The organism is Actinoplanes oblitus (genome assembly GCF_030252345.1).
GTDB classification, from domain to species: Bacteria; Actinomycetota; Actinomycetes; order Mycobacteriales; family Micromonosporaceae; genus Actinoplanes; species Actinoplanes oblitus.
Genome location: NZ_CP126980.1, coordinates 457,501 through 572,843 on the forward strand (window position 1 = coordinate 457,501; position 115,343 = coordinate 572,843).

Annotated in this window: 89 protein-coding genes, 1 tRNA gene, 2 rRNA genes and 2 riboswitches (2 of these 94 only partly in view); of the genes, 48 read left to right on the forward strand and 44 right to left on the reverse strand. The window is 69.5% G+C overall.

Going from position 1 to position 115,343, the window contains the following annotated elements; all coding sequences use genetic code 11:
• The 7 genes from Actob_RS02085 to Actob_RS02115 form a co-directional block, all read left to right on the forward strand.
• Positions 1-626: ribosomal RNA gene (locus tag Actob_RS02085) — 23S ribosomal RNA — on the forward strand (it extends 2,450 nt beyond the left edge of the window).
• A gap of 101 nt (positions 627-727) precedes the next feature.
• A 5S ribosomal RNA gene (gene rrf, locus Actob_RS02090) occupies positions 728-844 on the forward strand.
• Positions 845-1,014: 170 nt separating this feature from the next.
• Positions 1,015-1,105, forward strand: a riboswitch (ZMP/ZTP riboswitch).
• A gap of 20 nt (positions 1,106-1,125) precedes the next feature.
• Positions 1,126-2,565, forward strand: coding sequence for a glycine hydroxymethyltransferase (locus Actob_RS02095; RefSeq protein ID WP_284918261.1), 1,440 nt, complete (start codon positions 1,126-1,128; stop codon positions 2,563-2,565).
• 380 nt (positions 2,566-2,945) lie between these two features.
• Positions 2,946-5,141, forward strand: coding sequence for a discoidin domain-containing protein (locus Actob_RS02100; protein WP_284918262.1), 2,196 nt, complete (start codon positions 2,946-2,948; stop codon positions 5,139-5,141).
• Positions 5,142-5,270: 129 nt separating this feature from the next.
• Positions 5,271-6,293: a sugar ABC transporter substrate-binding protein gene (locus tag Actob_RS02105; protein WP_284918264.1), complete on the forward strand. Its 1,023-nt coding sequence runs from the start codon at positions 5,271-5,273 to the stop codon at positions 6,291-6,293.
• Between the two features lie 5 nt (positions 6,294-6,298).
• Entirely contained in the window at positions 6,299-7,306 is a 1,008-nt protein-coding gene (locus Actob_RS02110) for an ABC transporter permease (RefSeq protein ID WP_284918266.1), read from the forward strand.
• Positions 7,303-8,085 carry an ATP-binding cassette domain-containing protein gene (locus tag Actob_RS02115; protein ID WP_284918268.1) on the forward strand — a complete coding sequence of 261 codons (783 nt, stop codon included), beginning with the start codon at positions 7,303-7,305 and terminating at the stop codon, positions 8,083-8,085. The genes Actob_RS02110 and Actob_RS02115 overlap by 4 nt, the downstream gene beginning before the upstream one ends.
• On the opposite strand, the gene Actob_RS02120 is transcribed toward Actob_RS02115, so the two are convergent.
• Positions 8,077-8,748 (reverse strand): response regulator transcription factor, encoded by a 672-nt coding sequence (locus Actob_RS02120; protein ID WP_284918269.1) that lies wholly within the window; start codon positions 8,746-8,748, stop codon positions 8,077-8,079. The genes Actob_RS02115 and Actob_RS02120 overlap by 9 nt on opposite strands.
• Entirely contained in the window at positions 8,745-9,863 is a 1,119-nt protein-coding gene (locus tag Actob_RS02125) for a sensor histidine kinase (protein ID WP_284918270.1), read from the reverse strand. The genes Actob_RS02120 and Actob_RS02125 overlap by 4 nt, the downstream gene beginning before the upstream one ends.
• Positions 9,864-9,974: 111 nt before the next feature.
• Between Actob_RS02125 and Actob_RS02130 the strand changes: the two genes are divergently transcribed.
• Positions 9,975-10,667 (forward strand): ABC transporter ATP-binding protein, encoded by a 693-nt coding sequence (locus tag Actob_RS02130; RefSeq protein ID WP_284918271.1) that lies wholly within the window; start codon positions 9,975-9,977, stop codon positions 10,665-10,667.
• Complete coding sequence (locus Actob_RS02135; protein WP_284918273.1) at positions 10,664-11,383, forward strand: ABC transporter permease subunit; 720 nt, start codon at positions 10,664-10,666, stop codon at positions 11,381-11,383. Before Actob_RS02130 ends, Actob_RS02135 begins: the two co-directional genes overlap by 4 nt.
• On the opposite strand, the gene Actob_RS02140 is transcribed toward Actob_RS02135, so the two are convergent.
• Positions 11,376-12,521 (reverse strand): outer membrane protein assembly factor BamB family protein, encoded by a 1,146-nt coding sequence (locus Actob_RS02140; protein ID WP_284918274.1) that lies wholly within the window; start codon positions 12,519-12,521, stop codon positions 11,376-11,378. The genes Actob_RS02135 and Actob_RS02140 overlap by 8 nt on opposite strands.
• Positions 12,522-12,600: 79 nt before the next feature.
• Here Actob_RS02140 and Actob_RS02145 point away from each other — a divergent pair, with 79 nt between their 5' ends.
• From Actob_RS02145 to Actob_RS02165, 5 genes are all read left to right on the forward strand, one after another.
• Positions 12,601-14,559, forward strand: a complete 1,959-nt coding sequence (locus Actob_RS02145) for a putative bifunctional diguanylate cyclase/phosphodiesterase (protein ID WP_284918276.1) — start codon at positions 12,601-12,603, stop codon at positions 14,557-14,559.
• Positions 14,556-15,455, forward strand: a complete 900-nt coding sequence (locus Actob_RS02150; RefSeq protein WP_284918278.1) for an ABC transporter substrate-binding protein — start codon at positions 14,556-14,558, stop codon at positions 15,453-15,455. Before Actob_RS02145 ends, Actob_RS02150 begins: the two co-directional genes overlap by 4 nt.
• Before the next feature lie 40 nt (positions 15,456-15,495).
• Entirely contained in the window at positions 15,496-16,110 is a 615-nt protein-coding gene (locus tag Actob_RS02155) for a TetR/AcrR family transcriptional regulator (RefSeq protein ID WP_284918279.1), read from the forward strand.
• A 73-nt stretch (positions 16,111-16,183) separates the two neighbouring features.
• Positions 16,184-17,089: an ABC transporter ATP-binding protein gene (locus Actob_RS02160; RefSeq protein ID WP_284918280.1), complete on the forward strand. Its 906-nt coding sequence runs from the start codon at positions 16,184-16,186 to the stop codon at positions 17,087-17,089.
• Positions 17,086-18,657 (forward strand): ABC transporter permease, encoded by a 1,572-nt coding sequence (locus Actob_RS02165; protein WP_284918281.1) that lies wholly within the window; start codon positions 17,086-17,088, stop codon positions 18,655-18,657. Before Actob_RS02160 ends, Actob_RS02165 begins: the two co-directional genes overlap by 4 nt.
• A gap of 39 nt (positions 18,658-18,696) precedes the next feature.
• On the opposite strand, the gene Actob_RS02170 is transcribed toward Actob_RS02165, so the two are convergent.
• From Actob_RS02170 to Actob_RS02185, 4 genes are all read right to left on the reverse strand, one after another.
• On the reverse strand, positions 18,697-20,328 hold the full coding sequence (locus Actob_RS02170) for a Na+/H+ antiporter (protein WP_284918283.1): 1,632 nt from the start codon (positions 20,326-20,328) through the stop codon (positions 18,697-18,699).
• 72 nt (positions 20,329-20,400) lie between these two features.
• Positions 20,401-20,916: a DUF4142 domain-containing protein gene (locus Actob_RS02175; RefSeq protein WP_284918284.1), complete on the reverse strand. Its 516-nt coding sequence runs from the start codon at positions 20,914-20,916 to the stop codon at positions 20,401-20,403.
• A gap of 84 nt (positions 20,917-21,000) precedes the next feature.
• Positions 21,001-22,461 (reverse strand): adenosylhomocysteinase, encoded by a 1,461-nt coding sequence (ahcY, locus tag Actob_RS02180; protein ID WP_284918285.1) that lies wholly within the window; start codon positions 22,459-22,461, stop codon positions 21,001-21,003.
• A gap of 130 nt (positions 22,462-22,591) precedes the next feature.
• On the reverse strand, positions 22,592-23,443 hold the full coding sequence (locus Actob_RS02185; RefSeq protein ID WP_284918287.1) for a hypothetical protein: 852 nt from the start codon (positions 23,441-23,443) through the stop codon (positions 22,592-22,594).
• 83 nt (positions 23,444-23,526) lie between these two features.
• On the opposite strand from Actob_RS02185, the gene Actob_RS02190 reads away from it, so the two are divergent.
• Both Actob_RS02190 and Actob_RS02195 read left to right on the forward strand, forming a co-directional pair.
• Complete coding sequence (locus tag Actob_RS02190) at positions 23,527-24,447, forward strand: LacI family DNA-binding transcriptional regulator (protein ID WP_284918289.1); 921 nt, start codon at positions 23,527-23,529, stop codon at positions 24,445-24,447.
• A gap of 255 nt (positions 24,448-24,702) precedes the next feature.
• Entirely contained in the window at positions 24,703-26,286 is a 1,584-nt protein-coding gene (locus tag Actob_RS02195; protein WP_284918290.1) for a methyl-accepting chemotaxis protein, read from the forward strand.
• 8 nt (positions 26,287-26,294) lie between these two features.
• Here Actob_RS02195 and Actob_RS02200 read toward each other — a convergent pair whose 3' ends face one another.
• Entirely contained in the window at positions 26,295-27,329 is a 1,035-nt protein-coding gene (locus Actob_RS02200) for a WD40 repeat domain-containing protein (RefSeq protein WP_284918291.1), read from the reverse strand.
• Between the two features lie 77 nt (positions 27,330-27,406).
• Between Actob_RS02200 and Actob_RS02205 the strand changes: the two genes are divergently transcribed.
• Together Actob_RS02205 and Actob_RS02210 are read left to right on the forward strand one after the other, a co-directional pair.
• Positions 27,407-29,389, forward strand: coding sequence for a glycosyl hydrolase family 28-related protein (locus Actob_RS02205; protein ID WP_284918292.1), 1,983 nt, complete (start codon positions 27,407-27,409; stop codon positions 29,387-29,389).
• Between the two features lie 108 nt (positions 29,390-29,497).
• On the forward strand, positions 29,498-30,385 hold the full coding sequence (locus tag Actob_RS02210; protein WP_284918294.1) for an NAD-dependent epimerase/dehydratase family protein: 888 nt from the start codon (positions 29,498-29,500) through the stop codon (positions 30,383-30,385).
• Between the two features lie 175 nt (positions 30,386-30,560).
• Here Actob_RS02210 and Actob_RS02215 read toward each other — a convergent pair whose 3' ends face one another.
• On the reverse strand, positions 30,561-32,000 hold the full coding sequence (locus Actob_RS02215) for an MFS transporter (RefSeq protein ID WP_284918296.1): 1,440 nt from the start codon (positions 31,998-32,000) through the stop codon (positions 30,561-30,563).
• A 126-nt stretch (positions 32,001-32,126) separates the two neighbouring features.
• Here Actob_RS02215 and Actob_RS02220 point away from each other — a divergent pair, with 126 nt between their 5' ends.
• Positions 32,127-33,197: a Gfo/Idh/MocA family protein gene (locus Actob_RS02220; protein ID WP_284918297.1), complete on the forward strand. Its 1,071-nt coding sequence runs from the start codon at positions 32,127-32,129 to the stop codon at positions 33,195-33,197.
• A gap of 154 nt (positions 33,198-33,351) precedes the next feature.
• Here Actob_RS02220 and Actob_RS02225 read toward each other — a convergent pair whose 3' ends face one another.
• Positions 33,352-34,974: a rhamnogalacturonan lyase B N-terminal domain-containing protein gene (locus tag Actob_RS02225; RefSeq protein ID WP_284918298.1), complete on the reverse strand. Its 1,623-nt coding sequence runs from the start codon at positions 34,972-34,974 to the stop codon at positions 33,352-33,354.
• 55 nt (positions 34,975-35,029) lie between these two features.
• Entirely contained in the window at positions 35,030-36,190 is a 1,161-nt protein-coding gene (locus tag Actob_RS02230; protein ID WP_284918299.1) for a molybdopterin molybdotransferase MoeA, read from the reverse strand.
• 151 nt (positions 36,191-36,341) lie between these two features.
• On the opposite strand from Actob_RS02230, the gene Actob_RS02235 reads away from it, so the two are divergent.
• The 5 genes from Actob_RS02235 (at position 36,342) to Actob_RS02255 (ending at position 41,578) form a co-directional block, all read left to right on the forward strand.
• Positions 36,342-36,749, forward strand: a complete 408-nt coding sequence (locus Actob_RS02235; protein ID WP_284918300.1) for a TOBE domain-containing protein — start codon at positions 36,342-36,344, stop codon at positions 36,747-36,749.
• Positions 36,746-37,522 carry a molybdate ABC transporter substrate-binding protein gene (modA, locus tag Actob_RS02240; RefSeq protein WP_284918301.1) on the forward strand — a complete coding sequence of 259 codons (777 nt, stop codon included), beginning with the start codon at positions 36,746-36,748 and terminating at the stop codon, positions 37,520-37,522. The genes Actob_RS02235 and modA overlap by 4 nt, the downstream gene beginning before the upstream one ends.
• Positions 37,519-38,307, forward strand: coding sequence for an ABC transporter permease (locus Actob_RS02245; RefSeq protein WP_284918302.1), 789 nt, complete (start codon positions 37,519-37,521; stop codon positions 38,305-38,307). The genes modA and Actob_RS02245 overlap by 4 nt, the downstream gene beginning before the upstream one ends.
• On the forward strand, positions 38,304-39,341 hold the full coding sequence (locus Actob_RS02250) for an ABC transporter ATP-binding protein (protein ID WP_284918303.1): 1,038 nt from the start codon (positions 38,304-38,306) through the stop codon (positions 39,339-39,341). The genes Actob_RS02245 and Actob_RS02250 overlap by 4 nt, the downstream gene beginning before the upstream one ends.
• A gap of 68 nt (positions 39,342-39,409) precedes the next feature.
• The gene (locus Actob_RS02255; protein ID WP_284918304.1) at positions 39,410-41,578 is read left to right on the forward strand and encodes an NB-ARC domain-containing protein; all 2,169 of its coding nucleotides are present in this window, start codon (positions 39,410-39,412) and stop codon (positions 41,576-41,578) included.
• Here Actob_RS02255 and Actob_RS02260 read toward each other — a convergent pair.
• From Actob_RS02260 to Actob_RS02270, 3 genes are all read right to left on the reverse strand, one after another.
• The gene (locus tag Actob_RS02260; RefSeq protein WP_284918305.1) at positions 41,553-43,061 is read right to left on the reverse strand and encodes a hypothetical protein; all 1,509 of its coding nucleotides are present in this window, start codon (positions 43,059-43,061) and stop codon (positions 41,553-41,555) included. The two genes, Actob_RS02255 and Actob_RS02260, sit on opposite strands and share 26 nt — an antisense overlap.
• 197 nt (positions 43,062-43,258) lie before the next feature.
• Positions 43,259-43,912, reverse strand: coding sequence for a biliverdin-producing heme oxygenase (locus Actob_RS02265; RefSeq protein WP_284918306.1), 654 nt, complete (start codon positions 43,910-43,912; stop codon positions 43,259-43,261).
• 253 nt (positions 43,913-44,165) lie between these two features.
• Complete coding sequence (locus Actob_RS02270) at positions 44,166-45,038, reverse strand: N-acetylglucosamine kinase (RefSeq protein ID WP_284918307.1); 873 nt, start codon at positions 45,036-45,038, stop codon at positions 44,166-44,168.
• Positions 45,039-45,207: 169 nt separating this feature from the next.
• Between Actob_RS02270 and Actob_RS02275 the strand changes: the two genes are divergently transcribed.
• The 9 genes from Actob_RS02275 (at position 45,208) to Actob_RS02315 (ending at position 54,077) form a co-directional block, all read left to right on the forward strand.
• The gene (locus tag Actob_RS02275) at positions 45,208-45,960 is read left to right on the forward strand and encodes an SIS domain-containing protein (RefSeq protein WP_284918308.1); all 753 of its coding nucleotides are present in this window, start codon (positions 45,208-45,210) and stop codon (positions 45,958-45,960) included.
• 135 nt (positions 45,961-46,095) lie between these two features.
• On the forward strand, positions 46,096-47,280 hold the full coding sequence (locus Actob_RS02280; RefSeq protein ID WP_284918309.1) for a glycosyl hydrolase: 1,185 nt from the start codon (positions 46,096-46,098) through the stop codon (positions 47,278-47,280).
• A 164-nt stretch (positions 47,281-47,444) separates the two neighbouring features.
• Positions 47,445-47,891: a hypothetical protein gene (locus Actob_RS02285; protein WP_284918310.1), complete on the forward strand. Its 447-nt coding sequence runs from the start codon at positions 47,445-47,447 to the stop codon at positions 47,889-47,891.
• Between the two features lie 117 nt (positions 47,892-48,008).
• Positions 48,009-48,392 carry a YbaB/EbfC family nucleoid-associated protein gene (locus Actob_RS02290; RefSeq protein ID WP_284918311.1) on the forward strand — a complete coding sequence of 128 codons (384 nt, stop codon included), beginning with the start codon at positions 48,009-48,011 and terminating at the stop codon, positions 48,390-48,392.
• On the forward strand, positions 48,389-48,697 hold the full coding sequence (locus Actob_RS02295; protein WP_284918312.1) for a type VII secretion target: 309 nt from the start codon (positions 48,389-48,391) through the stop codon (positions 48,695-48,697). The genes Actob_RS02290 and Actob_RS02295 overlap by 4 nt, the downstream gene beginning before the upstream one ends.
• The gene (locus Actob_RS02300) at positions 48,690-49,715 is read left to right on the forward strand and encodes a hypothetical protein (protein ID WP_284918313.1); all 1,026 of its coding nucleotides are present in this window, start codon (positions 48,690-48,692) and stop codon (positions 49,713-49,715) included. Before Actob_RS02295 ends, Actob_RS02300 begins: the two co-directional genes overlap by 8 nt.
• Before the next feature lie 18 nt (positions 49,716-49,733).
• Complete coding sequence (locus tag Actob_RS02305; protein ID WP_284918314.1) at positions 49,734-50,330, forward strand: DUF6346 domain-containing protein; 597 nt, start codon at positions 49,734-49,736, stop codon at positions 50,328-50,330.
• A 52-nt stretch (positions 50,331-50,382) separates the two neighbouring features.
• Positions 50,383-50,589, forward strand: a riboswitch (cobalamin riboswitch).
• A gap of 126 nt (positions 50,590-50,715) precedes the next feature.
• On the forward strand, positions 50,716-53,082 hold the full coding sequence (locus tag Actob_RS02310; protein ID WP_284918315.1) for a ribonucleoside-diphosphate reductase subunit alpha: 2,367 nt from the start codon (positions 50,716-50,718) through the stop codon (positions 53,080-53,082).
• Complete coding sequence (locus Actob_RS02315; protein WP_284922211.1) at positions 53,082-54,077, forward strand: ribonucleotide-diphosphate reductase subunit beta; 996 nt, start codon at positions 53,082-53,084, stop codon at positions 54,075-54,077. Before Actob_RS02310 ends, Actob_RS02315 begins: the two co-directional genes overlap by 1 nt.
• A 148-nt stretch (positions 54,078-54,225) precedes the next feature.
• On the opposite strand, the gene Actob_RS02320 is transcribed toward Actob_RS02315, so the two are convergent.
• The 3 genes from Actob_RS02320 to deoC all read right to left on the reverse strand — a co-directional run bounded on the left by Actob_RS02320 (position 54,226) and on the right by deoC (position 57,303).
• Complete coding sequence (locus Actob_RS02320) at positions 54,226-55,002, reverse strand: peptidase (protein ID WP_284918316.1); 777 nt, start codon at positions 55,000-55,002, stop codon at positions 54,226-54,228.
• Positions 55,002-56,297, reverse strand: a complete 1,296-nt coding sequence (locus tag Actob_RS02325; RefSeq protein ID WP_407653683.1) for a VWA domain-containing protein — start codon at positions 56,295-56,297, stop codon at positions 55,002-55,004. Before Actob_RS02325 ends, Actob_RS02320 begins: the two co-directional genes overlap by 1 nt.
• A 310-nt stretch (positions 56,298-56,607) precedes the next feature.
• Positions 56,608-57,303 carry a deoxyribose-phosphate aldolase gene (gene deoC, locus Actob_RS02330; RefSeq protein WP_284918318.1) on the reverse strand — a complete coding sequence of 232 codons (696 nt, stop codon included), beginning with the start codon at positions 57,301-57,303 and terminating at the stop codon, positions 56,608-56,610.
• 70 nt (positions 57,304-57,373) lie between these two features.
• Between deoC and Actob_RS02335 the strand changes: the two genes are divergently transcribed.
• Complete coding sequence (locus Actob_RS02335; protein WP_284918319.1) at positions 57,374-58,093, forward strand: GntR family transcriptional regulator; 720 nt, start codon at positions 57,374-57,376, stop codon at positions 58,091-58,093.
• Positions 58,094-58,280: 187 nt separating this feature from the next.
• Here the strand turns inward: Actob_RS02335 and Actob_RS02340 are convergent, their stop codons facing one another.
• The gene (locus tag Actob_RS02340; protein WP_284918320.1) at positions 58,281-58,646 is read right to left on the reverse strand and encodes a DoxX family protein; all 366 of its coding nucleotides are present in this window, start codon (positions 58,644-58,646) and stop codon (positions 58,281-58,283) included.
• Between the two features lie 97 nt (positions 58,647-58,743).
• On the opposite strand from Actob_RS02340, the gene Actob_RS02345 reads away from it, so the two are divergent.
• The gene (locus Actob_RS02345; protein ID WP_284918321.1) at positions 58,744-59,115 is read left to right on the forward strand and encodes a winged helix-turn-helix transcriptional regulator; all 372 of its coding nucleotides are present in this window, start codon (positions 58,744-58,746) and stop codon (positions 59,113-59,115) included.
• 58 nt (positions 59,116-59,173) lie between these two features.
• Here Actob_RS02345 and Actob_RS02350 read toward each other — a convergent pair whose 3' ends face one another.
• The 7 genes from Actob_RS02350 to Actob_RS43945 form a co-directional block, all read right to left on the reverse strand.
• The gene (locus Actob_RS02350; protein ID WP_284918322.1) at positions 59,174-60,373 is read right to left on the reverse strand and encodes a hypothetical protein; all 1,200 of its coding nucleotides are present in this window, start codon (positions 60,371-60,373) and stop codon (positions 59,174-59,176) included.
• Between the two features lie 9 nt (positions 60,374-60,382).
• Positions 60,383-60,886, reverse strand: a complete 504-nt coding sequence (locus tag Actob_RS02355; RefSeq protein ID WP_284918323.1) for a SigE family RNA polymerase sigma factor — start codon at positions 60,884-60,886, stop codon at positions 60,383-60,385.
• Positions 60,887-61,304: 418 nt separating this feature from the next.
• Complete coding sequence (locus tag Actob_RS02360; protein ID WP_284918324.1) at positions 61,305-61,565, reverse strand: hypothetical protein; 261 nt, start codon at positions 61,563-61,565, stop codon at positions 61,305-61,307.
• Between the two features lie 90 nt (positions 61,566-61,655).
• Positions 61,656-62,861: an IS110 family RNA-guided transposase gene (locus Actob_RS02365; RefSeq protein ID WP_284918325.1), complete on the reverse strand. Its 1,206-nt coding sequence runs from the start codon at positions 62,859-62,861 to the stop codon at positions 61,656-61,658.
• Positions 62,862-63,016: 155 nt separating this feature from the next.
• The gene (locus Actob_RS02370) at positions 63,017-63,370 is read right to left on the reverse strand and encodes a hypothetical protein (RefSeq protein WP_284918326.1); all 354 of its coding nucleotides are present in this window, start codon (positions 63,368-63,370) and stop codon (positions 63,017-63,019) included.
• Between the two features lie 30 nt (positions 63,371-63,400).
• On the reverse strand, positions 63,401-63,820 hold the full coding sequence (locus Actob_RS02375; RefSeq protein WP_284918327.1) for a hypothetical protein: 420 nt from the start codon (positions 63,818-63,820) through the stop codon (positions 63,401-63,403).
• Positions 63,821-64,080: 260 nt separating this feature from the next.
• Positions 64,081-64,857 (reverse strand): DEAD/DEAH box helicase, encoded by a 777-nt coding sequence (locus tag Actob_RS43945; RefSeq protein ID WP_407653541.1) that lies wholly within the window; start codon positions 64,855-64,857, stop codon positions 64,081-64,083.
• 259 nt (positions 64,858-65,116) lie between these two features.
• On the opposite strand from Actob_RS43945, the gene Actob_RS43950 reads away from it, so the two are divergent.
• Positions 65,117-65,791, forward strand: a complete 675-nt coding sequence (locus Actob_RS43950) for a hypothetical protein (RefSeq protein ID WP_407653542.1) — start codon at positions 65,117-65,119, stop codon at positions 65,789-65,791.
• 1,262 nt (positions 65,792-67,053) lie between these two features.
• Here Actob_RS43950 and Actob_RS02390 read toward each other — a convergent pair.
• Positions 67,054-67,842 (reverse strand): hypothetical protein, encoded by a 789-nt coding sequence (locus Actob_RS02390; protein ID WP_284918328.1) that lies wholly within the window; start codon positions 67,840-67,842, stop codon positions 67,054-67,056.
• Entirely contained in the window at positions 67,842-68,447 is a 606-nt protein-coding gene (locus Actob_RS02395) for a SigE family RNA polymerase sigma factor (protein WP_284918329.1), read from the reverse strand. The genes Actob_RS02390 and Actob_RS02395 overlap by 1 nt, the downstream gene beginning before the upstream one ends.
• Before the next feature lie 1,092 nt (positions 68,448-69,539).
• Between Actob_RS02395 and Actob_RS02400 the strand changes: the two genes are divergently transcribed.
• Positions 69,540-71,318 (forward strand): RICIN domain-containing protein, encoded by a 1,779-nt coding sequence (locus Actob_RS02400; RefSeq protein ID WP_284918330.1) that lies wholly within the window; start codon positions 69,540-69,542, stop codon positions 71,316-71,318.
• A gap of 310 nt (positions 71,319-71,628) precedes the next feature.
• The gene (locus Actob_RS02405; protein ID WP_284922213.1) at positions 71,629-72,051 is read left to right on the forward strand and encodes a contact-dependent growth inhibition system immunity protein; all 423 of its coding nucleotides are present in this window, start codon (positions 71,629-71,631) and stop codon (positions 72,049-72,051) included.
• 802 nt (positions 72,052-72,853) lie between these two features.
• Here the strand turns inward: Actob_RS02405 and Actob_RS02410 are convergent.
• The 11 genes from Actob_RS02410 to Actob_RS02460 form a co-directional block, all read right to left on the reverse strand.
• The gene (locus Actob_RS02410) at positions 72,854-74,968 is read right to left on the reverse strand and encodes a DEAD/DEAH box helicase (RefSeq protein WP_284918331.1); all 2,115 of its coding nucleotides are present in this window, start codon (positions 74,966-74,968) and stop codon (positions 72,854-72,856) included.
• Complete coding sequence (gene brxD / locus Actob_RS02415; protein WP_284918332.1) at positions 74,965-76,242, reverse strand: BREX system ATP-binding protein BrxD; 1,278 nt, start codon at positions 76,240-76,242, stop codon at positions 74,965-74,967. The genes Actob_RS02410 and brxD overlap by 4 nt, the downstream gene beginning before the upstream one ends.
• The gene (gene pglZ, locus Actob_RS02420; protein ID WP_284918333.1) at positions 76,239-78,962 is read right to left on the reverse strand and encodes a BREX-2 system phosphatase PglZ; all 2,724 of its coding nucleotides are present in this window, start codon (positions 78,960-78,962) and stop codon (positions 76,239-76,241) included. The genes brxD and pglZ overlap by 4 nt, the downstream gene beginning before the upstream one ends.
• A complete protein-coding gene (locus Actob_RS02425; RefSeq protein WP_284918334.1) occupies positions 78,959-82,657 on the reverse strand; it encodes a DUF6079 family protein in 3,699 nt (1,232 codons plus the stop codon). The genes pglZ and Actob_RS02425 overlap by 4 nt, the downstream gene beginning before the upstream one ends.
• Complete coding sequence (locus Actob_RS02430; protein ID WP_284918335.1) at positions 82,654-83,019, reverse strand: hypothetical protein; 366 nt, start codon at positions 83,017-83,019, stop codon at positions 82,654-82,656. Before Actob_RS02430 ends, Actob_RS02425 begins: the two co-directional genes overlap by 4 nt.
• A 15-nt stretch (positions 83,020-83,034) precedes the next feature.
• Positions 83,035-86,598 (reverse strand): BREX-2 system adenine-specific DNA-methyltransferase PglX, encoded by a 3,564-nt coding sequence (gene pglX, locus Actob_RS02435; protein WP_284918336.1) that lies wholly within the window; start codon positions 86,596-86,598, stop codon positions 83,035-83,037.
• Complete coding sequence (gene pglW, locus Actob_RS02440; RefSeq protein ID WP_284918337.1) at positions 86,595-90,782, reverse strand: BREX system serine/threonine kinase PglW; 4,188 nt, start codon at positions 90,780-90,782, stop codon at positions 86,595-86,597. Before pglW ends, pglX begins: the two co-directional genes overlap by 4 nt.
• Positions 90,783-91,125: 343 nt before the next feature.
• A complete protein-coding gene (locus tag Actob_RS02445) occupies positions 91,126-94,218 on the reverse strand; it encodes an AAA domain-containing protein (protein ID WP_284918338.1) in 3,093 nt (1,030 codons plus the stop codon).
• A gap of 459 nt (positions 94,219-94,677) precedes the next feature.
• Positions 94,678-95,022 (reverse strand): helix-turn-helix domain-containing protein, encoded by a 345-nt coding sequence (locus Actob_RS43955; RefSeq protein WP_407653543.1) that lies wholly within the window; start codon positions 95,020-95,022, stop codon positions 94,678-94,680.
• Between the two features lie 123 nt (positions 95,023-95,145).
• Positions 95,146-95,484 carry a tyrosine-type recombinase/integrase gene (locus Actob_RS02455; protein WP_284918339.1) on the reverse strand — a complete coding sequence of 113 codons (339 nt, stop codon included), beginning with the start codon at positions 95,482-95,484 and terminating at the stop codon, positions 95,146-95,148.
• A complete protein-coding gene (locus Actob_RS02460; RefSeq protein ID WP_284918340.1) occupies positions 95,373-96,377 on the reverse strand; it encodes a site-specific integrase in 1,005 nt (334 codons plus the stop codon). Before Actob_RS02460 ends, Actob_RS02455 begins: the two co-directional genes overlap by 112 nt.
• Before the next feature lie 9 nt (positions 96,378-96,386).
• Here Actob_RS02460 and Actob_RS02465 point away from each other — a divergent pair, with 9 nt between their 5' ends.
• The 4 genes from Actob_RS02465 (at position 96,387) to Actob_RS02480 (ending at position 98,755) form a co-directional block, all read left to right on the forward strand.
• Entirely contained in the window at positions 96,387-96,860 is a 474-nt protein-coding gene (locus Actob_RS02465) for a WXG100 family type VII secretion target (RefSeq protein WP_284918341.1), read from the forward strand.
• Positions 96,853-98,025: a putative T7SS-secreted protein gene (locus tag Actob_RS02470; protein WP_284918342.1), complete on the forward strand. Its 1,173-nt coding sequence runs from the start codon at positions 96,853-96,855 to the stop codon at positions 98,023-98,025. The genes Actob_RS02465 and Actob_RS02470 overlap by 8 nt, the downstream gene beginning before the upstream one ends.
• 12 nt (positions 98,026-98,037) lie before the next feature.
• Entirely contained in the window at positions 98,038-98,478 is a 441-nt protein-coding gene (locus tag Actob_RS02475) for a contact-dependent growth inhibition system immunity protein (RefSeq protein WP_284918343.1), read from the forward strand.
• Positions 98,479-98,679: 201 nt separating this feature from the next.
• Positions 98,680-98,755 (forward strand) — tRNA-Arg (locus Actob_RS02480).
• A 3-nt stretch (positions 98,756-98,758) separates the two neighbouring features.
• Here the strand turns inward: Actob_RS02480 and Actob_RS02485 are convergent.
• Positions 98,759-99,763 (reverse strand): alpha/beta hydrolase, encoded by a 1,005-nt coding sequence (locus tag Actob_RS02485; protein WP_284918345.1) that lies wholly within the window; start codon positions 99,761-99,763, stop codon positions 98,759-98,761.
• A gap of 197 nt (positions 99,764-99,960) precedes the next feature.
• Here Actob_RS02485 and Actob_RS02490 point away from each other — a divergent pair, with 197 nt between their 5' ends.
• The 4 genes from Actob_RS02490 (at position 99,961) to Actob_RS02505 (ending at position 106,130) form a co-directional block, all read left to right on the forward strand.
• Positions 99,961-100,581 carry a TetR/AcrR family transcriptional regulator gene (locus tag Actob_RS02490; protein WP_284918347.1) on the forward strand — a complete coding sequence of 207 codons (621 nt, stop codon included), beginning with the start codon at positions 99,961-99,963 and terminating at the stop codon, positions 100,579-100,581.
• Between the two features lie 46 nt (positions 100,582-100,627).
• Complete coding sequence (locus tag Actob_RS02495) at positions 100,628-103,183, forward strand: MMPL family transporter (RefSeq protein ID WP_284918348.1); 2,556 nt, start codon at positions 100,628-100,630, stop codon at positions 103,181-103,183.
• Positions 103,180-105,351, forward strand: a complete 2,172-nt coding sequence (locus tag Actob_RS02500; RefSeq protein ID WP_284918349.1) for a YhgE/Pip domain-containing protein — start codon at positions 103,180-103,182, stop codon at positions 105,349-105,351. The genes Actob_RS02495 and Actob_RS02500 overlap by 4 nt, the downstream gene beginning before the upstream one ends.
• Before the next feature lie 95 nt (positions 105,352-105,446).
• Entirely contained in the window at positions 105,447-106,130 is a 684-nt protein-coding gene (locus Actob_RS02505; RefSeq protein WP_284918350.1) for a DUF4232 domain-containing protein, read from the forward strand.
• Between the two features lie 20 nt (positions 106,131-106,150).
• Here the strand turns inward: Actob_RS02505 and Actob_RS02510 are convergent, their stop codons facing one another.
• From Actob_RS02510 to Actob_RS02520, 3 genes are read right to left on the reverse strand one after another with little or no spacing between them, the layout of a single operon-like run.
• Entirely contained in the window at positions 106,151-106,615 is a 465-nt protein-coding gene (locus Actob_RS02510; protein WP_284918351.1) for a MarR family winged helix-turn-helix transcriptional regulator, read from the reverse strand.
• Between the two features lie 14 nt (positions 106,616-106,629).
• Positions 106,630-107,097: a cytidine/deoxycytidylate deaminase family protein gene (locus Actob_RS02515; RefSeq protein ID WP_284918353.1), complete on the reverse strand. Its 468-nt coding sequence runs from the start codon at positions 107,095-107,097 to the stop codon at positions 106,630-106,632.
• On the reverse strand, positions 107,094-107,750 hold the full coding sequence (locus Actob_RS02520; protein ID WP_284918354.1) for a GTP cyclohydrolase II: 657 nt from the start codon (positions 107,748-107,750) through the stop codon (positions 107,094-107,096). Before Actob_RS02520 ends, Actob_RS02515 begins: the two co-directional genes overlap by 4 nt.
• Before the next feature lie 263 nt (positions 107,751-108,013).
• Between Actob_RS02520 and Actob_RS02525 the strand changes: the two genes are divergently transcribed.
• A complete protein-coding gene (locus tag Actob_RS02525; protein WP_284918355.1) occupies positions 108,014-109,177 on the forward strand; it encodes a calcium-binding protein in 1,164 nt (387 codons plus the stop codon).
• Between the two features lie 8 nt (positions 109,178-109,185).
• Here Actob_RS02525 and Actob_RS02530 read toward each other — a convergent pair whose 3' ends face one another.
• Entirely contained in the window at positions 109,186-109,785 is a 600-nt protein-coding gene (locus tag Actob_RS02530) for a pyridoxamine 5'-phosphate oxidase family protein (protein WP_284918356.1), read from the reverse strand.
• A 578-nt stretch (positions 109,786-110,363) separates the two neighbouring features.
• On the opposite strand from Actob_RS02530, the gene Actob_RS02535 reads away from it, so the two are divergent.
• Positions 110,364-115,127 carry an ExeM/NucH family extracellular endonuclease gene (locus Actob_RS02535; protein WP_284918358.1) on the forward strand — a complete coding sequence of 1,588 codons (4,764 nt, stop codon included), beginning with the start codon at positions 110,364-110,366 and terminating at the stop codon, positions 115,125-115,127.
• Positions 115,128-115,193: 66 nt separating this feature from the next.
• On the opposite strand, the gene Actob_RS02540 is transcribed toward Actob_RS02535, so the two are convergent.
• A protein-coding gene (locus Actob_RS02540) for a LysR family transcriptional regulator (RefSeq protein WP_284918359.1) crosses the window boundary here: on the reverse strand, positions 115,194-115,343 show its 3' end. 726 nt of this gene lie beyond the right edge of the window; 150 of the gene's 876 nt are visible here — the last part of the coding sequence; the start codon falls outside the window, past its right edge — the gene reads right to left on this strand; it ends in the stop codon at positions 115,194-115,196.

Consider the following 115,343-nt stretch of genomic DNA (forward strand, 5'->3'; position numbering starts at 1 on the left):
CGGAGGCGCCCAAAGGTTCCCTCAGCCTGGTTGGCAATCAGGTGTTGAGTGTAAGTGCACAAGGGAGCTTGACTGTGAGACTGACGGGTCGAGCAGGGACGAAAGTCGGGACTAGTGATCCGGCACTTGCGTGTGGAAGCGGTGTCGCTCAACGGATAAAAGGTACCCCGGGGATAACAGGCTGATCTTCCCCAAGAGTCCATATCGACGGGATGGTTTGGCACCTCGATGTCGGCTCGTCGCATCCTGGGGCTGTAGCAGGTCCCAAGGGTTGGGCTGTTCGCCCATTAAAGCGGTACGCGAGCTGGGTTTAGAACGTCGTGAGACAGTTCGGTCCCTATCCGCCGTGCGCGTTGGATACTTGAGAAGGGCTGTCCCTAGTACGAGAGGACCGGGACGGACGAACCTCTGGTGTGCCAGTTGTTCCGCCAGGAGCATGGCTGGTTGGCTACGTTCGGAAGGGATAACCGCTGAAAGCATCTAAGCGGGAAGCTCGCTTCGAGATGAGGTATCCCACCACCTTGAGTGGGTAAGGCCCCCAAGAGACTATTGGGTTGATAGGCCGGAGATGTAAGCACGGTAACGTGTTGAGTTGACCGGTACTAATAGGCCGAGGGCTTAACCACCCTAAATTTTCTGCTTGCGTCCACTGTGTGATTCACAGCAAACGAACAACCACCCCGTGAACATGGTTTACGGGTTGCTGGTTGGTTCTGCTGATGGCTGTTTCGGTGGTCATAGCGGAGGGGAAACGCCCGGTTACATTCCGAACCCGGTAGCTAAGCCCTCCAGCGCCGATGGTACTGCACTCGGGAGGGTGTGGGAGAGTAGGACGCCGCCGGACTCAACTTAAGAAAAGGCCCACCCCATCATGGGGTGGGCCTTTTCTGTATTCAGGCGGTCCTTGGCGGTGGCGATTCATGCCGAGGACTGATGCTCGTCAAGGCCAATCGAGTGACGGTGGCCCCTGTGGCGGCCAACGGGTGTGACCGTGAGGCCCTGGTCGGTATGCTTGGCGCGGGCCGTGACTGGCGCGTTCGGATGGTTGACCATCGGGGAGCGGCCTCGTCGAGACGACGACATGCCGTGCGCCTGGGCCTCTTCACTACGTGATAGGGAGGTCCCATGTCTGAAGCAAGCGCTGTTGAGCTCAACGCCGAATCGGTCGCTTTCCGATCCGCCCTCGAGGTGGTGCGGTCCGTCGAGCCGCGCATCGCCGACGCGATCGCCAAGGAGCTGACGGATCAGCGGGAGTCGCTGAAGCTGATCGCCAGTGAGAACTACGCCTCGCCGGCTGTTCTGCTCGCCATGGGTAACTGGATGTCCGACAAGTACGCCGAGGGCACCATCGGCCGCCGCTTCTACGCCGGCTGCCAGAACGTGGACACCGTCGAGTCGATTGCCGTCGAGCACGCGAAGGCCCTGTTCGGGGCTCCGTACGCGTACGTCCAGCCGCACTCCGGCATCGACGCGAACCTGGTGGCGTACTGGGCGATCCTGGCCGACCGGGTCGAGGTGCCGTACCTGAAGAAGTTCGAGAAGCGGCAGATCAACGACCTGACCGACGCCGAGTGGGCGGAGCTGCGCCAGGCCTTCGGCAACCAGCGTCTGCTGGGCATGTCGCTGGACGCCGGTGGTCACCTCACCCATGGGTTCCGGCCGAACATCTCCGGCAAGATGTTCGACCAGCGCTCCTACGGCGTGGACCCGGCGACCGGCCAGATCGACTACGCCGCGCTGCTGGAGACCGCCAAGGAGTTCAAGCCGGCGGTGATCGTCGGTGGCTACTCGGCGTACCCGCGCAAGGTGAACTTCGCCAAGATGCGGGAGATCGCCGACGCGGTCGGCGCGACGTTCATGGTCGACATGGCGCACTTCGCCGGTCTGGTCGCCGGTGGTGTGTTCACCGGGGACTACAACCCGATCCCGCACGCGCACATCGTCACCACCACCACCCACAAGAGCCTGCGTGGCCCGCGCGGTGGTGCGGTGTTCTGCCAGCCGGAGCTGTCGTCGCAGGTCGACCGCGGCTGCCCGATGGTGCTCGGTGGCCCGCTGCCGCACGTGATGGCCGCCAAGGCGATCGCGTTCGCCGAGGCCCGCCGGCCGGAGTTCGCGTCCTACGCCCAGCAGATCGTCACCAACAGCCAGGCGCTCGCCGAGGGGCTGCGCAAGCGGGGCGTGCAGCTGGTCTCCGGTGGCACCGACAACCACCTGGTGCTGATCGACGTGCACCCGTTCGGGCTGACCGGCCGGCAGGCCGAGCAGGCCCTGCTGGACAGCGGCATCGTCACCAACCGCAACGCGATCCCGTCCGACCCGAACGGCGCCTGGTACACCTCCGGCATCCGGGTCGGTACCCCGGCGCTGACCAGCCGCGGCCTCGGCGTGGCCGAGATGGACCAGATCGCCGAGCTGATCCACACCGTGCTGGCCGGCACCACCCCGGACCCGTCCTCGAAAGCCAAGTTCACCCTGGACCCGGCGCTCTCCGAGGGCGTCTCGAAGCAGGCCTCCGACCTGCTCGCTCCGTTCCCGCTCTACCCGTCGGTCAGCCTCGGCTGACGCCGGCAACTCCGGAACCCGTCGTAGCCGTGACTCGGCTACGGCGGGTTCTTTTTCTGCGCCGGGCTGGGCGGATGCTCCGTATGCGTACCGAAAGCGTGTTTTAGCGAGACGAGCCGGAACCGGTTTCGGAAGAGCTGTTATCGCCTGCCGTGAATCTCGTCGTGGGTTGCGGGATCACCGCCTTGATCAGGTGAAACGCTGCGGGCGGTGAGGCGGAGAGATCGATTTCACGGTTCTTCGGTACCGGTTCCGGAACCTCGCAACATCCTGGACATCAATCGGTAACGACTCTTAGCGTCGTGGCCTGGGTGAGCGCTCTCCCATCGCCAAGTCCCCACGTGCTTGTGCCCCTCCCGTCCCTCCCCTAGGAGACCCCCATGAGACGCTCCCGCTGGCGGAGCGGCGCGATCGTTGGCGTGACAGCCGCGGTCGTCGCCGGTTATGCCGCCATCACCATGACCGGAGCCTCGGCCGCCGAGACGCTGCTGTCGCAGGGCAAGCCCGCGACCGCCTCGTCCACCGAGGCGGCCGGCGCCTACCTCGCCTCGGAAGCCGTCGACGGCAACACCGGCAGCCGCTGGTCGTCCGCCTTCTCCGACCCGCAGTGGCTCCAGGTGGACCTGGGCAGCTCGCAGTCGATCAGCCGAGTCGAGCTGAACTGGGAGACAGCGGCCGCCAAGGCGTTCCAGATCCAGGTCTCGGACAACGCGTCCAGCTGGACGTCGATCTACTCGACCACCACGTCGACCGGTGGCAACCAGAACCTCAGCGTCAGCGGCACCGGCCGCTACGTGCGGATGTACGGCACCCAGCGGACCACCGGCTACGGCTACTCGCTCTGGGAGTTCAAGGTGTACGGCGGCGGGACCACCACGCCGACCTCGCCGACCCCGTCGACGACGCCGTCCGGCCCGGCCCTGCCCGGCGGCGGCAGCCTCGGTGCCCAGGTCACCGTCTTCGACCCGAGCATGTCGAGCGCGACCATCCAGGCGCAGGCCGACGCGATCTTCAAGCAGCAGGAGACCAACCAGTTCGGCACCCAGCGCAACCTGCTGGCGTTCAAGCCGGGCACCTACAACGGCCTGAACATCCAGGTCGGGTTCAACACCTCGGTAATCGGTCTCGGTCAGAACCCGCAGGAGGTGCGGATCAACGGGGACATCACCGTCGACGCCGGCTGGATGGCCGGCAACGCCACCCAGAACTTCTGGCGGTCGGTGGAGAACATCTCGCTGTACCCGGTCTCCGGCGCCGACCGCTGGGCGGTCTCACAGGCGGCCCCGTTCCGCCGGATGGACGTGCACGGTGACCTGAACCTGGCGCCGAACGGTTACGGCTGGGCGTCCGGCGGCTACATCGCCGACACCCGGATCAGCGGGGTCGAGGGGCAGTACTCGCAGCAGCAGTGGTTCACCCGCAACAGCCAGATCGGCTCGAACTCCAACGCGGTGTGGAACCAGACCTTCGTCGGCGTGCAGGGCGCTCCGGCGAACAGCTTCCCGAATCCGCCGTACACCACCATCGGCAGCACCCCGGTGATCCGGGAGAAGCCGTACCTGTACCTCAACGGCAGCGACTACGCGGTCTTCGTGCCCAGCCTGTCGACCAACTCGTCCGGTGTCAGCTGGGCGAACGGCAACACCCCGGGCACCAGCATCCCGCTCTCGCAGTTCTACGTGGCCAAGCCGGGCGACAGCGCGGCGACGATCAACCAGGCGCTGGCACAGGGCCTCAACCTGATCTTCCAGCCGGGCGTCTACCACGTGAACCAGACGATCAACGTGACCCGGGCGAACACCGTGGTCATGGGTCTCGGCTACGCGACGATCATCCCGGACGGTGGCGTCACCCCGATGCAGGTGGCCGATGTGGACGGCGTGAAGGTGGCCGGCCTGCTCTTCGACGCGGGCACCACCAACTCGGCGAACCTGCTCGTGATCGGCCCGAACGGCTCGTCGGCGAACCACGCGGCGAACCCGACCACCGTGCAGGACGTGTTCTTCCGGATCGGCGGCTCGATCGCCGGCAAGGCCACCAACAGCCTGCTGGTGAACAGCAACAACACGATCATCGACCACATCTGGGCGTGGCGGGCCGACCACGGCAACGCCGGCACCTACGGCTGGACGATCAACACGGCCGACAGCGGGCTGATCGTGAACGGTCAGAACGTGACAGCGTACGGCCTGTTCGTCGAGCACTACCAGAAATACGAGGTGGTGTGGAACGGCAACGGCGGCAAGACCTTCTTCCTGCAGAACGAGCAGCCGTACGACCCGCCGTCGCAGTCGGCCTGGCGCAGCGGCGCCAACGGGTACGCGGCGTACAAGGTGGCCGACTCGGTGACCAGCCACGAGGCGTGGGGGCTGGGCAGCTACTGCTACTTCAACGTGGACCCGAGCATCCACTCCAACAGCGGCTTCGAGGTGCCGGTGAACTCCGGCGTCAAGCTGCACGACCTGCTGACCGTGTCGCTCGGCGGCAACGGCGTGATCGACCACGTCGTCAACAACACCGGCGCCGCGGCGCAGGGCACCGCGACCGTCCCGGTCTACCTGAACAGCTTCAACTGATCGAGCGGTGAACGATCGGGGGTCGCCGTCCGGCGACCCCCGATCACTTTGTGCAATGTCGTGTTGACACCGTGCAGTCGGGGGCGTCTACTCCAAGGCAACGTTGTCCCTCGATGTAGCGGAGGCGACATGCGCAGGCTGACGGCGGTCGTGGGCTGCGTGACGCTGGTGCTGGCCGGCGCCGCCTGCAACCGGGGCACCGGGGAGCCGGTGGTCGGGCTGATCACCAAGACCGACACCAACCCGTTCTTCGTGACCATGAAACACGGCGCCCAGCAGGCGGCCGACCAGCAGGGGCTGGACCTGCTCACCTTCGCCGGCAAGGTGGACGGCGACAACGAGGCCCAGGTGCAGGCGATCGAGAACCTCATCTCGTTCGGCGCGGAGGGCTTCCTGATCACGCCGAACGACTCGAAGGCGATAGTTCCCTCGCTGGACCGGGCGCACAAGGCGGGCATGCTGGTGATCGCGCTGGACACCCCGGTCGATCCGCCGGACGCCGCCGACGCCACCTTCGCCACCGACAACTACCAGGCCGGGAAGCTGATCGGCGAGTGGGCCAAGGCGAAGTTCGCCAAGGGCGGCAAGACCGCCAAGATCGCGATGCTCGACCTCAACCCGAACCAGGTCTCCGTGGACGTCAAGCGGGACCAGGGCTTCCTCGAGGGGTTCGGGATACCGAACGGCGACCCGAACCGGATCGGCGACGAGAACGATCCGCGGATCTCCGGGCACGACGTCACCGACGGCAACGAGGAGGGCGGGCGTACCGCGATGGAGAACCTGCTTCAGAAGGATCCGTCGATCAACCTGGTCTACACGATCAACGAGCCGGCGGCGGCCGGCGCCTATCAGGCGCTCAAGGCGGCCGGTAAGGACAAGGACGTCACCATCGTGTCGATCGACGGCGGTTGCCCGGGCGTCGACAACGTGACGAACGGCGTCATCGGGGCCACCTCGATGCAGTTCCCGATCAAGATGGCCCAGCTCGGCGTCGAGGCGATCGCGACGTACGCCAAGGACGGCACCAAGCCACAGAACACCGCCGGCAAGGACTTCGTCGACACCGGCGTCCAGTTGATCACCGACGACCCGCAGGCCGGCGTGGAGGCGAAGGACTCCGCGTGGGGCAAGCAGAACTGCTGGGGGTGAGCTCCATGACGGCCACCGACTTCGACGTACGCCGGCACGACTCGCTGGGCCTGCGCGTGCAGCACACCCTGCACGGCAATCCGGTGCTCGGGCCACTGGCGGTACTGATCCTGGCGATCATCGCCTTCTCGATCGTCAACACCCGGTTCTTCGCGGCGGCCAACCTGTCGCTGGTGCTCCTGCAGGTCACCGTGATCGCCACCATCGCGCTCGGCCAGACGTTGATCATCCTGACCGCCGGCATCGACCTGTCGGCCGGCGCCATCGCGGTCTTCTCCTCGGTGCTGATGGCCCAGTTCTGCGTCAAGGCCGGGATGCCCGGAGTGCTCGCGCTGCTGCTCGGTTTCGCCTGCGGTACCGCGATGGGCGCGATCAACGGGATGCTGGTCACCCGGATCAAGCTGCCACCGTTCATCGTCACGCTCGGCACGCTCACCATCTTCTTCTCGCTGAACTCGGTGGTCAGCAACAGCGAGACGGTGCGCGGCTCGGACATGCCGGGCCTGATGACCTGGACCGGTGACGCCATCGCGATCGGCGGCTTCCAGCTCAGCTACGGCTCGATCATCATGCTGTTGCTGTTCGGGTTCTTCTACTACACGCTGGCGCGGACGGCGTGGGGCAAACACGTCTACGCCACCGGGGACGACGTGGAGGCGGCCCGGCTGGCCGGTATCCGTACCGGAAGAGTGCTCTTCTCGGTCTACACGGTGGCCGGTCTGCTCTATGCGATCGGTGGCTGGATCCTGATCGGCCGGCTCGCCTCGGCCAGCCCGAACGTCGGCACCGAGTACAACCTGGACTCGATCACCGCTGTGGTGCTCGGCGGGACCAGCCTGTTCGGCGGGCGCGGCGGAGTGATCGGCACCCTGATCGGCGCGCTCATCGTGGGGGTCTTCCGCAACGGGTTGCAGCTGGCCGGCGTCGCCGTGGTCTGGCAGGGCTTCGCCGTCGGCCTGCTGGTGCTGATCGCGGTCTCGCTCGACCAGTGGATCAGGAAGGTGAAGGGATGACCGCGCCGGTTCTGCAAGCCAAGGGCCTTACCAAGAGGTACGGCCGGGTGGTCGCCATCGACGGCAGCGACCTGGAGCTGATGCCGGGCGAGATCCTGGCGGTGATCGGGGACAACGGCGCCGGCAAGTCCAGCCTGATCAAGGCGCTGTCCGGGGCGCTGATCCCGGACCGCGGGGAGATCCTGCTGGACGGCGCGCCGGTCAGCTTCCGCAACCCGATGGAGGCCCGCGAGGCGGGCATCGAGACGGTCTACCAGACCCTGGCCGTCGCGCCCGGCCTGGACATCGCCGACAACCTGTTCCTCGGCCGCGAGCAGCGCCGCCCCGGCCCGCTCGGCTCGGTCTTCCGGATGCTGGACCGCAAGCGGATGCGCGACGAGGCGGCCCGGCACATGAGCGAGCTGGGCGTGGCCACCCTGCAGAACATCGGGCAGGCCGTCGAGTCGCTCTCCGGCGGCCAGCGGCAGGCGGTCGCGGTGGCCCGGGCCGCGGCGTTCGGCAGCAAGGTGGTGATCCTCGACGAGCCGACAGCGGCACTCGGCGTCAAGGAGGGCAACCGGGTGCTCCAGCTGATCCGTGACGTCCGGGATCGCGGGCTGCCGGTGATCCTGATCAGCCACAACATGCCGCACGTCTTCGAGGTGGCGGACCGGATCCACATCCAGCGGCTGGGCCGCCGGATCGCGGTGATCACCCCGTCCTCGCACTCGATGTCGGACGCTGTGGCGATCATGACCGGCGCCGCCCCGCCACCCGGCGCGGAGAAGCTGTCAGTGTGACCCGCTCGGGCGGATCAGCCCGGCCTCGTAAGCGGCGATCACCAGCTGCGCCCGATCGTGCGCGCCGAGCTTGGTCATCGTGCGGTTGACATGCGTCTTCACCGTGTGCGGGCTGATCGTCAGGTGCTCCGCGATGCCGTCGTTGGACAGGCCCGAGCCGACCAGCAGCAGCACCTCGCGCTCCCGGTCGGTGAGCTCGGCCAGGCGTTCCGGGACGGGCGCGGCGCCGTGCTCCGGGCGGGCCAGGTACCGCGCGATCAGGCTGCGGGTGGCGGCCGGGGTGAGCAGGGCGTCGCCGCGGTGCACCACCTCGACGGCGTGCAGCAGCTCGGCCGGTTCGGCGCTCTTGCCGAGGAAGCCGCTCGCCCCGCAGCGGAGGGCGGCGAAGACGTACTCGTCGATCTCGAACGTGGTCAGGATCAGCACCCGGACGCCGGCCAGCGCCGGGTCGCCGGTGATCAGGCGGGTGGCGGCCAGGCCGTCCAGCTCGGGCATCCGGATGTCCATCAGCAGCACGTCGGCCCCGGGGGAGCGGGCCAGCTCGACCGCCTCGTGCCCGGTGCGCGCGGTGCCGGCCACCGTCATGCCGGGAGTGGCCTCGATGAGCGTGGCGAAGCTCGCCACCAGCAGCGGCTGATCATCGGCGAGACCGACTCTGATCATGCGGCGAGGCCGGTGGGCAGGGTGGCGGCGACCCGGAAGCCGCCGATCGCGCGCGGCCCGGCGTGGAACTCGCCACCGAGGGCGGCGACCCGCTCGCGCATCCCCAGCAGCCCGTGCGCGGGCCTGTCCACAGGGCTATCCACAGGGTTGTCCACAGCTGGGCGGTCGTTTTCCACAATCACGGTGAGGGTGCCGGACTCGTGCCGCAGGGTGAGCCGGACCGCTGTGGGGCCGGCGTGCCGGGCGACGTTGGTGAGCGACTCCTGGACGATCCGGTAGGCGACCACGTCGGCCGCCGGTGGGATCGGGGGCGCGTCGTCCTGGCGTACGAAAGCGATCCGCAGGCCGGACCGGCGATAGGCGGCGAGCAGGTCGTCGAGCGCGGCCAGGCCGACCGCCGGCTCGACCGGTGCGGCCGGCTCGCCGGGCCGGCGCAGCAGGCCCACCGCGTCACGCAGTTCGGCCAGCGCGTCCCGGCTGCCGCGGCGGATCTGCTCGAACGTCTCGCCGGCCGGTTCGCCGGCCGCCAGATGCGCGGCCACCCCGGCCTGCACGTTGATCAGCGCGAGGTGGTGGCCGACGCTGTCGTGCAGGTCGCGGGCGATCCGCAGGCGCTGGGCGGCCAGCCGTTCCTCGGCCCGCAGCAGCGCCTCGGCCAGGTAGAGGCGCCGGTTGCGGGCGGCCTCGCCGGCGGCCACCGCAACCCCGCCGAGCGCGGCCAGCGCCAGATTTTCCGGGCCCAGCCAGTGATCGGCGCGGACCGCCGTGTGGAAGGCCCCGATCGCGGCCACCACCAGGCAGGCGACCAGCCAGGGGTGCCGCTGGCCGCGGGCCTCGACCACCGTGTAGAGGGCGAGCAACGGCGCGGCCAGGACCAGTAGCCCGGCACCGACCGGCACCCAGGCCAGATAGCCCTCGGCGGCGACGGTGCAGGCCAGCAGCACCGGCACCGGCCACCGGCGCCGCCAGACCAGCGGCAGGCAGGCGGCGGCGACCAGGGCGAGCGCCACCCCGTTGCGCAGATGGCCGGGGAAGGCCGAGGTGATCAGCACGACCAGGGCGATCGTCGCCGCGATCGCGGCGTCCATCACCTGTGGACGGGCGTGGAACCGCATGCCCACACGGTACGGTCCGGCGGGCCGACTGTGGATACCGCGAGCGCGGTATCCGCAAGATGACCCCGCGAGGCGACTCGCCGGGACCGGGAAAGCGGAACAGTCGGCGGCATGACCGACATCGAGCTGCGAGGCCTGACCAAGAGATTCCGGACGGTCGCCGCCGTACGCGACCTGACCTGCACCATCAAGCCGGGAGTGACCGGCTTCCTGGGCCCCAACGGGGCCGGCAAGACCACCACCCTGCGGATGCTGCTCGGCCTGATCCGGCCGACCGCCGGCGGCGCCGTGATCGGCGGACGCGCCTACCGCGACCTGGCCCGGCCGCGCCGGGTGGTCGGCGCCCTCCTGGAAGCGTCCGGGTTCCACCCCGGCCGCACCGCACGGCAGCACCTGCTGGCCACCGCCGAGTCGGCCGGCCTGGCCCGGAGCCGGGTCGACCTGGTGCTCGACGAGGTGGACCTGACCGCCGACGCGAACCGGCGGGTCGGTGGCTACTCGCTCGGCATGCGACAGCGGCTCGGACTGGCCGGCGCGCTGCTCGGCGACCCGGAGGTGCTGATCCTGGACGAGCCGGCCAACGGCCTCGACCCGGCCGGGGTGGCCTGGCTGCGCGCCCTGCTGCGGAGCCTGGCCGGCCAGGGCCGCACCGTGCTGATCTCCAGTCACGTGCTGGCCGAGGTCCAGCAGACGGTGGACCGGGTGCTCATCGTCGACGACGGAACGCTGCGCTACGCCGGGCCGCTCACCGACCTGGACAACCTGGAGTCGGCGTTCCTGCGTCTGACCGGGAGCGCGTCGTGATCGCCGCGGAGTTCCGGAAACTGCGTACCGTGCGCAGCACCTGGCTGCTGCTGATCACCGCGCAACTGGTCGTGGTGGCCGGGGTGAGCGGGCTGATGGTGAGCCAGTCCGACGCGCTCGGCCCGGACGGGCAGCGCGACGCGATAGCCCACGCCGGCCTGGTGTCGATCTTCGCGCTGGTGCTCGGCATCCTCGCGGTGGCCGGCGAGTACCGGCACCGGACGATCACCGACACCTACCTGACCGAGCCCCGCCGGGAGCGGGTGGTGCTCGCCAAACTGGCCGTCAACGTCGTGGCCGGACTGGTCTTCGGCCTGGTCGCGGCAACAGTGGCGGTGGCCGCCACGGCGATCTGGGTGACCGCGAAGGGCGGCGCGATGGCCTGGAACGGTGACCTGTGGCAGGCGGTCGGCGGCGCGGTCGGCTGGAACGTCGCGTTCGCCGCGCTGGGCGTCGGGATCGGCGCGCTGGTCACCAATCCGCTCGCCGCGATCGCCGGCTCGCTGGCCTGGATCGCCCTGGTCGAGGGGATCGTCGGCCAGTTGATCGAGGACGCGACGCGCTGGCTGCCGTTCCGGCTCGGACCGGCCCTGGAGGGGCTGGCCGGGCGGGGCGAGTTCCCGCCGGCCTGGCAGGCCGCCCTGGCCCTGGGCGGTTATGTCGTGGCGTTCGTGGTGGCGGCGGTGGCCACCACGATCCGCCGGGACGTCAGTTGAAGGTGGCGACCCGATGGTGTGCGTCGCCGCCGATCATGGTGAAGTCACCGCCGGCGGCGATCACACCCAGCGACGGGCTGGCGGTCAGCGCCCGGACGCCCTGAACGCCGTTGGCCTGCGGCGCCCAGTCGGTCAGGTCGCCGTCCGAGTCGATGGCGGCGAGCTTGACCCGGGACCGGGAGTCGTCGTCGCAGTCACCGAACCTGTCGACTGTCGCGCTGGTGCAGGCCCTGTCGAAGTGCCCGCCGACGTACGCCGTGCCGTCCAGCGCCGCCACCGCCTGCACGTCGCCGTCGAAGTACCGGGACCAGCGCGGCCGGCCGGCCGGCGTCCACGACTCGGCGCGGCCGCCCAGCCCGCCCAGCCCGGCGTAGACGCCGTCGCCGTCGGCAGCCACCGCGTACACGACAGCGCTGGGCTGCGGCCGGAAACCCGGGACCAGCTCGCCGCTGCGGGCGTCGACAGCGCTCAGCCGCCGGGTCGACGAGACGTCGTTCGTACGGTGGAAGCTCCCGCCCAGATAGACCCGGCGGCCCGCCGTGGCCAGCGCGTAGACCGGGGCGTCGGCGGTCGGCGTCCAGTCCTCGTCGAGCTCACCGTCGGAGAGCCGGAACGCGGCCAGCCGCAGCCGTTCCTCGTCGTCCACGGCGGTGAAGTCGCCGGCCAGATAGAGGCGGCCGTGCGTGATGGCGAGCGCGCGCGGCGACCCGGCCACCTCGTGCGAGAACTCGCCCAGCTCACCGCTGTCGGCGTCGAACCGGGCCAGCGCGTCGCGCTCGGCGCCGGAGACGGTGCCGAAGTCGCCGGCCGCGTAGACCGAGTCACCGGTGACGGCCAGGGCGCGTACCGTCCGGTCCGCGGTGGGCGCCCAGTCGAGCAGCTCACCGGTGCGCGCGTCGAAGGCGGCCAGCCGGCCCCGCGGCACCCGCCGCCCGTGCGTGGTGACCGAGGTGAAGTTCCCGCCGGCGTACACCGTGCTGCCCCGGAACGCGACAGCGTAGACCGAACCGTTGAACGAGGGCAGGACCGGCGACTCGGCGCCGACCTCCGCGGCCCGGGCCGGTGACCAGCCGAGGAACGTTCCGGCGAGCACGACGCCGGCGGTGAGCGCGACCCGCAACCGCTGAGAGATACGCATGCCGGGTCAAACGGCGCGGCGCCCGCCGGGGATGCGGCGAAATTCTCAGCCGGTACCGTCCGGCGTCGATCAGTCACGCATGCGGTTGCGCCGAGTCCGACGGCGGGCAGGCGCGCGGACCAGTTCCCGCCTGTTCGCCACCTACGCTGCCGCCAGCCTGATCCCGGTGATGGTGCTGGGCGCGGTGATGTGGCAGGGATATCGCCGGGATGCCACCGAGCAGGGCCGCCGGCAGGGACTGGCGCAGGCCGCGGTGATCGCCGAGATGGCTGTCGCCCCGGCGATGGACGGCGCGGACCTCGACCACGGGCTGACCGCCGACCAGTTGGAGGGCATGCGGCGGGCCACCGAGCTGGCCGTCTTCCACGGGTCGATCCTGCGGCTGCGGGTGCGCGGGTTCACCGGGCAGGTGGTGTTCTCCGACGACGGCTCGACCGGTGGCGGGCTGCCGGTGGCGGACCCGGACTTCCAGGCCGCGGCGGCCGGCGGATCGCGGGTCAAGGTGATCGGCGGGCCCGGGCAGGAGGTGATCCGGGTGGTGCAGCCGCTGGTGGCGAGCGCGTCCGGGCAGGCCATCGGGGTGCTCGAGCTGTATCTGCCGTACCAGGGGATCGCCGCGCAGTCGCGCGCCCAGCTGGCCCGGTTCGCCCAGCGGGTGGCGGCCGGCCTGGCCGCGCTCTACCTGGTTCTGGCCCTGCTGGCCTGGTGGACCACCCGGTCACTGGGCAGGTACGCGGCCCGGCAGGAGTACCAGGCCACCCACGACATGCTGACCGGTCTGCCCAACCGGGCCGCCTTCCGGAGCCGGGCCGAGCAGGTGCTGGAGGTCGCCGAGCGGGACGGCGGGCACGGCGCCGTGGTGCTGCTCGACCTCAACCGGTTCAAGGAGGTCAACGACACGCTCGGCCACCACGCCGGCGACGAGCTGCTCAAGGTCGTCGCCGAGCGGCTGCGCGCCGGTCTCGGCGACGGCGACCTGCTGGCCCGGCTGGGCGGCGACGAGTTCGCCATGCTGCTGCCCGGCCGGGACGCCGCCCAGGCGGTGGCGCTGCTGGCGTGGGTCCGCGACCGGGTCGCCGAGGAGCTGGTGCTGTACGACGTGCCGCTGAGCATGGAGGCCAGCTTCGGTGTGGCGCTCTACCCGGAGCACGGGACCGGGCTGCAGGACCTCACGCAGCGCGCGGACGCCGCCATGTACCACGGCAAGCGCGGCACCGAGGACATCGTGGTCTTCGCCGGCGGGGCGGCCGGGCATCCGCACCAGTGGCTGAAGATCCAGGCCGAGCTGCGGCACGCGCTGGAGCGGGACGAGCTGGTGCTCTGGTACCAGCCCAAGGTCGAGCTGCCGGACGCCGAGATCACCGGGGTGGAGGCGCTGGTCCGCTGGCAGCACCCGGAACGCGGGCTGCTGCCGCCCGGCGAGTTCCTGCCGGCCGCCGAGCACTCCGGGCTGATCGCACCGCTCACCGAGTGGGTGCTGCGCCGGGCGCTGGCCGACCAGGCCGGCTGGACCGCCACCGGGCAGGACTGGACGCTCTCGGTGAACGTGTCGGCCCGCAACCTGGACGCGCCCGGCTTCGTCGGGTACGTCGCCGCCCTGCTCGCCGAGACCGGCGCCCGCGCCGACCGGCTGATCCTGGAGGTCACCGAGACCGCGCTGGCCGGGGACGCGGACACCGCGGTCCGGGCGGTGAACGAGCTGGGCGCGCTCGGCGTCGGCATCTCGGTGGACGACTTCGGCACCGGGTACACCAGCCTGTCGCACCTGCGCGGGCTGCCGATCACCGAGATCAAGATCGACCGGGCGTTCGTCGCCGACGTCGACCGGGACCCGCAGAGCCAGGCGATCGTCCGCTCGGTGATCGAGCTGGCGCACGGGCTGGGCAGCCGGGTCACCGCCGAGGGCGTGGAGACGCCGGAGATCCACCGCTGGCTCGTCGAAGCCGGCTGCGACGAGGGACAGGGCTGGTTGTACGGCCGTCCGGTGCCCTGGCCGCAGGTCGCCGTCGAACCGCTCACCGAGAGGACCGTTCGATGAACGTTTTCCGCCGTGCCCTGGCGCTGACCGGGGTCCTCGCCGTGCTCGCCGCCGGTGGCTGTGACGCCACGATGGGGAACAAGGGCACCGGGCTGGACCTCACCGCGGCCGTCACCACCGACGAGGCCCTGCATGCCGCGCTCCCGCCGGCTATCCGGGACCGTGGGTTCATCCGGCTGGTCACCGATGCCAGTTACGCGCCGATGGAGTACTTCGCCGCGGACGGGCGGACCATCATCGGTTTCGAGCCGGACCTGTCCGCCGCGCTCGGCGGCGTGCTCGGCATCCGGCTGGAGATGGTGGTCGGCGACTTCGCCACCGCGCTGGACGAGGTGAACCGCGGCACTTACGACGGGGTGTTCTCGTCGATGACCGACAGCGCCGAGCGGCAGAAGAAGGCCGACTTCGTCGACTACTTCAGCACCGGGACGTCGATCCTGGTGCAGCGCGGGAACCCGGCGCACATCCGGAACCTGACCGATCTGTGCGGGCAGCGGGTGGCGGTGGAGGCCGGCACCTTCCAGGAGGACATGATCGCCCGCCGGCAGCGGCGCTGCGGCCCCGACCCGATCCTGGTCACGTCGCTGAAGACCAACGCGGACGCCCTGCTGCACCTGCGCACCGGCCGGGCGGTGGCCGTGCTCAACGACTTCCCGCCGGCGTCGTACCTGGTCACCGACCCGCGGACGAACATGTACTACCAGCTCGCCTCGGACATGCAGTACGAGACGGGGCTGTTCGGCATCGCGGTGGCCAAGAGCAGCCCGGGGCTGCGGGACGCCCTCAAGGGTGCGCTGGACCGGCTGATCAGCACCGGCACATACGGCGAGCTGCTCCAGCGCTGGGGGCTCGCCTCGGGCGCGGTCACCGAGGCGACGGTGAACGCCGGACATTGATCACCCTGGTGGCTACACGGGTGTGTAGTAGCCTACACATGTGAGTAGCGACAGCGACCTGACCGCGCGGGCCCGGATCCGCGACGCCGCCATCGGGCTCTTCGCCGAGAAGGGCATCGCCGGCGCCACGATCCGGGACATCGCGCAGGCCGCCGGGGTCTCCTCCGGTCTGCTCCGGCACCACTTCGGCTCCAAGGAGGGCCTGCGCGACGCCTGCGACGAGTGGGCGCTGAGCCGCATCTCCGAGCTGCAGATCCGGTTCGCGGCGACCCAGGTGGTCGGCGCCCTCCCGCCGGACACCATGACCCTGCAGCGGTTCCTGGTGCGCTCGCTGATGGACGGCTCGCCCACCGGGACGAAGATGTTCGCCGAGGCGGTCGACCGCGGCGGCTACTGGCTGGAGAAAACCGGCATCGAGAGCGCGGATCCGCGCGCGTTCGTGGCCGTCCTCGGCGCCATGAAGATGGGCATGTTCCTCATGCACGAGCAGCTCAGCACCGTGCTCGGCGAGGATGTCAGCGTGCTGCCCGGCTGGCTGCGCATGGTCCGTGCCGCGGTGGAGGTCTTCGAGCGGCCGCTGCTCACCCCGGAACAGGCCGACCAGGCCAGGAAGGCGCTGGATCGGCTCGCACGCCACGAAGGGGAGCAGCCATGAACGAGCTTGCCACCGAGCCAGCCGGCTCGGTCCCGCAGCCGGACCGGTGCCGGCGCGCAGCGGAGGTGACGGCATGACCGAGGCCATCGACGCGGTCGGACTGACCAAGCGATTCGGGAAGGTCGCCGCCCTGGACGGGCTGGACCTCCAGGTCCGGACCGGGGAGGTGCACGGCTTCCTCGGGCCGAACGGCGCCGGCAAGACCACCACGATCCGCATCCTGCTCGGGCTCACGCGCCACAACGGCGGGACCGTGCGCCTGCTCGGCGGCGACCCGTGGTCCGACGCGACCCGGCTGCACCGGCGTCTGGCGTACGTGCCGGGCGACGTCACCTTCTGGCCCCACCTCACCGGCGGCGAGGTGATCGACCTGCTCGGCCGGTTACGCGGCGGGCTCGACCCGAAACGGCGCGACGACCTGATCGAGCGATTCGAGCTGGACCCGCGGAAGAAGGGGCGGACGTACTCGAAGGGCAACCGGCAGAAGGTGGCGCTCATCGCCGCCCTGGCCTCGGACGTGGAGTTGCTGCTCCTGGACGAGCCCACCGCCGGCCTGGACCCGTTGATGGAGGAGGTCTTCCGCGAGGTCATCACGCAGGAGAAACGGCGCGGTGACCGGACCGTGCTGCTCTCCAGTCACATCCTGGCCGAGGTCGAGGCGCTCTGCGACCGGCTCACCATCATCCGCGACGGCCGCTCGGTGGAGACCGGCACGCTGGACGACCTGCGGCACCTGACCCGGACCACGATCCGCGCCGAGCTGACCGGTCCGGTCAACGGACTGGCCGGTCTCGCCGGGGTGCACGACCTGACCAGCACCGACGGCCGGGTCGCCTTCGACGTGGACGCCGACGCCCTCGAGCCGGCGCTGCGGTCCCTGGTCGCGGCCGGGGTCCGCAGCCTGGTCAGCCAGCCGCCGTCGCTCGAGGAGCTGTTTCTGCGGCACTACACCCGCGGCGAGGCCGGGGGCGCGCGATGACCGGCACCGGCAGCCTGCTGCGGCTGATCCTGCGCCGTGACCGGGTGATCCTGCCGCTCTGGGTGCTCCTGCTCGGCATCCTGCCCCAGGTCTACCTGGCCGGTTTCCAGAAACTGTTCGCCACCGACGCGGAACGCCTTCAGTACGCGCACATCAGCGCCACCAACGCCGGGTTCACCGGCCTCTACGGGCCGGTGTCCGGTGACAGCCTCGGCGAGCTGGTGGTCTGGCGCGCCGGCTTCGTCCCGGTGATGATCGGGCTGGCCGCGCTGCTCACCGTGATCCGGCACACCCGGGCCGAGGAGGAGGCCGGCCGCAGCGACCTGATCCGGGCCACCGTCGTCGGCCGGTGGGCTCAGCTGGCCGCCGCCCTGATCGCCACCACGCTCGGCTGCCTGGTGATCGGCCTGATGGTGACCGCCTCGATGATCGGAGCGGGGGAGCCGGCCGAGGGCTCGGTGGCGTTCGGCGCGCTGTTCACCCTCAGCGGCTGGCTGTTCGCCGGCGTCGCCGCGGTCGCCGCCCAGCTCAGCGGCAGTGCCCGCGGCGCCCGGACGATAGCGGTGGTGGTCCTCGGCGTGTCCTACGTGCTGCGGATGGGCGGGGACATCTCGGCGGCCGGCGACGGACGGCTGGACTGGCTCGCCTGGCTGTCCCCGCTCGGCTGGGTGCAGAAGATCGTGCCGTACGGCGCCGACGACTGGACCCCGGCGATCATCGCGCTGCTGGTCTCGGTGGCGGCGGTGGCGGTGGCCGGGGTGCTGCTCAGCCGGCGGGACCTGAGCTCCGGCCTGCTCCCCGCGCGACTCGGCCCGGCACACGCCGGCGGCGGCCTGGCCTCGCCGCTCGGGCTGGCCTGGCGGCTGCACCGGGGGCTGCTGCTCGGCTGGACCGCCGGGTTCGCCGCGCTCGGCCTGGTCTTCGGCGGGGTCGGCAGCAGCGTGGTGGACCTCGCCGAGGGCAACAGCGGGGTGACCGACGTCTTCAGCAAGATCGGCGGCACCGGTCCGGTGACCGACGCGTACTTCGCGACGACAGCGGCGATCTGCGGGCTGATCGTGGCCATCTACGCGATCCAGGCCGGGTTGCGGATCCGCGACGAGGAACAGAACGGGCACGCCGAGCTGATCCTCGGCACCGCCGTGGGTCGCCTCTCGTGGGCCGCCAGCCACCTGGTCTTCGCCCTGCTCGGGCCGGCGGTGGCGCTGGCGGCCGAGGGTGCGCTGGCCGGAGCGACCTTCGGTGATCCCGGGCCGGTGCTGGCCGCGTCGCTGGCTCAGCTGCCGGCGGTCTGGGTGCTGGGCTCGGTGGCCGTGCTGCTGATCGGGGTGCTGCCCCGGTTCGCCGCCGCCGCCTGGGGCGCGGTGGCGGTGTCGCTGCTGATCCTGCTGGTCGGCGGGCTGCTGGAGGTCCCGCAGTGGGCGATGGACGTCTCGCCCTTCACGCACGTGCCGCAGCTGCCGGCGGCGAGCTTCTCCGCCGTACCGGAAATCGTCCTGATCCTCGTCGCTGTCGCCCTCGCCGCGGCCGGGCTGACCGCCTTGCGCCGCCGCGACATCCCCGCCTGACAAGCCGCCGGCCTGCGGCATCGCCGCAGGCCGGGGCGCTCAGTGCGATCTCCCGCGTTTCGGCAGGACCAGCTCCTCGTGGTCGAGTTCGCGATTGAGTACGCGCAGGTTCTGGTCGTCCAGGCGGCCGGCGTCCCGCCAGCGGAGCAGTTCCTCGCGCTCGGCGTCGATCACCGCCTGCCGCACCGTCAGCGCGGCCTCGTACTGCTCGGACAGCGGCACCTCCGGGGAGTCCACCTGTTCGAGCAGGTCGAGACGGTGGCGGTAGCGGTCGAGGCGGACCTGGAGCTGCTTGCGCATGGTCTCCATGGCCTCGTCCTCGTTGCTGTCGTGGTGCTCGCTCTGGATGTCGTCGAGCCGGTTCAGCGCGGCGCGGACCGCCGCCGAGCGGGCCTCGTTGCGCAGCCGGGCCTTGTCGGTCTCGTTGGCCCGCAGGCCCAGCCGGCGGACCAGCGGCGCGAACGTCAGGCCCTGCCCGACCAGGGTGACCAGCACCACCGAGAAGGCGCAGAAGGCCAGCAGGTCGCGGTTCGGGAAGGTGCCCGGGAGGCTGTAGATCGCGGCGAGCGTGATCACGCCGCGGGTGCCGGCCCAGCTCAGCACCGCCGATTCCTTGCCGCTGAGCGACTTCTCCTGGACCGTGCCGGAGTCGTCCTCACCACCCAGCCGGGTGTGCAGCGAGCGGGGCAGTAGCTGGGTGAGCACCAGCCAGAGCGGGCGCAGCAGCAGCACCACGCCGAGGGTGACCGACAGCGCGACGACTATCGTGCCGGTTCCGTATCTGCCCAGGCCCTGCAGCACGGTCCTCATCTGCTGGCCGATCAGCAGGAAGACCACGCCCTCCAGCAGGAAGTCGATCAGCCGCCAGACCGCGCTGGTCTGCAGGCGGCTGGCGCCGGTCGCGTAGCGCGGGGTGTCGTGGCCGATGATCAGGCCGGCCACCACCACCGCGAGCACCCCGGAGACGTGCAGGTGCTCGCCGAGCAGGTACGCCGTGAACGGTGTGACCAGCGAGATCGCGTTGGCGGTCAGCGGGTCGGCGCGCAGCACCCGGAGGAACCGGACGACCCACGCCACCGCCCAGCCGACCAGCACTCCGCCGGCCGCGGCCAGGACGAACTCGCCGACAGTGGCCTTGACCGAGAAGTCCTCGTGGCCGGTGGCCACCTCGCCGGCGACGAGCAGGATGGTCAGCGCTGTCGCGTCGTTGAGCAGGCCCTCGCCCTGGATCAGGGTGATCAGGTTGGTGGGCAGGCCGGCCTTGCGGCCGACGGCGAGCGCGGCGACCGGGTCGGGCGGGGCCACCGCCGCGCCCAGGGCCACGCCGGCGGCCAGGGTGACGCCGGAGACCCAGAGGGAGAGCCCGTAACCGACCAGCAGCGCGGTGGCGATCACCAGGGCCACCGACAGGCTGATCACGGTGCGCAGGTTGCGCCGGATGTCCAGCAGTGACGAGTCCAGCGCCGCGTTGTAGAGCAGCGGCGGAAGGATGAACGTGAGAATCAGCTCCGGTTCGAGTTCGACGTTCGGACCGGGGAGGTAGGCGTAGGCGATTCCGAAAACGGTCAGCAGGACAGCGGCGGGCAGGCCGGTCTTCCCGGTGATCCAGTGCACCAGCACGATGACCGCGACGGCGCCCAGACCGAAAAGAAGGGTCTCCTCGAGGCTCATCCACCTATTCTTCGCTACTCCCGATCACGCCGTCGTGGCAGGCTGATGACGTGATCGGGAGCAGCTCGCCGGTTATTCGAGGCCGGCCTGCCGCAGGGCGGTGGTGTGGCGCCGGACGATCGGCAGCGCGCCCCGGGCGATCTGTCGCACCTCGGCCTCGTCGCCGTCGGCCAGCTCGGCCCGGATCACCCGAGCGGCACGGGCGTGCAGGGCCGCCTGAGTGGTCAGGAAGAGCTTGTCGAACTCGGTCCGGGACGTGCTGCGGTACAGCATGACGCCCTGCTGGACGGTGCTGTTCGGCTCGCTGTCCAGCTGGACGCGCAGGGTCCGGGCGACATCGCGGACCGCCGCGTCCAGGTGCGTGCTGTCCGCGGCGAACCGGGCGCCCAGCGCGCGGATCCGCGGGTCGGCAGCCTTGTGTGCGGCGATCCGGCCGAGCACGATCTGGGCGAGGTTGCCCTGATGGGCGGTGCGCAGGAAGGCGGCGTCCGGGTCGAGCCGGCGGGCCGGCGGGGCCGTCGCGACGGCCGCAGGGGCGAAACCGGCAACGGCCGCGACCACGACGATGGCCGCTGCGATCTGTCGCAAGAACATAATGAAAATCCCCCTATGTCGGAAATCGCAGGCTAGCCGCGAAGAACCGACACAGGGGGACTATCTACTGCTTATAACTCAGTAGCGGTAGTGCTCCGGCTTGTACGGACCCTCGACGTCCACGCCCAGGTACTCCGCCTGCTTCTTGGTCAGCGTGGTGAGCCGGACGCCGAGCGCGTCCAGGTGCAGCCGCGCGACCTTCTCGTCCAGGTGCTTGGGGAGGACGTAGACCTGCTTCGCGTACTCGCCCGGCTTGGTCCAGAGCTCGATCTGGGCCATCACCTGGTTGGTGAACGAGTTGGACATGACGAAGCTGGGGTGGCCGGTGGCGTTGCCCAGGTTCATCAGCCGGCCCTCGGAGAGCACGATCACCGAGTGCCCGTCCGGGAAGCGCCACTCGTGCACCTGCGGCTTGATCTCGACCTTCTCGACGCCGGGAACCTTCGCCAGGCCGGCCATGTCGATCTCGTCGTCGAAGTGCCCGACGTTGCCGACGATCGCGTTGTGCTTCATCGCGGTCAGGTGCTCGACCCGGATGATGTCGGTGCCGCCGGTGGTGGTGATGAAGATGTCGGCCTCGCCGACCACGTCCTCCAGGCGGACCACCTGCATGCCGTCCATCGCCGCCTGCAGCGCGCAGATCGGGTCGACCTCGGTCACCACGACGCGGGCGCCCTGGCCGCGCAGGGTCTCCGCGGAGCCCTTGCCGACGTCGCCGTAGCCGCAGACCACTGCCAGCTTGCCGCCGAGCATCACGTCGGTGGCCCGGTTCAGGCCGTCGACCAGGGAGTGGCGGATGCCGTACTTGTTGTCGAACTTGCTCTTGGTGACCGCGTCGTTGACGTTGATCGCCGGGAAGAGCAGGGTGCCCTCCTTGGCCAGCTTGTAGAGCCGGGCCACGCCGGTGGTGGTCTCCTCGGTCACGCCGCGGATCTCGGCGGCGATCCGGGTGAACCGCTGCGGGTCCTCGGCGAGGCTGGCCCGCAGGGTGTCCAGGATGATCGAGTACTCGTGCGAGTCGGCCTCGGTGGCCTGCGGGACCGCGCCGGCCGCCTCGAACTCCACGCCCTTGTGCACCAGCAGGGTGGCGTCACCGCCGTCGTCCAGGATCATGTTCGGACCCTGGCCGTTGCCGAAGTCGAACAGCTGGGTGGTGGCCCACCAGTACTCCTCCAGGGTCTCGCCCTTCCAGGCGAAGACCGGGACGCCGGCCGGGGCGTCGACGGTGCCGGTCGGGCCGACCGCGACAGCGGCGGCCGCCTCGTCCTGAGTGGAGAAGATGTTGCAGGACACCCAGCGCACCTCGGCGCCGAGCGCGACAAGCGTCTCGATCAGGACCGCGGTCTGCACCGTCATGTGCAGCGAGCCGGCGATCCGGGCGCCCGCGAGGGGCTTCGACTCGCCGAACTCGGTGCGCAGCGACATCAGGCCCGGCATCTCGTGCTCGGCGAGGCGGAGCTGGTGCCGCCCGGCCTCGGCCAGGTTGATGTCGGCGATCGCGAAGTCGAGACCGTTGACGGACTTAAGTTTGTCGCTCATGAAAAGAGGGCTCCTCCCTCTCAGGAGGCGCCCTTACGTCAAAGACTCCGCACCCGAGCGTGGCGGACGCCATTGTCCGTTGCAGCGCCTCTCGGATCGGCGTGACTACTTTATCTTCTTCGGCGCTTGATCACATGCGCCTGAGGGTTCCGTCGGTGTCGGTAATGACATAGGTGCCGTCGCCCAGCGGTTCGAGGTCGTCCGGCTCCATCGTGACGATGCCCAGGTCACCGAGGATCTCGCCGGTACCGGTGCCGACCCGGAAATGCCGCCAGGATTCGCCGTCGGAGACCACCACGATCGCGGTCTCCGCGTCCAGGTAGCCACCGGCGAACTCGACGGCGGAGTAGCCGAACGCCTCCGGGCCGAGCCGGAACCGGACCACCCCGCTGGGGAAGTCGTGGAAGGCGACGTCGCCCTGCTCGTACTCGACCGTCATGATCTGGCTCTCGTCCGGCGCGACGCCGATCGGCACGCGGTCCGCCCAGCCGAGGTCGAGCGGCTCGCCGTCCGGTGCCGCGAGGTAGACCCGGGTGCCGTCCTGGCCCTCGCCGACGTCGAGCAGCATCCGCCCGTCCCGGAAGGGGTGCTGCCCGCCGCCGTGCCCGGCACTGTCCAGCGGGAACCGGCGGCGCGGCGCCCCGGTGGCCGCGTCCAGCACGATCCACTCGTCCTGCTCGCCCCGGTCGGCCTCGGCCTGCGGCGCGTAGACCCAGACCAGCGCGTCGTCGGCGGAGAACACCGCGTCGACCAGGAAGGAGCCGGCGTACTCCCCGCGCGGGCCCAGCTCGAAGCGCCATCGCTCGCGCCCGGCCGGGTCGATCCGGACCACCGCGTCGTCGGTCGCGTAGACCAGCGAGTCGCGGGCCGAGGACACCGACCAGGACCAGACGTCCGGGGGCAGCGGGAAGATCCGGAGCGGCTCGAGGGCCTCGTCGAACACCTGGACGTCGTCGCCGGACCGGCGGGAGATCACGCGCACGCGCGAAGACTACGTCACGCGATGGAGCGGAATGAGATCAAAGACCTTCCATGGGACCTCAGGAACCCATCATTCTGTACGGCGTGAAGCCCCCGCACCGGATCCAGGAGATCGCCGCGCGAGCCGGCCTGAGCCCGGCCACCGTGGACCGGGTGCTGCATCAGCGGGGCGGGGTCCGGGAGAGCACCGCCGGCCGGGTCCACCAGGCGATCGCCGAGCTGGACCGGGAGTCCGCGACGGCTCGCGTCCTGACGATCGACCTGGTGCTGCCCACCGACTTCGGCGCGGACGTGCCGGCGGCGCTCGACCCGGACCTGCCGATCCAGTCCCGGGTGCACCGCACCGACGACCCGGCCGGCGCGCTCGGCCAGGTCGCCCGGTCCCGCTCGGACGGGGTGATCGTGCTGGCCCCGCCGCTGCCCGAGGTGGCCGACGCGGTGGCCCGGCTGGACGTGCCGGTGGTGACGCTGAACGTGGACCTGCCGGCCGGCAAGCGGATCGCGCACGTCGGGGTGGACGACTTCGAGGCCGGGGCGACAGCGGCGTACCTGGTCGAGCAGTGGCTGCACGACCGCGCCGGCGACGTGCTGGTGGTCGCCGAGCGGGCGGCGCCGCAGCGGGTGGCCGGCTTCCGGTCGGTGCTCGGCCCGGCCCGGCGGCTGCACGTGGTGACCGGTCCGGATCAGGCGCGCGCCACGCTGGCCGGGACACATACCGTACGGGCGGTCTATGCGCCGGCGGCCGGCGACTGCGCCGGGGTGGTCGCGGCGTTCGCGGCCGAGCGGCGGAACTACGACGTGTTCGTGGCGCACGGCCTGACCCCGGACACCCTGCCGCTGTTGCGGACCCAGCAGATCTCCGCGGTGCTGCACCAGGACCTGGGGGCCGACCTGCGGCACGCCGGCCGGGCGATGCTGCGGGCACATGGGCTCCTGCCCGGGCCGATACGTTCCCATCCGGCCGCGGTGCGGATTCTCACCCCGTTCAACGTTCCGGTGTCCTGATCCGGGTCCGCCGTTCGTCAGGGTGGTCAGACCCGAGCAGGGGGACCGCTGAGGTGCCTGAGGTTCGCCGGCACCGGCACCGCGCCGGAGACCGGGCGGCCGGCGAGCTGTTCCGCCCGGCCGTGGCGGCTGCCGGTTCCCAGATGGAACGGCATGCGTTATCGAAGCAAATCGGTTAACTCTCGGTTGCAGCGGTCAGACCCGCCGGTTCGGTGCCGAATCAGCAGGTACCGAACGAGGAGAGGGATGACGAAGATGGCCGGAAACCGTGGGCTGGGGCAGTGGTGCCGGGACCGTAAGGTCTCCACCAAAGTGCTTGCGGTCGCCGGCGTGGCGATAGCCGGGACGGTGGTGACCGGCGTGCTCGCCGTGACCGGCATCGGCGACATGACCAGCACCCGCAACGCCGAGATCGGGCGGATGCTGCCGTACCTCACCAACCTGAACGACGCCGCGCTGGCGCTCAAGTCGGCCGCCAACGACGAGCGGGGCTACCTGCTCACCGAGGACCCGAAGTTCGCCAAGGAGGCGCTGGGCCGGCAGGAGAAGGTGACGGCCTCGCTGGCCGCGGCCCGTGGGCTGGCCGGCGCGGACGCCGCGAAGGTGGACGCGATCGAGGCGGCCACCGACAAGTGGTTCACCGCCGTGCAGTCCGAGTTCACCCTCTTCGAGACCAAGCCGAAGGCGGCCACCGAGCTGGCCCTGGGCGCCAACCGGGACCTGCGCAAGGCCTACGAGGGCCTGCTCTCCGACGAGGTCGGCACGGCCAACAAGGCGATGCTCGCCGGCCGTGGCTTCGACCACGCCGCCAACCGGACCCGCACCCTGGTGATCGCCGCGCTGCTCGCGGCGCTGCTGCTCGGCGTGAGCTGTGCCCTCTTCGTGGCCCGGCTGATCATCGTCCCGCTGCGCCGGGTGAGCGGGGTACTGGACAAGGTCGCCGAGGGTGACCTCACCGGCGACCCGGAGGTGCACCAGCGCGACGAGCTCGGGCACATGGCCGACTCGCTGCGGGCTGCCACCAGCTCGCTGCGGCAGACCGTCACCGACCTGACCGCGCACTCCGAGTCGCTGGCCGCCGAGGCCGGCGCGCTCGCCGCCACCAGCAAGCAGAGCACCAGCAGCGCCGAGCAGGGCGCGCGGCAGGCCGCGACGGTCGCCGACTCGGCGGCCACCATGTCGCTGAACATCCAGACCGTGGCGGCCGGCTCCGAGGAGATGGGCGCGTCGATCCGGGAGATCAGCGAGAGCGCCACCCAGGCCGTGCAGGTGGCCAACCGGGCGGTCGACGTCACCCGCAACACCAGCGCGGTGATGGCCAAGCTGGGCGAGTCGTCGGCGGAGATCGGCGACGTGATCAAGACGATCACCGCGATCGCCGAGCAGACCAACCTCCTCGCGTTGAACGCCACCATCGAGGCGGCCCGGGCCGGCGAGATGGGCAAGGGGTTCGCGGTGGTGGCCAGCGAGGTCAAGGAGCTGTCCCAGGAGACCGCGCGGGCCACCGAGGACATCGGGCAGCGGGTCGCCGCGATCCAGGCGGACACCGCCGGCGCGGTCGCCGCGATCGGGGAGATCAGCGAGATCATCGGGCGGATCAACGACTTCCAGACCACCATCGCCTCGGCGGTGGAGGAGCAGACAGTCACCACGCAGGAGATGAGCCGCAACGTCAGCGAGGCGGCCGACGCCGGCACCCGGGTGGCCGACACGATCACCGGGGTGGCGTCGTCGGTGCAGCTCACCACGGTCGGCGTGGCCGAGGCCGACCGGGCCGCCACGCACCTGGCCGGGATGTCCACCGACCTGCGCCACATCGTCGAGCGCTTCAAGCTGTAGACGGAGCGTCACTCGGTAGTCAGATAGACCCCGCCGGCCGCGATCACCATCAGATGGTGATCGCGGCCGGCCGCGTTCACCACCCTTTCCGGTACGCCCACCGCCCGCCACTCCCGCGCGTCAGCGGACTCCCAGAGTCCACCCCCGGCCACCACGAACCGCCCGTTCACCCTGGTCAGCGCCTGCACCCCGGTCGGCGCCCCGCCGAACGTGGCCAGCCGCGCCCACACCCCGGCACGCAGCCGCCACACCGCGAACGCGGTACCGAGCGGCCCGGCCGCCAGCACGTCGTCGCCGTCCCGGATCACCCGCTGCAACTCGGTGTACCCGCCCGCGTCCGGCGGATCCAGGCTGCTCCAGCTGGCGCCGTCCACACTGGTCCAGGCCGCCGCCCGGCCGTTGCGGCTGCCCGCCACCAGCCAGCGCCGGTCCGGCAGCTCGACGACGTCGCGGGCCGCGGTCCCCGGCCCGGCCAGGCCCGGTGCGTCCTCGAAGAGGGTGAACTCCCGCCCGTCCGGGGACAGCCAGGCGGCCGCGCCGGACGAGCGGTTGCCGGCGATGGCGACGCCGTGCTCGCCGGCCGCCAGGTGCGCGACGTCGACGGCGGTGTCCCCGCCGTACGTCGCGAACGGGGCCGGGTCCTCCGCCATCCGGCCGTCCGGGAGCCGGTGCCAGGAGCTGATCCGCAGGTTGCCGTGCGCGCCACCGGGCGCCCCGCCGAGCATCACCACCCGGTCGCCGGCGCAGGCCAGCTGGGAGATCACCTGGCGCGGGCCGTAGAAGCTGCCGGGCAGCGAGACGAACGTGACAGGCGTCCAGGTGACCGCGTCCGGGCTGCGCCAGGCCGCCGGGCGGGTCTCGCCACCGGCCGTGGGGAGTGCGCCGGCGGCGTACCAGAAAGTGCCGCAGGCGGCGACGGCCCGGACCGTGGCGCCCGCCGCGCCCGGCAGCTCGACCCTGGTCCAGGCCGGCTCGGCCGGCTCCGGCTTGCAAGCCGTGAGCAGCGCCGTGACCAGCAAGCCGCAAGAAATCCAGGCTCTCATGAAAGATCCAAGCAATTCGCCGAGAAAACGGGACTAACACTTGTGAAGCAGATCACCGGAATTCTATGGTCCTCGACATGTTCGCTCCGCCCCGCTGGGCCGCTCTCCTGACCACACCGCTGGTCACCCTCGGCGTGGCGATCGGTCCGTCTGATGCCGTCGCCGCCCCACCGTCCATCACCGCCGCGGCCACCCGGGCCGCTCTCGATCCGGCCCTGGTCGCCGGGCGCGGCGCCGCCGTCGCGTTCACCGAGCAGGAGGCCGAGCACGCCGTCACCACCGGCGCCGTGCTCCCGGCCGGCCGGACCGCGTACACGCTCGCCGCCGAAGCCTCCGGCCGCTCCGCTGTCACCCTCGACCCGGGCGAGTACGTCGAGTTCACCCTGCCCAAGGCCGCCAACGCGATCACCGTGCGCTACAGCATCCCGGACGCCCCGGACGGCGGCGGGATCACCGCGCCGCTGACGGTGGGCACCCCGGGCGGCACCCGCACCATGACGCTGACCTCGCGGTACTCCTGGCTCTACAACCAGTACCCGTTCACCGACGACCCGCGGGCCGGGCTGCTGCACCCGGACTGGTGGATCACCGAGTGCGGCTGCGTGCCGGCCGCCACCGAGCCGGCTCCGCAGATCGCCAAGCCGTTCCGGCCGATGCACTTCTACGACGAGCAGCGGCTCGCGCTGGGCCGCGCCTACCGGGCCGGCGACAAGATCCGGCTGACCGCGCGCGAGGTGCCCACCACCATCGACCTGCTCGACTCCGAGCTGGTCGGCGCCCCGAAGGTCGACCCGCGAGCGGTGAACGTGCTGCTCTTCGGCGCCGACCCGACCGGCCGGCGGGACGCGGCCGGTGCCATCGAGAAGGCGATCGCGTTCGCCAGGAGGGTGCACCGCGCGGTCTACCTGCCGCCCGGCACGTTCCAGGTGAACCGGCACCTGATCGTCGACGACGTGACCATCACCGGGGCCGGCAACTGGTACACCACGGTCAAGGGCCACGAGGTCGCTCTCGGCACCCCCGCGCCGGACGGCTCCGTGCACACCGGGGTCGGCTTCTACGGCAAGGACGCGGCGGACGGCGGCTCGCACGATGTGCACCTCGCCGACTTCGCGATCGAGGGCGACGTACGGGAGCGGATCGACACCGACCAGGTGAACGCGATCGGCGGCGCGATGAGCGACTCGACGATCACCGGGCTGCACATCCAGCACACCAAGGTCGGCCTCTGGTTCGACGGTCCGATGTCGAACACCACGATCAGCGGCAACATCATCGTCGACCAGATCGCCGACGGCCTGAACTTCCACACCGGGGTCAGCCACTCGGTGGTGCGGGGCAACTTCGTCCGCAACACCGGTGACGACGGGCTCGCCATGTGGTCGGAGAAGGTCGCGGACACCGGCAACACCTTCGACGGCAACACCGTCCAGACGCCGACCCTGGCGAACGGGATCGCGATCTACGGCGGCACCGACAACACGGTGTCCCGGAACCTGATCGCCGACCCGATCCGGGAGGGCAGCGGCATCCACGCCGGCTCGCGGTTCGGGGCGCGGGCGTTCACCGGGCACCTGTGGATCACCGACAACACCGTGGTGCGGGCCGGGACGTACGAGCTGAACTGGAACATCGGGCTCGGCGCGATCTGGTTCGAGGCCCTCGACTCCAGCATCGACGCGGACATCCGGGTGACCGGTGACCACTACCTGGACAACACCTACAACGCGATCATGCTGGTCGCCGAGTGGGGCGTGAAGGACCAGTACTCGATCAACGGCGTGCACTTCAAGGACGTCCGGGTGGACGGGACCGGCACCAGCGTGGTGAGCGCCCGGGCCGCCGGCGGCGCGACGTTCGAGAACGTCGACGCGCGCCACGTCGGCGCGGTCGGGGTGAACAACTGCGGTTCGTTCCACTTCACACCGAGCGGGTCTGAGTTCACCCTCAGTGACCTTGGTGGGAACGACGGGGGATGGCTGGGTCCGTACCTGCCCAACGTGATCACGTGTGACGACCGTCCCGCGGTGGTTCCGCCGCCGCCGCCTTCCGCCTGGTGACCTTCTTTTCATCAGCCCACGGCCGTACCCGAGACTTCGGGTGCGGCCGTTGTGCTTGGTAGCCTTGTCGTCGCATTTGCCGCCGCTGGAGAGAAGTTGGGAACTACGTTGAGTCAAACCCTGCTGGTCACCGGTGGCGCCGGATTCGTCGGTAGTGCCCTGGTCAAGTCGCTGTTGACCGAGTTCCCCGGTGCCGCTGTGGTGTCGCTGGACAACTACTTCACCGGCAGCCCGGAGAACCACGTCCACGACCCGCGGGTCACCTACCTGGAGGGTTCCACCGCGGACCTTGCCAAGATCTGGGCGGACCGCGGGCTCCCCGCCCCGGAGCTGGTCTTCCACCTGGGTGAGTACAGCCGGATCGTGCAGTCGTTCGAGGACCACGACCTGACCTGGGACTTCAACCTGCTGGGCACCAAAGAGGTGGTCAAGTTCGCGGCCGGCAAGGGCGCGAAGCTGATCTACGCCGGCTCCAGCTCCAAGTTCGGCAACGACGGCGACGACGAGAACCTCAACCCGTACGCCTGGACCAAGGCGAAGAACATCGAGTACATCAAGAACTACTCGAACTGGTACGGGCTGGACTACGCGATCACGTACTTCTACAACGTCTACGGACCGGGGCAGATCGCCAACGGCAAGTACGCCACCGTGATCGGCATCTTCGAACGGCAGTACCTGGCCGGCGAGCCGCTGACCGTGGTGTCGCCGGGCACCCAGACCCGCGACTTCACCCACATCGACGACATCGTGCGCGGCATCGTGCTGGTCGCCCGGGGCGGGGCCGGCGACGGCTACCTGCTCGGCACCGGCCGCGAGTGGCCGCTGGTCGAGGTGGCCAAGCTGTTCGGCACGGAGATCAAGATGATCCCGGCGCTGCCCGGCGAGCGCGTTCGCGGCCAGGCCGACCTCACCAAGGCGGGCAGCCTGGGCTGGCACCCGCAGACCCAGCTGGACGACTACATCGCCAAGTTCATTGCCACGCACCCCAAATAGATCGAACCCATGAAGATCAACTTCAAGATCTTCATTTACGCGGGTCCAGCCGGGGTGCGGATCGCATGCTCCCGCGCGGGCCGGGCGGGCTGATCTGGCCGCTGCGCGTCCAGAACGATCAGCCCGCCCTTCGTTGCCCGTGGGTGGTTCCGGAAATCAACACCCGGTGGGCGGGTCAGCCGGTGGCTCGTGGGCGGCTGGTGACCGCCGAGAGCGGGGTTGCCACGTCTTCCAGGGATTTGCCTTCGGCGTCGACGCCCAGGAAGATCTCGACGATGCCGCCGATGGCCATCACCGCGGCGCCGATCAGGTAGCCGATGAAGAGCTTGCCGGGGTCCTCGCCCTCGCCGATCAGCGCGCCGTAGAAGACCGGCCCGATCGCGCCGAAGCACTGCGCGATAGCGAAGAACACCGCGATGGCCTGCGCCCGGATCTCCAGCGGGAAGATCTCGCTCACCGTCAGGTACGCCGAGCTGGCACCCGCCGACGCGAAGAAGAAGATGATGCACCAGGCGATGGTCTGGGTGATCGCGTTCAGCATCCCGGCGTTGAACATGAACGCGCTGATCGCCAGCAGCAACCCGGAGAGCAGGTACGTCCCGGCGATCATCTTGCGCCGGCCGACCACGTCGAACAGGTGCCCGATGGTCAGCGGGCCGATCAGGTTCCCGGCCGCGAAGGCGATCAGGTAGAGCGGCGCGTTCTTCTCGTCCACCCCGTAGAAGTTGGTCAGCACCAGGGTGTAGGTGAAGAAGATCGCGTTGTACAGGAACGACTGCGTGATCATCAGCGTGGCGCCGAGGATCGACCGCTGTGGCAGCTGCTTGAACAGCACCCGGAGCAGCGACAGATAGCCGTGGTCCTGGGTCGGCCGGATGTCGATCGCCTTGCTCTCGTCGACCGGCGCGAGCTGCTGGCCGGACGACTCCACCGCCCGCTCGATCTGCTGGATGTTCTGCTCCGCCTCGGCCTCCCGGCCGTGCATGATCAGCCACCGCGGGCTCTCCGGCAGGTGCCGGCGCAGGCTCCAGATGCAGGCGCCGATGACCGGGCCGATCAGGAAGCCGAGCCGCCAGCCGAGGTTCAGGTTCATGTGGTTGAGCAGCACGAACGTCCCCAGCGTGCCGAGGATCGCGCCACCCCAGTAGGTGCCGTTGACGCCGATGTCGACCCGGCCGCGATACTTCGCCGGCATCATCTCGTCGATCGCCGAGTTGATCGCGGCGTACTCGCCGCCGATGCCGGCACCGGCGATGAACCTGGTCAGATACAGGAAGATGATCGCAACGATCCCGTTGCCCCAGGTGAGCGCCGTGAGCGCGTTACCGGCCAGGTAGACGCCGAGGGTCACGACGAACAGGTTCTTGCGACCGAGCTTGTCCGAGAGACGGCCGAAGAACAGCGCGCCGAACACCTCGCCGAGCAGGTAGACGGTGGCTATCGCACCGACCTGGGTGCTGCTGAGCGCGAGCGTCTCCTTTTCGGTCAGCACCGGACCGATAGCGCTCGCGATGGTGATCTCCAGGCCGTCCAGCACCCACGCGGTGCCGAGCGCCAGGATCATTCGGGTGTGGAACGGCGACCAGCTGAGCCGGTCGATGCGTGCGGGGATCAAGCTCCGGATCGTTCCTGCGTCACCGGCCGGGGCGGGAGATCCCAGACTCTGCGCCATGGGGTGGACCTCCAGATGTTCGTGATGTAGCTCACGCATTACCCACAGTGCCGCTTACCATGCACAGACATGGATTCGATCGGGATCGGCGTAATCGGTCTGGGATGGATGGGCCGGGTGCACACCCAGGCCTACCTCCGGCTGCCGCGGCACTATCCGGGGTTGCCGGTGCCCCGGCTGGTGGCCGGCGCCGACGAGGTGCCCGGCCGGGCGGCCGGGTTCGGCTTCGCGACGGTGACCACCGACTGGCGCGATCTGCTCGACGACCCGCGGATCGACGCGGTCAGCGTCACCGCGCCCAACTTCCTGCACCGCGAGATCGGCGCGGCGGTCGCGGCGACCGGCCGGCACCTCTGGATCGAGAAGCCGGTCGGGCTGAGCGTCGCCGACGCGCGGGCCATCGTCGGAACCGGTCAGGTCAGCGTCGGCTTCAACTACCGCCACGCGCCCGCCGTGCAGCGGGCCCGGGCGATCCTGCGGGCCGGCGAGATCGGCTCGGTCACGCACGCCCGGTTCCGCTTCTTCAGTGACTACGCGGCCGCCCCGGACGCCGCGCTGACCTGGCGGTTCGAACGGGAGCGCGGCGGCAACGGAGTGCTCGGCGACCTCGGTGCGCACGCCGTCGACCTGGTCCGGCACCTGCTCGGCGAGATCGACGCGGTGGTGGCCGCGGACAGCGCGATCTTCATCCCGGAGCGGCCGGCGCCGAGCGGCGCCACCACCGGCCACGAGCGTGGCACCGGTCCGCTGCGGCCGGTGCGGAACGACGACTGGTTCGCGGCGCTGCTGCGGACCGCCGGCGGCGCCCGGGTGGTGGTCGAGGCGAGCCGGGTCGCGGCCGGCGAGCAGAACCACTACGGCTTCACCGTGCACGGCACGCGAGGCATGCTGAGCTGGGACTTCCGGCGGATGGGCGAGCTGGTGGCGGACGGCCGCACGATCTTCGCGGGACCCGGCGACGGCGAGTACGCGGCGTTCCAGCCGGGCGCCGGCATCGCGATGAGCTACGACGACCTGAAGGTGATCGAGGCGGCGCTGTTCCTGCGTTCGATCACCGAGGGAAACCCGCACGGCGCGACGCTGCACGACGCGATCCGGGCCGCCGAGGTCCTGGAGGCCGTCGAGACGTTCGGCCGCTGAGCCGCTGAGCCGCTGGCGGGGCGAGGGAGCCGGGCCGGCGGCGCGGAGGGGACGAGGGCCGCGGACCGCGGAGCGGTGCTGAGGGCGTACCGAAAGGGTCGGGGAAGCAAGCGGGGGCCGGCCGCCTGGCCGGACCCCCGCATGGTGTTGATCTTTAGGCCGGGTCGAGGGCCAGGGCGTCGAAGATGAAGTTCGGGCTGAGGAACGTGGCGCCACTGCTGCCGCTGACCGTGGCGATCGACAGGGTGTTGCTGCCGGACTTCAGGGCGCTCGCCGGGATGGCGAAGGTGTAGGTGGTGTTGATGCCGCGCCAGGTGCCCCGGGTGACGTTGCGACTGTCCAGGTTGGCCGGTGCCGGGGAGGCCGAGGACGGCGACGACCAGCTGCCGACGGTGACCGCCGGACGGCCGCCGGCGAAACTCGACGTGGTGGCGATCCGCAGCCTGACGCCGTTGGCCGGGACCGAGGCGAGGGTGAAGGTCAGGGCCATCGGCGAGTTCACCGACTTGAACTCTGCCATCGGGAACTTCGCGGCGCCGTCGGACACGCGGTAGGAACTCGCGGTCCAGGGCGCCATCCGGCTGTCCGACGGGTGCTCGGTCTCGATCTTGTCGGCGTTCCGGAAGCCGGCCGGGGTGCCGTCGAACGTGCCGAGCTGGAAGAGCGTGCCGGCCGCCGGGACGTTGCCGGTCATCGCCAGCGTGGTGGTCGCCCCGCCGGTCACCGTGATCGTCTTGGTGCTGCCCACGGCCAGTTCACCGGCGTAGAGCGTGGCGGTGTAGGTGCCCGGCTTGACATGCCCGATGACGAACTGACCGGATTTGACCTGGCCCCAGTACTGGCCGGTGGGTCCGGCCAGGCCGACTGTCGCCCGCAGCCCGTTCCAGCTGCCGCTCGCGGTGCCGCTCACGCCGCCACGCTGGGCGTTTGCGAGCAGGCCGGGGATGAACGAGCTGAGGAAGTCCATGCTGTGCACGGCCGGCGCGGCGCCGTCGGTGATGGCCAGCGCGTACGGACCGTGCAGCCCCAGCCGCAGCGCCTCGGTCTGCTGGTGCCCGCTGAACATGTAGTGGGTGATGTTGACGGCGGTCCCGGTGTCGTTCACCTCGATGTCCCGGAAGAACGGGCCACCGGAGGTCATGTCATTGGTGCCGGGGATGATGAACGCCCCGTGCCCGTTCCCGCTCGCCCCGAACGGGGTCTGCGCGATCAGGCGCTGCGAGCTGTAGAACTTCGACGCGGTCTGCCCGCTGGCGAAGGCGAACACGTCCGAGCCCTCGACCGTCGACGTGGTCCCGGCGGTCCGCGCGGCCACCGGCGAGGTGGTCAGCAGCGAGCTCTTCAGCCGGGTGATGAACCGGGCCTCGCCCGGGTTCAGCGCCTTGGTGATGTTCGTGGCCAGGTAGATCGTGTTGTCGTTCTTGCGCGCGAAGTAGTACTGCGTCACGCCGATCGACGCATTCGTCGCGCTGACCAGTATCGAGTTGCCGCCGTTGAAGGTCTGGCCGGTGACCGTCGCGGACGACCAGCCGGACTCGAACTGACCGGCGGCCTGGCCGGAAGCGGTCAGCTCGGTGCCGTTGTGCTTGAGCGAGGTCAGGTTGCCGTTCGTGGTGTTGACCACGAAGGTCACGCCGGCGCCGGTGTCGAAGGTGATGCTCGACGCGGCGTTCGCCCACGGCTGGCCGCCGAGCAGACCGGCGCCGGCCAGCACCGCGGCAGCGGCGATGCCGCCGGCGAGAACCTTCCGGCGCTTACGAGTGGGGGAGGGGGTCATGCGAGGTGGTGTCCGCTGAAGCCGGAAAGGTTGCCCCGGCCGCGAAAGTTTTTGATCAGGGGATGGTGAGCACCGGCGCCGGGTCGCCGCTGCGCCAGCCGGCCGGCAGCACGGCGAGCAGATCCGCGGCCGCCGCCGTGTGCAGGCTGCCGGCGCGAGCGCCGGGCACGATCTCGCTTCCGGTCACCGGCACTATGCGTACGCCCTCGGCATACAGTCGCGCCGCGCCGGTCACCGCGACCGCCGGCACCGGCTCGGGCCGGCGCCCCGCCATGGTCCGCAGCAGCGGCTCCAGCAGCGTCAGCGCGGCGACCAGGCCGGCGTAGGGGTTGCCCGGCAGGCTCACCACCCAGCGGCCACCGGGCAGCTCGGCCAGCCCCTGCGGATGTCCCGGACGGCACGCCACGCCCCGCACGTGCCAGGTCGCGCCGAGCGACGCCAGCACCCGGTGCAGGTGGTCGGCGGCCCCGGCGGACGACGAGCCGCTCACCACCAGCACGTCGGGGCCGTCCGCGGTCAGCGCCGCCGCCAGGGCCGCCGGGTCGTCGGGCAGGCGGGTGCTGCCCAGCAGGCGGCCACCGGCCCGGCCGGTGACCGCGCCGACCAGGCCGGTGAAGCTGTCCCGGACCTGACCCGGCCCGGGGCGCCCGCTGGTGATCACCTCGTCACCGGTGACGAACAGGGCGACCACGGGCGGCCGATGGGTGTGCAGCTCCTCGACGCCGGCCTGGACCGCCGCGGCCGCCAGGGTGGCGGTGACCGGCCGTCCCGCGCCGGCCAGCGGGTCCCCGGCGCGCAGCTCCGCACCGGCGTGGCGGATGTGCGTGCCGGTCACGTCGCCGGTGACCTGGTCGTCGGTGCGGGAGCAGTGCTCGTACGGAAGCACCGCTCGTGTCCCCGGCGGCAGCGCCGCCCCGGTGCCGACCTCGATCGCGGTCCCGTCGAGCAGCGGAGCACCCGGCTCGCCCGGCCCGGCCAGCCGCCGGCCGGTCACCTTCCACGGGCCCGGACCGGCGACGGCGTAACCGTCCATGGCCGCCGTGTCGAAGGCCGGCACCGGGGTCTCGGCGATCACCGGCCGGGCCAGGATCCGGCCGGTCGCGGCGTCCGGCGTGGTCCGCTCGGCGGGGAGCGGACCGGCCAGGTCACTGGCGGTCGCCCGGGCCAGCGCCCACGGCATGCCGGGGCCGTGCGGGCGCCGTACCGATGTGCTCATGATTGCCTGCTCCAATCGCCGAACTGCCGATCTTCATTGTGCCGGGTGGCCTCTGAGACGCAGCTGCGAGTCTTTTGGGGGAAGCCAGGCCGATTGTGCCGGTGACGAACGCCATCTTGGCTCGCAGGTGCGAAAGATTAGGGTGAGGGGCATGACGGTGTTCCAGATCGGCGAGGCGGCCGAGTTGCTCGGGGTCAGCCCGGACACGGTGCGCCGCTGGGTCGATGCCGGGCGGCTCGCCGCGTCCCGTGACGAGCACGGGCACCGGGTGATCGACGGGGTGGACCTGGCCGCTTTCGTCAGCGCCCAGGCCGCCGAGCCGGACGAGCGCGCCGACTCCTCGTCGGCCCGCAACCGGCTGCGCGGCATCGTGACCGCCGTGGTCAAGGACACCGTGATGGCTCAGGTGGACATCCAGGCCGGACCGTTCCGGGTGGTGTCGCTGATGAGCCGGGAGGCCGTCGACGAGCTCGATCTGCGGGTCGGCTCGGTGGCGGTGGCAGTGATCAAATCGACCACCGTCGTGGTCGAGCGGGCCACCTGGGGGAGGACTTCGTGAGATGCACAGTCGCGGCGGCGGGTCTCGCCGCCGTCCTGGCGTTCGGGGTGGCCGGCTGCGGTGACGGCGCTTCGGACGCGCCGGCGACCGGATCGAGCCCGGGCGCCGCCACCGGCACCGTCAAGGTCTTCGCCGCCGCCTCGCTCACCGAGTCGTTCACCACGCTCGGCAAGCAGTTCGAGTCGGCCCATCCGGGCACCACGGTGACGTTCAACTTCGCCGGCAGCTCGGCTCTGGCCACCCAGATCAACCAGGGAGCCCCGGCCGACGTGTTCGCCTCCGCCGCGCCGACGAACATGGCAGCGGTCACCAGCGCCGTCTCGCCGACCACCTTCGTGAAGAATCAGCTCGTGATCGCGACAGCGAAGGGCAACCCCAAGAAGATCATCGGTCTGGCCGGCCTGGCCGAGCCGGGTCTCAAGGTCGCGCTCTGCGCCCCGCAGGTGCCGTGCGGCGCGGCCGCCGGGACCGCCGTCGAGGCCGCCGGGGTCAAGCTCACCCCGGTCACTCTGGAGCAGGACGTCAAGGCCGCGCTCGCCAAGGTCAAGCTCGGCGAGGTGGACGCCGCCCTGGTCTACCGCACCGACGCGACGGCATCGTCGGCGGATGTGGACGCGGTCGAGTTCCTCGAGTCGGCCAAGGCGATCAACGAGTACCCGATCGCGGTGCTCACCGGCGCCGCCAATCCGACCGGCGCCCAGCAGTTCGTCGACTACGTGCTCTCCCCCGCGGGGATCAAGGTGCTGACCGCTGCGGGGTTCCAGGCACCGTGACGAAACAGCGGGTACCGCCGGCGCTGCTGGTGCCGGCGGTCGGCGGGCTGATCTTCCTGATCCTGCCGCTGGCCGGGCTCCTGTGGCGTACCCCCTGGTCCACCCTGCGCCAGCGGCTCACCGAGCCGGAGGTGGCTCAGGCGCTGAAGTTGTCGCTGCTCACCGCCAGCCTCGCCACCCTGCTCTGCCTGCTGCTCGGCGTCCCGCTGGCCTGGCTGCTGGCCCGGGTGACGTTCCCCGGCCGCCGCCTGGTCCGGGCGCTGATCACCGTGCCGCTGGTGCTGCCCCCGGTGGTCGGCGGCATCGCCCTGCTGCTCGCCCTCGGCCGGCGTGGCCTGCTGGGCGGCTGGCTGGCCGAGACGTTCGGGATCAGCCTGCCGTTCACCACGGCCGGTGTGGTGGTCGCCGAGGCGTTCGTGGCGTTGCCGTTCCTGGTCATCTCGGTCGAGGGCGCGCTGCGCGGCGCCGACACCCGGTACGAGGAGGCCGCCGCCACCCTCGGCGCGAGCCGCTGGGTCACCTTCACCCACGTGACACTGCCGCTGGTGGCGCCCGGGATCGCGGCCGGCGGGGTGCTCTGCTGGGCCCGCGCGCTCGGCGAGTTCGGCGCCACCATCACCTTCGCCGGGAACTATCCGGGGATCACCCAGACCATGCCGCTCGCCGTCTACCAGAGCATGGAGAGCGGCGACCTGGACGGCGCGGTGGTGCTCAGCCTGATCCTGCTGGCCGTCTCGGTCACCATCCTGGCCGCGCTGCGCGATCGCTGGCTGGCCGCGCCATGACCCTGGACGCGCGCCTGGTGGTGCGGCGCGGCGACTTCCAGCTGGACATCGCGGTGTCGATCGGGCCGGGCGAGACGGTCGCCCTGCTCGGGCCGAACGGGGCCGGCAAGACCACGGCGCTGCGGGCCCTCGCCGGGCTGACCCCGCTCTCCGGCGGGCACGTCAGGCTGGACGGGCGGGACCTGTCGGCGACCCCGCCGGAGCACCGCCGGGTCGGCGTGGTCTTCCAGGACTACCTGCTCTTCCCGCATCTGAGCGCGCGGGACAACGTGGCGTTCGGGCCGCGCCGGCAGGGCGTCGACCGGCGGGCGGCGCACGCGATCGCGGACCGCTGGCTGGACCGGGTCGGGCTGGCCGAGTTCGCCAGACGCAAGCCACGCGATCTCTCCGGCGGGCAGGCGCAGCGGGTGGCGCTGGCCCGGGCGCTCGCCGTCGACCCGGCGCTGCTGCTGCTCGACGAGCCGCTGGCGGCGCTGGACGCGCGGACCCGGCTGGAGACCCGGGCCGAGCTGCACCGGCATCTGGCCGCGCACCCGGGAGCGACGCTGCTGGTCACCCACGATCCGCTCGACGCCCTGGTGCTGGCCGACCGGCTGGTGATCATCGAGGGTGGGCGGGTGGTGCAGGAGGGCGACGCGGCCACCATCACCGCCCGGCCGCGGACCGACTATGTGGCGCAGCTGGTCGGGCTCAACCTCTTCCGGGGGCACGGCGACGGCCACGCCGTACGGGTGGGCGACGACTTCGTGCTGACCGCGACCGACGTCGTGCACGGTGACGCGTTCGTCGCCTTCCCCCCGACGGCCGTCGCGTTGCACCCGCGGCAGCCGGACGGCAGCCCGCGCAACACCTGGCCCGCGGTCCTCACCGACATCCAGCGGCACGGCGACAACCTGCGCGTCCGCCTGGACGGCCCGATCGCGGTCGCGGCCGACATCACCCCGGCCGCGGCGGCCCACCTCGACCTGCGTCCCGGGCGTGAGCTGTGGGCGGCGGTCAAAGCGAGCGAGACGAGGGCCTACCCGGCGTCCTGAGGCATCCCTTTTGTGCCATGGCACGTGTTAGCTTCCGTTGACCGCGCGCACGAGGGGGAGTGACCGGGATGTCCATGATCGAGATCCTCGCGTCGGAGGCGGTGCGGGTCATGGCGCCCGGCGTGGCGGGGGCGGCCAGCGGCGGGGCCCGGCGGCTGCTCGCCCTGCTCACCAACCGGGGTGACCGGTTACCGGCCGACCCGTCGGCGCGGGTGGCGTTCATCCTGCGCCGGGCCCGGGAGGACGAGACGTTCGCGGCCGAGCTGGCGCAGGAGCTGGTGGCGGTGGACAGCGTCGACGCGGTCGCGGTGATGGCGCCGGCGCTGTTCGCCGACCGGGACGAGATCCGGGCCCGGCTGGCGGCGCCCGGTGTCCGGCTGATCGGCGGCGCGCACGGGACCGGGAAGACCTCGCTGGCCCTGCAGGTGGTCTACGACCTGCGGGAGAGCATCAACGCCTGCGCGGTGGTGGATCTGGACGCGTACCGCGATGGCGCGGTGCTGCGGGTGACCGAGGTGCAGCAGGCGGTGCTGCGGCAGCTCGGCGTCCCGCACGTGGACGACACCGCCCCGGTCGTCGCGGACCAGTACCGGCGCGCGCTGCGGCACCGGCGGTTCGCGCTGGTGCTCGACAACGTGGCGGGCGCCGCCGAGGCCGAGGCGCTGGTGCATCCCTGGGAGCACGCGACGGTGCTGGTCACCACCCGAGTGCTGACCCAGGACCTGCGGGTCTGGTACCCGGGCCGCCCGGAGGTGCTCGGCGGGGTCGACCCGGACGGCGCCGAGCTGATCCTGGCCACCCGGTGCGGGCCGGAGATGCTGGCCGCCGAGCCGGACGCGGTCCGCGAGCTGATCCGGCGGTGCGACGGGATCCCGTCGATCCTCGGGCAGGCCGGCGCCTGGCTGGCCCGCCGGCAGGGCAAGCCGGGCGCGGTCGCCGAGCTGGTCGGCCGGCTGCGCGGCGAGGGCGAGGTGGGCACGCTCTTCGACGACTCGGTCCGGCTCAGCGTGGCCGAGCTCGACGCCGCGACCGCCGCCGGCCTGGCGACGCTGGCCGGGCACCCGGGGACGGACATCAGCGACGCCGGGGTCGCGGCGCTGCTCGGCCGGCCCGCCGACGATCTGGTGGACCGGCTGCTCGACGCCGCGCTGCTGGTCCGCGGCCCGCACGGCCGGCTGAGTCTGCTGTGGTCGGTCCGCCGGTACCCGCACGCCGCCGGGGACGATGCCGCCTTCGCGCGGTACCTGCGCTGGTTCCGGGACCTGGCCGGGGCCGCCGACCTGGCGATGGATCCGGCCGGGGTGACCGATCGCGAGCGGGAGGGCCGGCTGCGTCGCTATCCCGCGCCGCCGGAGTCCGCCTGGCCGTTCCCGCACCTGCGGCCGGTCGACTGGCTGCAGGGCGAGGCGCACCTGATCCCCGACCTGTTGCGCGAGGCGTACCACCGCGGTCACCACGTCGAGGTGCTGCAGCTGTGCGGAGCGATGGAGGCGCTGCTCACCCTGCGCGGCCACCACTGGCTCTGCCTCGACGCCATCGGCTGGGGCCTGGCGAGCGCCGAGGCGCTCGGCGCGACGGCGGCCCTCGCCCGGCTGCGAGCCCTGCGGGGCCGGATCCACCTGCTGCTCGGCCATCTGGACCGGGCCGGTACCGAGCTGGCGGCGGCCGCAGCGTTGCTGGCCGGACTCGACGATCCGCAGCTGGAGTCGTCGATGCTGGAGTTCCAGGCCCGGCTGGCCGAGGAGACCGCCCGCTCCGGCCACCCCGGCGACCTCTCGATCGCGGAGTCCCGATTGCGCCGGGCGGTGACCATCGATCAGCGGACCGGCCACCAGCGAGCCCTGGGCCTGCACCTGCGGATGCTGGCCAACGTGCTGATCGAGGCCGGTCGGCCCGGGGAGGCGCTCGCCCTGCTGGCGGGCGCCGGGGCGCCGGCCGGTGACCTGCGCAACGCCGCTCGGCTGCACATGGTCCGGGCGAAGGCGTACCTGGCCCTGGCCGACGGTCCGTCGGCGGACGCCGAACTGCACCGGGCCCGGAGGCTGGTGACCGACAGCGGCGCGACCCAGTACGAGCTGGAACTCGCCGACCTGCGGGCCCGGGCCGCCCGGTTGAGCGGTGACGTGGAGACGGCACGGAGCTGCTGGTCCTGGATCGCGTATCAGTACTTCCGGGCCGAGCATCCGCGCCTCGCCGAGTACACCGCCCTGCTCAACAGCCTTCCGCCCGCAGCGTGACGATCCGCCGGCCGAGGCGGAGCCGATGCGTCCCGGCCAGCGGCTCGGCACGCCGCAGGCGCCGGTAGGCCCAGGAGGCGAGCGCCCACGGGTCGACGGCCGGATCGCCGGCCCGGAGCAGCGCCGCCCGGCCGTCGCGCGTCCACACGCGGCAGCCGTCGTCCCCGGCCGAGGCGATCAGCAGGGCGTGCGGCCAGTGCGGGAACGGATCCTCCTCGGGAACGGCGTCCACACCGAGGACCGCCGCGCCGGCCACCTGGGTGGCCGTCGCGTGTTCGAGACGTGCCACGACGTGCCGGTACGGCAGCTCCTCGTGCACCGCTCCGAGCGCCGGGAACCGGGTGATGGTGACCAGCCCCGCCTCTGCTCCGGCACCGGCCACCCAGGCGCCGGCCGGTGGCGCCTCGACGACCGGCACCGGCGGCGGCGGGAACTCGGCGGGGAACGGTGGCTCGGGCAGCTCCATCGCGCGGTAGAGCCAGGACCGCAACCTGCTCGCCGTCGCCTCCGGTTCGGTCACCGCCTCGCCCAGGACCGCCCGGTGTGCGCCGGCGTCGTGGTCCCGGATCGCGGCGTCGACCTGGGCGCGCAGATCGGCGTGCGCCACCAGCCGGGCGCATCGCTCACCGAGCCGGTCGGCGACCGACCCGGGCACCGTGGTGCCGCTGAGCCGCGGGCCGAGCAGTACCGGGACGTCGGCCAGCGCCGCGTAACCGGCCAGTGAACCGTGGTCGGCGAGCACGCAGTCGGCGGCGAGCAGCGCCGCCTGCCAGGTGGTGTCCGGGTCGAGGACGCGCAGGCCGGCGCCGGACGCCGGGGCCAGCCAGGCACGGACCTGCCAGGGGCCGTGCTCGGCCCAGACGCCCGGATGCAGGACCGCGACCACCCGGTACTCGTCCATCGGCAGCTGTGCGACCAGGCGTTCCGGCAGCTCCGGGCAGGCGCCCAGCAGCGAGTCCGGTCCCCAGGTGGAGGCCAGCACGATCAGCCGGCGGCCGGTCGCGCCGAACGCGGCCCGGTACCCGCCGCGCCGGTGCCGGCCGGCCAGCATCCGGCCCCAGGCCGGATCGCCGAGCACCGCGCCCGGCGCGCCGGCCGGTGGGCGCTGCGCCGGGTGCGAGAGGCCGACGGTGACGGCGCCGGTGGGCGGCAGCCGAGCCGGGTCCAGGCCGGCGACGACCTCGCTGCCCGGGTAGTACTTCTGGAAGGCGAGGCCGTGCGGCAGCAGCAGGATCGGGCCGTCCAGGTCGGACAGGCCGTCGTTCTCGCTGGCCGAGAGGATCAGGTCGAAGCGGGTCTTGCGGGCCCGCGGCCAAGGGATCCGGCGCGGGGCCAGATCGTCGAGCAGGGCCGTGGTGCCGGCTTCGAAGATCGCCGGGCGCTCGTCGTCGACGGTGAAGACGATCTGGATCCGGCGGTCGGCGGCGATCAGCGAGACGACGTCCAGCAGGCGGGTGAGTGCGGTGACGGTGCGCGCCACCACCAGGACCACCCGCTCATGGCCAACGGTCGTCCACGGCCCGCGGCCCGCGGATCCCGGGGTCCGGGGTCCGGGGTCCGGGGTCCGGGGTCCGGGGTCCGGGGTCCGGGGTCCGGGGTCCGGCAAACGATGCGTCATGCGCCGAAGTTACGGGCTCTGTCGATTCGTGGCGCATGCCGCCAACCTAGACCTCGAGCCGGTCACGCCGCCGAGCCCAGATCCTCGGGGTACGCCGAGCCGAGCTCCTGGAACATCGCCGCGTTCAGAGCGAAGGCCAGGCGCGCCTCGCCGGCCAGCGCCGCCAGTTCCGGCCCGGTCAGGGCGAGCGCGTCCAGCCGGGCGCGGTAGGCCGCCTTGTACGCCGCCGGGTCGGCGATCCGGTCGAACCGGTAGAACGCCGTCCCGGCCCGCTCCAGCCCGTAGATCGCCGCCACCCGGCGCCCGACGAGCCGGCCGCCGGAGAGATCGCCCAGGTAGCGCACGTAGTGGTGGGCGATGAAGTGCACCGGCGAGGTGTGGCAGTACTCGCGCAGCCGGGCCGCGTAGCGCCGGGTCGCCTCGACCGGCTCGACGGCCGGCTCCCCGGCAGAGCCGCGGAGATGGGCCAGATCGGTCTCCAGGGCGGCGACCCGGGCCAGGGCCGGGTCGGCGAACCCCGCAGCGACCGGGTTGTCCCGCATGGTGGCGGCGGCCGCCTCCAGCTCCCGATAGACGATCAGGTACTGCGCGGTCAGGGCGGCGAAGCCGGCCGGGGGCACCGTGCCGCCCAGCAGGCGGGTGAGGAAACCGCGGGTCTCGGCGTCGCGGTGCTCGGCCCTGGTGGCCGCGCGGAGGCGTGCGGCGAATCCGGTCATCGGCCCGCTTCTCCCTCCCGTCATCCCCGGTCCGTGCCACGACCCGGGGAGGCGACCCACATACCACCATGGTCCTCCCTACGATGGGGTACGAGCCGGCCGGGAGTCGTTGCGGAATTCCCGGCCGGCTCCCTGTCTCACCGCGGCTCCCGCTCGAGTTCTTGCCTCATCGCGGTTCGCGCTCGCGTTCCTGCCTCATCGCGGTTCGCGATCGAGTTCTTGTGTCACCGCGCTTCGCGATCGCGTTCTTGTTTCATCGCGGTTCGCGCTCGAGGGCGGCCAGCCGGGCAGCGGCCTCGGCCGGGTCGCCGGCCGAGGTGACGGTGGTGCCCCGGGAGCGCAGGGTGCCGAGCAGGCCGTCGCGAACCGGGGTGTCAGCGGTCAGCAGGCTGCCGGCCAGCACCACCGGACCGGGGGAGCCGAGGCTGTCCAGGGTGCGGACCAGCCGCCGGACGGCGTCCGCCACGATCGCCGACGCGTCCGGGTCGTCGGCCCGGGCCGCCGCGCAGACCACCGGGGCCAGGGCGGTGATGTCGTCCAGGGGCAGGGCCTGTGCCCAGCGGACCAGTTCGTCGGCGGAGGTCACCCCGGCATGCGCGGCGACCGCGACGGCGAGCGGGGAGCCGAAGTCGCGGGCGGCCGAGCGGACCGCCCGCAGGCCCAGCCAGCGGCCGGAACCCTCGTCGCCGAGCAGCCAGCCCAGCCCGTCGGCGACCCGCGCGACGGTCAGCCGCTCGATCCGGGCGGCGACGGCACCGGTGCCGGCGATCAGCACCGCGCCGGACGGTTCCCGGGTGCCGGCCGCGAACGCGGTGACCACGTCGCCGACCACGGTCATCGGGCAGGTCAGGCCGAGTCCGGTCCACATGCGGCGGAAGCGCTCGCCGACGACCGGGTCGGCCAGGGCGCTGGTGCCGGAGAGGCCGAGCACGCCGGCGCGTACCGAAAGCGGCGGACGGTGACCCAGAGCCTGCCGGATCGCTGAGGCGATCTCCTCGACCGCCGCGGTCCCGGCCGAGATCGGATTGCCCGGCCCGGCCAGCCCCCGGCCGACCACACCGGACGGTCCGGCGAGCACCGCGCGGGACGCGGTGCCGCCGGCGTCCACCCCCAACACCAGCTCCATGCCGATAGATCGAAGCATGAAAATTCGTTGTTGACTAGGCGCGAACGTAGTCGTAATTTTCATCGGCAACAGCGGTCGATGAAAAGGATGACCGACGGGATCGGTGCTCCGGCCCGAATCGTCCCGAACATCCCGGCTTCGTCGACGCGGGGCGCACGAAAGGACACCAGTGAGCGTCACCAGCAGCGACTTCCTGTACCAGGTCCGAACCGTGCTGGACCGGGTCGGCGCCGGTCAGGCCGACGAGAAACGACGTGCCGCCGAGCTGCTCACCACGACGGTACGTAACGGGGGCGTGATCCAGGCCTTCGGCTGCGGCCACTCCGAGGCGCTCGCCATGGAGATCGCCGGCCGGGCCGGAGGCCTGGTTCCGACCAACCGGATCGCGTTGCGCGACATCGTGCTCTACGGCGGTGACCCGCTCGACGTGCTCGCCGACCCGATGGTGGAGCGCGGCACCGCCATCGCCCACCGGCTCTACGAGCTCGCCCCGATCAAGCCGGACGACGCGTTCGTGATCGCCTCGAACTCCGGGATCAACGGCGCTGTCGTCGAGATGGCGCTGCTGGTCAAGGAGCGCGGCCACCCGCTCATCGCGATCACCTCGGCGGCGCACTCGGCCGGCGTCGCGTCCCGGCACCCGGGCGGACGCAAGCTCGGCGAGATCGCGGACGTGGTGCTGGACAACGGGGCGCCGTACGGCGACGCGACCCTCCCGCTCCCGGGCGGCGGCGCGGTCGGCGCGGTCTCCTCGATCACCGCGGCGCTGCTCGCCCAGCAGCTCGTCACGGACGTGGTCGCCAACCTGCTCGCGGCGGGCATCGACCCGCCGGTCTACCTGTCGGACAACGTGCCCGGCGGCAAGGAACACAACGCCGAACTGGAGGCGCGGTACGCGGGGCGCATCCGGCGCACCGCCTAGATGAGAGCCCGGTACGTCCCTGGCGCGGGGTCTGGCCACCCTGTCGGTCAGCCAGGACTACCGCTTTCCAACAGCACCTCCCGCACCGGGATGACCACCGGCGCGGTCAAGTAGCTCCTCGGAAAGGAGTCCCCCGTGCTTGGCAAGAGATTCGCTGGGATAGCCGTGGCCGTGCTGGCCGCTTCGGGCATCGTCGCCCTGAGTTCCGGTGCTCCCGCCGCGGCCGCGGACTGCGGCTATCTGTTCGACGACTTCCACTACAACTCCTCCTCGGACGCGGCGCTGACCGCTAACGGCTGGACGCCGCGCAGCTACAGCGGCGGCCCGGGCGTCGCCGGGGCCACCTGGTCACCCGCCAACATCACCTTCCCCAGCGCCAACGGCGACAAGGTCGCGCAGCTCACCGCGTACACCGACGGCACCGCGGCCGGGACCGGGCACGCCGAGCTGTACTCCACCCAGAAGCGGTACCTGGAGGGCACCTACGCCAGCCGGATCCGGTTCAGCGACGCGCCGGTGTCGGGCGCCGACGGCGACCACATCAACGAGACGTTCTTCACGATCAGCCCGCTGAACGGGGATCTCGACCCGACCTACAGCGAGCTGGACATCTCCGAGTACCTGCCGAACGGGGGCTGGGGCGAGACCGGGCCGATCAACTATCAGACGACCTGGTACACCTACCGCAACGACCCCTGGTACGCCGACAACCTGCACTCCTCGCAGCGGTCCAGTCTGGACGGCTGGCACGACCTGGTCGCCCAGGTGGCGAACGGGCACGTCGTCTACTGGATCGACGGGATCCAGGTCGGCGACCACGGCGGGAAGTACTTCCCGCGCCAGACGATGACAATCAACTGGAACCTGTGGTTCATCGACCTGGCCACCCACACCGGCGCGAAGAGCACCTACAACCAGCAGGTGGACTGGGTGCTGTTCGCGAAGAACCAGGTCCTGTCGCCGGCACAGGCCACCGCGCAGGCGGCCGGTTACCGGTCGGGCGGGACCGCGTTCCTGGACACCGTCGCCTCCGGCGGCACCTGCTCCAACCCGAGCACGCCGCCGGTGACCCCGTCCTCGACGCCGCCCTCCTCACCGCCCACCTCGCAGCCGCCGGCGACCGGCTGCTCGGACGCGCCGGAGTGGTCCTTCAGTTCGGTCTACCTGGGCGGCAACCTGGTGAAACACGAGAAGAGCAAGTACGGCGACCCGAACGGCCCGGCCTCGGGCCAGGGTAAGCACCTGTGGAAGGCGCGGTACTGGACGCAGGGCTCGGAGCCCGGCTGGACCGAGCAGTGGCAGGACCTCGGCCCCTGTTGATCCCCGGTGAAGACGGCGGGGCGCATCCGATGCGCCCCGCCGTTCACTGTCCGCGCTCGCTGAGCCGCCAGCCGATCGACCACCGCAATCGACCGAAGCTCCGCGGCGACCCTGGCAACGCCTCCTCGCGGGTTTTGTCATACCCGGGTGCTTCGATGCGGGGCATGGGTGCTTCCGGTTGGAGTTACTACGTCGCGTACCAGCCCGATCTGGGCCGGGCGCTCGACGAGCTGCGCACTAGGGTCTTCCGCGACGGCGATTACTGGTGGGCCGAGCCTTATGAGCTGGGCAAGTCCGCGAGCGACTTCCCGGACCGGCCACGGACCGAACAGGAGCTGTGGGCCTCCGAGGCCGTGCAGGAGAGCGGGACCCACTCGATCCTGGATGTCCACGGGATGGTCGCGCCCGGCGAGAAACCCGGCTTCGGCACCGTCGAGCCGGTCACCGAGGCCGAGGCGCTGGCCACCGCGGGGGTGGCCAAGCTGACCCGGGCGCACGTCGCGGCGATCGACGATCTCGCCAGCCAGCGCTGGTTCGGCCGCTGTGCCGTCCTGCACGACGACGCCGGCAGCCCGTCGGAGATCTACTTCTGGGGCTTCTCCGGCGACTGAGCGGCACCCCGGCGCGTGCCAAGGTGCCGGCCTCGGCGCCATGGGTTGAACCGATCGCACCCGTTTCGGCGTGGGCTTGAGCAAGGAGCCCAGTCCACGCGACGGGAGGTGCGGACCGTGCGGTTCGATCCGGAGGACGACCTGCGGGCCTTTCAGGCACAGGTCGAGGAGCGTACGCGGCAGAGCCTTCAGTTCAGTGCCGACCTGGAGGCGATGGAGGTCACCGAGCACGCGCCGGGCGGTGCGGTCACCGTCCGGATCAACTCGGCCGGTGGGCTGGCGGATCTGGAGTTCCATCCCGAGGCCGATCGGGTGTCCCGGCAGGAGCTGGCGCGCCTGGTGCTCGAGACGTCCCGCCGGGCGCAGGCCCGGCTGGCCGAGCGGGTCGGTGAGATGGTGCGGGCGGTCTACGGGACGGACTCCGGCACGGCGGCGCTGATCAACGAGGCGTACGCGAAGCGGTACCCGGGCCGCGTCGAGGAGCAGGAGCGGCGCCGATGAGCGTCGACATTTCACCCGACGAGGTGCGCCGGCATGCCCGGGACGTCGACGAGGTCGGTCGCATGCTCGACGAGGTGCGGGCGGCGGGCGCGCGGATCCGGACGTCGACCGGCGCGTACGGGTATCTGATCGGTCCCCTGTTCACGACCCGGTATCTGAATCCGCACGGGGACGAAGCCGTTGACGCGATGCGTAAGGCGGTCGACGGGATGCTGGCGCTCGCCGACGAGTTGCGCGCCATCGCCACCGCCTTCGAACGCACCGACCAGGAGGCCGCGGCCGAGTTGAGGGGGCGTGGTGAGTGACGCGTTCGCCATCTCGCGCCCGCCCCTGACGGCGCCACCGGCGGAGACCAAATGGTATGAAGGCGCCGGCATCCTCGAAGCGGCGATGGGCATGACTGACAGCTTCACGGCAGGTGACTGGTTCGCCGGTACCGGCAACTTCGCTGTCCTGGGACTGAGTGCCCTCGGTGCGGTCATCGACCCGTTCCAGGCGGTCTTCGCGGCGGGCGTCGGCTGGCTGATGGAACATCTCGAACTTCTGCGCCAGCCGTTGGACTGGTTGGCCGGCGACCCGAAAGAGATCGAGGGTCACGCGACGACCTGGCGCGAGATGCGAATCCGTACCTACAAGACGGTGGAGTTCTTCGCAGGCCAGGTCGCTTCCAACACGGCGTCCTGGGAAGCGGAGGCAATCACCACGTACCGCGCGAAAGCAGCGGGAATGGCTGATGCCGTGCTCGCGCTCGGCGAGGTGGCCGGCGCCATGTCGGAGGCCACGCTGATCGCCGGGTCGATCGTGGGTGTGGTGCGCAACACCGTACGTGACCTGATCGCGGAGGTCGTCGGCGCGGCGATCTCGAAGGCGGTGCAGGCACTGCTGGTCGTGACGATTCCCAAGGTTCTGGCCGAAGTTGCGCTGCTGGTCGCCAAATACACCGGACGGATCACCCGGGTTCTGCAGCGACTCACCGAGGCCATCGCCGAGCTCGGCGGCAAACTTCCGATGGTGGCGGCGGTCTGTTCCCGGGTCAGAACCCTCATGGACGATGCCGTCTTCGGGTCGGTGTTCCTGAACTCGGCCAAGCTGGCCGAGGCGGACGGTTATCTCGCGGACAGTGAGGGCGCTCGGGCCGCGTTCAAGGCGGCATACCGGGCGTTCGACCAGGCCGACGAAGCCGTCTACGGTACGAAAGCAAAGGTCGCCGTGGATGCCCTGCGAGAAGGAATCAAGGGCAACAGCCTCCAGAACGGTAGTGCCACCGGAGATGCGATTCGCAAAGGCGGATCGGCGCAACCGCACATTGAAATTCCGCAATGAGGTGCAAAGGGGTGCGTGATGACTGATGAGAACCGCGCGGCCTACCGCAAGCGCCGCATGGCGGAGATCCTGGCGGAAGCCGAGGCCAACCGTGCCCGGTCGCGTGCTGCGCGGAAGGCGGCGGAGGCGGTCGAGTATGGGCCTCTCGCGTGGTTGCGCACTGTCCTGTTGGCTCTTGGTCTCTTGGCCGTCTCATTCCTGCTGATAGCCACCGCGATGACCGTCTCCCGCTTCACCGGTGCCGACTTCGCCGACGCTGATCGGACCGGGGTGGCCACGGTCGAGCGCTGCGAGCGTCGCGGGCCCGTCAGTCTGAGTGGATTCGGCTATTACAACGTCTGCACCGTGTCGATCGGATGGAGTGGAAGGTCCTCCGTGAAGATCGACAAGCCGGGTTTCTTCACTGACGAGAAACCCGGTGACACCTTCACGATCGGCGAGAACCCGGGCAGCCGGGGCCGTGTCGGGTATTCCCGTGCCGAGGTACCCGATCGTGGGTGGGTCACCTTCATCGGCGTGGTGATCTTCGGCGCCGGCCTGATTCCCGTCCTCTTCGTTGTCGCCCTCGTTTGGGAGGGGATGCGGAGGCTGTTCCGCCGTCGGCAACGTCCGTGAGGGGCGCGCGACACACCATGTGGCGTTGCGCTGCGTGTGGCGTACCCATATATAGTCTGCGATCGCAGCTGGTTCGGCCGCTCCCCGGAGCGGCCGAGGCAAGAGGGAATCCGGTGTGAGACCGGGACTGCCCCGCAGCGGTGAGTGGGAACGACCGCCGTCATGAAGCACTGGGCCGGGGAGGCCTGGGAAGCGACGGCCAGTAGGCATGAGCGATGCGCCCGCGAGTCCGAAGACCTGCCAGCGCGCCGCACGCGACCGTGTGCGGCGGTCGAAGGCCGCGTGGGACGGCCGACGCCTCGTGCTCCGCGCATGCCCGCATGCCCGGAGGCTGGTGTCTTCCCGCGCGTGCTCCGGCCGTGTTGACTCGCGAGGGAAGAGGGCCATGACGCTCACGCCGGAAAAGACGACAGTCCCGGACCAGCGCCGCCAGGTGATGCGGGTACGCAAGCGCGACGGCGAGCTGGTGCCGGTGGACCTGAACCGGATCGTCGCGGCGGTGGAGCGGTGGACCGCCGGGCTGGACGAGGTCGACCCGCTGCGGGTGGCCACCAAGACGATCAGCGGTCTCTACGACGGCGCCACCACGGAGGAGCTGGACAAGCTCTCCATCCAGACGGCGGCCGAGCTGATCGGCGAGGAGCCGCAGTATTCCAAGCTGGCCGCCCGCCTGCTCATCGACCTGGTGTCGCAGGAGGTCCGCGAGCAGGGCGTCACCAGCTTCGGCGAGTCCATCGCGCTCGGGCACGAACAGGGCCTGATCGGCGACGACACCCTCGCCTTCGTCACGAAGTTCGGTGCCGAGCTGGACGCGGCGATCGACCTGAGCGCGGATCTCCGCTTCGAGTACTTCGGCCTGCGCACCGTCGCCGACCGCTACCTCCTGCGCCACCCGACCAAGCGCATCCCGATCGAGACCCCGCAGTACTGGCTGCTCCGCGTCGCCTGTGGCCTGTCGGCCAACCCGGACGAGGCGATCGGCTTCTACCGCCTGATGTCGAGCCTCGCCTACCTGCCCAGCTCGCCCACGCTGTTCAACTCGGGCACCCGGCACACCCAGATGTCGAGCTGCTTCCTGGTCGACTCGCCGAAGGACGAGCTGGACTCGATCTACGAGCGGTACCACCAGGTCGCCAAGCTGTCGAAGTTCTCCGGCGGCATCGGCATCGCCTGGTCCCGGGTCCGCGGCCGGGGCGCCCTGATCCGGGGCACCAACGGCAGGTCCAACGGCATCGTCCCGTTCCTGAAGACGTTGGACGCCGGGGTCGCCGCCGTCAACCAGGGTGGCCGGCGCAAGGGCGCGGCCTGCGTCTACCTGGAGCCGTGGCACCCGGACATCGAGGAGTTCCTGGAGCTGCGGGACAACACGGGAGAGGAGTCCCGGCGTACGCATAATCTGAATCTGGCCAACTGGATCCCGGACGAGTTCATGCGCCGGGTCGAAGCCGACGAGGACTGGCACCTGATCGATCCGTCGGACGCTCCGGAATTGCCGGATCTGTTCGGGGAGGCGTTCGCCGACGCGTACCGAAAAGCGTCTGGGAAAGCAGTTAAAACGGTCAAGGCTCGGGACCTCTACGGGCGGATGATGCGGACGCTGGCGCAGACCGGCAATGGCTGGATGACGTTCAAGGATCGGTCGAACGCGCTGTCCAACCAGACCGGCGCGCCGGGCAACACCATTCACCTGTCCAACCTGTGCACCGAGATCCTCGAGGTGAACAGCGACGACGAGACGGCCGTCTGCAACCTCGGCTCGATCAACCTGGGCGCGCACACCACCGCCGGCGGGGTGGACTGGGAGCGGCTGCGGGAGACCGTGCGCACCGCTGTGGTCTTCCTGGACCGGGTGATCGACATCAACTACTACCCGTCGCGGCAGGCGGCCGCGTCGAACCCGCGCTGGCGCCCGGTCGGTCTCGGGCTGATGGGGCTGCAGGACGCGTTCTTCACGCTGCGGCTGCCGTTCGACTCGGCCGAGGCGAAGGAACTCTCCACCCGGGTCCAGGAGGAGATCTTCCTGACCGCGCTGGAGACGTCGGCAGGGCTAGCCGCCGAGTTCGGGCCGCACCCGTCGTTCGCCGAGACGCGGGCCGCCCGCGGGCAGCTGCACCCGGAGCTCTGGGGGGCGACCGTCAGCCAGGACGCGCGGTGGGCCGCCGTCAAGGAGCGGATCGCGGCGCACGGCCTGCGCAACTCGCTGCTGATCGCGATCGCCCCGACCGCGACCATCGCGTCCATCGCCGGCTGCTACGAGTGCATCGAGCCGCAGGTCTCCAACCTGTTCAAGCGCGAGACCATGTCCGGCGAGTTCCTGCAGATCAACACCTATCTGGTACGCGAGCTGAAGTCCCGTGGCCTGTGGAACGCGGGTGTCCGGGAGCAGATCAAGCGGGCCGAGGGATCGGTGCAGGAGATCGCCGCGCTGCCGGCCGACGTGCGGGAGATCTTCCGGACCGCGTGGGAGCTGCCCCAGCGTGCCCTGATCGACCTGGCCGCCGCGCGGGCGCCGTTCATCGACCAGTCCCAGTCGCTGAACCTGTTCCTGGCGGCGCCGACCATCGGCAAGCTGTCGTCGATGTACCTCTATGCCTGGAAGTCCGGGCTGAAGACGTCGTACTACCTGCGCTCGCGGCCGGCGACGCGCATCCAGCAGGCCACCGTGGCGGTGCCCGCCCTGGTGACCATCGGCGACGCCGAGGCGCTGGCCTGCTCCCTGGAAAACCCCGAATCGTGTGAGGCGTGCCAGTGATGTTGCTCGACCCCGGAATGGACCTGACCCTGCGGCCGATGAAGTATCCGCACTTCTTCGACCGGTTCAAGGACGCCATCAAGAACACCTGGACGGTCGAGGAGGTCGACCTGCACGCCGACCTGGCCGACCTGGCGGTGCTGTCGGACGCGGAGAAACACCTGGTGAGCCGGCTGGTCGCGTTCTTCGCCACCGGTGACACCATCGTCGCGAACAACCTGGTGCTCAATCTGTACCAGCACATCAACTCGCCGGAGGGCCGGCTTTACCTGTCCCGGCAATTGTTCGAGGAGGCCGTGCACGTCCAGTTCTATCTGAACCTGCTGGACACCTACGTGCCGGATGAGCGGGAACGGTTCGAGGCGTTCGCGGCGGTGGAGAACATCCCGTCGATCGCGCGTAAGGCCGAGTTCTGTTTCAAGTGGATCGACTCGATCTTCGAGCTGCGTTCCCTAACCTCCAAGGCGGACCGGCGGGCGTTCCTGCTCAACGTGATCTGCTTCGCGGCGTGCATCGAGGGGCTGTTCTTCTACGGCGCTTTCGCGTACGTGTACTTCCTGCGGTCGCGCGGTCTGCTGCAGGGCCTGGCGTCCGGCACGAACTGGGTCTTCCGCGACGAGAGCATGCACATGGCATTCGCCTTCGACGTGGTCGACCAGGTCCGCCGGGAGGAACCGGATCTGTTCGACGCGGAGATGGAGCAGCAGGTGCGCGACATGCTCGCCGAGGCCGTCGAGTGCGAGGTGCAGTTCGCCGCCGATCTGCTGGAGCAAGGGGTCAGCGGGATGTCGCTGGCCGACATGCGCGAGTACTTGCAGCACGTCGCCGACCGGCGCCTCCAGGTGCTGGGCATCGAGCCGGTCTACGGCAGCAAGAACCCGTTCGCCTTCATGGAACTGCAGGACGTCCAGGAATTGTCGAACTTCTTCGAACGCCGCGTCTCGGCCTATCAGGTCGGCGTCACCGGAAGCGTCACGTTCGACGACGACTTCTGAAATCGAGGACATTCCTTTACGCGCGTCCGCCGCAGTGCGGACCGCATGCTCCCGCGCGGGCCGGGTGCGGCGATCTGGCCGCTGCGCGTCCAGAACGATCGCCGCACCCTTCATTGCCCGCGGGTGGTCTCGCTTACCGCGTTTTCGGTCAGACGCCTCGGCGTCGCCGGGTCAGGGAGAAGCCGAACAGTCCGGTGAGGGCGGCGAGAATGCCACCGCCGGCGGTCCAGAACCAGCGGCCGGAGAAGTCCGGCAGCCAATCCGTGCTGAAGCTGCTCTCCTCGGCCTCCGCCGTCGCCGACGGAGACGGCGCGGGCGCGGTCAGGACCGTGCCCGGCTGGTTGTCCGGGACCAGCGGCTTGGCGAGTTCGCCCTGGTCGGCGTCCTGATCGCCGGTCGGGGTGCGCAGGGTCAGGCCGACCTTGAGCGGCAGGCCCAGATCGGTCTCGGGCACCGCGGTGCTGGACAGGCGTACGTAGTAGGTGCCGGGAAGCGGATCGCCGTCCTGCGGCTCGGCCCACGAGCGAACCTGCCGCAGCCGGCATCCCAGGGTCACCTGGGCGTCGTCCTTGCCGGCCACCGGGCTCTGCTCACCCGCCACGCAGGCCTGCCGGCGGCGTAGCCCGTCGAAGACCTCGATGATCCACGACTCGTCGCCGGTGCGTCCCTTGTCCGGCAGGGCGACAGTGGCGGTGAGGTCCGGGCGCTGCCCGGCCTCGGCGGTGAACTGCCAGTACAGGTAGTCGCCGGTGACCGCGCCGACCTGCACCGGCTGGCTCGCGCCGATCGGCACCGCGGTCAGGAACGAGGTGCCGGCGAGGTTCACCGCCGGGGCCGGGGACGGGTCGTCGGCGAAAGCCGGGGCGGGGACGGCGGCGATGCCGACGATCGCGGCACCGGCCACGGCGAGGTGCTTGATCCGCATCAGTTCTCCCTCCAGGTGGCCACCCAGTAGCGGGTGATCCAGCCGGCCAGCACGCCGGCGACCAGCCCGGCGATCGCCAGGACCAGCAGGAACAGGAAGCCGCGGCCGAGGCCGGGGGCATCCGGGGCGTGTGACGCGTCGACCAGGTCGATGCTCAGCTCGACCGGCATGCCGGGGGCACCCGCCGCGGTCGCCGTCGAGGCGAACGAGTTGCTCACGATCAGGCAGAGCTCGGTGGAGGTCGCGGCCGGTTCGTCGACGTCGCTCTCCGCAGCCTCCGCCGAGGCCTTGGCGTCCGCCTTCTGCTCGTCGGCCGACCAGCGCAGGCCCGCGGAGAGGACGTCCGCGCGCCCGCTGCCCGCGTCGACGCCGCGGACCAGCTCACGGCCGTCCTTCGTCGCGGCCTTGAGGAGCACCCCGTAATCCGGGTTCAGCGCCCGGTCGAGCGAGATGCTGACCGAGGCGCGCAGCTCCTGGTCGGGCTGCACGGCGACCCGGTAGAAGCGGTGCTCGCTGATCTTCTCCCGGTCGGTGTAGACGCCCGGGGCGAGCAGCGGCGCGTTCGTGCAGTCCGCGGAGCCGGTGACCACTGCCGGTTGCACCGGCGGCGGCACCGCGGCCCGGTCGACCAGCTGCTGCACCCGGTCGGTCAGCTCCTCCTCGCTGGTCGCCGCGGCGTAGGTGCCGCCGGTCGCGGTGGAGATGCAGACCAGCTGCTTGCGGGTCTTCTCGTCCGGGGTCAGGCCGAGCGTGTCGACGACCAGGTGAGTGCCCCGGGCGGCCAGTTCCCGGGCCACCTCGCACGGGTCGGGCGGGGTGCAGGTGTCCTCGCCGTCGGTGATCAGGACGATCCGGCGTACCGAATCGGTGTCACCGAGATCCTCGGCGGCCTTCTTCAGCGCCAGCCCGATCGGGGTGTACCCGGTCGGCTTCAGCGTGGCGATCGCGTTCTTGGCCTGGACCGCGTTGACCGGCCCGACCGGGACGATCTGCTGCGTGTCCTTGCAGGCGATCTTCTTGTTCTTGCCGGAATAGGTGGCACCCAGCACCCGGATGCCGAGCTGAGTGTCCTCCGGGAGCGCGTCGACGACCTTGTTGAAGGCGCGCTTGGCCACCGCGATCCGGGTTTCGCCGTCGATGTCGGCGGCGCGCATCGAGCCGCTGACGTCGAGAACCAGCTCAACGCGGGGTGGTTCGGAGGGTTCGGTCTCGTCGGCGAGCGCCGGGGCGGCGCCGAGCAGGGTGGCGGCACCGATCAATCCAGTCGCCACCACTATGGACAGACTTTTGTGGATCACGCGCCAAGATCATAAACGTACGTCTCGTCCAGGATCGTTGGGGTTCCCGGCTGGCCGGACCCTTGTGGGGTACCGGCTCGCCGGGTCGCGACGCGGGTTCGCGTCGTGCCTCCGGCATCGCTTGTGGCGCGTTCTCCAGCCGGCCGCTCTTCGGCCGGCGAGCTTTGGCGGTTTCGTCTCCGAGCTTTCGCCCCGAGCTCTCGTGTCCGAGTCGTGCCCCGAGCTCTCGTGTCCGAGTCGTGCCCCGAGCTCTCGTGTCCGAGCTCTCGTGTCCGAGTCGTGCCCGGGGGTCGTTCGCCGCTGTGTCTCAGCCGCGGCGGGCGTAGGCGGTCACCTGTCGCCGGGCCAGGTCCTCCAGGATCTCCGCGGTCGCCGACGTGCCGAACCGGGTCACCCCGACGGCGGCCATCGCCAGCATGGTGTCCAGGCTGCGGATCCCGCCGGACGCCTTGACCTGCACCTGCGACGACACCGCCGAGCGCATCAGGGCCAGGTCGTCGATCGTCGCACCGGTCGGGGCGAACCCGGTCGAGGTCTTCACGAACGCCGCGCCGGCCCGTTCCGCGGCCCAGCACGCCGCCAGCTTCTCCTCGTCGGTCAGGTAGGCCGTCTCCAGGATGACCTTGACGTGGGCCGCGCCGGCCACCCGCACGATCTCCTTGATCTCGGTCTCCACCGCCGCGACGTCACCCGAGCGCAGCCAGCCGATGTTGATCACCATGTCGATCTCGGTGGCGCCGCGGGCCACCGCCTGCTCGGTCTCGGCCACCTTCACCTCGGTGCTGGTGTCGCCGTGCGGGAAGCCGATCACCGTGCCCACGCGCACCTCGGTGCCGCGCAGCAGTTCGACAGCGAGCGGCACGTCGGACGGGCGCACGCAGACCGACGCGACCTGGTACTTCGCCGCGACGGCGCAGCCGGACCGCACGTCCTCGACGGTGAACTGCGGCTGGAGGATCGAGTGGTCGATCATGCGGGCGATCTGCGAGACGGTGAAGTCCATGGCATCGGACCGTACCTGTCTAGACAGCCACCTGTCTAGACAGGTTGTTCGTGTCGGTAGGGTGTGCGACATGTCCGCCGGACCAGACTTCGCGCCGCGCTACTTCCGCATCGAGCAGGAACTCCGAGCGCGAATCGCCAAGGCGCGGCCGCACGATCCGCTGCCCTCCGAGCCGGAGCTGGCCCGCGAGTTCGGGGTGAGCAGGATGACCGCCCGGGCCGCGGTCACGCAGCTGGTGAACGACGGGTTGGCGTACCGGGCGCCGGGCCGCGGGACCTTCGTGGCGGTGCCCACCGGCCCGCGCCGCGCGGACAACCTGATCCGGCTCAGCGAGGAGATTCGCAAGCAGGGCAAGGTCCCGTCGTCCCGGGTGGTCAGCGCGGAGCTGCGCCCGGCCAGCGTGATCGAGGCCACCCGGCTGCGGCAGCGGGCCGGCGACGTGGTGGCGATCTACCGGGTTCGGCAGGCCGACGGCGACCCGTTCGCCTTCGAGCACGCGTGTTACCCCGGAGTGCTGAGCGCCCTGCTCGACTTCGACCTCTCCGGCTCGGTGCACGAGGCACTCGTCGCGCTCGGCCGGGTCCCGACCCGGGGCACCTCGACGATCACCGCACAGCCGGCGAACGAGGAGGACGCGAAGGAACTGGGCGTGCCGGTCGGCAGCGCGCTGCTGGTGGAGGAGCGGCTGATCCTGGACCAGGAGGGCCGCCCGCTGGAGCTGAGTGAATCCCGCTACACCGGCACGAAATACCGCCTGGACGTCGCCTTCGGCGTGGAGCCGCACCAGTAGCCGTCGCCGATGGTGCGTCGGACCGGCCTCAATCCGGTGGTGTGTCGCAGGGGCCGAGATTCGGTGGTGCGTTGCAGTCGCCCAGGCCTGGTGGTGCGTTGCAGTCGCCGAGATTCGGTGGCGCGTCGCAGTCGCCCGGAACCGAAGTGCGTCGCAGCCGCCCCAACCCGATGGTGCGTCGCAGCGGTCAGAGCCAGGTGGTGGCGAGCCAGGCGGTGATCGCCGCGGCGGCCAGCAGCGCGATGTTGAGGCCGAGCACCTTGGTCTCGCCGCGGGAGACGTGCGTGATGATCCCGCCGACCTGGATGAGGACCAGGCCGATCGCGGCGGCGAGTGCCAGCGCCGTCGCGATCCCGGTCAGCGGTGGCAGGATCAGCCCGAGCGCGCCCAGGATCTCCAGAACGCCGATCGTCCGCACCAACGGCATCGGGATCTGATCGACCCAGCCCATCATCGGCCGCAGCTGATCCTGGCTGCGCATCACTTTCAGCCCACCGGCGTAGAGGTAGAACAGCGCGAGCAAACCGGCCAGAATCCAGTACGCGATCTCCATGTGTGCCCCTTCGAAGCGCCGTGATCGGCCACATCATGGGTCACCACCGACAGGCTTACAAAAGGCACACGCGTGTGCCTCAGGCACAGGGAGCGGCATGTCGCAGTACGAGCACACCTGCATGATCCGGGGCGACGGCGGCCAGACGCTGCGGGCCATCCTCGACCAGATCTGCAACAAGTGGACGCTGCTCGTCGTGGCCACCCTCGACCAGGGCACGCTGCGTTTCACCGACCTGGCCCAGCAGATCCCCGGCATCTCCCAGCGGATGCTCACCCTCACCCTCCGCAACCTGGAACGAGACGGCCTGGTCAACCGCAAGGTCTACGCCGAAGTGCCGCCCCGCGTGGAATACACCCTCACCCCCGTTGGCAAAAGCCTGATCCCACCCGCGCTGGCCCTGGCCGGCTGGGCCATCGAACACGTCCCCCACATCGAAGCCAGCCGAGCCGCTTACCGGTCCCGCTGAGGCCTGACCTCAGCGGGACCGGCCCGCAGCGTCCGTGAACTGCCCGCCCGGCCGCTGCCTACTTGCAGTGCCACACCACCGGCTGGATCACGCCGTTCGTGTCGTTCGACTGGCCGCCGATCGTCCTGCCGTCGTTGCTGATCGTGTTGGCGATGTCGGCCAGCTGGTCGGCGCCCCGAGGCGCCAGGCCGGGCAGCTTGATCGTGCTGGTGTCGGCATGGAGCACGGCGCCGGTCTGCCGCTCGACAGCGGTCAGCCAGCCCTGCGCGTTGACCGCGTCGGGCGTACCGTCAAGCCCTTCGATGATCTGCACCTCGCCGGTGCGAACGTTCCAGCGGGCCGTCTTGGTCTCGCCCCTCGCCTTTGCCCTCGCGGATCCCTTGCCGCTGCCGGCCTCGTTCACCACGCCGATCACCCAGCCGCCGCTGATGTGGAAGACCCGGCCCTCAGCCGCCTTGCCGTTGAGCTCGGGAACCTTGAGCGCGTGGTGTGAGCCGTCCGGCAGCCAGACATACGGCGTCTTGTTGCCGATCGTGCCGACGATGGTGCCGTCCTCGTCGATGTCGGCCGCTGTGGCCGAGGCGGCGCCGGCCGGAACCGGTAGCCGGCGCGGCTGCGCGGTCACCGAGGACCAGAAGATCGGGTGCTCACCGTCCTCCCCGACGATCGTGCCGCGGTCGTTGATCGCGTTCGCCGAACCGTCAGTGACACCGCTGAGCTGCGACACCCGGCCGTTGTAGTAGACGAACGGGGTCTGCTTCTGCTGGAGGTAGGACCAGCCCACCGCGGTGCCGCTGGCGTTGACGTCCTCCAGCGACTCCTCCTCGTCGCCCGGCAACGGCACCTCGGTCCCGGTGCCGTTGTGCCAGATGACCGCCTGGTATTGATCCGCCGTCGGGTAGGAGCGGCCGGCGAGATAGCTCCCCGTGGAGTCAGCGCCGCTGACCACCGCCTTCGGCGCGTTTTTCGGCACGGTCAGCTGCTGCACAGTGCAGCTCGACGGCGCGGATGCGGCCGGCGTGGTCTTCGTCGCGGCGACGTCGGTGCCGGGCGTCGGCTTCGCCGGCGTGTGGCTGAGCGCGCCGCTGGCGATCGTCACGCCGGTGACCGCGACGAAGGTCAGCGCGACACCCGCATATCCAGCACCGCGCTGCCGCTTCTTGCGGCGTCCGTCAGCGATCGCCTGCCGGACGTCGACCGTGGATGCGGTGTGCGGCTCCGTGTCGAGGGCACGCAGCAGGTCGAAATCGGATGGCATGTCGGCTCCTCAATTCGCGGCGGCGAGCTCCGGCTCGCCGAGCAGTCGTCGCAGCGTGGCAAGCCCACGGGAGGTCTGGCTTTTGACCGTGCCGGTGGAGCAGCCGAGCGTCGTGGCGACGTCGTCGACCGGCAGGTCGTAGAAATACCGCAGCACCAGCACGGCCTGCTGCCGGCGCGGCAGCCGGCCCAGCGCCGCCCGGACCACCTGGCGGTCCTCGACGCCACCGGACTCGGCCGGTGGCGGCTCCGGCGCCTGCCGGAACAGCCGGACCCGCGCCCACGCCAGCCTTTTCTCATCCACGAACGTGCGGACCAGCATGGTGCGCACGTAGGCGTCGAGGTTGGTGGCGGCACTGGCCCGCCGCCACTTCAGGTAGAGCGTGGTGATGGTCTGCTGAACCAGGTCGTCGGCGCGGTGCTCGTCACCGGCGAGCAGATACGCCAGACGTCTCAGCGCCGGGATCCGGGCCGCGACGTACTCGGTGTACTCCTCTTCCGCACCATCGCGCATGGCGTCACCCCTCCGTCGGGTCATCACCCCTCAGACTGGTGCGGCCGCACATCCGGTTGTCATCGTCCTCCGACTTTTTCGGTCGAAGTTCGCTCCCGGATCCGGCCGGCGGGGGTGCCTGCTGGAACAGCGCCAACAGTGGATAGATCATCGAACCGCCGCTCATCGTCCACCGTGTCCGGCCGGTGGAGTGTCCACCTCCTCGGGCGACTCGGTCGCGAAGTCGGCGACGGCCGGATATTGGAGAAGCAGCGATTCGTCCTGCAGGGTCAAACTCGGTGAGGCGAGCCGGTTGCTGGACCGCTGCGAGGGGGAGGCCATGGCCGACCCACGGGAACAGTCACTCGAAGAGATCTAGCGCGACGCCTGGGGTGATGCGCCGGCTGATTCGAGCAGCCTTGTTGATTCCTTACCTCTTCTATTCTTCGACGGTCCAGGTGCGCCCCACCTCGACATAGTCGGCGTCCGCCCGATCGACCACCAGGATGGTCTCACCGGTGCGCCGAGTTCGCGCTGTGGGGTGATCGACCCCGAGTACGTGGACGAGATTTCCGCTGGTGCCATCCCGAAGACGCGGGACGCCGACGATCTCGCCGTCACGGATCGACCCGACGGCGATCAAACCACCTCGCGCCGGGATGTCGAACACCTCATTGATGTGGAACCGCATCACCGTCATGACGTGGACTTCGCTGTTGTACGCCTTGTCCCCGAGCTCAGTAGCAGTAGGCGTGTGCGGTTGTGTGTGGGGGGTGTCCCTATGGTTTTGTCAAGCAGTGAGCGCGTGCTTTTCTGCCGGTTTGTACTGGTAAGTGGTGCGGCTGCGGAGCATGGCGTGCAGGACGTCGACGCGGCGTCGGGCTAGGCAGATGAGGGCGGCGTTGTGTTTCTTGCCTTCGGCTCTCTTGCGGTCGTAATAGGCCCGGCTCAAGGGGTCGGACAGGGCGGCGAACGCGGACAGGAAGAACGCGCGTTTGAGCTGCTTGTTGCCTCCCTTGGGTGGGTGTTCGCCCCGGATGCTGGTGCCCGAGCGGCGGGTCACTGGGGCGAGGCCGGCGTAGGCGGCCAGGTGGCCGGAGGTGGGGAACGCGGCGACATCGCCGACTTCGAGCAGGATCCGGGCTGCGGTCCTGACCCCGACGCCGGGCATCGAGATCAGGACCTCGGCAAGAGGGTGAGCATCAAGCATCTCCTCAACTTGGCCTGCGACCTGGTCGCGTTGTTTCAGCAGGTCACGCAGGCTGTCCGCCAGCTTCGGCAGGATGGTTTCGGCTGCGGTGGTGCCGGGAACCACGACGGTCTGGGCGTCCAGGGCGGTGAAGATCTGCTCGACGAGGCGGACGCCCATGCGGGGTGCACGTGGCTTGACGATCTCGGCGAGTTTCGAGCGTCCTGCCTTGCGCAGCCCGGCTGGGCCGCCGCACCGCGACAACAGTTCCAGCACGGCCGCGTGCTGGACTTTCGGGCCCAGCACCCGTTCCAGTGGCGGGTGGATCTGGGTGAGCAGACCGCGGATCCGGTTGCTGATGCGGGTCACTTCACCGGCGAGGTCGTCGTCGTAGCCGACCAGCATCTCCAGCTCGGCGAGGGTGTCGTCACCGGCGTCGACCCGGCGCAGGGTGTGCGGCAGGGTCCGGGCGGCGTCGGCGATCACGTAGGCGTCGCGAGCGTCGGTCTTCGCGGTGCCGGGATGCAGGTCAGCGAGCCGGCGCATGACCAGGCCGGGCAGGTAGGCGATCTGGTGTCCGCAGGCCCGGGCGACCGCGACGGGCAGGGCACCGATCGAGGCGGGCTGGTCGACCACCGCGAGGATCCGGCCGTGCCGGCCGAGTTTGTCGAACAGCTTCCGCAGCCCGGCCTCGGTGTTCGGCAGCGCCGCGTCATGCAGTCGCTTGCCGGCCGGATCGAGTGCGACCGCATGATGGTCTTGCTTGCCGACGTCCAGGCCCAGAAACACGCCGTACTCGTTGATCACGTCTTGTCTCCCACGATGTCCATCATGGGCTCGGTCGCTGGTCAGAGCGTCGGACTGCCGGCAGCCACGTTACGGAGAGACCTACCCGAGGGGGTGGCCGGGTCCCTATCAGCGGTCCGCCGACGCCACCTGGCCCGGCGACAACACCCCCCGGATCATGCGTACGACAGGGGCAGTAAGTCATACCGGACCGAGCGACCGAGCAGTCCCCGGCTGGGGACGATCAAAAAGGTAACGGGCAGTGCCGGAACGCCGATATGCGCGCATGATGGCGACGACACCTGATTGAACAGCGGCCGGTTCACGCCAACCGCAGTGCCAGACGGCTCACCTTCAGCGGGATCGAATACAAGATCGCCGATCGATTGACCGTTGCCATCTGCCGGGCGGATCTTTCGAGTCGGTACTTCGAAGGTCACGAAACCGGTCTGTTGGTCGGCCTCCCACCGGTAAAGCACGCTCTCGCCGGTTGGGTCGCCCTGTGCCCAGATCCCGATCGAGGCAGTCATTGCCGGCGTCATCCTAAGTCCACGTGGTGTTTAGTAACTCCGCTGATAACCGATCCCATCGCGGGCGGCGGCTTCAGGATCCCACGTGAATCCTGCCTCGATGGTCGCGGTATGTGCACGCCCGTAACTCGGGTCCCCGGTCCTGGCCATCTGCTGCGCTTCGAAACGTTCGTGCCGCAGCAGGTCGGTGTCAGCCGGGTGGGGAATGCCGGCGGCCAGTCGCTGCCAAGCCTCTGCCATGCGCGGGTTGGCGTCGAAGCGCGACGATGTCATCGCCGCAGAGGTCGAGTAGGTGTTCGTCGCGGAAAACGTGACGACGCCTACCGCGCCGCGAACGACGCGGCTGGGCGAAGCCGGCGAAGCGCTCGCCAGGGAGAAACCACGCCCGGCGCCGGGACTGGGCTCGCTGCGGTCGGTGCCAGCGTCGAGAGGCTGACGCTGCAGGTCCAAGCCACCATCGAGACCGCCAACGGCATCGCTGTGCAGGCCACGGCCATCGCCGACGGCACTTGAAGGTCCGCCGGTCCGAACCTGTCGGCCGGATCTACGGGCAATTTGCACGAGCCGCCCCCATGGTCCCGGCGTCGAAGGCTCCCACAGGCGGCCGGTTGGTGCGCAGTCGCCGTAGCGGGCGCGTACACAGGGGTCGAGCGGCGCTGAGCGTGATCGGCGTTCTCATCGCTGAGCAGTGCGAACAGCCGAATGGCTAGCTAACTGAGGAGTTCGCGGATGTCGGCTGCGGTGAGCCCGGCGGACGCGAATTCTCCGCCGTCCATCACGCCGGCGAACAGTTCGGCCTTGCGTGCCTGAAGGGCCATCACCTTCTCTTCGATGGTGTTGCGCGCTACCAGGCGGTAGACCATCACGTTGCGGGTCTGGCCGATGCGATGGGCCCGATCCACGGCCTGCGCTTCGGCCGCGGGGTTCCACCACGGGTCGAGCAGGATGCAGTAGTCGGCCTCGGTCAGGTTCAGGCCGAACCCGCCGGCCTTGAGACTGATCAGGAAGACCGGTGCGGCGCCGGTCTTGAATTCCTCGATCACCCGCTTGCGATTACGGGTGGTGCCGTCCAGGTAGACGCAGGCGATGCCGGCATGTTCCAACCGGTCGCGGGCGGCGCCCAGGAAGCGGGTGAACTGGCTGAAGACCAGGGTGCGGTGGCCTTCCGTGGCGATGTCGGTGAGCTGCTCGACGAGCAGGTCGAGTTTCGTCGACGAAACTGTCCGGTGCTGTTCGTCGACCAGTGCGACGTCCAGGCTGGCCTGGCGCAGCAGGGTGAGCGAGCGGAAGATCTCGAACCTGTTCTTCTCCAGGTCGCCGAGCAGGCCAAGTACCTTCTGCCGTTCGCGCTGCAGGTACCGCTGGTAGATCTTGCGGTGTCCCGGGGACAGGTCGACCTCGGCGATCTGTTCTTGTTTGGGCGGTAGTTCGGCGGCGACCTCGCTCTTGCGGCGGCGCAGCACCAGCGGCCGGATCCGGCGGCGCAACTGGGCGAGCCGGTCCTGGTCGCGCTCGCGTTCGATCGGGTGGCGGTAGTACCCGCAGGACGCCCGGCGGGCTGTCGGTGAGCGCGCGGGATTCGGCGATCAGCTCGCGCAGCTGCCGGAACCCCGGCCGGTCCAGGGCGAAATAGGTGCCGCCAGGCAGAATCAGGAACTCCTGGTCACGGGCGAGCGCGACGAAGAGTGTTTCGAAGTCGACTCGCTCGCCGCCCACCTCGACGCGCACCGACAGATCGAACCAGTCGTGCTCGTCAGTCTGTTCGGCGTTGGCGAAGGTGATGACCGGCGCGGCTTCGCTCTCCCGCAGGTCCCAGTCCCCGGCCGGCTCCACCACGGCCACGCCGACTTCGACCAGCGCGGGTGCCACCGTAGCCAGGAAATGAATCATCGCGTCGCCACTGAGCACCGATTCAGCGGCGAGCCGAGGACTCGTCAGGCTCGATTCGAGCGGGCCAGATCCAACAAGATCACTTACTTTCCGTACGAGTTCGGCCTGCTCGTCGGAGAACGTCGGCGACCAAAGCGGCTCGGTGTATCGGCCACCGCCCACCGTGACCACCCACTCCCACCGCAACCGCAGCTGATGCCCGCGTTCGGCGGTCAACGTCACGGTCAGAGCCGGTGCACCCACATCGGGCAGGCTCACGTCCGGTCCCGCCGGTACGACGTCCAACTGCCGGACCAGGCCGGGGTAGAACTCGGCGAAGAATCGCTCTTCCTGGCCGCCCGGGATCCGGATGCTCGGTGCCGTCAGGACCTTGCGTGCCGATTTCGGGAGGGGACGGGCGAGCGGAGCCAGGCGCAGCGTCTGGCCTGCCTCCGCGCTCCAGGAGGCGATGCCGTGCGCCGGCTCGCCGATGAACATCGCGTGCTCGACGTCGACTGGCGTGCCGTCGACCTGCATCACGGCTTGCAGTGACAGGTCGCCGTCGACCCGGTCCACCTGCAACGACACCGGGGCAGGACGGCGAGCCACGATTACCGGTGCGGCGTTCTTGCCGTACTGCACCAGTGGCAGGCCGCAATCCTGCGCCTCGGCCAGCAGGTCCCAGATCCGTCGACTGCCGAACTCGTCAAGGAACAGATTCGTGCTCCCACTGCCGTAGTAAGGCGTGTAGGAACCGGACAGTTTGATGATCTCGTTGAGCAGCCGGCGGTGGTGCTCCAGATCGGGCGAGTGGCCTCCGGCGTAGGTGATCGAGTACCAGTTGATGCCGGTGCGCACCCAGCCTTTACGCCCGGGCAGAACCGGACGCATCGAGATCCGCTGCCCGGTCCTACGACTTCGTGGAAGGTAACCGCTCACCAGCTCGAACTGCAGGCCGAGGCCGGGTTCCGCGGGCTGCGGCAGCGGCGGTCCGGCCACATCCCGCATCCATGCGGATAGCTGGGACTCCCACCGGCTGGCCCTGGGCCGGCGCTGCGCTGGCGCAGCGGACTTTTTCGGTGCGGTCGCCTGTCGGGCTGCGATCAGCAGTGCCGCGATATGGACGCAATCCAGGTCGGCGCAGGTGCACACCCCGGTCAGGGTGGGCGTAGCCCCCGAAACAACCTCGCCGGACACCACTCCGCCGTCGCGGACCTTGCCGACCGCCTGGCCGGAGGTGCCGACAGCCTGGACAACGATCTCCCCATCGGCAGCCACCGCGCGTGCCCGGAGGAAGGCGTGAACCCCAACTGCCTCGCAGAGGACCGTTTCCTCCGGGGACAGGATCAGCTTCGCCATCATCACCTTCCGACAACGCCAGCCGCCCACTCTAAACGGGTGACGTCATGAGCCGCACGCTTTGTACCAACCAAGAGGGACATGCAGATATCCGCAGGGAGTACCAAGGTGCGAGGTTGCGGTGTCGCGCCAGAGGCCTACGGGGACGTCAGCGTTCATCGGGCGGTGAAGCACTTCTGCGACCGTTGGAACGACGGGCTCGATCTGCTGGTCGAGGATGCGAAGGAGGTCAGCGACATCCTCGGGCGAGCAGCGACGGCCTATCGAGCTGTCGACAACGCCCACGCGGCAAGCCTCCGCGGCGATCCTGGAACGCGGCGAGCTTCCTGGACAACGAGGCGGCCGCGGCGCCCGAGAAATCGTCCTGGCTGGATGACGCGGGAGACTTCCTCAACGACGTCGGTGCCGACGTGGTCAAGGACCCTGGCCTCGATGGGCGATCCGTGAAAAGCGGTTCAGAAGCCACCGTCAACCTCGGCCCGGGCGCCGCTGGAAGCGGCCACCGCGTGGTACGTGTCATGGCTGGCATCCCTGCCGCCCACGGCATGGCTGTACTGCACGGCGAAGGTGTACGACCCCTTCTCCAGGTAGACGCCCGGCTTCACCGCGAACCGGTAGATCAGCGCGTCTCCCTCCCGTGCAACGGTTGCCACCAGTTTCTCGGACGGCACGGTGCTCCACGACCCGGTGCTGGACAGGTACGGGGTGGCGACCACCCGGACGCTCACCTCCAGCCCCGTAATCGTTTCGCTGGTCAGTACCGTCACATTGCTCTGTGCCCAGTTGTCGATGCTGTGGGAGTCCACGGTGCCGCGGACGCGGAGAAAGCCTTGCTGACTGTTCTTCGCGCTGGACGAGGCCGTCGGTGACCGGGAGGCTTGGGACGACACCGGAGACGACGTAGGAGATGCGGACGGTGGCCGGCTGATGGTGGCCGGGCCATGCGGCGTCCGGGGGCTGCGGCTGGCCGGGGCGGGGGACACCACCGGCTCGGGCGAAGACGTGTGCAGCACATTGTTGCTCATGGCGGCCCACGTGACCGCCACACTGGAGGCGAGCACCGCGGCCACCGTCGCCGCCATCCCGGCCGTCCGTACAGCTGTGCGCCGGTGGCCGGCGCGCGGGTTCCGTACCGGCTCGAGGGCAGCCTGACCTCGGTGTATCCGGTCCAGAATGGCCATTCGGTCCGGCTGATAGGCGGCTGCCTTCGCGCGCAACGCGGCGCCGACTCGATCCGACGACATCAGACCTCCGTTCCTGGCCGGCCGGGCGGGGTCACGACCCGCGCCACGGGGGCCAACGAATCCGTACGGCCGGTCGCCGATGACGGCGCGCCGGATTGGTCGGCTTTCCGGCTCATGCCCAGCAGCCCCGCCAACTGGGTCACCCCGCGTGAGGTCTGGCTCTTCACTGTTCCGACCGATATCCCGAGCGTACGTGCCGTCTCCTGCTCCGAGAGGTCGAAGACGTGCCGGAGGACCACACAGGCCCGGCGCCGATACGGCAAGCGGCGCAGCGCTCCGTCCACGTCGACTGCCGCCGGAACGTCAACTTCCCTGGCGTACGTCTGGTCCGTCCACAACGGAAGCAGGGCGAGCAGGCCCCGCCGTTCCCGCCCCTCCCGCCGGAGCCTGTTGCGGGCCAGGTTGACGAGCACCCCACGGGCGTACCCGATCGGGCTGTCCGCCGCGGCGACGCGGTCCCAGTGCCGCCATACTTCCAGGAGCGCGTCCGCGGTCAAGTCGTCCGCCACCTCCGGCTTGCCGGTCACCAGGTACGCCAGCCGGGTCAACCCCGCGTAATGCGTCTCGAAGAAGGCGTGGAAGGCCTGTTCGCGCTGCGCCGACATGGCCGCCTCCATCATGTGCCGGCCTCCCCGCGTAAGGTCCGTTGGTGACTTTCCGTTGACAGGATCGCGACCTCCGCTCCGCCGTGCATCCTCAGCCCGGGGCTCCGGAGTCGCCGGTCGATGCGGCTCGGACAGTGACCTCGGAAAACTCGACGCTGGACCGTAACAGCAGGTGATGAGCCCGTCAAGGCACGATCCCGCGGGTAACCCGGCCGCTCGGACAACGAGCGCGGCAGGGCGGGTGGTTCGTATGGCGCTACCGGATCCCCCGTCCGCGCCGACCACCCTGAGTAGTTTTCGGCCTTACGTATATCCATCCTCGGCCGCTCAGGACTTCACGTCGGTGACCCGGGTTCCGGACTCGGTGACGGATCGGGTCACGGTCGACCGGCGACTGCCGTCAGCGCGACGTGCCGTCGTTGACATGGGGGTGCCGGGGACATGTCAGTGCTCTCTTTCCGTCGTTGCTTCTGACGAGATGTCCTTCAAGTGGTCCGGGAGAGTCAAAAGGTTGCCCGTACCGAGAAAATTCACAGATGCGAGTCCGGCAGCTTCTGCGCCGTAGCCGGGACTCAGCCCGCCGCGCTGGCCAACGCGCGCTCCTGCTCCCGCGGGTCCGGTGATGGCGCCTCGGCGCCGGTCGCCCTGCGGCGCGGTCCTCGGCGAAAGTGTCCCGGGCCGTGTCCAGTATGCGAGTACGGCCGTCAACCGCAGCGACGCCGGCAGTGAAGCTCGGCGCCGATTGGGTGGTCGCCGGTATCGCGATCTCGCGCGATGTCGCTCAGCCCACGGATGTCCAGTTTGCCCAGAACTGATCGCCAGGTGTGACCGCTGCACCGGCGGCAGGCGGGGCTGGGCAAGGTCCGAGTTCTCGATGCCGCGGATGGAATCTTTCTCACCCAGGCAACCTTTCGGCTCCTCCCGGACCACTTCAATGTCGTCTCGTCAGATGCAACGGCTGAAAGAGAGCACTGACATGTCCCTGGCACCCCCACGTCACCGATGGTGCGCCGCGCTGACGGCAGCCGGATCGGCGGCCGTCACGTCGGCAGTCGCCGGTCGCTCCGCTCGACCGGTACGAGGAGACGAGAAGTGAAGCTTCGTGGCGGTCAGCTGTTCTCGCGTCGCGGTGCCTGGGCCGCTGTGGTCATGGCCGTCGTGGCCGGGGCCGGTGTCGTGGTCGGCACGATGCAGGCTTCGGCGGGAACCGTGGACCTGAAGTCGTGGTACGTACTCGTCAACCGCAACAGCGGCAAAGTGCTCGACGGTCGCGGATTCGCCAAGAACGACGGCGCCGCGGTGGTCCAGTGGGCGCGGCACGACGGAGCCAACCAGCAGTGGCGATTCATCGACGCGGGAAGCGGATATTACCGGTTGCAGAATCGGAATTCCGGCAAGATCCTGGACGACTACAACTGGTCGAAGACCGCGGGCGCGGGCATCGTGCAGTGGGGTGATCTGAACGGCGCCAACCAGCAGTTCCGGGTAGCGGATTCGCCGGAGGGTTACGTGCGTCTGATCAATCGCTTCAGCGGCATGGCCGTCGAGGTCCGCGGCGCCTCCCGAACGGATGGCGACGCCATCGTCCAATCCCGGGACTCCGGCAGCACCAATCAGCAATGGAAGCTCGTCCCCGCCGGGAGTGCCGGCACACCGACCGCCACGGGCAGCAGCGTTCGCCCGAGTCAGTCGTCGAGTGGCACGCGCCCGTCGTCGGCGTCGTCGCGAACTGCGAGGGGGACGCGCCCGGCCTCGGCATCACCCTCTTCCGCCGCGGCCGGTGGTGGCAACTCGGCCACACGCTTCATGGGTAGCGACACGGTGCTCATCGGCGGCTCGATGGCCGACGCCTCGGCGGCCGCCGCGCCGTTCGACGTGCGATACGCCTATGTGCACAGCCAACCGGCTCCCTCGTCCGACTACTATTCGGCCTCGCGGTGTAAGGCCGATTGGACGAACTGGTGGGGCTGCTGGTCCGGCAGCACCACACCGCCGGGCTATTACGTGAGTTGGTGGGACGACCATGTGGCCCGGGCGACCTACAAGGGCAGCCCGCGCCCGCAGAAGTTCTTCTGGACCTGGTACTCGCTGCGGGATCTAGGGGATCTGGCGGGATCGGGCGACGGTCCGGGCGAGGTGGTGGCCATCAACCGGGCTGACCTGCTCACCCGGTACATGAACGACTACCGCTTCTTCCTTCAGAAGATCGGCAGCTCGCACGACATGATCGACCTTGAGCCAGATTTCTGGGGATATGTACGGTCGCTCGGTGATCCGCATCGGGTTGCCGCGAAGGTCTCCAGTGCGAATCCGGCGGACTGCGGATCGCAGGAAGACAGCGCTGCCGGACTTTCCCGCTGCCTGATCGCGATGGCCCACAAATATGCGCCGAACACCACCGTCGGGTTCCACCTTTCCTGCTGGGACTGGCCGAGCAACACACAGGGATGCGTCAAGGACTACGAGAAACTCGGGGCGCGGAACGCGGATTTCCTGGTCGCCGACGTGTCGGACCGTGACGCGGGCTGGTACGCACAGTCGGCCCACGGCGGCTATGACAACTTCTGGACCGACCAGAAAGCCGCTGCCTCACTCAAGTTCTACAAGACGATGGCCGAGTCCGTAAGCAAGCCGGTGGTCTTGTGGCAGATCCCCGTAGGGAACATGAAGCAAAACAACACACTCAACCATTACAAGGACGACAAGGTGGACTGGTTCTTCGCGCACATGGACCAAGTGGCGAACGCGCATGTCGCCGCGCTCCTGTTCGGTGCCGGACAGGAGGAACAGACTTCGGTCGAGACCGACGGCGGAAACTTGATCAGCAAGACGGTCGCGTATCGCCACTCCGGTGGTGCGGCGCTCAAGTAGACCGAGCGCGCAACCGATCGTGGAATAGCGACGGATTGCCCTCGTCGCCGGTATCCCAGCGGGCTCCGAAGAACTGGGTGACGGGCTTGACGGGGCACCCCCACCCCTGTGGGGTGCCCCGTTAGCAGACCGCGGACCTCCGAGGCTAGATCGCCATCGCGGAGACCCGACGAAGGGCAGAGAAGGTGGTCCAGGCACACCGCTACCGTCGGGACCTGGCCGAAATCACGGGGAGCCGGAATGGTGAAGGCCTCGTCGTAGCTGCTGGTCGGCGTGGTGTGAAGGTAAGCGATAGCAGTCCCTCGAGGAAATCGGAGGCGACGCCTGGGGCGATGCGCCGGCCGACGCCACCAAGCTTGTCGCCACGGCCCACGAGCTGCGGCGCAAGCCGATCGGCTCGCTCCAGGTCGAAGACCTCCGACTCCTGCTCGGCCAGCGAGAAGGTGTTCCGGTGCTGGTGCCACGAGCCCTCGACATCTTCGAGCGCGACCCGTTGGCTGAGGGTGACTATTACCCCGGCGACTTGCTGACCGCCGTTCTGAAGCGCGTCCCGGCGGAGCACTGGGCTGCTCATCCCGGCGAGTCGGCTCGCCTGCGCGCCCTGGTCGCCACCGTCGAGCTGGGGGAGGCCGACGATGACGAGCTACGGGCCGACATCGCCGCTCACCGCGAAGGTGATGCCTCGCAACCGTCGCCCCGGTCTGCCCTGAGACGTCCCGTCGCCGGTGGGTAACGGCGGTCAGCCTCGCACACAGGTGATCATCGAATCCGCAGTGCGGCGATCGCGTTGCTCCGGATGTGGTCCGGCGGCCGGATCGCCCCGGCCACGACGCTGCTGGTCAGCGGTGGGTGTTATCGGGTGCTGGTGGTCACTGCTGGTCAGGTAGCATGAGCACTCGCGCCCTCGCAGCTCAGGGGATAGAGCAACGGTTTCCTAATGCGGATGCGACACGCTTATGCAGGCCAGATACCCGCGATTGTGCGCTTCCTGGTCACCGACATCGCTCGCTGTTTGCTCAATGGGTCGAGCCCTCGACGGCCGACGCCGAAGTCGGCGTTTGCCCTTCGGATCCGTAGTCAAATGACTAGTGGTCGCGCGCACACTCCGTAGCCTCCGGACTCAGAGCCGCTTCCACAGGCATATTAGCAGCTCAGAGCGACTCTATGTTTCCGCAGGTCCGGGCCGAGTGCATGAGTTAGGCACCTCTCCGATCGATAGCCGCCACTCGAACGTGCTGATGCGGTCGCGCCCGTGCTGAAACGGTCGCCGACATCCGATCACCACCGGATCACCACGCGGCGCCATCACACAGCGTAGGACCACTTCAATCAGCGCTGCTCGGGGCGGAGTGCCAAGGCTCCTGCTGCCCAAGGTTATCGCGGTGTGACACCCGCCGTGGCGACATGCGATCACCATCCTCGACACGACCGCGGCCCACCACTCCAAGCCGCCGCCAAAGTCCGTTGCCGACAGCGACTGCGAAGAAAGCATCTGATCCATAGTGCTGCTAACAGCTACCGCGAGCGCAAAGCAACTAATCCCAGTATTGCTTCACGAAACGTGCCGGCTCGGCCAGGACAGTAGCCGCCCCTTCCAAGTCGGCGAGCCGAGCGGCTAGTGTCGCGACCGCGAGCCGCTCGGGGAGAGCAACACTGAACTTCAATCCGTCCAGCGCCTTCTTGTCCACGTCAGGAAGACAGAGACGGTCCCTTGCATCCGCGGTCAAGGCACGCCACTCCGCGGGGGTCAGATCGCGGCGCAGCCTCACCTGACAGTCATCGAAGCGCCGGACGGGATCGATGACTTCGCCGAGGGTGGCGGCCAGCGTGGCGTTCGCTCGGAAACCGGCCCATGTCCACCATCGCAGATCGCCCTGCCGGTCCTGAGTTATGACATTGCCGCCAGGATGGACGAAGTCGGTTTTCTCACCGCGTTCCTTGGACAGTCGGGCAGTGGCCCGTGCGGTGAGTTGCACTGGTGGATCGCTGCCCAGCAGCACATCGCGAATGGCGCGCGTGAGTTCGAATCCTAAGCCCGCCCAGCCGCCGGTCATCCATCGTGCACGGCCACCCTCGTCCGCCGGCTCGACAAAGCATCTCCGTCGCTGCCAGTCGACGTAGGTCACTCGCCAGCTTCGGCCATTCAGCAGCAGCCGCCGGTCGCCCTGAACTTCCTCGGTGAGCAGGCTGGGGTCGATCCGCCCCAGGTCGGTGCGCCCAAGCAATACGGCAAATTCGGGGGCCCCGGTGAATACGGCGGTCATACCCATGAAGTGCCGATATCCGAACCGTTTCTCTGCCTCGGGGCCGATGAAGAGAAGGCCGCCGTCGCTCTCCAGATAACCCTGCCCGGAGAGGTAGCGGACGATGGGCTCGGCACTCTGGTCGAACGGGGGCAGACCGTTCCACCATTCCGCCCAAAGCCGATCACCGACGCGGTGTTCCTGCAAGCAGAGCGCAAGAACCTGCTGGGCGATGATGTGGCGTGGTTCCGGTGGGGGGACGACCGGTTCCACCCATCCTCGGCCCCACAGCAGCAGCAGCGCAGCGGCCTCGGTGAGCGCCTCGCCGTCTCGTGTGAGGAACAGACAGTTGCGGGTTGTGCCTGCTCTGCGGCCAGTGCGGCCGAGTCGCTGCAGGAATGACGCGACCGTCTTCGGCGCGTCGATCTGGATGACCCGGTCCAGGTCTCCGACGTCGATGCCGAGTTCCAGGGTGCTGGTCGACACAATCACGCAGTCACGGGCCTCGGCAAAGGCTTGCTCCGACCGCCTGCGTTCGTCCGCGGACAGCGATGCGTGCGACAGGAAGGTTGTGACGCCGCGTTCCCTCAGCATCTGGCCGAGTTCTTCAACCGTCTGTCGCGACTCGCAGAACACCAGCCGCTTCTCTCCGCCGTGCAATGTCGCGATCACTTTGGCGGCGTTCTGCAGCGACCCCACGTAGTCCAGTTCGATGTGACCTGGAGGCGGTCCGGAGCCGGCCATCGGCTGTTCGGGAGCGATGATCCGGCCGGGCCGGGCATCTCGCCCCGACCCGTGCACCCACGCCAGCAACTCATCCGGATTCCCTACCGTGGCGGACAATCCGACTCGCTGGATTGGCCGTCCGAGCAGGTGAGTGAGCCGCTCCAGAACGGCCAACAGATGCCAGCCTCGATCGTCACCGGCGAAGGCATGTACCTCATCGATCACGACAGCCCGCAGACCGCTGAAGAACGATCGATGGTCGACTTTCCGACTGACCAGCATCGCTTCGAGCGATTCCGGAGTGGTGAGCAGCACATCGGGCCGAGCGGCGAGGATCGCCTGTCGACGCGGTGCGGTGACGTCGCCGTGCCAAACCGCTGCTCGGCGACCGAGCCATTCGGTGTAGCGCTCCAACCGGGGCATCAGGTTGTTCAGCAGCGCTTTGAGGGGGCAAATGTAGAGGACCGACGTACCGGTCCACCGATCCTGAGTCATGCGTGACAGCAACGGGAACATCGCGGCTTCCGTCTTGCCGCCAGCGGTGGGCGCCAGCACCAGCGCGTCGTCTCCAGACAGCAGTGGCGCCACCGCAGCCCGTTGCATGGGCCGCAGATCGGCCCAGCCGAGGGAGTTGACGATGTGATGGAGCAGGACCGGGTGGAGCTGGTCGTCTTCGGTCACGGTAGCTCCAGAAAGACCTCGTCTGCGCTGGCTGCGTTGCGCTCGGATTCGGTCATCTCCGCTGCGTTGAGCATGACGGAGTAGTGCGCCCGCGGATCGAAGTCGGGGAACTGATCCACCCGGTCCAGCACGTCACCGACCAACTTCTTCAGGAACAGACGTGGCGCGACGCCCACCTTGCCTCCGAGGCGCCCTGCAATAGCTGCGGCAAGATCGGCGACGTAGGCCTCGTCCACTCGGCTTACGATCCGTACGGGATCAGTGACGTCCCCAGCGTAGATGTCGCGGACTCTGATACCGACCTCACGCAACGCCCCATCGGTGAAGCCCGGCAGGCGGATCTGCACTGCCCGCGGATTGTCGAACCGGGCATCCGTCGTGAAATCGGTGGCAAGGCGCTGTGCCAATGGCGCCAGCCGTTGTACGCCTTGAGTGCCCTCGAAGAACGCTGGGGTTCCGGTCACCAGCAGGTAGAGGCCGGGAAATCTACCGGCATCGACTTCATCGATGAGTTGGCGTAGCGCGTTGAGCGCCTTGTCGCGTACGTCCGAGCGAGCGCGTTGCAGGGTTTCGACTTCGTCGAGAACGAGCAGCAGACCGGGGTGGCCGCTGTCGCGGAGCACCGTGAGTAGACCTTGCAAGAAACCAAACGCGCCGAAGTGATCAAGATCCCCGCGTACGCCTGCGTTTCGGCGAACAGCGGCGGCGACGTGGGGTTGGCCGCCGAGCCAGGCGACGAGGCCTTCCGCGGTGATGTTGTCACCGTCGTGGGTGGCACGCCGGTACGCCCGCAACGCGGCAGCGAAGGCCGGCGTGGTCTGCGAGACGGCGGCCAATCGGCGTTCGAGCACCGCGTCGGTGTCGTCGCCGGCTTCCTGCTCCAAGCCGAACAGCCAGGCGTCGAGCACGGGACGCAGGGCCGATGGCGGAAACTCAGCGGTCTGCAGTGACTCGCAGATGCGCCGATACACGGTCTCCAGCCGGTGCAGTGGCGTCTCGGTCTCGGAGATCTGTACTTCAGCCACTGCCATTCCGCGCCGTTTGGCCAGCTCACCTAGCCATCGGGCGAAGAAGGTCTTGCCGGAGCCGTACTCGCCACGGACCGCCTTGAAGACAGCTGCGCCGCCGGCCACGCTGTCGAGCTCCGCTTCCATGGTGGGAGCGAAGCGTTCGAGCCCGACGGCTAGTACGTCCAAGCCATTGTGCGGGACGGTGCCTCGCCGCAGCGCGTTGATGACCTCCTGCCTGCGGCGAGGACTCAGGTGCGCGGTCACAGCCGCACCCCGAACTGGTCGCCGAGCAGGTCGACGTCGAGCACGACGGTGGCACCGTCCGGATCGCGGCTGAGCACCGGGTACTGCTCGACGTTGAGCAGTCGTTGCACCTGCGGAAGGGCGCCTCCGAGCTGAACAGTCGCCACACCGAGGGCGGCCGCCGCGGATTCCGGGTCGAGCCGATGCGCTGGAGCCTCGAGCAGCGCGTCGAGTAGCCGCCGCACCTGGACGTCACTGATCGCCACGCGCGCCGACCGCTTGCGCTGATCCCGGTAGGCCGCGCTGACGAGCACAGCCTCAGCCCGACTTCCCGATACAACGGGTTCGTCAGGTGTATCGAACAGGGTCGGCACAGCCTGTTGGTCCTTGACTGCCCGCGCCGATTTCGCTGCGGGAACGGCCGCGGGGTGGGTGCTCGGAGCCGGGGCCTGCGCGCTTCGCCACCAGCTGGGCGATTGCGGTGGTGCCAGTCGCCATCCGGTCGGCGGCTCGCCGGGGGCCAGGACACTGATCGGCACGACGACCTCGGCCGGGGCCGCCCCACCGTGGTAGCCAGCCTTGAGCGGGCCGTATCGAAGACGTTCGTTTACGGCAAGGATCGCGTTGCCATCATGCAGCAGCACGCGCGGACCGCTCACCCGCACTTCGTCATCGGTGGGACCAGGACCACCTGCCGCCGGACGCGAGCGGTTGCTGGAGGTGCCCGCAGCGGCCTGCTGACGACCTTGGCGCCGTTCCACCACGTGGCCGTGGTCGGAAGTGAGCACCACCAGTCTCCCAGCCCGGCGGGCCCGCTCCATCAAGGGGCGCAGATGCTTGACCGCGTCGGCAGTCCAGGCGGTGCCGCCCGGGTTGGATCGGTCCAGCGAATCGTCGATGGTGTTGAGGACGCACACGACAAGCGCGACGTCGGTGTTGTCTATCGCCGCGGCAACGTCCAAAGCCAGGGCGTATCCGTCCGGGCTGGTGTCGAGGGTCAGCTTGTGGAAGAGCTCGGCACGAACGCCGTGCGATTTGGCCAGGGCGCTCAGTCCCCGCTGTTCCACGTTCTGCTGCCCGACGGCCAGCGTGCCGGAAAGAAGGCTGGCACGACTCACCTCCGTCAACGACGGAAGCACAGCAAGCGCGGCCAGTCGTCGTTCGTTTTTCTCCGGCAGGCACTCAAGCCAGGTGTCGTAGCGCCGGACGAGGTCATCGACCACCTCGGTGGCGACGGCCTGACTCATTCCGTCGGCCACCACCAGCAACACGGGCTGATCCTTGGCAAGTGGCAGCACGGTCGCCGCCAGCATGTCTTCCAGGTAGTAAAGACCGTCAGGTGCGGACCCTGAGTGCTTCGCCAGTGCCCTACCGAAATCGCGGTCGTGTACGTCCCGCCGGAGGCGTGCAGCCTCGAGCACCGCCCGCAGTCCTTGCGCCAGCGACTCGTCGTCGACGCCGGTCCAGGCTGCGGCGATCGCGCGGTCGGCCCAGGCATCATCGTCCCGATGCCGACTTGTCAGAGCGCCGAGGTCGCCAGAAACGTCTGATCGCTGCGCAAGCCATCTGGCCAAGCGAACGCCGGCGATCGCCCGCGGCACGCGTACCTCATCGGCGTGGCGTGCGAGGGCATGATCCTCGACGCGTTCGCGGGCTCTCTCCACGTCTGGCAGGACCAGGACATCAGCCAGTACAGCGTCGGCCCCATCCGTCCCGGCCCGGCTGGTGGAACGGGCCACACACCGTCGCAACGCCTCGCCGAGTTCAGCCAGGCGTGCGGTGAGACCGCGACGGAGAACATTCGACTCACCAGCGTGGGCAACCGCTTCGAGTGCATCCAGCAGCGTCTCCGCGCGGGCCAGCACCCGTGCCGCGGCTTCCTGATCCCCAGAGATCAGGTCACGGACGACTGCCTCCGCTTCCGTCGCCCAGGCCGTGACGACGTGATCGGGCAGCTGCACCCCGGTCTCGCGGCCGAAGAGGGCTCGCGGCCCGGAACCGCCCGGGGTGGCGAGCACCGCTCGGGCAACCAGGCCCAACGGCACGACATCGCCTGTGCGTCCGCCGCGCAATAGCGCCGCGACAGCCGGGCCGGTTGTGCCGCATCGCTCGGCAGCCCAGGTCAGTACTTCGCCGACCAATGCTTCGACGGTGATTGACCGGAGGCCGGCCAGCATGTTCGCGGCTTCATCTCGGGTGGTCCACCGCAGCACCGAGGCGAAGTCGAGCGGCTCGCCTGCCCGACCGAGGCCCAGTCTGCTCGCCGCAACCGCGCTCAGCGCATGGTCACGGGTCAGCAGCGCCGCTCGTGCCGGCGGCCAGCCGTCGGAGGGTGTTGCACTGAGCAGTCCGAGCGCCAAGTCCCGGTTGTCGGGGCGAGAGACCAGACGATGATCGATCCTGGTTGCCTCGAATCGGTCCTGCACGGCGGCCCAAGGATCTGGCCGCCTGGTGCGCTGCCACGTCAGGTGAGCAGTGATGCCCAGACCCAGCTCGCTGTCATCACGATCGGTCAACAAAATCAGCCACCGGTCGGCCGCCCGATCGAGCAGCGCTTCCCGCACCGCCAGGGTGGAGGGACAGCCGACGACGCGCACCGGCACGCCGTCGTGCTCGAAGTCGGCCGGTCCGTCCCAGTCGGGCTTGGCCGACACGGCGAGGACCCCACCGCGATACCGCCTGCGGTGTGCTTCGTCGAGCAGCGCCCGCAACACCGGAAGGGTCGCTGCGGGAACAGTCATTGCTGTTCCCGCCACTCGATCACGATGGTCCGGTTCGTCTGTTCGGCGAAGGCTCGAACCTCGGCGAGGACGGCGTCTAGGTCGGCACTTGACGCGATCGTTCGCCGACCGCCACGGGTCGAGGTCGGTGGCGGGGTCGGCGTGGGGGTGGGAATCGGAGCTGGCGGGAGAATAGCCCACTTGAAGGCGTCGTCCTCAGCTCTTTGCAGTGCCGACTGCAGTGACTGCGCCAGCTCGTCCGCAGTCACTGCGATGCGCAGCCGTTCCACGATGTTGCGCGCGTCGAGAGACCGGTCGTCGTTCCCGCCAGCAGCGTCCTGCACCGGGCGCAGCCGGTCCCAGGCGAAGCTCTTGAGGAAGTCGACCAGCTTCGCGGCGGAGGTCAGCGACCGGGACACGGCTTGCGGAGTGGCCGGCAGTTCGTGCCTGGCCAGCACCTCGACCACCCGGACCCGATCACCCGCTGATTCAAGAGCGGCGAGCAGACCAGAGGCGGCACGAGCAGTGGCCAGCCGACCGGATCCGGCCGTCACGTCGAGACCGAAGCGCTGGTAAACCTTTTCGAGCGAAGTGACGAGCGCCCCCGCGGCACCGGCTGACTGCCGGGTGGCTGCACTGAGTGTTTCGGTCAGTTCAGTGACCGACTGTCCGGTCAGGTACGGGTTCCCGAAGACACCGAACAGATGCCCGACGCGTTCGACGGCCAGCTTCCAGTCGTCGGCGGACGGCAATGGCTCCGGTCGCAGCTCCATCTCCGGCGACAGGGAGCCTGGTTGCGGTGCAGAGGCCAGTGCCGTGCCGTAGCGGTACCACGCCCGCGAATGCAGGATCGACCAGGCACAGATGACCAGGTCCACGATCTCGGGCCGGAGCCCGGTCGGCGGTGTCACCGAGGTGATCCATGAACGCAGCCGTTTGACGTCGACCGGGTCGCCCGGAGCGAGCCCGTCGCGACCCATCGCGGTGGCCAGCTGCATGTCCCACCGGAACCGGTCGGCACCGAAGAGGAAGTGCGTCTCTCCCATGTGCCCGACCCCGAGTGGGTTGGCGACCCGGCGGACCGCCTCCCGCTTCGCTGGCTCGATAAACGCCCGGCCGTCAGGATCCTGCCGAGCGGCCTCCACCGCATGCAGTACCGCTGTCAGCTCACCGACCCGAATCTCCCGGTCCTCCGGTTCGAACCGCGGATGGCCGGGGAACACCGCGCTGAACGCTTGGTCGATCAGGTTACTGAACGCGGCAGATAGGTCGTGTCCGACCGGAGCTGTGGGGTTGAACTCCGGGTGCAGGCTGAACAGCACTCGGTCATGTCCGTCGAGCATCTCCAGCGTGCCCTGGGTCGGCGACGCAGCTCCGTACGCCTCCTGGATAGCCTGGCGCAGTCGCTCCCGGAGCGCGTCGCGCTGGGTCTCCAGGATGATGCGGGCCTGTACCCGATCCGCTTCGGCGAGGTGGTTGGCGTGCGTGGTCCATCGATCGCCTGAGCCGCCCAGCAGCCAGTCTAGGATCACCAGCCGGCCCAGATCACGAAGCCGCTCGGCGCCGAGGAAGTGCGGCACCCAGACGACGGTCCGGCTGACCACCCGGCCCTTGAGGTCTTCGATCCGGTTGAGGTCTTCCAGGGCGCTGCGGCCGTCGGCGTCGAACGGGTAGTCGATGACGAACCGCCAGGTGTCCGGGCCGGCTTCGAAGACGCCGTCGGTGAGCCAGGCACGATCCCTGACGTTGCCGAACACCACCTCGGCCTCCCGCCGGGAGCCCCGCCAAATGCGCTGCTGCCGGGACACCCCGAAGGCATCGCCGTCGATGTCATCGAGTGCGAGGGCGTCCCACACCAGGCGTTTTAGCGTCTCCCGCTGGCGGCCGTCGTTGTCCTCACCCTTGGCCTTCTCGACGATGCTCTCGTAGTCGACCTCGGCGATGCGTACCCGAATCACCGGATTGCGCGGGTCGCCAGTAATCTGGAGCTCAGGAACATCTCGCTGCCAGCGGCGTACCTTCGTCACCACCAGGGAGCCCTCCCGGCCCCGGAAGGCCGGCGCGGTAATGGACCCGTGGTTGAGTGCCGCCAGCCGTGAGCCGGTCAGCTCCTTCAAGGCCGGCACTTCGGGCGCCACCGCCGACAGCACTAGCGTCTTGACCAGGCGGTCATCAGCGTGGAAGGGATGTCTCTGGGGCAGCCCCGCAATGTCCGCCTCAGCCAATTTGTGCTCACGCAGCAGCAACGGGCGTATTTTGTTGTCGTAGAGTGCCCGCGCGTTCTTGAAGCGACCGGCCATCTCTGGGGTCAGCGCCTGATTGCCGTCGACCACCAGTTCGAAGACGTCGCCGACCGGCACGATGTCGTCGATAGTCAGATAGTCCCGCCGCTGGACCAGGAGCTGCTGCATCACCTTCAGCGCGGTGCGGTCTCGCTGCATCGCCGACGCGAGCGTCCGCAGGGTCGACACCAGCGCCGGGGAGAACGGGTAGGTGCGCCGGAACGCCTCTTGATCGCTGCCGCGATGGCTGTCGTCGGTGTTCACCCCGTCGAGCAGCACGTCCCACACCTCGGGCCGCCGGTCGAGCTGGCGGAAGGCGTCGTGCAGGACCGCACGCGCCGCCTCGTCGTGCGGTTCCAGGAGGCGTTTCTCCGCCACGTACGGGAGGTTGTCGTCACCGAGCTTGATGGTGAGGAAGCGACCCTCCTGATGACGGAAGGCATTGTCGAGAGCCTCCTGCTCGGCGCCCACACCGCCGCCTGCGTCGGCGAAGTACCGCTTCAGGTCCAGCTGTCGTGCCACGAAGGAGATGAGTGGAATGGCTCGTTCACCGAATCCGGACTCCACCAGCTTGGTGATCTTCTGCGCCTCACGGCCGAAGAACTGCCGGTCCCGGACGCTGAACGACAGCCACAGCACCAGCTCGTCAAGGAACAGCACGACCGCGTCGTAGCCGAGGCTCTTGGCATGCGCGGAAATCGCTGACAGCCCCTCGTCGAGCGGGACGAACTCCGCAGTCGACGTGAAGGCTGTGAAGTAGTGCCGCACCAGCGCGGAGACCAGCTTCGTCCGGTCTTCATCACCGAAGTCGGCGGATCGGGCCCGGTCGTACCGTTCGGCGTTCCAGGCGCCACCCTCCAGCACACCGGACCAGACGTCCCCACCCCCGTTAAGCCCGGCGAAGAACGTGTCGTCGCCTAGACGCAGCCGCAGCGCCTCGGCGTCGGCCAGCACCGCGTCGCTGCGGTGCACGGCCGGCAGATCACAGCCGGGATGCAGCGCCTGAATCTGAGCAACGTATCCGCCGAGGATCGTTTCATCGATGCTGCGGGCGTCGAGGAAGTGGAACGCTAACCGCAGGAACTTCTTTCCGCTGATCGCGGTGTCGTGCCGGGCCACCGCCGGCTGGAGTTCCGTCTTGCCCCGGGCGTTCGCGTCGTGCCCCAGCAAGGCATAGAGCACAGCCATGAAGTGGCTCTTGCCGGACCCGAACGAGCCGGACAGAAACGCCGCGCGGCTCTGGTCGTCACGCAGCGCGGAGACCACCAGCCCGAGAGCCGAGTCGAAGGCTTCCGCTAACTGGTCGGTGACGACGTATTCCTTGATGGTTCGGGCCAGCCGCCCGCTGCCCACGCCCTCGGTCAGCCGCAGGACATAGTCGTCGGCACCCGCGGTCTCAGGAATCTTGATGATGTCGCGCAACAGGGTGCTCATGTGGCCGCTCCCTTTGATGTTCCGTCTGGTCCGCCGACTTCAGTGAGGATACGTTCAGCCAGCGCGCCGAAGTCCGCGGCCATGGCCCGGACGGCGGCTTGATGACCGCCGAAAGCACCGTCGGCAGGTTTGAGGGCAAAGATCGGCATGTGCGCCTCGTAAGACAGCGGCATCAGGCTGCGATATTGCTTGAGCACGTGCACGCCGGGGCTGCGTTGGTCCGGCAGATCGTTCGCGAAGGCCCATACGGCCTGATAGAGCGGATCCTTGGTGCCGGCCCTCGTTATCCACTCCTTGCGCTCGACCTGGTCGCTCTCCAAATCGGCGAGCAGTTGCAGCAGCTCCTCCGCGCTTCGCCCCATGCCGTTGAGCCTGCCCTACCTGGCTGCCCTGCGGCCACGCCGGGCCGGTTGCGGCCGCCACGCGGCAAGCTGCTCCCGGGTACGTTCGACCTGCTGCATCCGCTCGTCGAGTTGCTGCCGGACGGTATTTGCCGCCGACTCGCCGCCGTAGAAGTCGTCGGCCTCCTGATGCCACTGCTCCACCCACGGCTGCAGCTCGGACAGCCCGGCAACCAGGGGAATCAGACGCTCGTCGGGCCAGCCGTCCGTCTCCCCCTGAATGATCAGTTGATCGAGTGCGAACGCCTGCTGAGCATGATCCCAGCCGGCCCAGCCGAGCACCGGCGATGGGTCGGTCTCCCGCGTGGTGTCCGGGTAGAGGATGAAACGCTCCTTCGGCACGTCCAGCTTGCCGCGGTTGTCCCAGTACTCCTTACGGAGGAAGTCCGCCGAGGTGTACTTCGGCGGCACCGGGATCGGATCTTTCAGCTTCTCGCCAGCGTCCTCGCGGCGTTGCATCGCCCAGGTATCTTCCCAGGCTGCTCGCTTGCGCAGCCCGCTCTCCTTGTACCGATAAGCGGCCAGATAGGGCACCGCCTCCCGGGCAAGCAGCTTCTCCAGGCTTGTTGCGACGGGCACGTCCGGCCGCCCCTCCCAGAGCGTCAGCACGGAGGCCATGTCCGCATCGCGCGCCACGTCGTCTGCGAGCTGCGCGACACTGCGGGTCATCGGAGCGCCACTGTGGTCGAACCATAAACGCCGGTCCTCCAGCCGGTCCAGCAGCCAGGCGCGCAATGCGCGCTCTTCCTGCTTCTCCCACGGCTCGGCGGCCCACCTGCGCTTGTTCTCGGGTCGCTCCAGCAATTTGAGGTACGGGTGAGACGCGATCAGTTCAATCCGGCGCTGCACGAGTTCCCGGTACGCGGCCGGCCAGTGCTGGGGAATCTCCGTGAGCGGCGTCGACCCGTGTCGTGCGAACCAGGCGGTCTGCTCCTCGCCGTCGCGCATCCGCCACGCCAACACGATCTCGAACGCCCGCTCGCCGAGCGCCAGCTCAGGCAGGTCATCCCCGGCATACGTCAGGTCCTCGTCAACAAGCCCGTAGAGTCGGTAGACCTCCCAGTCCAACTCCTCCTGCTGGGCAATCATCTGCGCTCGGGTGGCGAGGTAGCCCTCATACGCTTCCTTCAGCGCCTCGCGCACCGGTATGCCAGCCTCAACTACCGCTTGCGGAGCCAGTTGAGAAAGCCGCTGTGCCAGGTTGTCGAGCAGCCGCCCTCGACTCACCGGCCGAGATGGCAGAGGGAAATCTTTCATCGTCGTGCCGGTGAATTCGTAGAACCGCTCCCAAGACTCTGCTTTAACGCCCTCGTTCACTCCCTGACTGCCCTTGTCGTGGCTGTTCTGCTTGAGCCAGAAGCAGGCGGTAGACGAGTTCAGCACCCCAAGCAGCGCCAGGTGGTCGTCCTCCGTCGCCCGCTCGGGCAACTTAATCACTGGAGCAGTGCGGTTCGATAGAAAGCCACTTCTATTGAGAGAGAAATGGTTGTGTGTTGCCACGAAAGCGAAGAAGATCCCGAGCGGATTGGCCAGCTTGGAGCTATAGCACTCAAGATGCACGACCCACGGAACTCCGCGATCGGCAATGGACTGACCGAAGATCACGCGCTCCCTGAGCAAACTCCGCATCGGCCAGAGAATTCTGGTAGCTAGATCCGAGTCCAGCGAAATCGGGTTCTCTGCGAGCATGTCTTTGTAAGGCCACCACACGACTTCACTGCTGACGGTGAAATCTCGTGCCAGGTCGCCGACGACGATGCCACGCGTTGATTCGGTCAACCCGAGCGCCTTTGCGCGAGCAGCGGTCGTGAAATAAAGATCGTCTGCTCCGGTAGCTGTGGTCCTTCCCACGCTGCTCACGGACTTGCCGAGTACACGCGCTGAAGAAGCCGCGATCGCCTCGGCTACGTCCCCCGCGCCTCCTCCACTGAGCGACCATGGGTGAACCGCCAGCGTCCGCCGTAGCAAGTCGGCCACAGTAACCCAGTCGTCCGTATGCCCGGGCTCATCGACATACTCGGTGATTGCCGCCCAGACCATGCCCTTCGCGGGAACTTCTGGTCGGCTGGGCTCGCCGCGCACGCCAAGAATGGCCCGTACCGTTTCACTAGTAGGGCGGTGATTCCGACCCACCAAGATCACCGTTGGAGTTCCGTGACCTGGAATATAAGCGCCGGAGGTGTCCGCTACTAGCCGCAGGTCCTTTGTCGGAAAGAACTTCTCGATCAGTGGCGCACCGAATTCTCGTTTCATGAACGAGTTGCTGGTGATCTGACCGACCCAACCAGCCCGCTCGCCCGACTTCGCAAGCGCGAAGAACCGCTCCATGAATGGCACGGTCAGCGCATACGTGCCCTTGAGGTACTTGTATCGGTCCCGGTAGGCGGCGTTGAGTGCCTTGTCCTTGACCGTGATGTAGGGCGGGTTGCCGACCACCACGTCGTACTGGCCGTTGTCCAGGATGCGACGCAGCGCTGCCAGGTTCTCGGTGGGATAGGCATGGTTTCCGGCGGTCCGGTCAGCGTGGTGCTCAGCGCCGTAGTCGAATTCCTGCTGGTCGAGGCCGTGCAATAGTGAGTCCCCGGCGGCCAGGTTTAGCTTGAAGACAACTGGGTTCCCGGCGTCTAGCGAGGTCTCTCCGGCCGCTTGCAGCGCCGCGATCGTCAACCGGAACCGCGCAATTGCCACCGCGAAGGGGTTCAGGTCGACGCCGTGGATAGCGTCCAGTGCCTTCTGCACCCGGGCACGCGGCACCACCCCTGCCGCATGTTCCTCCCATCGCTCGCGCAACCGCTCGAACGCACCCAGCAGGAAGTGCCCCGACCCGCACGTTGGATCGATTACCTTGAAACCTTCCAGTGGCCGCTCCTTCAGTGCGGGTTCCAAGGTCCGGTCGAGGATGAACCTCTCTACGAAATCCGGCGTCTGCAGCAGCGCGTACCGTGACTTGGCCTCTTCCGATAGATCTTGATAAATGTCGCCCAGGAATCGGGTGTCAAGTTTCTCGTCGCGGAGGTCGCGGCGCAGCTCACCGGCCTCGTCGCGTTCGCGCCAGAAGGCGAGCAGCCGCCCTGCCGCGTCACCGGACGGGGTGATTAGCCAAAGCGCTGACGTCTCGTCCACCAGCTCACGAGCAGCCGGCAGCCCGGACAGGTAGTCAACGGCTTTCAACAGCCAGTCCCGGTCCGTCGGATTCTCGCCGGCCTGCGCACGCGTACGCATGAACTCGCTCTGGGCATTGAGCGCCTCGGCCCGCCGGGCCGGCGGCCCGGAGATCCAGACTGGCTTGATCAGGCTGTTGTCCTCCGCGAAGCGGATGAAGACGGTGGTCAGCACCCAGGCGACCGCGGCCTGCGTGATCCGCTCGCTGGACCATTCCTCCCAGGAGATCGCGGTACGCCCGACCGTCGACGCGTCTTTCCACTGGCGATCCCAGGACTTCTTCACGTCCGGTAGCGCCGCCAACCGCTGGCGCAGATCCTCCTCGAGGATCTTCACCTCGGCGCGCAACTCAGCGGTCAGTGTGGCACCGGCGCTCATACATTCTCCTTCTCAGCGGCCGACGTGCGCAGCCATTTCTCGTCCAGTCGCAGGAACTGGCCGCCGTGCCCGAGTCGCAGCGGCACCCCGTCCAGCAAGGCACCGCGCCCGTCGTCTGGCAGCAGCAGCCAGACAGCTTGCGAACGCTTCGCCGTCAGGTCCGCCAACCGGGCCAGCACCTCGGTGTGCTCGTAGCGGGCCAGTGGAGCCGCCTCCACCAGCAGCACTGGCCGGGTACCCGCCGATGCCGCTGCACAGGCGTCGGAGATCGCGGCCTCAACGGCTGGCACGGCGGCGCGGACCAGTGCGCTGAGACCCTGGGCGGGGCGACTACCCGGCTCCGCGGCATCCGCGGCGCGCACCGCGTCCCACGGCACGCCGCGACGCGTACTCTCGGCACGCAGCGCCTCCAGCAGCACCGCGGTGACATCAAGAACATGCGCGCCGTGCCGCCCCGCCAGCGCGGCAGCCGCCGCGTCAAGCCGCAGCGGCGGCACGCCCAAAGCGAGAAAACCCCTGCTGCGTACGCTCTCCGCGAGCCGTACATCCTCGGCCGACCCGGCGGGCGCCGCGGAGGAAACCGGCACGCTGGTCACCGCGGTCCGGCTGGCAAGGGTGGTGTCGGACGGGCGAGATGGTACGACGTACGCCTCGCCGTTCCACTGCAGCGGAACCCCGGCCCGCACGACAACACCGTCGAGCTGCGGCCGGCCGGGCAACGTCGGCAGGTCGGGGAATCGGGCGCGTACCCGATCGACCAAATCGTGCACGGTCAGCTGTTGTGAAGGGGCGAGGCCACCGAGTGCATTGCGGACCGCGACCGCCGCGTCGAGCTGCCGGTCGTGCAGTTCGCCCTGCCAGGAGGCGCCGGCCCGGGTTGCCAGGCGGGCAGCCAAGCGGACCAGCCGGATGTCGTCGATCGCCGGGGCTTCGGTGGGCCACACCGGTCGGAGCCGGGCGGCGGCTCGGCTTACCGGGATGAGGTCTTCTCCTGTGGTAACTGCCGCGGTAACCAGCTCGTCGGCGCGCTCGCCGAGCAGATCCGCGACTTCCAGCAGTACCGGGGTGGTGGCGAGAAGCTGCGTGCGGCCCTTTCGCCGACGCCGCCGCACGACGGGGGCGCGGTCACCGCCGCCACGTTCCACGATGTCAGCACGGTCCAGCGCCAGTTTCAGCAATCCGGCCACCAGGCGACTCGTCTCCGCCGTAGCGCTTTCGGCATCCCAAGCCGCTACGACGTGATCGACGCCGGCGACGCCACCGAGTCCCAGCAGGAGCCGGTGAGCATGGCCGAGAACGGCGTCCAGCCGTCCCCTGGCCTCGTCGTCTGCAGCCCAAGCTTCCTGCATTGCCGACAAAGTGAGGGAGACCTGCGGGCCACCATTCATGCCCAGTGGCGCAGCCAACTCGGCGAGCGGTGCGAAGACATCCGACGGGGCCTCGGCCTCTCCAGGCAGACCGAGAATGCGACGAGCCACTCGCTGCCGGGCCGGCGTGCGTGCAACCCGAACCAACAGATCGGCTGTCATCCGCACGTCCGCGGTGAGCCCACCCACGGTCGCGGTCGGCTCCGGAACGGCTGCAACCTTCACCCCGAACCGGCTGCGCCACTGCTTGGCCCGGCTACGCACTTCCTTCCGGGTGGCGTCGGCGACGCCGGCGAGCCGGGACAGCCTGCCGGGGTCAACTGCGGCTAGGTCACCGGCAGTCTCCAGGCGCAGCGGCTCGAGTGCTGAGAGGGCACGCGCGGACAGGCCAGACTTTGCCAGCGGGGTGGACGGCTGTGCGGCCGCGGCCACCTCGTCCGCGTCGTCGGGCAGGCTCGTGGTCTCCACCGGGAAGACAGCACGCCAAGCTGCCAGCATCTCGGCTGCGGTGTGGAACCTCTCCCGCGCGTCGCGCCGCAGCGCCCGTCGGAAGAATCCAACCAACGCATCAGCGATACTGAAGTCGAAGGCGGCGGGCTCGATGGTGGCTTCATCGGGGATCACGGCCGGGTTGGTCCGCCCGTCACCGAAGCGGGGAGCGTGCCCGGTGGCCATCTCGAACAGGGTCACTGCGGCGGCGTACCGCTCGGCGGCCGAATCCCAGGTGGGGCGCAGACCCGTGCCGAGGAAGGGGTCGAGATAGGGCGGGGTACCTGCCTCCACCGCCGAGGCTCCGGCCCGCGACAACGAGAAGTCGAAGAGCACCAAGTGCTTGGCCCGGTCGCCCCGCTGTTCGCGTACGCCAAGATTTGCGGGTTTGATGTCGCGGTGATCGATGCTCGCCTTGTCCAGGGCGACAAGCGCCTGCAACAGGTCGGTGCCGAACCGGTCGAGCAGGTCGATGGAGAGCCGCGGCCGTTCCCGCAGCACCTCGGCGAGCGTGGTTTCGCCGGCGCTTTCCAGCAGCAGGGCGGTGCGCTTGCCCACCTCCAGCGGAGTCTTCTCAATCAACCGGATCAGCCGCGGATGCGGTGGCAGCGAAGCCAGCACCTCGGCCTCGCCACGCAGCCGGGCCGCTGCCGCGTTGTCCGATGCGACCTTAAGCACACGGCGCTCGCCCCCGGCCGCGCGGTCGCTAACCAGAAGGCCAGTGGCCGTCGATCCGGAGCCCAGTCGGCGCAGCAGCTCGAATCGCTGGCCGAGCAGCATCCCCGGTGCGGCGTCCAGAGGATCGTCGACCGCGTCCGCGGTGCTGGCGGCTACCTCCCTGTCGACCTCGTCCAGCAGCCCGAGGAAGGCCTGCACGTCGGCAAGACGGTCAGTGACCGCCGGACGGGTGGCGCGCAGGACCAGTTCCCGCAGCCGCGGCGGCACCTCCGGCACGTCGGCGACCAGGTCGAGGCCCCGGTCACGGGCCACCCGCTCGCGTAGTTCCACCTCGTCAGTGGCCGGCGCACGGCCCGCGACGACGTGATACGCCACTGCGCCCAGGGCGAAAACGTCCAGGCGGATGCGGTCAGCCGAGCGATCCCAGCGCCCCTCGGGGGCAAGGTAGGCACGGCTGCGCTGCGCCACCGGATCAACCGCCTCACGGCCCTCCATGACGGCGAAAAGCCTCGTCGCGGTCGGGCTCGGCGTGCTGCTCCCCGGAGCGTCAGCACCCGCCACCTGCCAGTCGCCGAGCCGGATCTCGATCTCGTCGGAGGTGCGCGACCGCGCCAGCACGGCCACCGGCGACAACCCGCGGTGCACCACGTGGTGGCGGTGTGCATAAGCCAACGCCTCGGCTAGCTGGCGGATCATCCCGACCCGCTCGTGCAGCGACAGACGGTCTCCGTGGTCGTTCAGCCACAGGTCAAGGCGATCGAAGGCATCGTCGCGGGGGTAGACCAGGCCGACGCCGAGCTCGTCCTCCACCAGGTCGCGGGGACGCAGGATGGCGTCGTGGTGCAGCCGGCTGGTCAGCGCATACTCCCGCTCGGCCAACCGCAGCGTGCTGCGGCGTTCCTCGTCGGAGGCGCCGGTTTTGCTGACGAAGAAGCGGATGCGCGCCTCGTCACGCCGGGCCAGCCGGTGCTCGGCGGGCCAGTCTTGCCAGCCGTCGCCCTCGGCCAGCGGCTCGCCGACGATCCGCCAGGAGCCCACCTCATGTTCCCGGCGCAGCGCGAAGCCGATTCGCTCGAACAGCTGAACGAGAAGATCGTCGTGCTCGATCAGACCGGCACGCTGACCCGGCAGGGCCGGCTCCAGCACCCGCTGCGCAATGCTGGGCAGGCCGCTGCGGTGTTCCGAGCCGTCGAGACCGAACAGGTCCGTCGCGTCGGACGGCGGCAACGCGCACCGGCCGTTTTCGGCGTGCAGGAAGACGGAGTGCTGCACGTACGGAATGTGCCGGGGGTCGAGGTTCGGCTGGAGCTGACGGAGAGCGTCGGTGATGACACCCTTGAGTCGTTGCGCCTTACGGCGCGCCAGCAGCAACGGGGAGTCTTCGCTGCGGCCATTACGCTGCCACCGGTAAGCGTTTCCGGTGATGGTGCCTTGATAGTGCTTGAGCTCGATAAGGTGCAGCCGACGTTCGCCGAGGACAAGGGCATCGATCTCATACCATTTGCCGTCGCGGTCGCGGAACTCGAAGTTCGTCCACGCGCGGAACGGGCCCCGGTCGGGGAGTAGCTCACGCAGATGCGCGAGGCCCTCCCGCTCGTGCGGGAACTCGGATGCGGTGACCTCACGCCACCGCGGACTGTCTGCCCGCACGTCAGACCTCCCTGCTCGACTGCAGTGACCCATCTTGCCAAACGTCCCAGCAGGTAGTCGCACCCGACTCGGCAGATGACGGCGGCGAGATGCCTTGCTGCCTAACAATGGCAACAAGGCTCACACTGAGCGGCCGAACAGGGGATACCCTTCCGGTGAAAATCGACCGCAAGTTTTTTGAGCTCCCCGACTACTGGCGCCTTATGCCGCCTTGGCCATGGCGAACTGGCCCACACCGCCGGAGAGGCCGCAAGAGCCGGGAGCCAAGGAAACCTTGCGTGCGAGTCTGCGATTCGTACGCCTGTGAACAACTACGTGAAGCTCAGGCCGTCTGACCTGAACGCTAAGGCGAGGCTGCACCCCGAGCCGCTGGTCTCGAGCCGAGGACAATGTCTTGCGTCCAGCCGCCCCGCCCGCTTGGGGTCCGCTTCGGGCATGTCTCCGCGTAGCACCGCCAGTACCATTTCCCGTTGCGTCGTCGGCGGAGGTCCACTCTAGAACTTCCGCATGCACCGCATGGCGGCTGGCGGGAGAAGTCGGCGGAGTGTTCGTGCTCGAGGAGCTTGCGAGCGAAGTGTGCGCCACGCATCGCCACCATCACTTCGCGGGTCCAGCTCTGCGACAACACGTTTAGGCTTCCTAGCAGCGTCATCTGTTCGTCGATGACGACGATCTTCTGGTGCATTACGTTGACCTCGACGACGGTGTGAAGGACGGCGCGGAGGTCGGCCAAGAATTTCTGGTGCTTCGGCTCGCCCTGCGTCTTGTCGCCTGGGTCACGGACGAAAAGGGTGATGCGCACGCCCCGGTCGACAGCGTCTTGCAGCAGCGGCAAGACGGACTTGACCCGGTTGGTAGTCCAAGGCGCCCATAGCCAGATCGACTGCCGTGCAGCGGCAATGTGATCAGCGAAGACATCAAAAAACGTCTGCTCGTCGTGGATGTCCTCGACACGGACATGCTCGGCCAGGAGCTCGGCTAACTCGCCAGTGAAAGATCCCGCAAGGTGCGCCAGATCGTCGTCTGGGGTCGACGTCGGAGCGACCAGATGATTGGCGTGGATTACCCGGGCACGCTTCGTCCGGATGAGTTCAGCGATGTATCCGAAGGGCGTTCCCACCGCAGCGTCCTCGATACGTTTCCAGCTCCCGATCAGGTAGAGCCGGTGTTGGGTTCGAGTGATTGCCACGTTGAACAACCGGATCCCATCCCGCAGGAAGAGGTTCTTGGTGAGGCTGGCCTCGGCCATCCAGCGGGTGTCGTATTCGTCTTCAACCATGTCGAAGATGACGATCGGGAACTCGCGCCCCTGGAAACGGTGGGCTGTACCCACCTCGGTGACAAGGGAACTCCCAGTCTCGTGATCTCTGAGCGCTTCGAGTGTTGCTTCGACCTGCCGCCCGTACGGCGTCACGATGCCCGTTCGCTCCCCGCGGCTTTGGTGGAAGTCGGCCAGCACACGAGCAAGGAGTGCGCCGGCGGGCCACCAGCCCTTGAATGGCCCGTCGCTTCGCACACGCCCTATCTCCCCAAGACCGTCGACATTCACCAGCAAGATCTCCGGGTCGCTCTCGACATGGGGCCGGACAGACTTGCCAGCTTTGAGGCGGCCATCGTAGGCAACCGCATTGGCCAGCCCCATGATCTGCGGTCCGAAGCGATGCTGCACATCGAGCATGGTGCAGCCGGGATGCCGGTCGGCGTCGTTCGCGGAGGTGATCCCGCAATGCATGAATACGTCCGGAATCAGCCACTTCTGCACGTCAGATCGGTCCGTCTTGCTGACCTCTCTGTTGTCGATGATGGCACCGAGCTGCATGAAATCGCCGAAGAGAACGGCTGCCTGGCCCGCGCGAGATACCGCGAGCAGCACCTCGGGAAGGTTCGCGGCGCCGACCTCGTCGACCAGCACGACGTCGTACGGTCCGTCCATGAGCGGTTTACTAATCCGGAGCCGGGCAAGGGTGGTCGCGACCAGGCGTGCGCTACGGATGATTTCGCCTTCAGCATCTCGGCTCAGCCGCGTGAATTGCTCCTGCACCTTGGCGTACTGGGCTTCGAGGCGCCCCCAGTCACCTTCGGAAGCGTTGAGCCGGGTGCGCAAGACACGCATCTGCGCATCGAGAGTCACCAGATTCCGACGGTCTGCGTCGGCGACGAATGCGCGCTGTGCGTCTGTCGGCGATGCGGCCTCTGCGGCGAGGAGACGCTGCTGGGCACTGTCGCGACTGTCGGTGATCTCCTTGACCAAGGAAGCCGACCGTTCCAATTCCCGACGTGCCTCCAACAACGCCGTCTGAGCATCCCGGAGGTCCGAGCGACTGCAACCGGCAGTGGTCGTCAGCTGCTCCTTTCGGACCTCGAACCGGTGCTGTTGGCGCTTTACTAGATCTTTCGCCTCACGCGCCCGCAGAGTGGCTTCCTGCGCCCGCGCCACGGCCTGTTCCTGGTCGGCTGCCAGCTTCTTCAGCCGGCCGCGATCACGGATCCGCGGAAAACGACGAGTGCCTACGAGATCACAGATTTCGGTGTCGATCAGGTCCGCCGCATGGCTAGCTTGCAGGCAGCGAGCAGCTTGACCGTCAGCGGCCGTAACGAGTTCCTCAATCTCTCGCTGGAGACGGTCGATCTCCGAGTAGGCCTGGCGAGCCGGCTCGAGAGCAAGCCACCGAGTCTCTGCATCGTCGTGAGCCGCTGTCGCGTCCGCTAACCGGAGCTGCGCGACACGACGAGCCTCCTGGCTCTTCGACAGGTCAGATGCCAGCTGAGGAACCGCGGCAGCGGCAGCCGCAGCACGCCTCGCACTGTGATAGGCGTCTGGATCGAAGCCATCAAGCTCTCGCTCCAGGCGAGCCAGTTCGCCTCGCTCTCTCCGGATCTCCACCAAGCGTTGCTCGATGCCGGCGCGTTCCTGACTGACCGCCGTCAGCCGCCGCTCGACCAGCACCGGCAAACAAACCTCGGGGTGTTCGAGAACTTCGGGATGATGCGGTGGGCCGACCCGGAGCAGGTGGCCTTGACGATGTCGTTTGCTTTTCACCGCGCCGAGCAAAGCGTTGTCCACGGCGATGTTGGTCGCGGAGACGAGCAGGACCCTTTTGCCGTCGCGGACCAGCGCATCTATCGCCTCGGTAAGTACGCGGGTTTTCCCGGTTCCGGGTGGGCCCCACACGAGATGGACTCCGCGCCCGCGACATGCTGCAAGGGCCGCGTCCTGGGCGGGAGTGAAGTCACTGACGTGCGGCGGATGGCTGGGCGCCGGAGTAAGCCGCCCTGCTGCAAGATCATGTGCCAGGCCGGCCTCTTTCAGCCCGGCGATGCCCTCCTTGAGCTTGACGAGCAGCCGGGTGGGCGGCTGTTTGCTCTGCCAGAGTTGCGGCTCGGGCAGGTCGATGAACTCGGGAACCCGGAATCGAACCGTCTCGCCTTCCTGCACAGCCTCAAGAACTGCGTACGACGGTCCGGCCTCAAGGCCGTCTGGGCCGGCCAGCCGAAGCGACTCAGTTTGATCGATGCCAGTAAACCGCAGGCCGCGTAGGTCTACTGAGTACCAGCCGGGTTCCGTTGGGCGCGCTCGGCCGAGCCGAAGCGGTCTGCCTACTCTGTTCGGCCCGCCTTCAGCGTTGATCCAAAATTCCAGTGCGCTACACACAAAGTCACGCCAGTCCGGCAAGAACCGACCCCCATCGCCTCTACGCCACCCGCCGCGACACTACCTGGTGTAACCAGATGAGCACTAGCGTGTATCGATGGGAAGGATGGGTGACGCGCCAAGCAAAGCCGGCGAGAACAGGGTAGGCGTTGCCACCCAAATGAGCGGCTGTTAACTCACGTCGTCCGCAAGATCGGACGTTGCACCATAAGCGCTATTCCGCGCGCTGGCGGGCCGGCGACCTCACGGCCGCGGGAGCTCACCGGCTCGTCCGGCCAGGTCGCTGAGGTAGTCGGCCAGGTCGGCGTGTCGGATGCGCCGCAGCCGCCCCATCCTGACGCTGGCCAACCGGCCGTTCCTGATCAAGTCGTAGACCGTCGTGCGGCCGACCCTCAGCAGCTTGGCCGCCTCCTCGACGGTCAGCACCGGCGATTCCGCGTCCGCCTGGCGCGGCGCTGGCGGCGCACCCGCCTCGGGCTGCACCGGTCGGGCCAGCAGCGCCGCGATTCGCAGCCGCTGGTCGAGGGTGAGCGATTCGGCGGCGGCAGCCAGCTGCTGTATCGCCCACTCCACGTCATTGCCGGCCACCCGACCGAACCTAGTCAGGCCCGGAGCCGTCATCGACAGGTGAACCCCTTGTGGGGGACCGCTCCCGGCTAATTGCTCGCCGAGGCTCCGCTTGGCCGGAGCCTCGGCGTGCCGGGGGCCGGCTCAGGCCGCGGTTCGTCGTTTGGCTTTGATGCGTTCGGCGACGGCTCCGGCGGCCTCGTGGTGGAGCTCCTTGGCGACGCTTTGGTAGGTGTCGCGGGTCAGGGTGGTGGTGGAGTGGCCGAGTTGTTCGGAGACGACTTTGATGTCGATGCCGGCTTCGAGAGCGATGGTGGCGGCGCCGTGGCGTAGGTCGTGCAGGCGGATGGGTGGGAAGCCGCCGCGTTTGATTAGGCGGCGGAAGCGCTGGGAGACCGAGTTGGGGTGCCAGGCTCGGGGCCGTCGGGGTGGACGAAGAACAGGCCGGTGTCGGGCCAGGTGGAGCCGGCGGCGAGTTGCCATTTCGCGCGTTGGGCTTTGTAGGTGGTGAAGAGGGCGACGGTGTCGGGGTCGAGGATGACGTCGCGGTTGCCGGCTTCGCTCTTGGGTTTCTTGTGGTGCAGCCGGTCGTCGCCGTGGATGGCGATCTGGTTGATGATGCTGATCTCGGCTTTGCGGAGGCGGACTTCGGCGTCGAGCAGGCCGCAGGTTTCGCCGCAGCGGGTGCCGCGGTAGGCCATGAGGTGCAGCATCGGGTGTAGGTCGGGGGCGTGTTCGGCGGCGTAGTCGAGGAAGTCGGCGAGCAGTTCGTCGGTCCAGACCATGACCGGGCCGGGGACTTCGCCGGTGGTCTTCCAGCGTTCGACGCGTTCGGGTTCCCAGACGATCGGCCGGACTCTGGGGTTCGAGGTCTTCACCAGGGCGGCCGGGTTGGGGACGCCGGCGATGATGCCGTGCCGCAGCGCGTCGTTGAAGGCTTTGCGCAGGGTGGCGCGGATCCGGGATCGGGTGGCGGCGCCGGTGGGGCGGCGTCCGGCGACGCTTTTGCGTACGGCCGGGTCGGGATCGTTCTTCTTCGCGAGCAGTTCCTCGTTGCGTTCCTTGATCTTGCGGACGAGGAGGTGGATGTGGTGCGGGCGGAGCTGGTCGAGGACGACGTCGCCGAGGTGCGGGATGAGATGCGTGGTGATGTTGCAGGCGTAGGTCCGGCGGGTGTTCTCGTCGACTTCGACGTCTTTGACCCAGCTCGCCAAGTATTCGGCGAGAGTGGGGACGCCGGCGAGCGGGCTGTCGGTGCGCAGCCGCTGCCGGACGGTCTCCAGGCCGGGTAGGACGCCGATGGTGCGGCGGCTGTTCTGGATGAGGTCGGCGATCTCGGTCAGCTGCTTCTTGTTCTTCCCAGCGAGTCCGAGCAACTGCCGGACGTGGTCGATCTCGGCCTGAGCATCGTCGCGGTCGGCGAAGCCGGTGCTCGGCCGCAGCTGGCGGCGTTTCCCGTCGGTGGTCAGCGGAAGTTCGAGTTGGTAGGCCCATTGGCCGTAGGTGGCATCAAGTGGCAGCGGTCGTGCAGGATGAATTCCATGGACGGTCCTGGATTTCATGTCGACATCGAGTCACTGGAACAGGCCAGCGGTGGCATCGCGCGCAGCGTCAATGATCAGGAGAAACGCCGGCTTGAGGATGTCTATGCCGGGCCGGAGGCATACGGGGACGTCAGTGTTCACCGGGCGATGAAGCACTTCTGCGACCGCTGGAACGACGGGCTCGATCTGCTGGTCGAGGACGCAAAGAAGATCAGTGACATCCTCGGGCGAGCGGCGGCGGCCTATCGGGCCGTTGACAATGCCAATGCGGCAAGCCTTCGCGCTGACCCGGGGACGCAGGTCACCGGTGGCTGAGCTTGGCGAGACGCAGAGCGCGACGGAGCTCGTTCCGGGCAATCCTGCCACCGTCCGTGCCAATGTAGGTTCCCTTCGGGCCCGTGCGGCCGGCGCTGAATCAGCGGGTAATGGTCTGATCGATATCGACACCGGCGCCTGGGTCGGCAAGTCCGGCGACGCTTTCCGCGAGAAGTTCAGCTACGAACCCAACAAGTGGTACGACGCGGCCAACTCGCTACAGACCGCGTCTGATGCGCTGTCAACTTACGCCGATGTCCTGGAGTGGGCGCAGAAGCAGGCCGGAGAAGCGATCCGCCTCTGGGAGGAGGCTGAAGGGCGCACCAGCCAGGCCAAGCAGGAATACGACCAGGCAGTCGCGCAGGCGGCGCCCGGTCAGGGAGTCGCGCCGTTCGTCGATGCCGGCGAGCCGGGGCGACAAGCTGCGCGAGATGTCCTCAACTACGCGCGAGAGCAGGTGAGTGGCGCTGGCAGCCAAGCGGCAAGCTTCCTGAACAACGAGGCGGCCGCAGCACCCCAGAAGTCATCCTGGCTCGATGAGGCAGGAGACCTCCTGAAGGACGTCGGTGCCGACGTGGTCAACATGCTGGCCTCGATGGGTAACGCGGTGATCCACCATCCGGGCGAGGTGGCGACGGCGGCAGCCGGCATCGGGCTGATGCTCCTGAGTTCCGGAGGCGAAGGACTCGGCGTGGCACTCGACGCGACCGGCGCAGGCGCCGTCGCCGGAGTTCCGCTCAACGTCGTTTCGGCCGCAGGCCTGGCCGCAGGCGCCACCATGACGACGGCGGCCGGGGCATCGCTGATGCAGCATGCCGCAAGTGACGACGCGGTCTCGCCGGTGCAAGGCAGCCAACCACCACGAAGCGTTCCCCGCAAGACCGACCGGTTGAAAGAGCACCTCACCGAGAAGGATCTTGACGGCGCGCGGCGGGAACTTGATGGGGAAGTGGTGGCCCGCAAGTCGGACGGCACGCCGTGGGACCATGTCGACGAGGTCCGCAATGCCCAACGCGGCCTGATCAACCGAATTCGGCAGTTGAAACGCGAAGTCGGCGACGCTCGCCTGCCCGAAGAGCAGCGCTCCGCCGCACAGGATGAACTGGGCGAGGCCAGCCGACTGCTGGATCACTCCGAGCAGTTCGTACCGCGGGTCACCAACTGAGAGGGAGATGCCATGACCGACGTACGAGAGCAGTCCCTCGAAGAGATCGAAGGTGACGCCTGGGGCGATGCGCCGGCCGACGCCACCAAGCTCGTCGCCACGATTCATGAACTGCGCCGCAAACCGATCGGCTTGCTCGAGGTCGAGGACCTTCGAGTGCTGCTCGGCCAGCGGGAAGGTGTCCCGGTGTTGGTTCCGCGAGCACTGGACATCCTTGAGCGCGATCCGTTGACCGAGGGTGACTACTACCCGGGCGACTTACTGAACGCCGTCATGAACCGCGTCCCGGCGGACTACTGGGCTGCCCATCCCGGCGAGTCGGCTCGCCTGCGTGTCTTGGTCGGCACGATCGACGTAGATGAAGTTGACGATGACGAGCTGCGGGCCGATATCGCCGCGTTCCGCGAAGGAGGCACCTCGCAACCGCCGACGCCGTCGCCCGGTCTGCTCTGAGACTGCTCGACGACGCTTGGTCACCCGTGCGCAACAGCGGTCAGCGGCGCGCACGGACTGTCATTGGATCCGCCGCGCGGTGATCAGGCTGCTCCGTGTGTGGTCCGACGGCCGGAACGTCCCGGCCACGACGCTGCTGGTCAGCGGTGGGTGTTATCGGGTGCTGGTGGTCACTGCTGGTCAGGTAGCATGAGCACTCGCGCCCTCGTAGCTCAGGGGATAGAGCAACGGTTTCCTAAACCGCAGGTCGCAGGTTCGATTCCTGCCGGGGGCACCATGGTCAGTGAGCGCTGACCGCCACGGGCCGGGCCAGCGCCGCCCGCACGAAAGCCTCGATCACCGCATTGCTGGGATGAGGCGCGGCCGGCGTCAGGGCCGGCCCGGCCTGCCGGACCACCGCCGGTGGGTGCGCCGGCGAGACGATGTCCCGGTTGTGGCCGACCCCCGGCACCACGTAAAACGTGCTGGGCACCCCCGCCGCCGCGAGCGCGTCGAACAACAGCTCGCTCTGCTGCAGCGGCACCAGGCCGTCGTCCGTCCCGTGGATGATCAGGACCGGTGGTGCCGCCGTCGTCAGGCGGGCGATCGGGTTGGCCGCGGCGACCCGGTCCGGGCAGGTCAGGATCGGACAGCCCAGCAGGGAGGACTCCGGGGAGAGGGTCGAGGCGTGGCAGGCGTCCAGGTGGAACGCCCGGTTGAAGGAGGCGCAGGCGCCGGGCAGCATGTGCGCGTCCAGCTGACCGAAGTCGATCGGGGCGTAGAGGTCCACCACGGCGCGCACGCCGGTGCCGGTGAAGCCGGCCATCAGCGCGGTCCAGCCGCCCGAGGAGTCGCCCAGCACGGCGATTCGGTCCGGATCGAACTCGTACCGGCCGGCGTGGGCGCGCAACCAGCGGATCGCCGCCTGCACGTCGTCCACCTGGGCCGGGAAGAGAGCTTGCCGGCTGGATCGGGTGGACACCCCGGCAACCGCGAAACCGTGCGCGGTGAAGTAGGGGACCAGCGCCGGGGCGTAACCCTTGCCGTCGTCGGCGAGCCAGCCGCTGCCGCCCATCACGATCAGCAGCGGGCGCGGGGTACTGACCGATTCCGCCGGGAGGTAGAGGTCGATCAGGTGGCCGCGGGTGCCGGCTGGCCGCGCGGGGGCGTAGGCCAGGTCACGGAACACCCGGGGCGGCGGGGCGGCCGCGGCGGTCGGTGGCGGGCCGGCGGCGACCAGCACCGTCAGCGTGACGACGAGCGCCGCGGTCAGCGCCAGGAGTCGGGAAAGCGGTCGATTGTGCATGAGGGCTCCCCGGCACGGATCCACGGTGTTGAGCCGATGGTCACCTACGGTGACAACCCCACGATCCGCGATGCGGTTCGCGCACGGAATCCCCCGGGCCGGTTACCCCATTTCGACGTACGCGTGAAGCGGCTCACCGAAATGTGCGGCGCCAGTGGTGGAACGGTTGATCCGGTAGCGGCATTACTGTGTGCGACATGCCAGCGAAACGCCGTGACGCCGAGGCGAACCGGGACCGGATCCTGCGGGCCGCTCAGGAACTGCTCTCCCGCAACCCGGCGGCCAGCATGGACGACCTGGCCCAGGCCGCCGGAGTGGTCCGGCGGACCGTCTACGCGCACTTCCCGACCCGGGACGCGCTGCTCGACGGCCTCTCCGACAAGGTCTCCGCGCACCTGCTCGCCGCGCTCGGCGGCACCGACCGGTCCGGGCTGGAACCGGAGGTCGCCCTCGCCGACTTCGCCCTCACCGTCTGGACCGTGGGCGCCGAGTACCGCCTGCTGATGACCCTGGCGGAGGCCGATCTCGGTGGCGCGTCGCGGCTGCACGAGCTGCTCGCCCCGATCCGGGCGCGTGGTGTGGAACTGCTGGTCCGCGGCCGGGCCAGCGGCCGGTTCGCCACCCACCTGCCGCCCGGGGTGCTCACCCTGGCGCTGCAGGGGATGACCCTGTCGATGATCCAGGCGGTGAACGAGGGGGTCTGGTCCGACGACGGCACCGGTGTCGCGGTCGCCGTGCTGATCGCCGCCGGACTCGGTCCCGGGGCCGCCGAGAAAGCCGTGGAGCAGGCCCGAAACCTGAAAGTTGCACACGACTGAGCAGTGCCGCTAACCTGCACGCAACTGTGCAGGTTAGGGGCTCCCCGTGTCGTCCGCACTTCACCGTCTGGCCGTCTCCGTCGTCCGCCACCGTGGCCGCACCCTGATCGCCTGGCTGCTCGCCCTGCTGGTGCTGGCCGGCGGCGGACTACTGGTCGCGCGTGGCACCGACGACGCCTTCACCATCCCCGGCTCCGAGTCCCAGCGGGCCCTGGACACGCTCAACCGGGTCTTCCCCGAGGTCAGCGGCTCCTCGGCGCAGCTGGTGATCACCGGGGTCGACCCGGCGACGGTTCAGCCGGCGATCACCGACGCGGTCCGGGACGCCGAACGGGTCGACCAGGTGATCACGGTGATCTCGCCGTTCGACAAGCGGTTCAAGGGCAACCGCACCGGCCACGCGGCGATCGTCACCGTCCATTTCGACGTGGCGTTCATGGACGTCAAGCCGGAGACGAAGGCGGCGATCGACGAGATCGGGGCGGAGCTCCATCGCCGTACCGGAAAAGAGGTCCTGGTCGGCGGCGACGCCTATGCCGACCGGGTGCCGAAGCCCAGCCCGGTCGAAGGCCTCGGCCTGGTCGTGGCCATGATGGTCCTGCTGATCACGTTCGGCTCGATGGTCGCCGCCGGGCTGCCGCTGCTCACCGCGATCCTCGGGGTCGGGCTCTCGGTCGGCCTGCTCTACGGCGCCACCCGCGTGGTCACCGTCCCGTCCACCGCTGTCACCCTGGCAACGATGCTCGGCCTCGCGGTCGGCATCGACTACGCGCTGTTCATCCTGTCCCGGCACCGCGACCAGCTCCGGGCCGGCCTGCCGGTCGCCGACTCGATCGCCCGGGCCACCGCGACGGCCGGCTCGGCGGTGGTCTTCGCCGGACTGACCGTGGTGATCGCCCTGGTCGGGCTGGTGGTGGCGGACATTCCGTTCCTCACCACGATGGGGCTCTGCGCGGCGATGGCGGTGGCGATCGCCGTACTCATCGCGGTCACCCTGATGCCGGCGCTCCTCGCGCTGGCCGGCGATCGTCTGCGGCCGAAGGCCCGCAAGAAGCCGCGTCAGCGGCGGATCGGGATCTACGCGCGCTGGGTGACGGCGGTGACCCGGCGGCCGGTGATCACCATCGTGACGCTGCTGATCGGGCTCGGGGTGCTGGCCCTGCCGGCGGCCGAGCTGCGGCTGGCGCTGCCGGACGGGGCGAGCGAGGTGCCGGGCAGCGCGGCGCGGCGGACCTACGACGCGATCACCGCGGAGTTCGGGCCGGGTCACAACGGGCCGCTGCTGGTCACCGCGGACATCATCGCCTCGCACGACCCGGTCGGCCTGATGAACCGGCTGGGCGCGGAGATCGCCAAGGTGCCCGGCGTCGCGCTGGTGCCGATCGCCACGCCCAACCCGCGCGCCGAGATCGGCATCGTGCAGGTGGTCCCGGCCAGCGCGCCGGACTCGCCGGACACCGCCGAGCTGGTCGCCCGGCTGCGCGCGCTGGAACCGCACTTCCTCGCCGAGTATGGCGTGCACACCGCCGTCACCGGGATCACCGCGGTCGGCGTCGACGTGTCGGCACGGCTCGGTGGAGCGCTGGTGCCGTTCGGCATCCTGGTCGTCGGGTTGTCCCTGGTGCTGCTCACCATGGTGTTCCGGTCGATCGCCGTGCCGATCAAGGCGACCGTCGGTTACCTGCTCTCGGTCGGCGCCGCGTTCGGGGTGACCGCGCTGGTCTTCCAGCGCGGCTGGCTGGCCGGCCCGCTGAACGTGGCGCACACCGGCAGCGTGATCAGTTTCCTGCCGATCATCCTGATGGGCGTCCTGTTCGGACTCGCGATGGACTACGAGGTCTTCCTGGTCTCCCGGATCCGCGAGGAGTACGTGCACACCGGCGACGCCCGGCACGCGATCGACGCCGGGTTCCGGGCCTCCGCGCCGGTCGTGGTGGCCGCCGCCGCGATCATGTTCGCGGTCTTCGCCGCGTTCGTCCCGGAGGGCGCCGCGACTGTCAAGCCGATCGCGTTGAGCCTGGCCGTCGGGGTCTTCGTGGACGCGTTCCTGGTCCGGATGACGCTGGTCCCGGCGGTGCTGGCGCTGCTCGGCGCGCGTGCCTGGTGGCTGCCGGCGCGGCTGGACCGGATGCTGCCGTCCTTCGACGTGGAGGGCGAGGGCGTCACCCGGGAGCTGGCCCTGGCCGACTGGCCGGAGCCGGGCAGCACCGACGTGATCACCACCGACCAGGTGCGCATCGGGCCCGGCGAGCTCGTCAACGTGGTGGGCGACCCGCGATCGACGAGTGCCTTCCTGCTCACCGTCGGCGGCCGGGTGACCGAGGTGCCGGGCCGGATGAAGACGCTCGGCCGGGTCCTGCCGCAGCGCGCCGCCGAGGTGCGCGACGAAGTCGTCCTGATCCGCCGCCCGGAGGCCGCCGCGATCCTGGCGGCCGCCGCCGAGGCGCCGCCACTGCTGCTGATCGAGGGCTTCGACCGGGTGCCCGACCGGGCCGCCGTGCTGGCCGGCCTGCGGGACGCCGCCGACCGTGGCAGCACGGTGCTGGTGACCGGCATTGATCACGACCCCGCCATCCCGACGAGTTTCAAGGTGTCCGCGTGAAAAAGACCTGGATCGGGGTGCTGCTCGTGCCGCTGCTCGCGGCGGGCGCGCTGCTGGCGGCCTTCCACGACCCGGCCGCCCGGCTGGACACGGTGACCGCCGCCATCGTCAACGGTGACCAGCCGGTCGAGCGGGACGGGCAGACCATCCCGCTGGGCCGCGAGCTGGCCGCCAAGCTGGTCGCGCACACCGGCGACAACTACACCTGGGTGCTCACCGGTGCGGCCGACGCCGCGGCCGGGCTGGACTCCGGCAAGTACCGGGTCGCGGTCACCATCCCGGCCAACTTCTCCCGCGCGGCGATCTCCACCGGGAACGCCGCGCCGGCGACGGCGGAACGGGCCCAGGTGGACGTGACCTCCTCGCGTACCTCGAACGGGGTCGATCCGGTGATCAGCCGGACCTTGACCGACGCCGCGGTCGCCACCCTCAACCAGACGGTTGTCGAGACCTATCTCGACAACGTCTACCTCGGCTTCAACCGGATGCACGACCAGCTCGGCGACGCCGCGGACGGCGCCGGCCGGGTGTCCGACGGCGCGCGACAGGTCGCCGACGGCAACCATCAGCTGGTGGTCGGGCTCGGACAGCTCGCCACCGGCAGCGGCGCGCTGGCCGACGGCACGGACCGGCTCAGCGCCGGAGCGTCCACGCTGGCCGGTGGCACCGAGCGACTTCGCGACGGCGCCGCCACGCTGGCCACCGGCACCGGGAAACTCGCCACCGGGGCGTCCCGCCTGGCCACCGGCGCCGGCCGGCTGGAAGACGGCACGAACCAGCTGGCCGGTGGCCTGAGCACGCTGCGGAAGCGGACCGCCGCGCTGCCCGCGCAGACCCGCGAGCTGGCCGACGGCGCGCAGCGGGTGGCCGACGGCAACCAGCGGCTCGCGGACACGGTGGTCCCCATCGCCAACGAGGTGGTGACCGGTATCGACCGGCTGCCCGACCTGACCTCGGCCGCCCGGCAGGCCCGCGAGCTGGCCGATCAGTGTCAGACACCGGCCGACGCGTGCGCGCGGCTGCGCGAGATCGCCGACAAGCTCGTCGACGCCAGCGGCGACGCGGAGACGGCCAAGGCCGGGGTGCGCGACAGGGTGGTCGAGGTCCGCGACGGGATCACCGATCTGGCCGACGGCGCCCAGCGGGTCGCCGACGGCGCCGACCGGCTGGCCGACCAGACCCCGCAGCTGGCCGGCGGGATCAAGCAGGCCGCGACCGGTGCGGTGTCGGTGCACCGGGCGGCCGGGCAACTCGCGGACGGCGCCGGCGAGCTGCGGGCCGGGGCCGGCGAGGCGGCGCACGGGGCGGCCGCGCTCCGCGACGGCGCGCGGCGGCTGACCGGGGGAGCCGATCAACTCGCGGCCGGTGCGAGGGACGCCGCCTCCGGCGCCGATCACCTGACTTCCGGGGTACGCCGCGCCGGCACCGCCGGTCGCCGGCTCGCCGACGGGTCCACCCGGCTCGCCGGTGGCGCCTCCGACCTGGCGGGTGCCCTGGACGACGGCAGCGCGCAGGTACCCAGCTATTCGGCGGCCGACCGGGAACACCTGCGGGCGGTCGCTGCCAGCCCGATCGCCGCGACCGGGCACGGCTTCGACGACCTGGGCGGACTCGTGGCCGGGCCGATCGTGGCCCTGGTGCTCTGGCTGGGCGCGCTGCTCCTGCCGCAGCGGGGCGGTGATCCGCTCACCTGGCGCGGCCCGACCTGGCGCCTGGTGATGCTCGATGCCAAACCCCTTTTCGGGTACGCCCTGGGCCAGGCTCTCGTGGTGACCGCTGCCGCCGAGGTGTTCCTGCGTCTCGGGCCGTGGCGGCTGCTCGCCCTGCTGGGCGTGGACGCGCTGATCGCCGTGGTGTTCGCGCTGGTGGTGCGGGCGCTGGTGGTCGGGTTCGGCGGGACCGGGCGGCTGCTCGGGGTGGTGGTGCCGGTGATCGCGCTGGCCACCGTCGTGGTGTCCGGGGTGCCGGCGACGCTCGCCACCGTCGCGAGCTACCTGCCGACGTACGGGCCGGTGATCGCGGTGCGGGCGCTCACCGCGCACGGCGGCGCGGCCGGGCCGGGGATCGCGCTGACGCTGGGCTGGCTGGTGATCGGGGTGCTCGGGGTGCTGTGCGCGACGGCGTACCGGCGGACGATCCGGATGGTGCCGGCGCTGCTCGTGCCTTAGCCGTCAGTGGCACGAAGACGGGATGGAAGCGCTCCCAAGGCGTCTCTAGTGTTCGTTGTGGTCCTGCTGATCCATTTCAGACTCGAGGAATCACGATGAACTGGCGTCCCGCTCTTGCCGTCCCGGCTGTCGCCGCTGCCGCGTTGCTCGCGCTGACCGCCTGCAAGCAGGACACCGTGGCGGCTCCGGGGGCCGTGACCTCCCCGCAAGCGGCCGCGGCCTCCCCGAAGGCGGCCACGGCCTCCTCGCCGCACGCCGGCGCACCGGCCGCGACCAGGACGAAGACCGCTCGCCCGGCCAAGACGCCGACCAGTGACCCCGGTGACGGGGATGGCCTGTCCGGTGACGCGGGCGACCCGGACGCGCCGGCCTGCGCCACCGCCAACCTGAAGATCACCATCGACGAGGCGGAGGGCGCGGCCGGGCACAGCATCGCGCCGGTGCACTTCCGCAACACCGGGCCGCGGTGCTGGATCGAGGGCTACCCGACGGTCGTCACCGGCGCCGGTGCCACCGCCGGCAAGACCCCGAGCGGGTACGGCGGCGGCCTGAGCGACGGCTCCGAGCCCTCGCCCTATCTGCTGGAGAAGGGCGACACCGCGTCCGCCGTGATCGAGGCGCTGAACGCCAACGCGGACGGCACCGCCTGCACGGCGGTCACCACCCTGCGGGTCAGCCCGCCGAAACAGAGTTCGTCGGTCAAGCTCGGCTGGTCGGGCGGCTGTGCCGAGTTCCAGGTCCACCCGGTCGTCCGCGGCACGACCGGCCAGGACGGCTGACCACCCGGCGGCCCGGCGGATCAGGCGGTGACCGCGGGGAGGATCTTGCCGGTGATCGCGCGGAGCTGGTCGATCTCGGCCTCCGAGAGGTGATCGAAGATCAGGCGGCGGACCTCGGCCACGTGGCCGGGCGCCGCCGCGGCCAGCACCGCCATGCCCTCGTCGGTGAGCGTGGCGATCTGCCCCCGCTTGTCGAAGGCGCAGGCCCGCCGGGTCATCCAGCCGCGCTGCTCCAGGCTGGCCACCGCGTGTGACAGCCGGCTGGTGGTGGTGCCGACCAGGCGGGCCAGGTCGGTCATCCGCATCGCCCGGCCCGGCGCGCCGCTGAGCGTGGCGAGAATCTGGTAGTACGCGTGCGGGATGCCGGCGTCGTCGCGCAGCTGCCGGTCGAGCGCGCTCGGCAGCAGCATCAGCAGCTGGGTCAGATTGAGCCAGGCGGCCATCTCCGGGCTGCTGAGCCAGTGCGGCTCCGGAGCGGCGGTCATGACGGCCTCCTGAGTCATGTGGTCTGCATCCCCATCACGTGGGCGTTGATGTCCCGCACCGCCTCACCCAGGTCGGTGATCTCGAGCACCTCGACGCCGTGCGCCCGCAGGGTCTCCACGCCGGTGCAGTCGGCGAAGTGCAGCGGCTCGCGCAGCGCCAGCGCCACCCGGCGGATGCCGGAGGCCAGGATCAGCTCGGTGCACGAGACCGGCCGGGACTTGCGGGTGGTGCACGGCTCCAGGGAGGTGTACATCGTCGCCCCGGCCAGATCGAGACCGCGCCCGGCCAGCTTGGCGAGCGCCTCCTCCTCGGCGTGGAAGTGCGGGTCGGTCTCCCCGGTGTACCCGGTCGCCATCGGGTTGCCGGCCGCGCCGACCACCACCGCGCCGACCGCGTAGTGCGTCGGCGACGGAGGGGAGAGCCGGGAGAGGTCGATGGCCGATCGTGTCCAGAAGCGGTCGGCCTCGGTCGGAAGCGTCATGCGGCACCGGTCAGGTCGAGGGTGTGCGCGGTGTGGTCGCGCTTGGCAGCAAGGTAGCGGGCGTTCGCTTCGGACAGATGAACACCCGTGCGGATCTGCTCGGTCACCTCGACGCCGAGGTCACCGAGTTGCCCGGCCTTGTCCGGGTTGTTGCTGAGCAGCCGGATCCGGTCCACGTCCAGCGCGTGCAGCATCTGCGCCGCGGCGGTGTAGTCCCGCTCGTCCTCGCCGTGTCCGAGCGCGAGGTTCGCCTGATACGTGTCCAACCCGGTGTCCTGCAGAGCGTACGCGTCCAGTTTCGCGTACAGGCCGATTCCGCGACCCTCCTGACGCAGGTAGAGCAGGATCCCGCCCGCTTCGGTGATCCGCTCGGCGGCCTCCCGCAGCTGCGGGCCGCAGTCGCAGCGCTGGCTGCCGAAGACGTCCCCGGTGAGGCACTCGCTGTGCGGGCGGACCAGGGGGTTCGTGGCGTTGCGCCAGTCGCCGAGGCCGAGTGCCAGGTGCTCGCGCCCGTCGGCGAGGCCGATGAAGGTGAACACCTCGGCGGTGGTGTGGTAGCCATCCGGAAACTCCAGTGGCACCGTTACCCGGGTACGGACTCGCGCCGCCGGAGGCCTCACCTGCGCTGTCGCCTGGCCGATCGTCACCGTCATCGCAACCCCCACGGTTGTTGAAGTTTCACCAACACTATTCGCCGGTTGCTCTTGAAACTTCAACGACGATCCGAGTGCGTTACATCACCAGGTAAAAAACTCAGCTCGGCAATGGGGACGGCGAGGTGCCGCGGGCGAACCGAAATCGGGAGCGAGCCCGGACCTCAGCGGACCGCGCCGGGGCAGCGGGCCGGAACGGTAGCGTTCTATGATCGCCCGGCCGCGCGGTGATCGGAACCGCCGGATCGCCCCGGAGGATCCCCATGCGTTACCACGTGCGGCTTGCCGCGCTCGGCATGACCCTGTTCAGCACGGCCTCCGTGGCCGCGTTCGCGTCGCCGGCGCAGGCGGCGTCGGCCGGTACGGCAGCCGTGGTCGAGACGAGCAAGGTGCAGTACAAGGCGGCCAAGGGCAAGCGGAACAAGGTCGTGGTGACCCGCTCGGGAAACAGCATCACGATCGACGACGTCGTGGCGATCACGCCGGGCCGGGGCTGCAAGAAGGTGGACCAGACCAAGGTCCGCTGCACCACGAGGACGGCGCCCACCCGGGTCCGGGTCTACACCTACGACCGCGGCGACTCGATCGTCAACAACACCGACGTGCGGATGACCGCGGCGAGTGGCACCGGCAACGACCGGGTCTACGGCGGGTCGCGGGGTGACCGGATCGCCGGCGACGACGGCGCCGACAAGCTCTACGGCCGCGGTGGCGACGACTACCTGAACGGCTGGGACGGCGACGACCTGGTCCGCGGCGGCGACGGCGCCGACAACATCGAGGACTCGAGCAGCAAGAACTCCGGCAACGACGTCATCCACGGCGACGGCGGCAGCGACCTCATCAACGGCGAGACCGGCAACGACAAGCTCTACGGCGAGGACGGGTCCGACCTGATCTTCGGCGGCCCAGGGCGGGACCGCATCGAGGGCGGCTACGGCCCGGACACCCTGCAGGGGGACGACTGTTACCGGGGCGCGGACTTCGGGCCCTGCGTGGCGTCGGACGTCCTGCTCGGTGGCCCTGACGTCGATCTCGTCGACTACAGCACCAGCGACGAGCCGATCACTGTCGACCTGGACGGCGCGAGTCGCGACGACGGGCAGGCCGGCGAGCACGACACCGTCGGCGCCGACGTCGAGAACCTCACCGGTGGCAACAAGAGCGACCGGCTCACCGGCAACAACGCCGCCAACGTCATCGGCGGACGCGGGGGGAACGACGTCATCCACGGCGGCGGGGGTGACGACCAGTTGGAGGGGCTGGCCGGTCGCGACACCGTGTACGGCGACGCGGGTGACGACGTCCTGCTCGGCGGGGACGAGGGGCCGGCCGTCGCCGACCGGCTCGACGGCGGCGTCAACGGCACCGCCGGCGACCGATGTGTGGCGACGGCACACGACACGCGGGTCAACTGCGAGCACTGAGCCGCTCGTCAGGCCTGCTCGCCCGGCACCGGATGCAGGGCGCAGGACCGGCCGGCCGGGGCCGGGACGAAGTAGTCGCTCTTCTTGAGGCGCTGTTCCGACTCCGGGTGCCGGCTCCGCTGCCGAGGGACCTTCAACATCCGCGGGATGTGCTTCGCGCAGTGGATGTAGGCCTCCTGCACCCGGGCGACCACCCACAGCCGCGCGCGGAGTCCGGGCGGCGTGCCCGGCCGCTCGTCCGGGTCCTCGACGATCTCCGCGGTGCCGTTCACGTGCAGGCCGATGACCTCCTGGAAGTCGATGAAGAGCAGCCCGACGTGACCGTTGTCGGTGATGTTCCCGAGGCTCGCCATCACCCCGTTGCCCCGGTACTCGGGCCAGCTGAGGTGTTCCTCGTCGAGCACCCGGACGAAGCCGGGCGGCCCGGCCCGGAAGGTGCTGTCGCAACGGCCGCTCGGGTCGGCGGTGGCCAGGAACATCATCTCCTGCCGGCCGATGAAGCGGCGCATCCGGTCGTTGAGGTGGTGCAGGGTCTGCCGCGCGGCGAAGGCGTCGGCGCGCTCCCGGGTGCCGAGTTGGTCCTGCAGCTGTCGTTCACCGTGGTTCATGATGGCCTCCCTGCCGCGCGGCTACCGACGCCCCGTTGCGCACGAGTGTCAGAGAGTAGTCATCTGATTGCATAGCGTTGCAACTTGCATCTAGCGACGTCTATTGTGGCTGATCCCACGCGCGGGCGACCGCATCTCCGCAGCGTCCGCCCCGGGTGGCCGGGCCCCGCGGCCCATGCCGTCGCGTCGATCGGGCGACTCACATGTCACCCGAACGGGTGACACGTTCCGCCAATGCGGCTGACGTGGCCGAGGGAACTTCGCGGTCATTCGCCGGATTCGGCGGCGGGCGCTCCGGGCGTACGAAACACTGCCGCTACCTGGTTTGGCGCGTCGCGACGGGAACGTATCGTCACGCGCTGTATAGACAGCCGACAGGTAACAGTCCGTAATGGACAGACGGACGCCCCAGAGAGCGCCTCTTGAATGGTCGTTTAGGGGTGATTCGAGGCCGTCCTTCGTGGGCCGACCCCCTTTCCGTTACCTAATCGAGAAAGGAACGTCATCGTACGTACCTACGCTCCGGCGCACTCACTTCCATCGGAGGACCTATTTCGATGCGTCCATATCAACGCAGCGTGAGCGCGGCCGCGAGCCCACAGGCTCTTCGAGCCCTTGGCGCCGCGGCTCTCGCGACCGCGCTGACTCTTGGCTTCTCCGGGCCGGCCTTCGCGGCCGAGGCGGACATCCCGTTCATCAGCGAGATCCACTACGACAACGTCGGCTCGGACAGCGGCGAGGCGATCGAGGTCCAGGCCCCGGTCGGATATGACCTGACCGGCTGGCAGGTCGTCCTGTACAACGGCACCGGTGGCGGCACTTACGGCACCGCGGCCACCCTGAGCGGCGCCGTTCCGGCGGCCGGCGTGGTCGTGCAGACCTACCCCACCGACGGCCTCCAGAACGGCGCCCCGGACGGGGTGGCCCTGGTCAAGCCGGACGGCACGGTCGCCGAGTTCGTCAGCTACGAGGGCAGCTTCGCCGCCACCAGCGGCCCGGCCGCCGGCCAGACCAGCACCGACATCGGCGTGGCCGAGACCAGCAGCACCCCGGTCGGGTCGTCGCTGCAGAAGGTCAACGGCACCTGGCAGGCCCCGGCCACCAGCTCGTTCGGCACGCTGAACGGCGGTGGGACCACCGAGCCGGAGCCGCAGCCGACCGGCTGCACCACCCCGGTCACCAACACCATCGCCGAGGTGCAGGGCCCGGGCGCCGCGTCGCCGCTGGCCGGCAGCAAGGTGACCGTCGAGGGCGTGGTCACCGCGGTGCACACCACCGGCGGGTTCAACGGCTTCTACCTGCAGACCGAGGGCACCGGCGGAACCCACTCGGGCACCGCGTCGGACGCGGTCCTGGTCTACGGCAGCACCGCGAACCTGCCCGCCGTGAGCATCGGTGACAAGGCGCGGGTGACCGGCACGGTCACCGAGTTCAACGGGCTCACCGAGCTGACCCTGGGCGCCAAGAGCGACACCCAGGTCTGCGCCACCGGTGTGACCGTGCCGGCCGCCGTCCCGCTGAGCCTGCCGGCCGGCGACGCCGTGCGCGAGGCCGTCGAGGGCATGCTGGTCGCCCCGACCGGCAAGTACACGGTGTCGGACACCTACCCGGTGAACAACTACGGCGAGCTGGTCCTGACCGCCGGCGACTCGGTGGCGAAGGTGCCGACCGACGTGGCCAAGCCGGGCAGCGACGAGGCCAAGAAGCTGAAGGCCGCGAACCGCGACGGCCGGATCCTGCTGGACGACGGCAAGACCACCAACCTGTCGACGGCGAACCTCGCGCCGCCGTACATCAGCAAGGACGCGCCGGTCCGGACCGGCGACACGGTCGCCTCGTTCGGGCCGCTGGTGCTCGACTACGCCTACGGCGACTGGCTGCTGGAGCCGACCACCCCGGTCGACGCCACCACCCCGGCCGCGAACCGGACCACCTTTACCGCGAGCAACCCGCGTACCGCCGCCCCGGCGGCCGTGGGCGGCGACATCAAGGTGGCCAGCTTCAACGTGCTGAACTACTTCGTGCACTTCGGTGGCGACGCGCGTGGTGCCACCGACGCCGCGGCGCTGGCGAAGCAGCAGGCGAAGATCGTCTCGGCGATCTCCTCGCTGGACGCCGACGTGGTAGCCCTCATGGAGATCGAGAACTCGGTCCGGTTCGAGCCGAACGACCCCCAGCTGGCGCTGAAGACCCTGGTCGGCGCGCTGAACGAGCGGGACGGTGCGGGCACCTGGGACTACGTCCGCACCCCGGCCGAGCTGCCCGGCCCGGCCGAGCAGGACCTGATCACCACGGCCATCATCTTCAAGCCGGCCAAGGTCACGCCGAAGGGCGCGTCCCGGTCGCTGAGCGACGAGACCGTGTGGTCGAACGCCCGCGAGCCGATCGCGCAGACGTTCACCGCGGGCAGCATCGACTTCACCGTGGTGGCCAACCACCTCAAGTCGAAGAGCGCCTCGGTGACGCCGACCGGTGACAATGTGGACGCCGGTGACGGGCAGGGCCCGTACAACGGCGACCGCAAGCGCCAGGCCGCGTCGCTGGTCGAGTTCGTCAAGGGCGTCGAGAAGGACAGCGGCACCGACAAGGTGATCCTGCTGGGTGACTTCAACTCGTACACCCAGGAGGACCCGATGCAGGTCCTCTACGGCGCCGGCTACACCGACGTGCACACCACCAAGGCGCCCGGCAAGTCGTCGTACGTCTTCGGTGGCGAGTCCGGTTCCCTGGACCACGCGCTGACCACGCCGTCGCTGACCGAGCGGGTCACCGGCGTCGACATCTGGAACATCAACTCGGTCGAGTCGTACGCCTACCAGTACACCGGGTACGCGCCGTTCTACAGCGCCACCCCGTACCGGGCCAGCGACCACGACCCGGTGGTGATCGGCCTGGACACCGGCGCGCCCAAGCCGGTCGACCTGCAGCTGCTGAACATCAACGACTTCCACGGCCGGCTCGAGGCGCCGACCGCCGGCACCGGTGGCGCTGCCCAGCTCGTCGGCCTGGTCGACAAGCTGCGCGCGGAGAACCCGAACACCATCTGGAGCTCGGCCGGTGACAACATCGGCGCCTCCACCTTCATCTCGGCGATCGACAGCGACAACCCGACGATCGACGCGCTGAACGCCGGTGGCCTGGCCGTCTCGGCGGCCGGCAACCACGAGTTCGACAAGGGCATCGCCGACCTGACCGGCCGGGTGCGGGACCGGGCCAAGTTCCCGTACCTGGGCGCCAACGTCTACCTCGACGGCAAGCGGGCGCTGCCGGCGTACTCGGTGCAGACCGTGAACGCCGTCAAGGTCGGATACATCGGTGTGGTCACCGAGCAGACCTCCACGCTGGTCAGCCCGGACGGCATCAAGAACGTCGAGTTCCACGACCCGGTGGCCGAGGCGAACGCCGTCGCGGCGCAGCTCTCCGACGGTGACGCGGCCAACGGGGAGGCGGACGTCCTCGTCCTGCTGGCCCACGAGGGCGCGGCGACCGAGAACATCACCACCGCCGACGCGCTCCAGAAGGACTCGGTCTTCGGGGACTTCACCAGGGTCAGCGCGGACATCGACGTGATCTTCAGCGGGCACACGCACCAGCCGTACGCCTTCGAGATCCCCGTCCCGGGCACCGGCAAGACCCGTCCGGTGCTCCAGGCCGAGGACTACGGCCTGCGCCTGGGCCGCGCGGTCGTCACCTACGACCCGGCGACCAAGTCGGTCACCGGCTCGACCGCCGAGCTGCTCGACGTCAAGGGCTACCCGGAGAACAGCACCGTCGCGGGCATCGTGGCCGCGGCCAAGACGACAGCTGCCGAGCTGGGCAAGCAGAAGCTCGGCTCGATCACGGCGGACATCAAGCGGGCGTACTCGGCGACCGGGTCCGAGGACCGCGGCGCCGAGTCGGTGATGGGCAACTTCATCGCCGACGTGCAGCTCGACCAGACCAGCGACGCCGGTCGCGGCGGCGCGCAGATCGCCTTCATGAACCCGGGCGGCCTGCGCAACGACCTGCTCTACGGCACCGACGGGACGGTCACCTACTCGCAGGCATTCGCGGTACAGCCGTTCGCCAACGACGTGGTCACCCAGACCCTCACCGGTGCCCAGATCAAGCAGGTGCTCGAGGAGCAGTGGCAGCCGGCCGGGGCGTCCCGCCCGGTGCTGCACCTGGGCTCGTCCAAGGGCCTCACCTACTCCTACGACGTGAACCAGCCGCGCGGGTCGCGGATCATCGCGTCGTCGCTGAAGCTGAACGGGGTCACCCTGGACCCGAACGGCACGTACCGGGTGACGTCGAACTCCTTCCTGGCCGCCGGTGGCGACAACTTCACCACCCTGGGCAAGGGCACCAACCGGATCACCACCGGTGACAACGACCTGACCATGCTGGTCAACTACTTCGCCAAGCACTCCCCGATCACCGCGGACGCCAAGCCGCGCAGCACCGCGGGTGTCTTCGACACCACGGCGCCGACCGGGACGTACGCGGTGAACGCGGCAGCGATCTGGCCGGGCCAGACGGTGACTCTCACGCAGTCGGCGCTCTCCGACGACGTGACCGCGGCCGGGACGATCAAGCAGGTGGTGAGCTGGGGCGACGGCAGCGCGGCGGAGACGCTCGAGGCCGGTGCCACCAAGGCGGCTCACGCGTACGCCGCGGCCGGCAGCTACACGATCACGGTGGCGCTGACCGACGAGGCCGGCAACACCGCGACCGTCTCCGGCGGCACCGTGGTGGTGGCCGCCCAGACCGGCAAGTACACACTGGACAAGTGCCTGGCGTGGTCCGGCGAGACGGTCACCGTGCAGCCCAGCGGGGTCACCGGTGCCGACAGCTTCCGGGTCAACTGGGGTGACGGCACGGTCGGCGGCCTGACCCACGCGTACGCCAAGGGTGGCAGCTTCACCGTCACCGTGACCCCGGTCAACGCGGCCGGCGCCGGTCAGACCGTCAAGGTCGGCTCGGTGCTGGTGGTCAAGGACATCATCGCCCCGGTGGCCGGTCTGACCCTGCCCCGGGACGCCGACCGGGCAGCCTCCTGGCAGCAGGTCAACGGCACTGTCGTCGACCTCGGCTCGGGTGTCGACACCGTCTCGGTGAAGCTGATCGAGCAGCGGTCCGGCAAGTGGTACTACTACGCGGCCGGTACCTGGACCGTCGCCTCCTCGGAGAAGGACGCGTCGGCTCGCGCCACGGCGGTGAACGCGCTGCTCGACCCGTTCTTCGGGTGGCACGCTGCGGTCTCCGGTGTCGACAAGGGCACGCTGAAGGTCTCCTGGTGGGCGACCGACAAGGCGGGCAACCAGTCGTTCGTCGCGACCCACACACAGCGGATCACGAAGTAGTCCCGCTGTCGTAGTTCCGCCGGCAGCCCCCGTCGCGTCGCGGCGGGGGCTGCCGTCATGTCGCGGTCAGCGGAAGGCCGCGTCGCAGTGACGCAGGAAGGCGGACAGCGCCGGACTTGCCCGGTCCTGCCAGACCAGCGCGAGCAGCGCCGCGATGCCGACCCCGTCGACCGGGATGCTGACCAGGTCCGGATGCGCGGCGGCAATCGACTCGCT

Excerpts from the sequence above, each read along its gene's own strand:
- Actob_RS02095 (WP_284918261.1), top strand. The coding sequence starts at position 1,126 with ATGTCTGAAGCAAGCGCTGTTGAGCTCAACGCCGAATCGGTCGCTTTC.
- Actob_RS02100 (WP_284918262.1), top strand. The coding sequence starts at position 2,946 with ATGAGACGCTCCCGCTGGCGGAGCGGCGCGATCGTTGGCGTGACAGCC.
- Actob_RS02105 (WP_284918264.1), top strand. The coding sequence starts at position 5,271 with ATGCGCAGGCTGACGGCGGTCGTGGGCTGCGTGACGCTGGTGCTGGCC.
- Actob_RS02110 (WP_284918266.1), top strand. The coding sequence starts at position 6,299 with ATGACGGCCACCGACTTCGACGTACGCCGGCACGACTCGCTGGGCCTG.
- Actob_RS02115 (WP_284918268.1), top strand. The coding sequence starts at position 7,303 with ATGACCGCGCCGGTTCTGCAAGCCAAGGGCCTTACCAAGAGGTACGGC.
- Actob_RS02120 (WP_284918269.1), bottom strand. The coding sequence starts at position 8,748 with ATGATCAGAGTCGGTCTCGCCGATGATCAGCCGCTGCTGGTGGCGAGC.
- Actob_RS02125 (WP_284918270.1), bottom strand. The coding sequence starts at position 9,863 with ATGCGGTTCCACGCCCGTCCACAGGTGATGGACGCCGCGATCGCGGCG.
- Actob_RS02130 (WP_284918271.1), top strand. The coding sequence starts at position 9,975 with ATGACCGACATCGAGCTGCGAGGCCTGACCAAGAGATTCCGGACGGTC.
- Actob_RS02140 (WP_284918274.1), bottom strand. The coding sequence starts at position 12,521 with ATGCGTATCTCTCAGCGGTTGCGGGTCGCGCTCACCGCCGGCGTCGTG.
- Actob_RS02145 (WP_284918276.1), top strand. The coding sequence starts at position 12,601 with ATGCGGTTGCGCCGAGTCCGACGGCGGGCAGGCGCGCGGACCAGTTCC.
- Actob_RS02150 (WP_284918278.1), top strand. The coding sequence starts at position 14,556 with ATGAACGTTTTCCGCCGTGCCCTGGCGCTGACCGGGGTCCTCGCCGTG.
- Actob_RS02160 (WP_284918280.1), top strand. The coding sequence starts at position 16,184 with ATGACCGAGGCCATCGACGCGGTCGGACTGACCAAGCGATTCGGGAAG.
- Actob_RS02165 (WP_284918281.1), top strand. The coding sequence starts at position 17,086 with ATGACCGGCACCGGCAGCCTGCTGCGGCTGATCCTGCGCCGTGACCGG.
- Actob_RS02170 (WP_284918283.1), bottom strand. The coding sequence starts at position 20,328 with ATGAGCCTCGAGGAGACCCTTCTTTTCGGTCTGGGCGCCGTCGCGGTC.
- ahcY (WP_284918285.1), bottom strand. The coding sequence starts at position 22,461 with ATGAGCGACAAACTTAAGTCCGTCAACGGTCTCGACTTCGCGATCGCC.
- Actob_RS02195 (WP_284918290.1), top strand. The coding sequence starts at position 24,703 with ATGGCCGGAAACCGTGGGCTGGGGCAGTGGTGCCGGGACCGTAAGGTC.
- Actob_RS02200 (WP_284918291.1), bottom strand. The coding sequence starts at position 27,329 with ATGAGAGCCTGGATTTCTTGCGGCTTGCTGGTCACGGCGCTGCTCACG.
- Actob_RS02205 (WP_284918292.1), top strand. The coding sequence starts at position 27,407 with ATGTTCGCTCCGCCCCGCTGGGCCGCTCTCCTGACCACACCGCTGGTC.
- Actob_RS02220 (WP_284918297.1), top strand. The coding sequence starts at position 32,127 with ATGGATTCGATCGGGATCGGCGTAATCGGTCTGGGATGGATGGGCCGG.
- Actob_RS02225 (WP_284918298.1), bottom strand. The coding sequence starts at position 34,974 with ATGACCCCCTCCCCCACTCGTAAGCGCCGGAAGGTTCTCGCCGGCGGC.
- Actob_RS02230 (WP_284918299.1), bottom strand. The coding sequence starts at position 36,190 with ATGAGCACATCGGTACGGCGCCCGCACGGCCCCGGCATGCCGTGGGCG.
- Actob_RS02235 (WP_284918300.1), top strand. The coding sequence starts at position 36,342 with ATGACGGTGTTCCAGATCGGCGAGGCGGCCGAGTTGCTCGGGGTCAGC.
- Actob_RS02250 (WP_284918303.1), top strand. The coding sequence starts at position 38,304 with ATGACCCTGGACGCGCGCCTGGTGGTGCGGCGCGGCGACTTCCAGCTG.
- Actob_RS02255 (WP_284918304.1), top strand. The coding sequence starts at position 39,410 with ATGTCCATGATCGAGATCCTCGCGTCGGAGGCGGTGCGGGTCATGGCG.
- Actob_RS02265 (WP_284918306.1), bottom strand. The coding sequence starts at position 43,912 with ATGACCGGATTCGCCGCACGCCTCCGCGCGGCCACCAGGGCCGAGCAC.
- Actob_RS02270 (WP_284918307.1), bottom strand. The coding sequence starts at position 45,038 with ATGGAGCTGGTGTTGGGGGTGGACGCCGGCGGCACCGCGTCCCGCGCG.
- Actob_RS02285 (WP_284918310.1), top strand. The coding sequence starts at position 47,445 with ATGGGTGCTTCCGGTTGGAGTTACTACGTCGCGTACCAGCCCGATCTG.
- Actob_RS02295 (WP_284918312.1), top strand. The coding sequence starts at position 48,389 with ATGAGCGTCGACATTTCACCCGACGAGGTGCGCCGGCATGCCCGGGAC.
- Actob_RS02305 (WP_284918314.1), top strand. The coding sequence starts at position 49,734 with ATGACTGATGAGAACCGCGCGGCCTACCGCAAGCGCCGCATGGCGGAG.
- Actob_RS02310 (WP_284918315.1), top strand. The coding sequence starts at position 50,716 with ATGACGCTCACGCCGGAAAAGACGACAGTCCCGGACCAGCGCCGCCAG.
- Actob_RS02315 (WP_284922211.1), top strand. The coding sequence starts at position 53,082 with ATGTTGCTCGACCCCGGAATGGACCTGACCCTGCGGCCGATGAAGTAT.
- Actob_RS02320 (WP_284918316.1), bottom strand. The coding sequence starts at position 55,002 with ATGCGGATCAAGCACCTCGCCGTGGCCGGTGCCGCGATCGTCGGCATC.
- deoC (WP_284918318.1), bottom strand. The coding sequence starts at position 57,303 with ATGGACTTCACCGTCTCGCAGATCGCCCGCATGATCGACCACTCGATC.
- Actob_RS02335 (WP_284918319.1), top strand. The coding sequence starts at position 57,374 with ATGTCCGCCGGACCAGACTTCGCGCCGCGCTACTTCCGCATCGAGCAG.
- Actob_RS02340 (WP_284918320.1), bottom strand. The coding sequence starts at position 58,646 with ATGGAGATCGCGTACTGGATTCTGGCCGGTTTGCTCGCGCTGTTCTAC.
- Actob_RS02345 (WP_284918321.1), top strand. The coding sequence starts at position 58,744 with ATGTCGCAGTACGAGCACACCTGCATGATCCGGGGCGACGGCGGCCAG.
- Actob_RS02350 (WP_284918322.1), bottom strand. The coding sequence starts at position 60,373 with ATGCCATCCGATTTCGACCTGCTGCGTGCCCTCGACACGGAGCCGCAC.
- Actob_RS02355 (WP_284918323.1), bottom strand. The coding sequence starts at position 60,886 with ATGCGCGATGGTGCGGAAGAGGAGTACACCGAGTACGTCGCGGCCCGG.
- Actob_RS02360 (WP_284918324.1), bottom strand. The coding sequence starts at position 61,565 with ATGACGGTGATGCGGTTCCACATCAATGAGGTGTTCGACATCCCGGCG.
- Actob_RS02370 (WP_284918326.1), bottom strand. The coding sequence starts at position 63,370 with ATGACTGCCTCGATCGGGATCTGGGCACAGGGCGACCCAACCGGCGAG.
- Actob_RS02390 (WP_284918328.1), bottom strand. The coding sequence starts at position 67,842 with ATGTCGTCGGATCGAGTCGGCGCCGCGTTGCGCGCGAAGGCAGCCGCC.
- Actob_RS02395 (WP_284918329.1), bottom strand. The coding sequence starts at position 68,447 with ATGTCGGCGCAGCGCGAACAGGCCTTCCACGCCTTCTTCGAGACGCAT.
- pglZ (WP_284918333.1), bottom strand. The coding sequence starts at position 78,962 with ATGACTGTTCCCGCAGCGACCCTTCCGGTGTTGCGGGCGCTGCTCGAC.
- Actob_RS02425 (WP_284918334.1), bottom strand. The coding sequence starts at position 82,657 with ATGAGCACCCTGTTGCGCGACATCATCAAGATTCCTGAGACCGCGGGT.
- Actob_RS02430 (WP_284918335.1), bottom strand. The coding sequence starts at position 83,019 with ATGGGGCGAAGCGCGGAGGAGCTGCTGCAACTGCTCGCCGATTTGGAG.
- pglX (WP_284918336.1), bottom strand. The coding sequence starts at position 86,598 with ATGAGCGCCGGTGCCACACTGACCGCTGAGTTGCGCGCCGAGGTGAAG.
- Actob_RS02455 (WP_284918339.1), bottom strand. The coding sequence starts at position 95,484 with ATGGCAACTCGCCGCCGGCTCCACCTGGCCCGACACCGGCCTGTTCTT.
- Actob_RS02475 (WP_284918343.1), top strand. The coding sequence starts at position 98,038 with ATGACCGACGTACGAGAGCAGTCCCTCGAAGAGATCGAAGGTGACGCC.
- Actob_RS02485 (WP_284918345.1), bottom strand. The coding sequence starts at position 99,763 with ATGCACAATCGACCGCTTTCCCGACTCCTGGCGCTGACCGCGGCGCTC.
- Actob_RS02490 (WP_284918347.1), top strand. The coding sequence starts at position 99,961 with ATGCCAGCGAAACGCCGTGACGCCGAGGCGAACCGGGACCGGATCCTG.
- Actob_RS02505 (WP_284918350.1), top strand. The coding sequence starts at position 105,447 with ATGAACTGGCGTCCCGCTCTTGCCGTCCCGGCTGTCGCCGCTGCCGCG.
- Actob_RS02510 (WP_284918351.1), bottom strand. The coding sequence starts at position 106,615 with ATGACCGCCGCTCCGGAGCCGCACTGGCTCAGCAGCCCGGAGATGGCC.
- Actob_RS02515 (WP_284918353.1), bottom strand. The coding sequence starts at position 107,097 with ATGACGCTTCCGACCGAGGCCGACCGCTTCTGGACACGATCGGCCATC.
- Actob_RS02520 (WP_284918354.1), bottom strand. The coding sequence starts at position 107,750 with ATGACGGTGACGATCGGCCAGGCGACAGCGCAGGTGAGGCCTCCGGCG.
- Actob_RS02525 (WP_284918355.1), top strand. The coding sequence starts at position 108,014 with ATGCGTTACCACGTGCGGCTTGCCGCGCTCGGCATGACCCTGTTCAGC.
- Actob_RS02530 (WP_284918356.1), bottom strand. The coding sequence starts at position 109,785 with ATGAACCACGGTGAACGACAGCTGCAGGACCAACTCGGCACCCGGGAG.